Source organism: Paraburkholderia rhynchosiae (assembly GCF_002879865.1).
GTDB lineage: Bacteria > Pseudomonadota > Gammaproteobacteria > Burkholderiales > Burkholderiaceae > Paraburkholderia > Paraburkholderia rhynchosiae.
On the sequence record NZ_PNXY01000001.1, the window covers coordinates 344,988 to 459,127 of the forward strand.

Below are 114,140 nucleotides of genomic sequence, written 5' to 3' on the forward strand. Positions count from 1 at the left end.
ACACTTCGGCTACCACGCCGGCTCCTTGCAGCGAGCAATCGTTGAACATCAGTATCGCGATGCGCCGCATCCCCTTGTTCGGTGCGTGCACCCAGCGCAGCATTGCAGATTCGAGACTCGCGCAGGTCATAGCTATCCTCACCAGAAAACGATCTTTCATCTCTAGCGGTGGCAGGAGCCCGGCTCTGTGCAGTGCACTGCATCATAGCCACCACTCATCAAGTATTTAGCCGCCATGACCGATAGTGCTGACATGTTGTCGCATTGACCGGGGTGGCTCGTCAGTGATTTTCGGCAAAATTCCGCCAACGCCGAATTGCACCGAATTAATTGCCGATTCCACATATCAATGAATTGGCGTTGTGCGAATATTAGTTCAAACTAAAAGCGGATTTCGTTCGCCAGCGCACACTGGATCACTACTCAAAAAAGGGCGGTTACAATCCGTTCCACGCGGCGCTTTTGCAGATATGGAGTAATTTATGCCAGATAGAGAGTAATGTCGGGACGAATCCGCCTGAGCACCCGCATTTATAGCGCATCTCGCCGCCGCGACTTCGCGCGGACGGGACCGACGCCGCTCTTCAATAAGGGAAAGCAGTGTCTAATATAGGCACTTTAGAGAGCGCGGGATTATTTAATTCGTTCTTATTCGGTGCAGTGAATATAAAGGCGGCGATTAATGTTTCAGAGCTGAAACACCGGAATAACATCGGTTAAGGCAACAGCGCAATCGACGGACCAGTGGCTGATTGCGCCGGGCGGCAGGCCGTCCAAATCCGCCATAAGATTGCGGAAATACACTATGCCGTTTCCGCAACAAAGGGCAACGGACAGCGCGTTGAGGCGGCTTCGGCCTGGTGAACTAGCAATTTGACGACGTTCGTCAGCGGAAACGCACCGCGAACGGCACGGGGAATACATGTCGAATCCTAACAGACAACGCGCGGCGCGAAGCTTCCAGGGCGCATGGTCGTCATTCCCGCTCACGCGGCGCCGCAGCGCTTTTATCGCGGTCATGGTGGCGCTCGGCTTCGCCGCTGTTCAGTGCGGTGCGGTCTTCGCGGCGTCCGCCGCCGACGCGCCCGCGGTGGCTGTCGAAATGAAGGCGCCGCCTGGCCCAGGCCTGCGCTGCTCGGCGCCCGCCTCGCAAACACGCGCAACCTCGACAGGCGATGCCATCGAGGCCGACACGCCGAGCGACGGCACACGCCTCTTTGCTGCGTCCAAACCCTTCGCGCTCGTTTTCACCACACGGGCGCCGCAAAACGATGCGCTGAACTGGCAGATACGCGACACGTGGAATGTCGTGCGTGCAAGCGGAAGCTTCAACGTCACGGCGGGTGCCACTTTGTCGACGCTCAGTTGCGCATCTACGGTAGCGGGCTACTTTGCGGTATCCGCATCGCTCGAACATGCGAAGGGACAACTCGAATCGCGCGGTACGCGCCCCGCGGGCATCGCGACCTTCGGCGTATTGCCGGATACCGCATCCGCGTTGCCCGCCGCGCGCTTTCCGTACGAAGACCTGCATCGATTCGGCGGCCAGGGCACCGCTTACCTCGCGCCCGGCCAGCATTGCTGTGACGGCGACGGGTATCGCCCGGTCTACACCGCGCTCGGTCTCACATGGGTCAACGACAATCGGAACTGGTATATGGAGGAGCCGGACAAGTCCGGCACCTTCGATCCCGCGGCGAAGCAGCTCACGCCATACTTCCGGCCCGGCGACATCATGCGTCTGATTCAACTGGACGGCATTCCGCAATGGGCAAGTCCAACGGGCAAACAGACGCATAGCTACGCGCCTGTTTCGCTCGCGCAGATGAAGGAATACATGGCGCGGGTCGGCGCGGAATCGAACCGCGTTCGCACGACCTACTTTCCGAAGCAACGTGATAACTACTATCAGGTGACGTGGGAGCCGGATGCCGATGGCGGATTGCCGTGGCGCGATACCGACGCGAATTTCATCGCGATGTACAAGGCTGTGTGGGAAGGCATCCATCAGACGGATCCACATGCGGTGGTCATGGGGCTGACGTATTCATCCGTGCAAGGGAATGTGAAGTGGATGCGCCGTCTCGGTCCGCTCGGCATTGGCCGCTATATGGACGGCATGACCGTGCACGGCTATTACGACATCGGCACCACGCCATCGCATCCGCCGGAGCGCGTCGCCGATATCCGCAATCAAGGCACACTGCCCGGTGCGCTGGCCGCTTCGATGCGCGCGCTGCGCCACGAGCTCCATCAATACCTGAAGCCGGGGGCGCCGCTATTTGTCACCGAAACGGGCATCAGTTACGACATCGGCGAGTCGTACCGCAAGAACTATCCGGGCGCGGACGTGCTGTATGCGCAAGCAGCGATCGTCGCGCGCACGCATCTGATTCTGCTCGGCGAGGGCGCCGACATGACCTATGTGTTCTACCTCGCGGATATGCCGGACGCCGCGCCCGGCTACGGCATTTTCTTCGAACTCGAGCATCCGACCGGTGCTTACGGTCCTTCGCGCATCAGCCCAAAGCCCGCGGCACTCGCCGTGGCGGCGATGACGCGCATCATCGACGGAACCAATACGCTGGGACCGCTGAAGAATCTGCCTAAAGGCGTCTACGCGTACGCATTTCGCAGACTGGGCGGCGGCAAGATCGTCACCGCGCTGTGGACTCACGACAACGATAAATGGAGCGCGAAAAGCGGCTTTAATGCGGGCCAAAATGTCGATTACCGTTTGCGGGTCGATGCTCCCGGCACGACCGGCCAGGTCACGGCGCTCGATATGATGGGCAATGCAACCGCGGTTCCGTATCGCGACGGCGTGGCGAGTCTCAGGCTCTCGCCCGCACCTGTCTATATAGTGTCGAACAATGCCGACGTATTCAAAGACGCTGTCATCACACCGGAAGGCTATGTCGCCCGATAGCGGTTTGAACCGGCGGCGCTACCTGGCGACACTTCGGCGTGAAGTGACAGGCGCAATGGCTAGGCAGCGCACATAAAATCCGGGCGGGGGAAGTTAGCATGCATATCAACACGCTTGAGGCCGCCAAATGAACGGCCTTACATGGATCATGCTTGTGCTCGCCGCGATAATCGGCGCGTGCATGTTTGCGGCGATCGGCGCGGTGCTGTTTATCGTGATGCTGGCCTACGTATCGGACCAGCTGACTCGCGACGATGACAACCGTGGCGACTACTAGCGCTTTGCTAAAAAATTACCGCTGAAAAATGCGGCGCCCTCGCTTAGGAACTGACATGCTGACGCAGATCGACTTCCTCGACGTTGTTCGTCTGACGCCACTGGTCGCGATCGATCTGATCGTTAGCGATGCAGAAGGACGCGTTCTGATCGGCCATCGCCGCAACCGTCCCGCGCGCGGCACATGGTTTGTTCCCGGTGGCCGCATCCTGAAAGACGAGACGCTCGATGCCGCGTTCACGCGCATTGCCGACGCGGAGCTCGGCATTGCGAAACTGGCGCGCTCGGCCGCGCGCTTCGAAGGCGCATTCGAACATCACTACAGCGACAATTTCGCGGCGGAGCCGGGCGTATCGACTCACTACGTCGTGCTCGCTTACGCACTGTCGTCGGGCAGCACGCAGTCGATCGGTCGGCTGGACCAGCATAGCGACTATCTGTGGCTCACGCCCGCTGAATTGCTCGCTCACCCTGACGTCCACGAAAACACCAAGGCGTACTTCCGCTGACGCCCACTGTTATCCCGCCAACGTCGAACGTAAAGCCGTTGCAGTATGATCGAGCCCACCCTAACGGCTCGAGTCCACATGCGATCATTGGCGGCCAGGCTTGTTCGCGATTCATTCATTGCGCTGCTCGCACTGCTTTTTTTCGCCGTGTTTCCGGCGACAGCACGCGCGGCCAATTGCAGTGCGGGTACGCTCGTCACGGTCGTCGCGCACCTCGACGACGACCTGCTCTTCGTCGACCCTGCGATCAGCGAGCGCCTCGATGCGGGGTGGTGCATTACCACCGTGCATCTGATCGGCGGCGCGAATGGCGCTAACTTCGCCTATGTGCTGACACGCGAGCAGGCCTCGCGGCTCGCATACGCACGCATGGCGGGCGTGGCCGACGCATGGAGCGAGTCGAACGTCGAGATTGCCGGCAAGCTCGTGCATGAAATGGTGCTTAAGGCAAGGCCTCAAGTTCGTCTGCTTGAATTGCGGCTACCCGGCGGAGGCGTGCGCGGCGGTCGCGAGCCGCTCGGTCTGCTATGGGACCAGCACGCGACGCTTGCCACCTATCCGATGAACGCGGACGGCTCGGTGCGCGTGAAATACGATCGGGACACGCTGTCTGCGACGTTGAAGGCGATCCTCGTCCAGGCGTCGCAGATCTACACGCTTAATCCGGACACCGTACCATTTATCGAACATCCGGATCACATCTACGCTGCGCGCATTACGCGCCATGTCGCGCAGACGCTCGGCAAGAGCGTGCCGATCGTCTATCACGTGACGTATCCGACGGGCGGCTGGCCTGGCAATCTTCCCGCCGCGGAAGTCCAGCGTAAGCGAGACATTGTCGCGAGCTATTTTTCGATCGATGGAAGCGAGTCGTCGCATGTATTCGGCGAGTTTCAATGGGACGGCAACTGGATTGCGCGACGCTATGCCTTCGCGGACCGCACCGATAACCGCGTGCCGGATTTTCAGTCGCGACCCATACGGCTCTTCAACGTGGCGACGAATCGCTGCGTGAGCGCAGCCGCTGCGGGCCAGCCACCGACGCTTGCCGCCTGCAATGGTTCGTCCGCGCAACAATGGCGGTGGGAACCCGTAACGGTGTATCCAGGCAACCTGCGCAACGCCGCGCTTGTCAGCGTGGCAACGTCCCAATGCATCGCCGAGCGCGACGGTTATCTGCGCTCGGAAACGTGCGATCAATGGGATCTGGCGCAACGCTGGACGCCGTGGGATTTCGGCCTTGTTTATACGCCGATGCGCCATTGCCTTGGTGAGAACGACGGCAAGCTCACGATGCGCGGTTGCACCGCGCTCACTACACGCTACCGTTGGGCCACGACGCAACGCATCCAGGCGAACGATCTTCGGCTCGCCACTGCTATGTATGGCGACGTGACGGGCGCGGGCGAACAGTCCGCCGTCTATGTGCAGCGCCAACATGATGGACCTGGGTTCAATGTCTATGCCGCGTCGGTGGAAAAAGCCGCGCCGCCGGCGCTCTGGTATGCGGGCACTGTTCCCTTCGAGCCGCGCGCGACGACGCCGAGTTGCGTTGGCGACAACCTATGCTTCGACAGTGCGCGTTTCCTGCTCGGCGATTTCGACGGCGATGGCAAGGCCGACCTGATGATCGTCACCGCACGCGAGAACGGCACCGCGTTCTGGCTGCTGCGCAGTTCGGGCGATCGCTTCGACGCGCCGCGCCTCTGGTTGCAAACGGGCGCTGCATTCAGGCCCGAACTGACGCAGCAATATGTGGCCGCGGATTTCACCGGGACACACAGAGCCAGTGTACTCATTGCACAAAAGCGCTCGGATAGCGGACTCGATCTGTGGCTCGCGTCGGCCGCCGGCACCGCAAGTGCAAATGGAAACGCAGGCACCGCGCCTACGCTCGTCGCGCAAGCCAAAGACCTCGCGCAAAACGCCGCTTTGCTGCCGTTCGGCAATGCGGGCACGCGCTCATCGCTTGTTGCGGTAGAGACGGTGCAAGAACGTCTCTCACTGACGGTCATTGCCAACGACAACACGCGCATGACTATCGGCGAGCGCAGAATGTTGCCGACCAACTTCGTGCCCGGCTTCGTCAAGATGACGACCGCTTCAATGCATGGCGACGATCGCGACACGCTGATGCTGCTCACGCCGCGTCTCGATGGAACTAGCGGCGACGCGCTCATCGACATCGCCACGCTGAATATCGCCGAGCCAGCGGCCATCCCGGTTCACGCGTCTTCGTTGCGCGGCATGTCGTGGTCGGACGTATTTCCCGCTTACGTACGCGACAAGCATGGCGCGGCACTCATGCTGTATCGCCGAGTCGACGCGACACTCGGCGACTTCTACTTCACCGGCGGCGCACCCGCGCTGTCGCGCTACCCGCTGGAAAACGGCTTAGCCGTCGGCGCGCCGCAAGATCTCGGCGAACTGCCAGGGTTTTTCTCGGAGACCGTGAGAATCGACCGGCTCGCGCAATAGCGCGGACCGGTCGGTACGGTAGAACTCAGGCCGATATCTGCATCGGCTGAGCGAACTTGCGCGCAATCGACATGTAGCGGTCCGCGGTGTCGTGCAGCGTATAGCCCGCGAGTTGCCGGTGCGCGCGCGGCGTTTTGAGCGCGTTGACGAGCGCGTGGCCGTACGCTTCGGCGTCGGCCGTATCGACGAGGCTCACGCCGGCGAAATTGTTCGCGAAACCGAATGAAGGAATCCGGTTCGCCACAACAGGAATACCTGATGCGAGCGCTTCGAGAAAGCCGATGCTTTGCGCTTCGAAGCGCGAGGGCATTGCAAACACACGTGACGAGCGCAGGACCGCCGCAACGTCCGAGCGCGGCCCGCATACGCTGATCTTGCTCTCGAGTCCAAGCTGCTTGACGAGCGACACCACCGCGCGGTGATAGTCGAGATCCTCGACGACGCCGCAAAACATCAGACGCGCTTCAGGTTCGGCTTTCAGCACGCGCTCGAACGCCCGAACGGTGTGCAGTTGACTCTTGGCTTCGATATATCGCCCGACCTGAACGATCTGCTTCGGCGGCACAGCGCTATCCGGCGCGGGTGCGTGACTGTCTTCGGCGAATAGCGACGCATCCACTCCATTAGGAATCACAACCATAGAAGGATGCTTGCCGATCTCGCGCATATAGTCGTCGATATTCTGCTGCGAGACGCCGATGATCGCTCTCGCCCGGCGCGACAGCAAACGTTCTGCGCGCTTGAGTGCACCGTTCTCGAAGTCGTTGACGCCCGAGTGCATCACCCATGCGATAGGCGTATGCACCGGCAACAGACGCACATACAGCGCGGCGAGCGTCGCATGCGCAATGATGAAGTCCGGACGGAACTGGCGCACCACACGGTACAGGTGCAGCAGCTTGCCGACCCTGCCGTGACGGACTTCCGGAAAGCGGCATATGACGCCCGCCGCGTTGAGTTCGGCACGAATATCGACGAAATCCTCTTGCTGCGGCAGCAGCGAAGTCATACAGACTTCGTGTCCGGCGCGCTGATGGTACATCGCAAGACCTTTTACGAGTACTTCTGCCCCGGATAATCGTGGTGCGTGAACCAGTTGGAGAATCCTCACGATCTATCTCTCTAATGACCGCCCGTATTGCACAGCGGATGGATAAGCCGGCCTTGTGAGCAACGGCCCACTTGACCCCCTCATCTCGTAGTTAGTATCCGGCGCGCTTCCTTCGCGATGCGCCGTCGTCTCCGAAACCCGCGACAGCCCAGGTACCCGTTCTTGCCGCGAGAAAACAGTACACCCAAGATCCAGCAAATTCGCGCCAAGTCCAAGAGTTCTTCGGCTTTGGAATGAGCGCTATCACCCATTCCGATGGCGGTTTACGTTTGCCTATCAGTTAGCAATCCGCCCTACTTCACGATTTCGCGAAGTTCATGGCGAAGATTGACGAACGCTGCCGCACATAGCGCATACGTCAGATGAAGGTAATTCCTACATGTCGCGCGGCCATACGAACAATCCGTTTACTTCTTTCACGCCTTCTAATCGGATCGTTACGGTCGACCGTTCCAACTTTCGCGTCCGCACGAGATGCGCCAGGGACGAGCGGCACCGTCAAGTGGTCGACATGATGGGCAATGCCAGCGACGCAAGCTACAGCAACGGTACGTTGATGCTGAACCTGACGGAATCGCCGGTGTATGTGGTATCGGCCAACGCGCCCGTTGCGACGGCGAATGCGACCGCTCCGGCGGGCTACGTTGCGATGTAACGGCTTCGGAAAAGCAGAAGACCAAGAAAAAAACGTCAGCCGGTTCACGGAGCGGCTGACGTTATCTTCGTGTGGGGCGTCGTCCCACAGGCAACGACACTACTTCGAAATATCCTCCAACGCGACATCGCGCGTTCTCGGTCCCAGTGTGCCGATAGCCAGCATCACGATCGCCATTGCACCGGAGATGAACACGAACACACCGTTCACGCCGAAACGGCTCAGGCATCCCGCGATCACGAATGCGGAGAACATCGCCGACAGTCGGCTCCACGAATACACGAAGCCGACTGCGCGTGCGCGGATACTCGTCGGAAAGAGTTCTGCCTGATACGCATGATAGCTATACGAAATGATATTGCCGGCCAGCACGAGACATACACCAAGGCTCACCAGCAGCACGGTCTCGCGCGCCTGGCTGAAGAGCAACCCGCACACCACATTGACTGCAGCCATGCAGACAATCACCGTCTTGCGCTCGAAGCGGTCCGCGATCAGCAAGCCGAGCAACGGTCCAAGCGGCGCCGCCACCGCGATGATGCTTGCATACATCAGGCTAGTCGTCACCGTAATGCCCTGCTTGATCAGCAACGTGGGAATCCAGTTCGCGAAACCGTAATAGCCCATCGTCTGGAATACGTGAAAGATGATCAGCATCAGCGTGCGCTTGCGATACGGCGGCACCAGCAAATCGCGAAACGCTGCACGGGCACGGACCGGTTCGGGCAATGCGGGTTCCGGCAGCGGCCGCCCATACTCACGTTCGACTCGCGCTTCGAGCCGCGTCATGATCGCATCCGCTTCGTCGATGCGACCTTTTTGCGCGAGCCAGCGCGGGCTCTCCGGCAAACCGAGGCGGATCCACCACACCACGACCGCACCCACCACGCCGGTCAGCACCACGAGACGCCAGCCGTCGAGACCGAAATACCGATGCGGCACCAGCAGATACGATAGAAACGCGACAATCGGCACGGCGCAGAAGCCAACCGCCTGCGAACATGCCGACGCACGGCCGCGCACATGCTTCGGCACGAGTTCGGAGATATACGTGCCGATCGTCACGATCTCGACACCGATACCGATGCCCGCGATGAAGCGCCATAGATTGAGCCCGAGCGCCGTGTCCTGAAACGCCATGATGATGTTCGCCGCCGTGTACCACAGCAGCGACCACGTGAAGATCGCGCGTCGCCCGAAGCGGTCGGCGAGAAAACCGCACGCCGCCGTACCGATGAACAGTCCCGCGAACAATGCGGCAATGAAACTCGCGACGCCGCTGGTGCCGAACAGGCCGTGCGTCGTCGACGCGAGAATGCCGCTGCGCACGAGTCCCGGCGCGATATAGCCGGAGAACATCAAGTCATACAGTTCAAAGAAGAGCCCGAGGCTCAGCAGCATGACCAGCTTCCAGATGGAGCGCGTGGCCGGCAAGCGGTCGAGCCGCGCCGAAATGCGCGCACCGCCCAATGCAATTTCTTCAGCGCGCCTGCCTGCCGACGCACCAGCGCCCGGAGGCAAGTCGAGTGCGCCGGCATCGCCGACCGCTGTCGCATACACCGCTTGATTCGACGATTTCATCGTCTGTCTCCTTGAATGCCGGTCTGCGCCGGGTAAGCTAGATTGAGTACATGCCATGCATCGAAGCGCCGCGATTTTCTACGTCGCGACGCTTCGTCATGCTGACGATCCGGTGAATAGGATTGACGCGTCACGCAAAATAACGCGATGTCACGCGGCCTCGCGCGGCGCCTGTGTGGACCCGCTGTCCAGCGACGCAATCTGCGCGTCGTCATAACCGAGCTCGCGCAACACCTGGGCGGTATGCTCGCCGATCTTCGCAATGGGCTGACGCGGCTGCAAACGGGCGCCGTCGATCGAAATGGGCAGCAGGGGCATGGCGGTTTGGCTGCCGTCGTCGAGCGTGAGGCGCGCAAGCCCACCGCTTTGGTTCAGATGCGGATCGTCGAATAGCTCTTCGGGTTTCACGATCGACGCAAACGGAATGTGGTCGCGTTCGAACAGCGGCACGAGCGCCGCGCCTTCGAAACCGCTCAAGGTTTCGCCGAGCGTCTTCAACAGCCATTCGCGCGCGAGCACGCGGTCGTTGTTGGTCGCGAGGCGCGGGTCGGCGAGCAGATCGGAGCGGCCGAGAATCCCGCACAACGCGCGCCATTGACCATCGCCCGTTGCGGCGATGAACATCTGTTCGTCGTTGGCCAGCGTGAACACGTCATAGACGGCCCATGCGCTGATGCGCTCGGGCATCGGTGCGGGGGCCACGCCGGTCGCGGCGTACTGCTGCATGTGCTGCGCGGACAGCAGCACGCAGTTCTCGAATAGCGCGCTCTGCACTTCCTTGCCGCACCCGCTTGCGTGCCGTTCGTGCAACGCGGCGAGCACGCCGATCGCACCGAACATGCCGCCCATGATGTCGTTGACCGAACTGCCCGCGCGCAGCGGGCGGCCCACCGGTCCCGTCATATAGGCGAGACCAGCCATCATCTGCACGACTTCATCGAGTGCGAGGCGATGTTCGTAGGGGCCGCTCAGAAAGCCTTTATGCGAGACGTAGATGAGCTTCGGATTTCGCTCGCGCAGCGACGCGTAATCGAGACCAAGGCTCGCCATGCGGCCCGGCTTGAAGTTTTCGACAAACACGTCGGCGGTATCGACGAGCTTGTGCAGAGCGGCCAACCCCGCTTCGCTATCGAGGTCGAGCGCCACGCTCTTCTTGTTGCGATTGAAGGTGCGAAAAAAGCCTGCGCCCGTGCCGAGCAAACGACGCGTGCCGTCGCCGCGCGGCGGCTCGACCTTGATGACCTCTGCGCCGAGGTCGCCGAGAATCATCCCGCAGGTCGGCCCCATCACCATATGCGACAACTCGATCACGCGAATGCCCGCGAGCGGCAACGCACCCTGCTGCGGTACTGAACCAGCGGGATCCGAGGTAGAGGAATAAGCGTTCATTGCAGTACCTGCAAGGCGGAAGATTGAGAAGATTCGATTTGTTGAGAGGCAGCGGCGAACTGCTTCGGCAAACCGGCGCGCGCCAGATAGCCGTATAGCGGTTCGCCCGGCAAGGCCTCGGCGAGCACGGCGCGCGACTCGATCAGACGGGTTACGTCGATGCCTGTCTCGTAGCCCATGCTGTCGAGCATGAACACGAGGTCTTCGGTGTTGACGTTGCCGGTCGCGCCAGGTGCATGCGGGCAACCGCCGAGTCCTGCGAGCGACGCGTCGAATTCGCGGATGCCGTGTTGCAGGCCGACCAGCGTATTCGCGAGAGCGAGGCCGCGCGTGTCGTGCAGATGCAGCGAGCGCAGCTTGTCGCCCGCCACCTCGCGCACCAGCTCGATGATCTCGCCGACCTGACGTGGCGTCGCTTCGCCAGTCGTGTCGCCGAGCGCGATCACATCGGCGCCCGCATGCACAGCGTCACGCGCGATCGCAGCGATGTCCGCATAAGGCACCGCGCCCTGCAACGTGCAGCCGAATACGGTCGACAAACCGGCGATCAATTCGACGCGCCGCGTGCGGACGCCCGAGGCGCTGTCGATCGCCTCGCGCATCGCCGCAAACGCGTCGATCATTTCAGCCGGCGTCTTGCGCACGTTCGCGAGACTGTGCGCGGTGCTCACCGAGATCGGCGCGACGATCCGATGCACGCCCGCTTCGAGCGCACGTTGCGCGCCCTTCAGGTTCGGCACGAGCGCGGTCACGATCAGGTCGCCGTAGCCGAGCGCGTGAGCGATGACTTCGTCGGCGTCGGCCATTTGCGGCAGCAGCTTGGCCGGCACGAACGACGCCACTTCCATATGCCGGACGCCGGCCGCATACGCGGCATCGATCCAGCGGCGTTTGAATTCGGTGGGCATCGTTCGCGCGATGCTTTGCAGACCGTCGCGCATGCCGACTTCGGTCACGACGACGCGCTCCCTGGTTTCATTCATGGTTTCGAATTCCGGTTTTGAATCGTGGGGAAATGCGAGCAATCAAGCAATGAACCACAGCGTGCCTGCGGGAGAGCGCACCGCAAAGTCTGCGTTGGCGACGCAGTCCATCGCCGTTGACGATGGCGGGCAAATCAAGCGGGACGGGCACGCGCCGTCGTAAAGGGGAAACCCTTAAGGGCTTTTCAGAAGAGAGAAGTGACGACGGGCGCACGCATGCGGCTCGCCTGTCGCCTCAAACCGTGCGCAGCAAATGCTCCAACAGATGCGACGCAGCAAGCGTCAGCGCGTTGCGATCGCGCACGCAGATCACGAAACGCCGCTCGGCCCACGCTTCGCGCAACGGCACCGCGACGATGTCGTATTCGTCGGCGGCATGACGGGGCAGCGCCTCGCCTGGCAGAATTGCCACGGCGAGGCCCGCCTGAATGAAGCGATAGGCCGCGTCGAAGGTCGATACGTAAGTGCGATAGTTCAGCTCGCGCCCCTTCTCGGCCGCAATACGCTGCATCAGCGCATTGACCGACGCATTCGACGAGAGCCCGAGGTGGTCGAACGCGAGCGTCTGCTCGAAGCTGATACCGTCCTCGCCGGCAAGCGGATGGTCGCGCGGCACGATCAGCGCGAGATGATCGGCGCGATACGGCAACGCGTCGAGGCTGCCCATGGGCACCACATCGCGACAGATGCCGAGATCGGCGACACCTTCTTCGAGGCCGCGCACGATCTCCGCGCTCACGCGTTCTTCCACATCCACGCGAATCTGCGGATTCGCCTTCAGAAACTCGGACAACGCCTCGGGGAGAAACTCGACCATCGACGACACGTTCGCCAGCACCCGTACATGGCCGCGCGCGCCGGCCGCATATTGGCTGAGTTCGGCCTGCATGCGTTCATGGCCGCGCATGATGAGCCGTGCATGCCGCAACAGCGCCTCCCCTGCGGCAGTGGCGCGCACGCCACGCTGGCTGCGCGACAACAGCGCGACATCGACCAGCGCTTCGAGATCGGCGAGCCGCTTGCTCACTGCCGACGGCGCGATGAACTCGCGTTCAGCGGCGCGCGCGATCGTGCCTTCCTCGCAAACGGCAATGAACAAGCGCAACGTCACCTGATCGATCTGCCACATGCGGGACGGCTCCCAGAGTTTGAGTGAGGAAAATTATGCCCGAGGAAAGCGGCGGCCGAGTTCATCCCAGGGTATCCACGGTCGATTGGCCTACGGCATTGCGAGCTTGCTCGCTGCATGCGCTCTGGCTATGCTGGCCGATGTTGCTGCGAGCGCTTCGCAATACCGCATTTCAATGCACCGGCTCGTGCGGCTTAAAATTGCGGGCCATCAGAACAACAGCCATCGGGAATCGCCATGTCCATGACCAGCCTCTTTTTCACATCTGCCGGCGTCGGCCTTGCGATTGCCGCGCCGGTCGGCCCAATGGGCATGCTGTGCATTCGCCGCACGCTGACGGGCGGTCCGCGCGCGGGCCTCGCTATCGGCCTGGGCATTGCGAGCGGCGATGCGTTCTATGGTTTGATCGCGGCGCTCGGCCTCGTCGGCATTTCCCAGTTCATGCTTGCGTATGACCGGCCGTTGCATCTGCTCGCCGGGTTGTTTCTGCTTTATCTAGGGGTACGTACGCTGCTGCAAAAGCCCCCCGCCGATACGGCCAACGGCGAGCAGAACGGCAATGGCGGTGGCAACGGCAAGCTCGCGCAAGTGGGCCGCGCGGGCGCGCTGCGCGCCTATGCGAGCTCCTTGCTGCTTACGCTGACCAATCCGCAAACGGTCATCATGTTCGCGGCGCTGTTCACGACGCTTGCGCCGCGCGGCGCGTTCTCGTCGGCGATTGCGTTGACGACGGTGGGCGGCGTGTTTTGCGGCTCGATCGCATGGTGGTGCTTCCTCGTGACAGTGGTGTCGCTCGCGCGGCATGCGATCGGCAGCAAGCTGCGGCTTGCGATCGACCGGCTCGTCGGCATCATGCTGGCGGCGTTCGGCATCGTCGAGATTCGCCGCGCGCTTTGAGCGCGTAGCCGCGCGCGAACGGCCGCGGCGTTCACCTTTCCCTGCATTCCGTACGTTCGCGCGTCAGTTTTGCGACAATAGCGGCTTTCGCTGCGCCGGGCGCTGCCTTTGACCACTTTTTGCCGATCCGCATCGGCGGTCGAGGCACGCGCGCGCCGCCCGCGTCCTAACTGTCAATCCACCGACCGCCAGCGGTCTTCTCAATGGCTCTTCCCCATATCAATCTGCTGTACTCCGTCTCCGGTCTCTTTGTCGGCTTTCTGGTCGGACTGACGGGTGTCGGCGGCGGCTCTCTGATGACGCCGATTCTGGTCCTGCTATTCAATGTGCATCCGGCGACGGCGGTCGGCACCGACCTTCTGTACGCGGCCGCCACCAAGGCGACGGGCACGCTGGTCCACGGCCTGAAAGGCTCCGTCGACTGGCAGATCACGCTGCGGCTCGCCGCCGGCAGCGTGCCGGCCGCGACCGTCACGCTGCTGCTGTTGCACCGCTACGGCATGGACACGCCGGGCGCGAGCCGGCTGATCCAGATCGTGCTAGGCGCCGCGCTGCTGATAACCGCGGTGGCGCTCGTCTTCCGCCCGCAACTCGCGGCGTTCGCCGCGCACCGTCAGCGCACGCCGAGCCAGGGACGCACGCTCGCGCTCACCATGCTGACCGGCGCGGTGCTCGGCGTACTGGTGTCGCTGACTTCAGTGGGCGCGGGGGCCATCGGCGTGACCGTGTTGCTGCTGCTTTATCCGCTGCTGCCGACCATGCGCATCGTCGGCTCAGACATCGCGCATGCGGTGCCCCTCACGCTGCTGGCGGGCGCGGGCCATTGGCTGCTCGGCTCGGTCGACTGGTCGATGCTGCTGTCGCTGCTGGTGGGCTCCCTGCCGGGCATCGCGGTCGGCAGCATGCTGTCCGCGCGCGCGCCGGACGCGCTGTTGCGCAATCTGCTTGCTGCGACACTTACGCTAGTCGGCGTGCGCCTCGTGCTCGCCTGATGCCGCGGAGCGCGTCGGTCGCGGTCATCTGAAAAAGCGGCAGGTCAGATCGGCCTCGAACTCTTTGACCCACCGGCCGTGGTGGTCGTAATACGATTGCGCCCAGCCGCCGCGCCGCACCGTGATGACGCGCTCGTGCGCGGCATCGGCCGGGTCGGCGCAAATGCTCAGGTCGAAATGCGCGGGCGCGAAGCCGTGCCGCGCGCACACGAGTTCGAAGGCGGCCCGGTCGTTGATGGGCAGGTCGGTATAGCGCAGGAGCGTGGTTTGCATGGCGTTGACTCCGGTTCCTCATGCACACAGTACGCTCCGCGCGGCGCCAGTAATGTGTCATCGGACACATTGGCGAAGGCACCAGGGGTGCCGTGCGGCATCTGATAAACCATCATCACCGCTTCAATGAGCGCGGCAGGAAATAAAAAAGCTCCGGCGTTTTCCGCCGGAGCTTTTTGCTCGAATGCATCGAGTTGGCGCATTGCGTCGGGACATGCCCATGCGGCACCTCACGACGCCGCATGAGCTCAAGCCACACAGTGTGAGGCGCGCTGATTGCTACGCCTCTCGTGCACGCTTTCAGCGCGCCGCCATAGCGCGCATCTTGTGCCGCTTATCGATGCACTCCTCGATGCGCCCCTCGATGCGCCGATAGCCGCGCCTACTGCTGCATTACGTTCAGCTTGTTCGACACCGACGTCACGCCGGGGACGCCTTTCGCTGCCTCGCCGGCTGCGTCGATCTGGCCTTGATCGGGCACCGAACCCGTCAGCGTCACAGCGCCGCCGCGGGCACGCACGGAGATGTTCGACACGTCGACGCCCTGCGTCTTGGAGATCGCGCTGCGCACCTTGCGCCCGAGCTGGCTATTGGCCTTCTTGCTCGCCTTGGCGCTGGCGGCGGGCGCGGCTGTCGTGCCCGTCGTCGTTGCATCGCTTGCCTGCGCGTAGACATTGCATGCCACCACCATTGCCACCACCGAGCCCAGCGTCTTCAGAAAACCGACCGATTTCATGGTTCTTCTCTCCTTAGCTTCATATTGGACCGCTTGTATAAGCGGCTTCGTTACGACTACCGGCGGCCATGCTCCCGGCGCGACAAAGCGCGCGGCGAAGCAATGGCCGGCTAGGGCTGCGACACGAGATGCGAGAGGCGAAGAGAAGCCGGCTGCCATGTGCCGCATGCGATGACGCGCATGCAATGTGGTACGGAAACCGGCAAGCCGCGAAGTCCGCCGACGCGCCCGGTTCTTGTCTGTCGTGCCGGGTCGCGCCGCCAGAAACGTGTGTTCGCGGCAGCGATGCACAATTTAATCTAGCCGCGCGAGAAGCGCAAAGGGTTTACTCGTGCGGGATGCGAGCGCGCGGGTTGGCCGACGCGTTCTGCGTGCATTGATATGCTCTTCATGCGCGCTTCGGATGCCGGTCGTCCGCTCGCAGCTCGCCACTCGTTCCTCGTTCGCCCGTCACCCGCTCGTCACGTTTTGTTACGGGTTTCTCGGCGCGGGCCACGGCCGCGCATTCCGCCGCCGCGGCAATCTCAGGTACCATCGGCGCCACACGCAGCGCCGCCATCCAGTTCACTTTCGACCGTAGCCGTCCCGTCATCCGATGAAGCCAGCCACCGGCCGCAAACGCCCTCCCCGCCTAGTCGCCCGTTTTGTCGCGATCTCGTGGCGCGACCTGGCGGTCTCGTTCGGGCCGATCCTGCTGATGGCCGTCGCCGCGATCTGGGTCGCCGTGCGTCTGATTCAGCCCGCGCCGCCCAGCACACTCACCATCAGCGCCGGTCCCGAGGGCAGCACCTTCTGGAGCGCGGCGCAGAAGTACAAGGAGATTCTGGCGCGCAATCGAATCACGTTGAACGTGATGCCATCGGAAGGCTCCCTGCAAAACCTCAAGCGGCTGTCGGACGCGAACTCGAACGTCGATGTCGGCTTCGTGCAGGACGGCGTCGCGCCCGGCGCGGCAAGCGAAGGGCTGATGTCGCTCGGCAGCGTGTCCTACGTGCCGCTCGCGATCTTCTATCACGGGCCGACGGTCACGCGGCTCTCCGAATTCAAGGGTCAGCGGCTCGCGGTCGGCGCCGAAGGCAGCGGCACGCGCCAACTGGCGCTCGCGCTGCTCAGGGCCAACGGCATCGAGCCGGGCGGTGCGACGAAACTGCTGCCGCTTTCCGGCGACGACGCCGCGCAAGCGCTCATCTCCGGCAAGGTGGACGCGGCGTTTCTCGCCGGCGACTCCGCGCAGCCCGCCGTCATGGGCAAGCTTTACCGCACGCCGAACGTGCAGCTCTATGATTTCTCGCAGGCCGACGCATACACCCGCCGCTTTCCCTACCTGACGCAGCTCGAATTGCCGATGGGTGCGTTCGATCTCGGCAAGAACCTGCCGTCCGCGCCGATCCACATGGTCGCGCCAACCGCCGAACTGGTAGCGCGCGACTCGCTGCATCCCGCGTTGTCGGACCTGCTGATCGAAGCCGCGCGCGAAGTGCACGGCAAGGCGAACATCATGCAGCGCGCCGGCGAATTCCCCGCGCCGCTTGCGCACGACTTCCCGATCAGCGACGACGCCGCGCGCTACTACAAGTCGGGCAAGAGCTTCCTGTACCGCCTGTTGCCGTTCTGGCTCGCGAGCCTTGCGGACCGGTTGCTGGTGGTCGTCGTGCCGCTCGTCGTGCTGCTGATTCCAGCCTTGCGCCTCGTGCCGTCGCTCTATGCATGGCGCGTAAAGTCGCGCATCTACCGCTGGTATGGCGCGCTGATCGCGATCGAGCGCAGCGCGCTCAGCGATCACTCGGCGGCAGAGCGCGCTGTGTTGCTTCAACGGCTCGACGCGATCGAGGATTCGGTGAATGGTCTGAAGATGCCGCTCGCCTATGCCGATCAGTTCTACGTGCTGCGCGAGCACATCGGCTTCGTGCGGGCCCGGCTCACGCAAAGCCGCAATGCACAACGCGAGATGTCCGACGAAGACGTGGATGAAGACGTGAATAAAGACGCGGACGTCGACGCAGCTCAAGGCCCCGAAGCCGCCGACGTCGACGCCACGCCGTCCGCGCCGAACGAAGCGGCGGAGATCGGCGAAACGCGCGCCGACGAGCGTCGCAAACCAGATTGACGATGCAAGCCGCGGCGGCTCCGCGTAAGATCATTACAATTCCGTCGATATAGCAGACGCCTCAGTCGATCGGTCGGACAGGCAATTCGGGAGACATATATGACCGTTGGCATCAACGACGCGCAGCCGTTGTGGTTTTACGATTTCGTCTCGCCGTTTACCTATCTGCTGCTCGAGCAACACGACAAATGGCCGGGCTTCGACTTCGTCTTTACGCCGGTCGTGCTGAACGACCTGTACCGTCACTGGCGGCAACTGCCGGCCTATAACGTGCCTGCCAAGCGCACTTTCATGTACCGGCACGCGCTCTTTCGCGCGGAACAACTCGGCATACCGTACAAGATGCCGCCGGCTCATCCTTTCGATTCGATGAAGCCGCTACTGCTCGCCACCGCCGCTCAGGCAGATGTGGTCTGCGTGCGTGAGATCTTCCGCTTCATCTGGCGCGAAGGCCGCGATCCATCGGGTGACGATGCATTCGCCGAACTGTGCAAACGCGTGGGTATGCCTGACGGCCCGGAGCTCATCAAGAGCGAGGAAGTGAAGGCCCAATTGCAGCGCAATACCGCCGATGCAATCGCCCTCGGCGTCTACGGCGTGCCGACCTTCCGTCTGAACGACCAGTTGTTCTGGGGCGAAGACGCATTGCCGATGGTGCTGTACTGCGCACGCACGCCGAACTGGCTGGAATCGAGCGAAGTGAAGCGGATCAGTGCGCTGCCGTCGGGTCTGGGGATAGCTGACGGTTAATCGCGGCGTCGACAAAGCGCTGCTGATGCCGGCCATACCGCGCCCGCTATGGCCGCCGAAGTGCAAACGGGCCTAAGGTTGTAACCTTTGCGTCGTGCATAGTCCGCGTGCAGATCGCCTCTCGCGCGGGGCTGTCTTTCAGGCGGCTCCATACGACGCTCGCTCGACTTCGCCTGGCCTCTTTACCATGGACGACACCGCCGCCTCCCTCGATATCTGGCTCGTGCGCGTGCTGCGCACGCTGCTGGTCGAGCGCAGCGTCACGCAAGCCGCGCTGCGTCTGAATCAGACGCAGCCCGCGATCAGCACCGCACTGCGCAAACTGCGCGAGACGCTGAACGACCCGATCCTCGTACGCGGCAAAGCGGGCATGGTGCCAACCGAATATGGCGAATCGCTGCTGGCCCCCGCGCAACGCGTGCTGCGTGAGGTCGATTTCGTGGCCACACCGCACGGTGACTTCGATCCCGGCCGTTCGCGCCGCACCTTTCGCGTGGCCGCGCCGGATTATCTGAACGACTTCTTCATGCCGACCGTGATCGCGCAGTTTCGCGAGGCGGCGCCGCATGCGCGGCTCGAGATCGATTCGCTCAGCCCGATGCTCGATCATTCCGCCGCGCTCGACGCCGGCGAGCTCGACCTCGTGATCGGCAACTGGCCGAAGCCCGATCCGCGGTTTGAGCGCAGCGATCTGTTCTCGGATACGGTCGTGTGTCTGATGCGCGCCGATCATCCGTTGACGCGCGCGCCGCTCACTCGCGAGGCGTATCTCGCCGCACCGCATCTCGCGCCGACTCCCTATAGCGGCGCGCGTGGCGGCGCTATCGATATCGGCTTCGCGCGCGCACAGGCGGAACGGCGCATTGTCGCGACGCTGCCCTACTTTGGGCTCGTGCCGCAGACGCTGCTTCAATCGGATCTGATCTTCACGACGACGCGCCGTTTCGCGACACACTACGCGAGCATCCTGCCGCTCGCAGTCGTCGAGGCGCCGATTCCATTTCCGCGGATCAAGTGCTACCAGATGTGGCATCCGCAGCCGGATCGCCCGAGCGATCTTGGCTGGCTGCGTGCGTTGATGTCCCAGGTGTCGGACGGATTGGTCGCGCAGAAGGTGCGGCGCGCGAAGGGGGCGCTCAAAGCGGCGGGATGAGGGATGCAGATAGTTGCCGCCGCGACGCTCAAGGCGTCCAAAGCGCCCATAGCGCTGAGGAGGCGGTTAAGGCCTCTTAGACGTTTGTCGCTATGCGTTGAGAGGCCGCATGTGTTTCGGTCTGCATCGCGGCGCATGCCGCAGCTTGCCGCCCGCGAACCTGCAGCAACTCGGCACATACCGCAACCGCGATCATCGCCGGCGCTTTGTCGACAATGCCTGCCACGCCGATCGGACATGTCATCTGCTGCAACCGTTCAAGTTCGACGCCACGCTCGAGCAAACGACGCTCGAACTTCACGCGCTTCGTCTTCGAACCGATCATGCCGAAGTAAGTGAAATCGCGGCGCCGCATGATGCGTTCAGCGAGCGAAAAATCGAGTGCGTGGTTATGCGTCATCACGAGAAAATAAGCGCCGGGGGGCACCGCATCGACGATTGCGTCGGGCGTATCCGTGGCTTCGATCTGCACGTTCGCGGGCGTTTCGTCGGGGAAGAGTTCGTCGCGCTCGTCGACCCACTGAACTACGCATGGCAAATTGCCGAGCAGTTCGACGAGCGCATGGCCGACGTGCCCCGCGCCGAACAGCACGATATGCATCGGCGCGGGACGCGGCGTGTCGAGGCTACCGCGTCGGCCGATCTGGATGGAACAACAGTCGTTCATCGCGATCATCTCCGTGATTAGCGCGCGGCGGAAGTTGCGGCTCGCACCGCACCGATCGCGCGGAGGATTTCCTCGCTCGTGGCAGGCGCGTTCAGCGGCGGATGGACTTGATGATCGCCTACTGCCGACACCGCATCGCGAATCGCAAAGAACACGGAGAACGGCAACAGCAACGGCGGCTCGCCGGTTGCTTTGGAACGATGGATACTGTCCTCCACATTGCGGTTCTTAAACAGACGCACATTGAAAACCGGCGGCGTATCGTTGACGGTCGGAATCTTGTAGGTAGACGGTGCGTGTGTCATCAACTTACCGCCTTCGTTCCACCACAACTCCTCGGTCGTGAGCCAACCCATGCCCTGAATGAACGCGCCTTCCACCTGGCCGATGTCGAGCGCGGGGTTCAAGGACGCGCCCACGTCATGCAGCGCGTCCGCGCGCAGCACGCGCATTTCGCCGGTCAGCGTATCGATCACCACTTCCGACACGGCCGCGCCATACGAGTAGTAGTAGAACGGCCGTCCTTGCAGCGTCGCCTGATCCCAATAGAGCTTCGGCGTCGCGTAAAAACCGTCCGACCACAACTGGATTCGTGCGAGATACGCCTTCGCGATCACTTCCTCGAACGGCACAATGGCCTCGCCGACGATCACGCGATCATGCGCGAACCGCACCTCGGAAACACGCACCTGTCCCGCGCCGAAGCGCTCGGCGGCGAACGCAGCAAGACGTTCGCGCAACTGACGCGCGGCGTCCTGCGCGGCTTTGCCGTTCAGATCCGAACCCGTCGACGCCGCTGTTGCCGATGTATTCGCGACCTTGCTCGTATCGGTGGCGGTCACCCGAACGCGATTGAAACCCACGCCCAGTTCATGCGCGACGACCTGCGCGACCTTGGTGTTCAAGCCCTGGCCCATTTCAGTGCCGCCGTGATTCACGAGCACTGAGCCATCGGTATAGATATGCACGAGCGCACCGGCCTGATTGAAATGCGTGACGTTGAAGGCAATGCCGAACTTGACTGGTGTTAGCGCAAGCCCTTTCTTGAGAACTTCGTTGTTCTTATTGAATTCGTTGATCGCTGCGCGGCGCGCGCGATACTCGCTGGTCGCTTCGAGTTCGTCGATCAGTTCGTGAATCACGTTGTCTTCCACGACTTGACCGTACGGCGTCTGGTTACGCCCGGTCTTGCCGTACAGATTGCGGCGGCGCACGTCGAGCGAATCTTCACCGATCGAACGCGCCACGTTGTCCATGATGTATTCGATCGCAAACGCGCCTTGCGGACCGCCGAAGCCCCGAAACGCGGTGTTCGACTGCGTGTTGGTCTTGCCGCAGAAGCCGTCGATCGTGACATCGGAAAGCCAGTATGCGTTATCGAAATGGCACAGCGCGCGCGTCATCACCGGGCCCGACAGGTCGGCCGAGAAACCGCAGCGCGAGGTCATGCCGACGGCGACGCCTTCGATGACGCCCTTGGTGTCGTAGCCCACTTCGTACGTGTAGTGAAAATCGTGGCGCTTGCCCGTGATCAGCATGTCGTCGTCGCGATCCGGGCGCAGTTTGACCGGGCACAGCAGCTTCCATGCGGCGAGCGCCGCGCAGCACGCGAACAGGCCCGACTGCGATTCCTTGCCGCCGAAACCACCGCCCATCCGGCGGCATTCGATCAGCACGTTATGCGACGCAATGCCCAACGCGTGAGCGACGAGGTGCTGCATTTCGGTCGGATGCTGCGTCGAACAGTAGACGTGCATGCCGTCGTCGTCCTTCGGCACCGCATAGGAAATCTGGCCTTCGAGATAGAACTGCTCCTGGCCGCCGAGCAGCATCTCGCCGGCGTCGCGATGCACGGCGCGCGCGATCTTCGTGCCGGCCTCGCCGCGCGCGAGTTTCATCGGCGGCAACACGTGCTGATTGGCGGCGCGCGCCTGTTGCGCGGTCAGGATCGCGGGCAGTTCCTCATAGACGATCTCGGCGCGGCGTGCTGCCAGCCGCGCGATTTCATGCGACGTTGCCACTACGATGAAGACCGGCTGACCGACGTATTGCACGATGCCCTCGGCGAGAATCGGATCGTCGCCATGGACGATGGGCGCGACATCGTTGGCGCCTGGAATATCGTCCGCCGTGAAAATCGCGACCACACCGGGTGTGGCGCGGACTTTGTCGAGCGACATCGACAGGATCTTCGCATGCGCTTTCGTCGACAAACCCAGCGCGGCGTGCAGCGTGCCCGCGACTGTCGGAATGTCGTCGGTGTAAGTGGCGCGCCCGCTCACGTGCAGATGCGCGGATTCATGCGGACGCGAGACGTGGACTTGCGTGAAGTCGTCGAACTCCTGAACGTCTTTCAGGAATGGTTCGGCATGCTGATTCATTGTTGTGTTCTCCGTGTGCTTCGTTTGTCTCGCGCGTTCATGCGTTGGCGTTGGCGTTGAAGTCGGCGGGCGCGCAGGCCGCGGCAACCGCGCGCACGTCGAGCGAGCTTTTCGGCAGCGGATCATTCGGACGCGTTTCGAGCCAGAAGCGGTACAACGTGTTCTTCGCGGCTTCCAGGCGATAGTTGCTGGTCGCGCGCATATCGGAAAGCGGCGCGTAGTCGTTGCCGAGCGCGAGCATCGCCGCGTGCGCGGTGGCTTCGTGCCATTCGGCGTCGCGCAGCACGGCTTCGGCGTGCGACGCGCGCTTCGGTGTCGCGGCCATTCCGCCGAACGTGATGCGCGGTTCGCGGATCACCTTGCCGTCCGCGATAAACGAGAAGGCGGCGCAGACGGCGGAGATGTCCGAGTCGAAACGCTTCGACAGCTTGTACGTGCGGAATTGCAGCTTCTCGCGCGCGCCCGTGCGAGTCGGCACCTTCACGCCGACCACGAACTCGTGCTCCGCCATATCCTTCTTCTGATAGGCGAGGTACAGGTCTTCGAGCGGCATTTCGCGTTGGATGTCGCCGCCCCGCACAACCACGCGCGCGCCGAGCGCGATGAGCCCGGGCATCGAATCGCCGATCGGCGACCCGTTGGCGACGTTGCCGCCGAGCGTGCCCGCTTTGCGAATCGGCAGCGACGCAAAGCGTTGCCACATTTCGGTCAGCTCGGGGTACTGCTTCGCGATCTCCGCATAGGCGTTTTCGACGGTCACGCCGGCGCCGATCTCGATCCACTCGTCGTTGCTCTCGAGCTTCTGCAATTCGGCGATCTGCCCGACATAGACAACGTTGCCGAGTTCGCGCATCTGCTTGGTGACCCACAGGCCGATGTCCGTGCTGCCCGCGAGAATGCGCGCGGCCGGCTCGGCTTGCTTGATCTGTGCGAGCGCCTGGACGGTGCGCGGCGCGTCGAAGTGCTGACCGGCGTGCTCATAATGAAACGTGTCGTCGCGTTGGAGTGTGGCCAGCGTGCTGGCCACTGCCGCGATGTTCACCGGCGCTTTCGGCGCGGGCGCTTCGAACATGCGCACGGCTGCATCGACGATCGGACGGTAGCCCGTGCAGCGGCACAGGTTGCCCGTCAGCGCGTTACTGATCGCTTCGCGCGAGGGCACCGTTCGGTCGGCGCAGCCTTGTTCGTGGCCGTGCTTTTCGTAGAGCGACCACATCGACATGACGAAACCCGGCGTGCAGAAACCGCACTGCGAGCCGTGGCATTCGACCATCGCCTCCTGCACCGGATGCAGCGAACCGTCGGGCTGGCGCAGATCTTCGACGGTGAAAAGTGCGCGGCCGTCGAGCGTCGGCATGAACTGGATGCAGGCGTTGACCGCCTTGAAGTCGACGCCGCCAGCGTCATTGCGCTCGCCGATCACGACCGTGCAGGCGCCGCAATCGCCTTCGGCGCAGCCTTCCTTGGTGCCCGTGCAATGCGCGTCCTCGCGCAGATACTGCAGGACCGTGCGGGTGACGGGCGCGTCCTTGATCTCGCGGATCGCGTTGCGGTGGTAGAAGCGAATCGGCTCAGTCATGTCTCGTTGCTCTCGAATGTTCTCGAAGGTCCTGTGTGCGGCGGCACGTGGGGCGGGGATGGTTCGAAAACTATCATCGTCAATAAATAGAACCCATAGCCCGGACCGCATGCGGGACATATTGGTGACTCGATATCGAGACAGGTTTGAGAGGTTGGTGGCTTATGTTGGCGTGGCTGGTTTGCAGTGTTTTTGGTCCGCCTATCGCCATTGAGCCAACTTTGCGTGGCTTCCGGGTGATTTCGTCGTGGCAATCAAGCCGTTTTTGAAGCCTGAATTCGCGACTATATGAACCGAAGAACCGGCTTTAGTCCGATGAATTATTAAGCGAATCCTGCAAGAGAATCGGTTCCATGGGAAAATCACGGCTTCCCGCCGTTTTCAAGTCTCGTTTTCCCCATGTCCACCGACTCAGCGACACCCCGCAGCGAATTTGCGACGACCTTGCAGATCATTCCGGTCGTCTTTTTCACCTTTCTTTGCTATCTTACGATCGGCATTCCGCTGGCGGTGCTACCCGGCTACGTGCACGAGGACCTCGGCTACAGCGCCGTGCTCGCGGGCGCGGCGATCAGCGTTCAATACCTGGCGACGCTGGCCTCACGGCCGCTGGCTGGACGCTCGGCGGATACGTTGGGACCGAAGCGCACGGTGTCGATCGGTCTGCTCGGTTGCGGTGCGAGCGGAATTCTCTTGTTGCTGGCGGTCTTGTGCGGACGCTGGCCCGCGCTCAGCCTTACGCTGCTGGTATGCAGCCGCCTCGTGCTCGGATTCGGCGAAAGCCTGTGCGGCACGGGCGCGATTCTGTGGGGCATCGGCCGGGTGGGCACGAGCAACAACGCGCGGGTGATCTCGTGGAACGGCATTGCCACGTATGGCGCGCTGGCCGTCGGCGCACCGCTGGGCGTTGCGATCGAGCGCACGGTCGGCTTTGCGGCGTTGGGCATTCTGGTGATTCTGCTGGCGGCACTCGGCTTTTATCTCGCCCGGCCGATGGCCCCTGTGCCGATCGTGCACGGCGAGCGCATGTCGTACCGAAGCGTATTCACGCGCGTCCTGCCGCACGGTATTGGTCTTGCGCTCGGCTCGGCCGGTTTCGGATCGATCGCGACGTTCATCACGTTGTTCTATGCGGCGAAGCATTGGCCTAACGCGGCGTTATCGCTGACGGTGTTCGGCACGCTGTTCATCGGCGCGCGGCTGCTGTTTGCCAACACAATCAAGACGTATGGTGGGTTCCGAGTCGCGATTGCTTCGTTCTCGTTTGAATGTGTTGGCTTGCTGATGCTGTGGCTTGCGCCCGAGCCGCACATTGCGCTTGCGGGTGCGGCGCTGACCGGTTTTGGATTTGCGCTGGTGTTTCCGGCGCTTGGTGTCGAGGCGGTGGGACTAGTGCCGCCGGCTAGCCGCGGCGCGGCTTTGTCGGCTTATTCGGTGTTTCTGGATTTGTCGCTGGGGATTACCGGGCCGCTAGCTGGGTATATTGCTGGCGAGTTTGGGTATGGGTCGGTGTTTCTTTTTGCGGCGATTGCCGCCGCTGCGGCTGTGGGGCTTTCTGCTTTTCTATATCTTCGGGATGTGAAGGTGGGGAAGTTGCCTGCGGCGCTTTGAGGATCGGGGCCTGGTTGGCGGGTTTTGGTTGCTCGATTTTTTTTGGCGCTTTTTGGCCTTTTGTCGAGTCCGGTGGTCTATTGGGGCGACCCCTGTGCGGGGCGCCACTCACACACTCGGCCCTCGTGACAAGGCAGTCATACTTCCTTCCTCGCGCGGCGCGCTCGCCGGAACGGTCTGCTGGAGACCGCCGGCTTATCTCTGGCGCGGTGGAGCCATTGGCTTCACCTCGGCGAGACGCCCAAACGGCGAGACGTTTTTTTGAAGCCGCAGGCATTCAAATGAGGGAGCCTCAATGGCCATTGAGCGCGAAGCTCACCGATGGTTTGCAGAACTACCGTTCCGGCGCGCGCAACGCCGCTGGAAGAATCACTGCCTTGTCACCAGGTCCGAATGTGCCAGAGCACCGATTCCAGATGCACCACTAGCTCTCCAAGCCAGGGGACCCACTTATGAGCTGGCGGTGTGAGCCGCTTTCTTTGCTCACTTTCTTTGCGGCCGCAAAGAAAGTGAGTGCCCCCCCGCACAGGGGCAACGCCAATAGTCCACCGCCAATTCAATCAAAGGCCAAAGACCCCAAAACCCAAACCCTACTTCCCCCCCGACAAGCCTCTCTCCAACGCCGCCACCCCGGCGGGCAAATCCACTTTAACCCCCAGATCCACCATCGTCCGCCCCAACGCATGCACTGTCCGAAAAAGATTGTGCTCGCGGCATTGCTCGCCCATCTGCCCGATTCGAACAATCGGTAATCCGAACGACCCCGAAATCTCCACCTGATGCTGCCGCGAAATATGCGCACACACATCGCCAGGACTGAGTCCGGCGGGCACCTCGATTCCCACCACCGAGTTCAACCGGCATGCCACCGGCGCATACAATTGCAAACCGAGCGCCGTCACGCCTTCCTGCAATGCCACCGAACACTTCAGATGCCGCGCAAAACGCTTCTCCAGCGTCTCCGCGCACACGAGCCGCAACGCCTCATGCAAAGCCAGCACGCCTGACACCGGCGCCGTGTAGTGATACCCCGCGTTATGCCAGAAGTTCTCCGCGAGCGACGCATCCAGACACCAATGCGCATTCGGCGCGGTACGGCCCTTCACCCGCTGCCAGGCCGCATCGGAAAACGCTATCAGCGAGACACCCGGAATCGACGACAAACCCTTCTGCCCGCCCGTGATCACAGCGTCGATACCCCAGGCGTCCATCGCGAGTGGCATTGTGCTCAGCGTGCACACGGCATCGACGATCACCAGCGCGCCCGCCGCCTTTGCCAGCGCGGCAATGTCCTTCAGTTGATAATTCCAGACCGTATTCGACGTCTCGCCTTGCACGACCGTGACGATCTCCGGGCGCTCGCGGCGGATCGCCTCGGCGATCTCGTCGAGACTCGCCACGGAGCGGTCCGCCACTTCGAGCTCGCTCACCCGCGCGCCGACGCGGCGGCCCATCTCGGCCATCCGTCCGCTGAAAAAACCGTTCTTGATGCTCAGCACGCGCGTGCCTTCCCAAGCCAGATTGGAGATCGCCATCTCCATCGCGGCCGAGCCCGGTCCCGCGACGCCCAGCACCCATTTGGAATGGGTCTGGAACACGTAGCGCGCCATCGTCTTCACCTGACCGATCACCTTGACCATCGTGGCGCCCAGATGATTGATCACGATCGTGTTGGCCTTGGCGACGGCCGCCGGAATCGGCACGGGGCCGGCGCCCATCATCAGTAACGGCTCTTCGGGAAGAATGGCGTCGAGCGATTCGACAACCGGACAGGGCACAGCGGAGGACGCAACGTTGAACGATGAAGTCGGCATAATCGGTACTTGAAGGAAAGCGCAAAGATGGAATGCACAGGAGCCAACGGCCTCGCCAGCAGTGACACTGGCGAGGCCGTCGTCCGATCATTCTCCGATCCGCGCAATTGCGCAAGTTTTTTGACCATGCTTTACCGAGTGGCGCAGCAAAAGCGCATGAGCGACACGCTCAGTCGAACGGAGGCAAAGCGTCACTTCACCTAGGTCTTGTCAAGGTTCTTGCCGGTCTCCGCATTGAAACGCTCGACGTTTTCGGAGAACCCGGCCGTGTGATTGGGCGCCACGGTGCGGCTGTCGGTCACTAGACGGTCGATGACCCTGAGCTTCTTGGCCGGACGCTCCACGGCGCTGCTGCCGACGGCCTCTTCTTCAAGGACCATTTCAAGGACCATTCCCAATCAGCCGTTGCAGGACGACGTGCTTGCGCGTCTCCTGATATTCCCCAACGTCATCGTGACAGCGCATCAGGCGTTTTTTACACGCGAAGCGATGAACGAGATCGCTGAGACCACGCTCGATAAGGTCGCCGCCTGGCGAGCCGGCACTCCTCGCAACGCAGTGGGCGCAACCGGCTAAACCCCGCCAGCGGTGTTCAGCGAGACCGGGCGAATCGCCGTGCGGGCGTCGTCCGGCGCACCGCATATTTCGCGCAGCAAAGCCGCCTCGCGCTCGTGCACTTCGACGGGAAACCAGCGCGCGCCGGCATCGGCGAGATAGCGCGCGCGATGCTGGCCGTTACGAAACGCCACCACACCCTCGCGCTCGAGACCCAGCCAGCCCAGCACACCCGGCGCGCGGCGCGTCGAGATCGTCACGTAGGGCATCTGTGGAACGCGCGGATTCTCCGGATCGAGGAATTCGCGAATGCCACGCACCTTGCCCCCGTGCCATTCGGCGACGGGCTTCAGCACATAATCGGTGTTATCGCGATCGGCGCACATGAGCAGCTTGCGCACGTCGACCAGCACGACCTGATGCCGCGTGCCGTCGGCAACGAAGACGCGCTTCAGGCGCACATGGTCGTACCATGAGTGCTGAAGCAGCGGCACGATCCAGACCGTCTCCGCACAGGCCGGCGCAGCCGCGGGCGATGAATTGGTTAGAGGCAAAGGCAGGCTCGATAAGCTGGCAAAGATTCGCCAGCGCGTTAAGAGAGCGCTAACGCTACGAGTCGATTGTGAAAGATGCATGTCAAGCCACGGTATTAACTGCTGTGCATGAGCGCTGGATCAGCGCGGCATAAGCGCTCGAATGAACGGGCGAACGCTGACCTTCAAGGACACAACGATGATAAGCACCCAAAATTTGAATCAATATGTGCGCATCGAAGCTAACCACGATAACGGCGTAGCAACGATCGTGCTTGAGCGACCCGAGCGTCGTAATGCCGTTGATCGCGAGGTCGCCAGTGCGTTGAGCGCCGCGTTCAGCCGCTTCGAAGCGGAACCCGCATGGTGTGCCGGTGTACTGTTCGGCGCGGGCGGCACGTTCTGCGCGGGCGCGGACCTGAGCGCGCTCGCCGACGAAAACCGCCGCAACGAATTGCACGCGGACGGCAGCGGACCTGGACCGATGGGACCGACGCGCATGAACTTCACGAAGCCCGTAATCGCGGCGATTGCGGGCTACGCGGTCGCGGGCGGCCTGGAACTCGCGGCGATGTGCGATCTGCGTATCGTCGAGGAAGACGCGGTGCTCGGCGTGTTCTGCCGGCGCGTGGGCATTCCGTTGATCGACGGCGGGACCATCCGCTTGCCGCGGCTGATCGGCATGTCGCGCGCACTCGATCTCATCTTGACGGGCCGTGCGGTGAGTGCGCAGGAAGCATTCGCCTTTGGCCTCGCAAACCGCGTGGTCGCCAAAGGCGAAGCGCGGGTCGCGGCGGAGCAACTGGCCGCCGAACTCGCCGCTTTCCCACAGGCCGCGCTGCTGGCCGACCGCCGCTCCGTGCTGGAAAACAGCATGCTCGACGATCTCGCGGAGGCGCTCCGTCGCGAGGGCGCCGGAGGTTATCAGGCGGTATTCGATGAAGGCATCGCGGGCGCCGGGCGTTTTGCACAAGGCGCGGGACGCCACGGCAAGACACTCGGCCCGGGAGACGGCACGCGTTAACAGCGCGGCTTCGCATGCGGGGCTGGCAGGCGGTTCCAGCACCACTGCCCACTGCGGGTTTCAGCGAAAAACAACAGCTGCGTCGGCCGTCAGCACTATCGTTTTGACTTAGGTAGAATCCCTGACTGTTTTGCTCCCTGCCCGACGCATGCGCTCTCGCCCCGAAAGCGCGCGCCGGCCGCGCGACGCTTCGCCTCGCGCAGATCGACACTCCGCCGCCATGCCTTTGCCCCTGCTTGCCCTTGCCGTTGCCGCGTTTGGAATCGGCACCACCGAATTCGTGATCATGGGGCTGCTGCCCGATGTCGCACGCGATCTGTCCGTGTCGATCCCGGCTGCGGGCATGCTGGTGTCGGCTTATGCGCTCGGCGTGACCATCGGCGCACCGATCGTGGCAATCGCAGTTGCGAACATGCCGCGCAAGAAGGCGTTGATGAGCCTGATCGGCGTATTCATCGTCGGCAATCTGCTGTGCGCAATCGCGCCGGGCTACGCGGTGTTGATGGCCGCGCGGATCGTGACGGCGTTTTGCCATGGCGCGTTCTTCGGCATCGGTTCGGTGGTGGCCGCGGGCCTCGTCGCGCCGAACCGGCGCGCGCAGGCAATCGCGCTGATGTTCACCGGCCTCACGCTCGCCAATGTATTGGGCGTGCCGCTCGGCACGGCGCTCGGCCAGGCCGTGGGTTGGCGCGCCACCTTCTGGGCTGTGACAGGCATCGGCATTGTCGCGGCCGCCGCGCTCGCCGTCTGCCTGCCGGCGCGAATCGAGATGCAGAAGGCGAGCCTCGTGCGCGAATTCAGCGTGCTGAAAAATCCGCAAGTGGTGATGGTGCTCGGCATCAGCGTGCTGGCGTCGGCGAGCCTTTTCTCCACCTTTACCTACATCACGCCGATTCTCGAAGACGTCACCGGCTTCACGCCGCATGCGGTCACGCTCGTGCTGTTGCTGTTCGGTCTCGGCTTGACAGTCGGCAGCACGCTCGGCGGCAAGCTGGCCGACTGGCGCTTGATGCCGTCGCTGGTGGCGTTTCTGCTCGCCATCGTCGTGGTTCTGACGGTCTTCTCGGGCACCATGCATGCCGAAATCCCGGCGATGATCACGATCTTCGCATGGGGCGTTCTGGCCTTTGCGATCGTGCCGCCGTTGCAAATGCTGATCGTCGACCGTGCGAGTCATGCGCCGAATCTTGCGTCGACGTTGAACCAGGGCGCGTTCAATCTCGGCAACGCGACGGGCGCATGGCTCGGCGGCATGGCGATCGGCGCGGGCGCGCCGTTGACCACACTGCCGTGGGTCGGCGTCACGACGTCGATTGGCGCGCTGATGCTCACGCTGTGGTCCGTGTCCATCGACCGGCGCGCGCAGCGCATGGCCGTGGCCGGCTGAGTTGGCCATGCACGCGGGCTCACACCAGTTCGCGCCGGCGAGCCTCGCGCTGCGGCTGGCGTCTATACCTCACCCCCCGCCGCCACAATCTCCCCAACACATGTGCCAAAACCGACGCGATAGCCGTCGCCCTGACACCATCCCGCCAGCGTCAATTCATCGCCGTCTTCGATAAAACTGCGCGTGCCGCCCTCCTTCAACTCCAGCGGCTTTTTGCCGTTCCACGTCAGTTCGAGCAAGCTGCCGTACGAGTCTTCCGTCGGACCGCTGATCGTGCCCGAGCCCATCAGATCGCCCACTCGCGTATTGCAGCCCGACACCGTGTGATGCGCGAGTTGCTGTGCCATCGTCCAGTACATGTGCCTGAAATTGGTGCGCGCAATCGTGGTGGCCTGCTTCGCGCCCTGGGCACGTAACGTCACTTCCAGCGCGATGTCGAACGCGTGGTCGCCCTCGTGCCGCAGATACGCAAGCGGCTGCGGCTCCTGCACCGGTTGAGCGACGCGGAATGGCTCGAGCGCATCGAGCGTCACGATCCACGGCGAGATCGTGGTCGCGAATGTCTTTGCATTGAACGGGCCGAGCGGCACATACTCCCATTGCTGAATGTCGCGCGCGCTCCAGTCGTTCAACAGCACCATGCCGAAGATATGCGCTTCGGCATCGGCACATGCAATCGGCTCGCCCAATGCGTTGCCGCCGCCGATCACAAAGCCCGTCTCCAGTTCGATGTCGAGCTTCCGGCACGCGCCGAACACCGGACGCTCCTGATCCGGCAACTTCAATTGACCGTTCGGGCGACGCACCGGCGTACCGCTCACCACCACCGACGACGCGCGTCCGTTGTAACCGATCGGCATCTCGGACCAGTTCGGCAGCAGCGCATTCTTCGGATCGCGGAACATGGAACCGACATTCGTCGCGTGCTCTTTCGACGAATAGAAATCTGTGTAGCCCGGAATTTGCAACGGCAGATGCATGGTCGCATCAGCCTGGCGGATCAGCACGCGACCGCGCAGTTCGGCGTCGTCGCGCAGCGACGCATTATCGCGCGACAGTACCCGGCTCAATTGCACGCGTACGCCGCGCCATACATCGCGGCCAAGCGCTATAAAGTCGTTTAACGCGTCGCGCACAAACACTGTGTTCCTGCCATCTCCCGGCAAAGGCACCGTCAGCAGGCCTGCGCTTTCGAGCGCGGCCAGATCAACGATCCAGTCTCCAATCGCGACGCCGACGCGCCGGGTCGTGTTAAGCCCGTCGCTGAAAATGCCGAACGGCAAGTTCTGGATCGAGAAATTGTGGGTCGGTTCGTTGGCCGACTCGACCCAGCTCTTGCGCGACGGATCGAGTGTCGCCTGTAGATCAGTCAATGCGCTCATCGTTGCTCCGGATTGAAATGTTTTTTGAGACCTTGCCAGCACTCGTAGTAATGCGCCTGGAGTTGCGCGGTTTCGAGCGCAAAGCGGGTCGGCTTGATCAGCGTGCGGGTTTCGAACATGAAGGCCATCGTGTCGGCGACCTTGTTCGGCTTCGATGTATCGCTATGTGAAGCGTTCTCGAACGTGTCCGCATCCGGACCGTGGCCCGACATGCAGTTGTGCAGACTTGCCCCGCCCGGCACGAAGCCCTCGGCCTTCGCATCGTAGACGCCATGCACCAGCCCCATGAATTCGCTTGCGACATTGCGATGGAACCACGGCGGTCGGAACGTATCTTCAGCGGCGAGCCAGCGCGGCGGGAAGATCACGAAGTCGATCGAATCGACGCCCGGCGTGTCGCTTTGCGATTGCAGCACCAGAAAGATCGACGGGTCCGGATGGTCGAAGCTGATCGAGCCGATCGTGTTGAAGCGCCGCAAGTCGTACTTGTACGGCGCGTAATTGCCGTGCCATGCGACCACGTCGAGCGGCGAATGGCCAATGTCCGCGCGCCACAAGTTGCCGTTCATCTTCGCGACCAGTTCGAAGTCGCCTTCACGGTCTTCGTAGGCCGCGTGCGGCGTGAGGAAGTCGCGCGGATTGGCAAGGCCGTTCGAGCCGATCGGACCGAGATCCGGCAAGCGCAGCAACGCCCCAAAGTTTTCGCAGATGTAGCCGCGCGCCGCGCCGTCCGGCAGCTTCACCGCGAAGCGCACACCGCGCGGAATCACCGCGATCTCGAACGGTTCCACTTCGAGCCGGCCGAGTTCAGTTGCGATATCGAGGCGCCCTTCCTGCGGCACGATCAGCAATTCGCCGTCCGCACTGTAGAAGAAGCGGTCCGTCATCGAGCGATTCGCCGCGTACAAGTGAATCGCGCAGCCGCTCATCGACTCGGCCGCCCCGTTGCCCGCCATCGTCACGCAGCCGTCGATGAAATCGGTCGACCCGGCCGGCATCGGCAATGCGTCCCAACGCAACTGATTCGGCGGCGTCGGCGGCACTTGGGCGAAATTGGCGACAAGCCGGTCCGATGGCAGCGGCGTGAACGGCTTGTGCACGGCCGCCGGACGAATGCGGTACAGCCACGTGCGTCGATTGTGACCGCGCGGCGCAGTGAACGCGGTACCCGACAATTGTTCCGCATACAGACCGTAGGCCACGCGTTGCGGCGAATTGCGGCCTTCGGGCAGTGCGCCCGGCAGCGCCTCCGTCGCGAATTCGTTGCCGAAGCCCGACTGATAGCCGGGCTCGATCTCGAGCCGCGAACTAACGGTATTCGGGTTGCGTGTTGGGGTATCCATGCAAGGTTCTCCGTTGATGCTCGATTTTTTCGTCTCAGGTGGCTTGTGCTTCTTACGGACGGCTGCGTCGCCGCTGTCAACCCGGGGACACAACAATGCCGTCGCCTTTCGCACTGCAATTTACGCATAGTAAAACGAATTACGTTAAGTGAAATTAACGTATACCCTGGAAGCTGGGGCTCAGGTACGCGCCGGCCCCGCGCGACAGGTGTTCGGCGGATATGGTTATGAGCATTTTGTTCATGTGAGCGTGGTACGGACTGCTACCATCGGAGCATGCGGCGCACGCGCCTTCGTCCAGGCACCCAGCGCATCACTCATCCGATCCATCCGCCGAAATGATTCCGCCGACCATCCCCAATCTCGTTGCGCGCGCCGCCGATCATCCTTTTCTCGGGAAACATCTGGCGTTAGGGCACGGCGCGGCTGGCGACATCGCGCTCGCGCGGTTCGACGACCACGAACTGACGAGCGCCTACGAACCGATCTTCGACATCAGCGTGCATGCGCTGGCGCAATCGCTGTCGTCAGGCGCGGAGGGCGTGGACCGTTTCGGCGACGAACTCGGTTTCCAGGCGGTCACGCAGCGGCTCGACGCCGCGCCGTTCGATGTGTTCGACCCGTTCGACCGCATCGCCGACGATCAGGAGCTCGTCGCGTTCGACCGCATGTCGCGCGCGCTGCACGCGATCAACTTCTTCGGAGCGCAGCGGCACGGGCTGCTTTTTCTGCGCGTGCATGAGCGGCTCTTGAAGAGCGTGAAATACGATCACGGGCTGCACTTCTCGAATGTGCTGATGTCGTTCGGATTGAGCCCGTCGAGGATCGTGATCGAACTGCCCGCGGCGGCCGTCGCGCACAAGACTTTTCTCGGCTATCTGACCAAGAGCTATCAACACTACGGTTTCAAGGTGGCGGGCAACCTGTCCAACGCGGGGCAGATTTTGTCGGTGTCGGACACCGCGCGGCTCGACTTCATCAAGATGGATGCGGCGACCGCGTTGCGCGACGCCACGGTCAAACCCCTAGTTGGCTACGCGAGCCGGCTAGGGATTCCGCTGATCTTCAATCGCGTGATGGACGAACCACAGTTCGAAGCCTTGCAGCAGTACGACGTGCGCTTCGTGCAAGGGCCGCTGTTCAACGCGCATTATCACGACCGCACGGCGTGATTGGCGCGGGCTGATTCCAGTGGCCCGATTCGCTTGGCCTGATTTGGCGGCGCGACTCTGCCGCCTGGCTTCTGCGGCCCGATTCGCGTGACGCCCTAGCCTGCGTCGCCGAGGCGCCGCGCGAGCGCCTTCAGCCGCGGCGCGACCTTGTCGCGAAACAGCTCTTCCCCCATCGACGAAGCCGGCCCGCTGCAACTCAGCACGAGCCAGCGTCCTTCGCGCGGCTCGCGAAACGGCACTGCGACGGCGTTGACATCGTCGTGCCACGCGCGGAACGAGTAGCAGCAGCGCTCGGTCGCGAACGCGGCAATCTCCTTTCCCGCGTCGGCCACCAGGGCCGCCCCACTCTTGCCCGCCGCTTTCCTGAGTTCGGCCAGCAACGCCGCACGTACGTCTGCGGGCTGCACGGCCAGATAGGCGCGGCCCATCGAACTCGTCAGCATCGACAGTTTCGAGCCGGGCGCAAGGCCGAGCGTCAACGCGGTTTCGCTGCGGATTGTGTCGAGATAGATCATGTCCAGACCGTCGCGGCAGCCGAGCGAAACCGCCGCGCCGACCTCGCGCGCGAACGCCCGCATGTGCGGACGCGCGAGTTCTAGCGTGTCGGTGCCCGAGAGCAGCGCGAAACCGAGCGACAGCACGCCTGCATCGAGCGCATATTTGCCCAATGTCTCATCGAGCCGGAGATAGCCGAGCACAGTCAGCGTGTAGGCGAGGCGGTTGACGGTCGCCTTCGGCAAACCGGTTCGTTCGACGAAGTCGCGGTTGCCGAGCATCGTTTCACCCGGCTTGAAAGCACGCAGCAGATCGAACCCGCGTGCGAGAGCAACGACGAATTTGCGCTCGTCGAGCGGTTCGGACAAAGTGGATGCGGGCGTCATCGGGTGATACACTCGGGCGTGGTTTGCAAAACATTGTTTCGCATAGCGGAACCCAAGTCAAGCTAGGATCAAGCAGGAAATCAGGAGATACGTCATGGCCGAGGCCGCGCAGTTTCACTGGGAAGACCCGTTGCTGCTAGATCAGCAACTGACCGAAGACGAACGCATGGTGCGCGACGCCGCCGCGGCGTATGCGCAGGACAAGCTGCAGCCGCGCGTGCTCGAAGCATTCCGTCACGAGAAGACCGACGTCGAGATCTTCCGTGAGATGGGCGAGCTCGGCCTGCTCGGTCCCACGATTCCCGAGCAATACGGCGGACCGGGTTTGAACTACGTGGCGTATGGCTTGATCGCGCGTGAAGTGGAGCGCGTCGACTCCGGCTACCGGTCGATGATGTCCGTGCAATCGTCGCTCGTCATGGTGCCTATCTACGAGTTCGGCTCCGACGCACAAAAGCAGAAATACCTGCCAAAGCTCGCCACCGGCGAATGGATCGGCTGCTTCGGGCTGACCGAGCCGAACCACGGTTCCGATCCGGGCAGCATGGTGACGCGCGCAAAGAAGGTCGACGGCGGCTATTCGCTGTCGGGCTCGAAAATGTGGATCACCAATTCGCCGATCGCCGATGTCTTCGTCGTTTGGGCAAAGCTCGAGGAAAACGGCAAGGACGCGATTCGCGGCTTCATTCTCGAGAAGGGCTGGAAGGGACTGTCGGCGCCGACCATCCATAGCAAGGTGGGCTTGCGTGCGTCGATCACCGGCGAGATCGTGCTCGACGAAGTGTTCGTGCCGGAGGAAAACCGCTTTCCGGAAGTCAGCGGCCTGCGCGGTCCGTTCACGTGTCTGAACTCGGCGCGCTACGGTATTGCCTGGGGCGCGCTCGGCGCGGCAGAAGATTGCTGGCACACCGCGCGTCAGTACGTGCTCGACCGCAAGCAGTTCGGCCGGCCGCTCGCGGCGAACCAGTTGATCCAGAAGAAGCTCGCCGACATGCAGACGGAGATCACGCTGGGCCTGCAAGGTGTGCTACGCCTCGGCCGCATGAAGGACGAAGGCACGGCGGCCGTCGAGATTACGTCGATCATGAAGCGCAATTCGTGCGGCAAGGCGCTCGACATTGCGCGGCTCGCGCGCGACATGCTGGGCGGCAACGGCATCTCGGACGAGTTCGGCATCGCGCGGCATCTGGTGAATCTGGAAGTGGTGAACACCTATGAAGGCACGCACGACATCCACGCGCTGATTCTCGGACGCGCGCAAACGGGCATTCAGGCGTTTTTCTAAGGTGTTTCTGAAGCACGGATTCCGTCGATGCCGGCGGCGTTCGTGCGTTGTCAAAGAAGGCCGGTTCGCGATGAACCGGCCTTCTTTCGTTTATGGCGCGGGTTTTCGCTTTTAGCTTTCGGTTAAAGGCGCGTTCAACCGTGCATGAATCGCCGGCTTACTTATTCGGCTGCGGCGTCATGCGCAGGTACGGGCGCAGCGCCTTGTAGCCCTTGGGGAATTTCTGCTTGATCACTTCTTCGTCTTTGAGCGACGGCACGATCACGACGTCATCGCCCTGCTTCCAGTTGCCGGGCGTTGCAACCGAATGGCTGTCGGTGAGCTGAAGCGAATCGATCACGCGCAGCACTTCGTCGAAGTTGCGACCCGTGCTGGCCGGGTACGTGATGATCAAACGCACCTTCTTCTTCGGATCGATCACGAACAGCGAGCGCACCGTGAGTGTCTCATTCGCGTTCGGGTGAATCATGTCGTACAACTCGGACACTTTGCGGTCGCCGTCGGCCAGAATCGGAAAACCGACATTCGCCGCCTGCGTTTCATTAATGTCCTTGATCCATTCTTTGTGCGACTCGGCGCTGTCCACCGACAACGCAATGGTCTTCACGTTGCGCTTCGCGAACTCCTCGGCGAGCTTCGCGGTCAGGCCAAGTTCCGTGGTGCATACCGGCGTGAAGTCGGCGGGATGCGAAAACAGCACGCCCCAGCTATCGCCGAGCCATTCATGGAACTTGATGCGGCCGATACTCGACTCCTGCTCGAAATCCGGTGCGGTATCGCCAAGACGTAGACTCATGTGCATCTCCTTTAGGTATTCGGACAGAGTGCGAGCGTTGCCCGCAGCGCTTCGCAAAGATAAAGCATAGGGCAGCGACCGTATATGACGAACCAACTTCGCGTCACTACTTTATGCGCTTTTGTAATTTTCGCCGATTTAGTGGAAACTTTGCGGGACAGATCAACTCCATCATGAACTAATATGTCTGCACCATGTGCAGTTGTTGTGTCTGGAGCGTTTCGCCTCGCCGGGAACGGTTCGTGCGTTTGGCTCGGGCAACCGGGCAGTGCGCTCGCCAGCCGCCGTTTCTTTGGTTACGATTCACGCGTGGCGTGAGACGAAGGGGGAGCTGTCAATGTCGGAAGTCAACAAGGAGAGATTGATGTCGGATATCAAAACCGTCCTCGCGGACGCTGAAGACCTGCTGAAACAGGCCGCAAGCGCAACGGGCGAACGCGCTTCGGAACTGCGCGAAACAGCGCTTTCCCGTCTGAAGCAAGCCAGGGAAAAAGCAGCGGACGTGCAAGTCGTCGTGGTCGAGAAAGGCAAGAAGGCTGCTCGCGCAACCGACGACTACGTCCACGAGCATCCCTGGGCATCCATCGGCATTGCCGCGGGCGCCGGCGTGCTGCTGGGTCTGCTGATCAACCGCAAGTAACACCGCACGTTGCCGGACGAACCTGTCCGGCATGCCAGCGAATTGAGTTGACCGGCGCACGTCCGGCCGGTCCGCTTCTCTTGGCGCGCACGTTTGCACGCGCCGTTCAGGCCAACACGCGCAACGCCCACAGCCATGACGATCGACACACAATCGCAGCGCGAACAACATAGTCCATTACGCCGCATCATCGGTTCGGTGTCTGCCATTCTGCAAACGCGTCTTGAACTGATCGGCATTGAACTCGCCGAAGAAAAAGACCGCCTTCTGAGCGTGCTGTTTCTCGGCCTCGCCGCGATGATGCTTACCACGATGGCCCTGATCGCACTCACCGCGTTGATCGCCATTGCGTTCTGGGACACCTACCGATGGCAGGCGCTCGCCGGAATCACGATTGTCTATGCGATTGCCGGGCTGGTCTGTGCGCTCAAAGCGCGCAGCGGACTGCGCAACGCACCGCTGGTTTTCGAGGACACCATCGCCGAATTCGAAAAAGACCGCGACGTGTTCCGTAGACCGTAGAACGGAAAGCGCAGCGAGCGGCAGCGACGCTTCTGCGCTGATTGAGAATGAAGAAACTCAAACGATCGCCGCGACGCTTTCTCTACCGTTCCTTGCGCCGTTCCCTGTTCCCTAGACTGCCGACATGCCATGAGCCAGAGCCATTCAAGTACCGCATTCCGTAACAAGCGCCAACCGGCCAGGGCCCTGAGCGCGCCGCACCTTCGCGCACTGCGCAAGGAATTGCTGCTCGTGCGCGCGGATGTCGAGCGTATGGAACTGGCTCAGGCGACGATTGAATTGCGCCAGGCCGTTACGCACTTCAGTTGGCTCAAGTTCATCTTGCCGGGCTTCGGCGGGTTCCGAGTGGGCAGTGGGTCCAAAGCAAGCTTTCTCAACGCGGGGAGCATCAGCGCTCTCCTCAAACAGTACCCATTGATCAGCTCGATTGCCTCGCTGGTCCTCGCCAAACCACTGCGCGCGACCGTCGCGGCCGGTGCTAAACCCGCACTGAAGTGGGGCAGCCTCGCGTTTGCCGCGTGGGAAGCATATCGCGTGTGGCAGCAGATCAAAGGCGCGTCCAGTGCTTCGAAAGGTTCAGGCGACGAGGGCTGAAGCCCTGGAATGCGTCATTGCTTCCCGGTTTCATCGCTCGATGCGTGTTACTCAAATGCATTTGGGCATGCGTCGGTTTTTGCCGTTCGCTAGCTCGTATTCCAGCACTCGGCGCTCGGCGGCGCCGAACCATTCGCCCCGCTCTTATTGCTTCGCAGCCCTGTTGCGTCCAGCATGAAAATGCCGCACGGGTCATCGCGCATCGGGCCCGATTCGCTCGGTGCCGCTTCAATCGAATAACCGCCGTTTGCATCGCCCGCGGGCAGCACGTGCAGCCCATAGATTGCGGTGCCGAGTTGCGGAGCCTGATCCAGTCCCGGCGGCAAAGCAGACATGCCGTCGCTTGCCGCCGCCTCGACAAATTGCGCCGCCCGGAATAGCGCCGACGCCGCGTCGATCCGATGCGTTCGCGCCACATGACTGCGGTATGAAGGCACGGCAAATACCGCCAGCGCGGCGACTATCGCGAGAGTGATCATCAACTCGAGCAACGTGAATGCGGATGTATGCGGCCTCTTCATCTTTGTCTCATCAGAAGGGTCTTGCGGCGACGCGGCGCCAATGGCGCTCGATCTTGTCGCCGTCGATAACCAGTTCCATTTGCAGCCATACCTGCGAGTCCTTGGTCTTGCCGAATCCGCGCGACGTCAGCAGATACCCCCGCGCATCGGGGCGACCGGCGAGGCGCCACGTTTCCGCCATGCATTGCGGAGCGCGCAGTGAACCGGGCCATACCGCAACGGGTGCCACCGCGGCGGCTTCGAACGCGGCTTCGAGTTGCCATTGCGTCGGCTCGCGGGTGGCAGGCGGCGATGCCACCACGCCAATACCCGTTGATGCAATCGCACTGGTGGCGCATAAGGTCAATGCTGAGTCAGCGGCGTGAAACGCCTGCAAGTAGTCACGCACGTTCGTCGCACTACGCGCCGCCGCAAGCGATGTCTCGAACCACGCCGCCGATGTCGCCAACAGCATCGCCGAGATCAGTAGGACGATGGGTAGCACGGTGCCGCGGTGGTGAATGCGTGAGGCGCGAGGGCGACGGCCGTGGCTCTCACTGCGACTGCGGACGTCTAACTGTCGTGCTCGGCCGCGCCCATGCCGTGCTTCGCCGACGCGCCTGCCCTCTGTCCTGCTTCCTCGGTCTGTCACGAGACATCCTCCGCGTAATTGCGTAACGCGACGCGCCGCCAGAATGCTTGCCGCGGGCGCAAGTCGGTCGCCATTCCGGTTACGCCGTCACAATCGACATAGCGCAAGCGCTGACCTTGCGGCGCGCCGCGCACGAGCACGCAGAGATCCACTGCCACGATGCGGGCCCATTGATCGGTCATCACCGCCGACGCGTCTATTGCGTCCGCCGCGCCCGCAAGCCAGTACCTGATTCGCAAACGTTCGACACCTTCGACCAGCGGTTGCGCGGACCCGGTCTTGCCATTGCCTTCGCAATAAAGTTCCGGCTGACCTGTCGAGCTGCTCACTTTGGCAAAGTACCGATTGACGACCGGCACCCCGCGGTCGCCGAGCGCGGCGCTGTTGGCTGTCACGGCTTGTCCGAGACAGTCCGTTGTTTGCCCGTTCGACGACGGCCACGTCGAAGTCTTGTCGCCGACATATCGGACCGCAACGCCGTCCGATTTTCCAGGCAAGGTCTCGCAGGTGAGGCGGCTGTCGTCCGCCCCTGTTGGATGGCCGCGCGAACAGCCAAACAATGGCGCAGGTGCGCGATATTGCGCGACGTCCGCGGGCACGAAGCCCGCCATTTGCAGTTGCTGCCCCACGAGGGTGAGTGCAGTCAAGCCGGCCTCGCGGATGCGCATTGCGTTGCTCGCGTGTTCGAACGCTGTGCGCTGCGTCGTATAAAGCGATACGGCACCTGCGGTCACCACCAGCCCGAGCACCACGGCGATCACGAGCTCGATCAGCGTATGACCGCGCGCGCTGCGCGAAAAAGGCCGCGTCATTTGACGAACGCCAATGCGACGCACGACAAGCCCACCGGCGCGTCCACCCCACCGCAAGGCTCGGGCTTGTCGATCATGTCGTCGGCACGGGGCAAGTTGCGCGAAGCCGTCCATGTGACACGCGCCGCCGACACGCCGCCCGTTCCAACAACCGACGCGTCGCCACGTGGCAACAGCGTCGCCGCTCGTGTGCTCCATTGCCTGAGCGCAGCGTCGCTTGCTGATGGGGCAGACATCGCTTCGGCGACGGAATCGGCTATCCATGCAGCGTGTTCGCGCATCGACATGGCGCGTGCCTCACGCGCCGTCCACAATTGCCCGGCGATCAACCCGAGCGCCGTTACGGCCATCACCGCAACAGCCAGCATCACTTCGATCAGCGAGCTGCCGCTGCACCGGGTTTCGCGGTGACTCAACGGGGCTTTGCTCAAATACAGCTTGATCGACGCCCTCATGACGCCGCCCCGCACGCGCCTTCGACGATCCGCACGCGGCCGCCCGCCGCGATGCGAATGCAGCGCCGCCACTTGTCGCCCTGAGTCGCTTTTGATGGCACACGCGGCGCGATGTCGAAGCTGCGGAAGGTACCGATAAGCTGACCTGCGGGCGGCGTAAACGTCAGGTTCGTCTGCGTGCCAACGATGCTCACGGCAGCAAGCGATGAATGCGCGCGCAGCATCGTAGGCGTGCCGCCTCTGTCCGCCGACACCGCCCAGCCGCAAGACCAGTCGGTCACGCCATTGCCGCATGGTTGCCCCGCGGCGAGACAATGCCGCGCCGCATCGGTCCTGCATACGGTCACGCGCGCGCCGCGGCGCAACGCCTCGTTGCGCGCATAGGCGAGCGTGGACACAAGCGCCTTTGCGCGCGCATCGACCTGATCGCGCACGTGCCACGCCACGAACGACGGCGTCGCCATCACCGCGATCACCGCCAGCAACGCGAGCACCACAAGCGTCTCGACAAGCGTGAATCCGCCACTGGGCGGCGAACCGATTGCATGCTGTTTCATCTGCATCCCTGAACGTTTCAAAGAATGCAGCCAATCTAGCGATTCGTGCACGGCTCAACAATCGGCCGAATGGCCAGGTGGTGTTCAGACGCTATCTCGCGCAAGAATTCACGCGACGAACCATAACGGGAGCGGTAGATGCAAACACGTCACGCCATGCGGCACATCACGAACAAGCGAACGCGCCGGAAGGCGGGCTTCCGTTCAGCGCTTGCGGGGCGGCTTGGGAGGAGAGGAGGCGCGGCGAAACTCTTCGATCACGTCTTCGAATTCCGAGACGTCTTCGAAGCGCCGGTAAACGGAGGCAAAACGAACGTAGGCAATCGTGTCGAGCGCGCGCAACTCGTTCATCACGAGTTCGCCGAGGCGCTCGCTGCGCACTTCGCGCTCGCCGCTGCCGAGCAGTTGATACTCGATGCGGGCGACGGCGGCGTCAATCGCGTCCGCTGCAACCGGGCGCTTACGCAGCGCCAGTTGCATGCTTGCGACGATCTTGCGGCGGTCGAACTCCGTGCGGCTGCCGTCTTTCTTGACAACCGACGGCAACGCCAGCTCGACCCGCTCATACGTCGTGAAACGTTTGTCGCAGGCCGGGCAGCGGCGGCGCCGCCGAATCGTCGCGCCGTCTTCGGAGACACGCGAGTCCACAACCTGCGTATCGGCGTGACGGCAGAAAGGGCAATGCATGGCGGCTTAGCGGTAGACCGGGAAGCGCTGCGTCAACTCGGAGACTTGCCCGCGCACACGTTCGATCGTGGCTGTGTCTTCTGGGTTGTCGAGCACGTCGGCGATCAGATTACCGACCTGCTCTGCTTCTTTGACGCCGAAGCCACGCGTGGTCATAGCCGGCGAGCCGAGACGGATACCGCTCGTCACGAACGGCTTTTCCGGGTCATTCGGAATCGCGTTTTTGTTGACCGTGATGTGAGCGGCGCCCAGCGCGGCTTCCGCAGCCTTGCCAGTGATTTTCTTCGCGCGGAGGTCGACGAGCATCACGTGGCTTTCGGTGCGACCGGAGACAATGCGCAGACCTCGCTTGACCAGCGTTTCGGCCAGCACGCGAGCATTTTCGACGACTTGCTGCTGGTAAGCCTTGAACTCCGGCGACAGCGCTTCCTTGAACGCGACGGCCTTGCCGGCGATCACGTGCATCAGCGGGCCGCCTTGAATGCCCGGGAAGATTGCCGAGTTGATCTGCTTTTCGAACTCGGCCTTCATCAGGATCACGCCGCCGCGCGGGCCGCGCAGGCTCTTGTGCGTGGTGGTGGTGACGAAGTCCGCATGCGGCACCGGGTTCGGATACACGCCCGCGGCGATCAGGCCGGCGTAGTGCGCCATATCGACCATGAAGTACGCGCCGACCGACTTGGCGATCTTCGACAGACGCTCGAAATCGATGCGCAGCGCGAACGCGGACGCTCCCGCGACGATCAACTTCGGCTTGTGTTCCTGAGCGAGCTTCTCGGCGGCGTCGTAGTCGATGTCTTCCGCTTCGTTCAGGCCGTAGCTGACGACGTTGAACCACTTGCCCGACATGTTGACCGGCGAGCCGTGGGTCAGGTGGCCGCCGTGTGCGAGGCTCATGCCCATGATCGTGTCGCCCGGCTTGAGCATCGCGAAGAACACACCCTGATTCGCCTGCGAGCCCGAATTCGGCTGCACGTTGGCCGCGTCCGCGCCGAACAGCTGCTTCACGCGGTCGATCGCGAGTTGCTCCGCCACGTCGACGTATTCGCAGCCGCCATAGTAGCGCTTGCCCGGATACCCCTCGGCGTACTTGTTGGTGAGTTGCGAGCCTTGTGCAGCCATCACGGCCGGGCTCGTGTAGTTTTCCGACGCAATCAGTTCGATGTGCTCTTCCTGACGGCGGTTTTCCTGCTCGATCACCTTCCAGAGTTCAGGGTCGACGTTGGCGATGGTGCTTTGGGCTCTGTCAAACATACGGATTCCGTTGAGTGTTTTCAGGTTGACCGGATCGTGCGCCGAATCTTGCGTAGAGGGTACGCGGCGCTGCTGGCGGCTGGGCCAGCCCTGACATGGCGGAAAGAGAGTCGCCGCACACGCGAGGCAGGACAGCCACCGTCAGCGCAGATGAATGCGCGCGGATCACGGCTGCCCAGGCGAACGGCGAAACGGCACCCTGTGCTTCACGGTGGGTTGTTCCACCTTGAACCCGATTGGTTGAATCGGTTCTATCGCCAGTCACACAGGGATGAGCGCGTTAGTTTATTGGAAGAGGATCGAATAGGCAACCGGCTTCCTGCCGCCATCTGGAACGGTAGGGAAGCGGCGGCCAGAAGCTCGCCCGGCAATCTCCGACGATCCCGCAAAAGCCCGCCGGAAGGCGACTGTGCGCGCCTCGCGCCACAACTGATCCGGCTGGTTCATCCTTGCCGCAGCGCCGCATTGGAAGTAGGCTTGGGGCCTTTCTCTTCTACCGACCAGGGAACTGCAATGATTGTGTTCGTCACCGGGGCGTCCGCAGGATTCGGCGCCGCTATCGCTCGTGCCTTCGTCAAGGGCGGCCATCGCGTCGTCGCGACCGCCCGTCGCAAAGACCGTCTTCAGGCGCTCGCCGACGAACTCGGCGACGCGCTCCTGCCGTACGAGCTCGACGTGCGAGACCGCGCGGCCGTGGAAGCGGTCCCGGCAGCATTGCCCGCGGAATTCGCCGCCATCGACGTGCTCGTCAACAATGCGGGCCTCGCGCTCGGCGTCGAGCCGGCTCATAAGGCGAGCCTCGACGAATGGAACACGATGATCGAAACCAACTGCACAGGTCTCGTTCAGGTCACGCACGCACTGTTGCCCGGCATGGTCGAGCGCGACCGCGGCCATATTTTCAACCTGGGCTCGGTCGCCGGCCGCTGGCCTTACGCGGGCGGCAACGTCTATGGCGCCACCAAGGCGTTCGTGCGCCAGTTCAGCCTGAATCTGCGCTCCGATCTGGCGGGCACGGCGCTTCGTGTGACCGACATCGAACCGGGCCTGTGCGGCGGCACTGAGTTTTCTAACGTGCGTTTTCGGGGCGACGACCAGAAAGCCGGCAAGGTTTACGAAAACGTCGAGCCGCTGACGGCCGAAGACATCGCCGATTCGATTTACTGGATCGCCACCCGCCCGGCCCACGTCAACATCAATACGATCGAACTGATGCCAGTGGCGCAATCGTTCGCCGGTCTGGCTATTCATCGCGGCTGAGGCCCGCCCGGCGGGACGCACATCTTGAAACAGACCTCGCGGTGTGCGTTCCGGTAAAATGCGCCGCATGAATATGACGACCAGCCAGCCCGGCACGGAAATCGGCCACACGTGGGGCATCCGCGTGTACTACGAAGATACCGACGCAGGCGGCATCGTGTTTTACGCGAACTACCTGAAGTTCTTTGAACGGGCGCGCACCGAATGGCTGCGCGTGTGTGGGATCGACCAGAACCGGCTCGCCGATGAAACGGGCGCAATCTTTATCGTCCGCAGCACCGCGGTCGACTATCGGGCGCCTGCGCGGCTCGACGACGTCGTCAAGGTGGTGAGCCGCATAGAGCGCCTCGGCAAAGCGTCCGTCGACTTCGCTCAGGAGGCGTGGCGAGACGGCATATTGCTTGCTGCCGCGTCCATCCGGGTCGGCTGCGTCGAGCGCACAGCGCTGCGCCCCGCCGCGATCCCTCCACCGGTTCTTGCCGCGTTGCGGCGCGGGCCCGGCGTGAAGGATGGCGGCGTGTCAACGAACGTATGCTGACCCTCGTTGTTACGGGGCCAGTGAATTCGCATCGATCAAGCAGCACAAAGCATGGTTCGGCTTGCAGCACCGCCGATGCTTCCGTTTTGCCCACGGCAAGCTTCGTATCGCCTTGCAAAGCCGAACGCCCCCCTTCGGGACGATAAAAGAACCTTTATGAACACTACACAAGATCTGTCGATCATTTCTCTGGTGCTCAATGCGAGCCTGCTGGCGCAGGCGGTCATGGCGCTACTGCTGTTGTTGTCGCTGTTGTCGTGGACTTTCATCTTCCGCAAGTGGTTTGCGATCCGCCGCGCCCGCGCGCAAACTGAGCGTTTCGAACGCGATTTCTGGTCGGGCGGCGACCTGCAGGCGCTCTATCAGAGCGCTGCAAATAACCGTCACACTATCGGTGCGCTGGAGCGAATTTTCGAATCCGGTATGCGTGAATTCCTCAAAGGCAAGGAAAAACGCCTGAACGATCCGGGCGCCATCCTCGACGGCGCTCGCCGTGCGATGCGTGCGGCGTTTCAGCGCGAAATGGACGTGCTCGAAGCGAATCTGGCGTTTCTCGCGTCGGTGGGTTCGGTCAGCCCGTATATCGGTCTGTTCGGCACCGTTTGGGGGATCATGAATGCGTTCCGCGGGCTCGCCAACGTGCAGCAGGCCACGCTTGCGAACGTTGCGCCGGGCATCGCCGAAGCGCTGACCGCGACCGCGATCGGCCTGTTCGCCGCGATCCCCGCCGTGGTCGCGTATAACCGCTACGCGCACGACATCGACCGTCTGGCAATCCGCTTCGAGACCTTCATCGAAGAGTTCTCGAATATCTTGCAGCGCCAGGCGCACTAAGGAGTCCACGATGGCAGGCTCTCGCTCCTCCAGCATGCGCGGCGGCCGCTCGCGCCGCGCGATGTCCGACATCAACGTCGTGCCGTATATTGACGTGATGCTCGTGTTGCTCGTCATCTTCATGGTGACGGCGCCGCTCGTCGCGCCGTCCATCGTCAATCTGCCGACCGTCGGCGGCGCAGCGCCGCAGCAACAAACCCCGCCCGTGATCGTCAACATTCGCGCGGACGGCAAGATGAGCGTCAAATACAAGGACGATTCCGGCGCGCAGCAGCAGGAGGACATGACTAAAGCCGGGCTGAACGGCTTTATCGCCGACCGTGCGCAGTCGCATCCTGACCAGCCTGTCGTGATCGCCGCCGAGAAGACCGTGAAGTACGAAGCCGTGATGAACGTGATGTCCGAGCTGAAAGCACAGGGCGTCAAGCGCGTTGGATTGCTAGTCAAATCGCAATGATCCGCAAGAACACCGAATACCCGCTCCAGCCACCGCGTGAACGCGGCACCGGGCGAGCCTTTGCGTTCGCGCTGGTGATGCATGCGCTGCTCGGGTTCTTCCTGTATCACGGCATTCAGTGGCAAAACAGCACGCCAGAAGGGGCGGAAGCCGAGCTGTGGACCGAAGTGCCGGACACCGCAATCCCCCGCCCGGTTCCTCCTCCGCCCGCACCCGTTGCCCCTGCTCCGCCGCTGCCGGACGAACAGGCCGACATCGCGCTGCAGGAAAAGAAGCGCAAGCAGCAGGAAGCGGCTCGACAGGCGCAACTCGCCGAACAGCAACGTCAGCAAAAGCTGCAGGCTCAACAGGAAGCCGAGGCGAAGCGTCAGCAGCAACTCGCGGCCGAACAGGCGGCGCAACTGGCTGCCCAGAAGGCCGCAGCCGCGAAACAGAAGCAACAGCAACAGCAGCAGGCGGAAAAGCTCAGGCAACAGCAGCTTGCCGAGCAACAGAAGCAGCAGTTGAAGGAACAGCAAGACGAGCAGCAAAAGCAGGCCGCAGCTGAAGCGCAGAAAAAGGCCGAAGCGCAAAAGGCCGCGAAGGCCAAGGCTCAAGCCGAAGCCGCGGCGCAAGCCAAAAAACTGGACGCCGAACGCCGGGAGCGTCTTGCGCAGATGCAAGGCATGGCCGGCGCCCCGGGCTCGACTGGCAATGGACTTGGCAAGAGTGGCACGGGCAGCGGTTCGGGTGGCACGGCGGCATCGCCGGGTTACGCGGACAAAGTGCGTCGCGTGGTGCGGCCGAATATCTCGTGGGGCGGCGAGACGGAGGGTCTCGAGACCGTGATCGCTGTTCGTTGCTCGCCGACGGGAACCCTGTTGAGCGCAACGATCGCCCACAGCAGTGGCAACTCGGCGTGGGACGACGCGGCGCTGAGAGCCGTTCAGCGCTCCGATCCAATGCCTCAGGACATCGATGGCAAGACGCCGCCCAGCTTCAGGATTACGTTGCGGCCGGCAGGTTGATAGCAGCTTGACTGTAAGTCGGCAGCAGACGCCCCGCCCAGCGCGGCGGGCTCGGGAACGAATCAGTTGTTTTCCGGTCTGTCTGCTGTTGCGAAGCTTTAGTAAAACCGTTTTTGGGGAATCCATACAGCATGAGTTTGATGACCAAGCTAGGCCTGCGGACACTTGTAGCGTCGTGCCTGATCGCCGTCGGCGGCGCCGCCAACGCACAACTCAACGTCCTCGTAACGGGCGTCGGGTCCACCCAGTTTCCGATCGCAACGGCGAACTTCGCCAATGAGGCAAACTCGCCGCAGCAAGTCAGCACCATCGTGCGTCAGGATCTGCAACGCAGCGGCAAATTCACGAACATCGACGCGGGCTCCGCGCCGGTTCCCGAAACGGCCGCCGTCGACCTCGGTACCTGGAAGGCGAAAGGCGCGAATGCGTTCGTCGCCGGCAGCGTGAACCGCCTGCCGAACGGCCAGTACGAAGTGCGCTTCAAGCTGTACGACACGGTCAAGGGCGAAAGCCTCGGCGGCCTCGTGCTAGTGAGCCCGGAAAGCGGCCTGCGCATGAGCGCGCACAAGGTTGCCGACTACATCTACGCCAAGCTGATGGGCGGCCGCGGCGTGTTCGCCACGCGCCTGTCATACGTCATCAAGACGGGCAACCGTTATCAGTTGCAGATTTCGGATTCGGATGGCCAGGACGCGCACATCGCGCTGTCGAGCCCCGAGCCGATCATCTCGCCCGCATGGTCGCCTGACGGCACCAAGGTCGCCTACGTTTCGTTCGAAAAGAAAAAGCCGATCGTCTATATCCACGATCTGCCCACGGGTCGTCGCATCGTCGTTTCGGATCAGAAAGGCAATAACAGCGCGCCGGCATGGTCGCCCGACGGACGCACGCTCGCCGTGGCGCTCTCGCGCACTGGCAACACGCAGATCTTCGCGGTCAATGCGGACGGCAGCGGCCTGCGCCGTCTCACGCAAGGCAGCTCCATCGACACGGAACCGACCTTCTCGCCTGACGGCCAGTCGATCTATTTCACCAGCGACCGCGGCGGCCAACCGCAGATCTACAAGATGCCGGCGCAGGGCGAAAACGCCGGCGCGGCACAGCGCGTCACGTTTACCGGCAGTTACAACACCAGCCCGCGCGTGAGCCCGGACGGCAAGCAGCTGGTTTATATTTCGCGCGTTGGTGGCGGATTCAAGCTGTATATCCAGGACCTGCAAGGCAATACGGCCACGGGCCTGACGGACACGACACATGACGAATCGCCGAGTTTCGCGGCGAACGGTCAGTACATTCTTTACGCCACTCAGGTGAACGGCCGTGGCGTATTGGCTGCGGTTTCGACCGACGGTCGCACCCGGCAGGTCCTGTCAGTGCAGGGCGGCAGCGTACGCGAGCCGTCCTGGGGCCCTTTCATGCAATAACGTTGATGCAATAACACAAGGAGAGTAAAAAATGATGTCCAAACTTCGCTTCGCATTTGCAGTCCTCATGGTCGGTGCACTGGCCGCATGTCACTCGGGCGTCAAGCTCGACGAAAACGCCAACAAGGGCGGTGCCGTCTCGACGCAACCCAACCCGAACGACGTCGCGCAAGTCAACGTAGACCCGCTGAACGACCCGAATAGCCCGCTCGCGAAGCGCAGCATTTACTTCGACTTCGACAGCTACTCGGTGAAGGACGACTATCAGTCGCTGCTGCAACAACACGCGCAGTACCTGAAGAGCCACCCGCAACGCCACGTCCTGATCCAGGGCAACACCGACGAGCGCGGCACGAGCGAGTACAACCTGGCGCTCGGCCAGAAGCGTGCTGAAGCGGTGCGCCGTTCGCTGGCGCTGATGGGCGTGACGGACACGCAAATGGAAGCCGTGAGCCTCGGCAAGGAAAAGCCGCAAGCTACGGGTCATGACGAATCGTCGTGGGCACAAAACCGCCGCGCCGACCTCGCGTACCAACAGTAAGTAACGGGTGATGAGCCGAATGACGCATCGTTTCTCCTGGCTGCGGTTTGCCGCAGCGGCCTGCGTCGCGGGCACGGTCTTCACGGCTGTGCCCGCGCACGCCGGCATCTTCGACGACGATCAGGCCCGCCAGGCCATTCTCGATCTGCGTACGAAGACCGACAGCCTGTCGAGCCAGTTGTCGGCCGCGCAGCGCACGATCCTCGATCAGTCCAACCGTCTCGACCAGATGAACCAACAGGTCGCGACGCTGCGTGGGCAGAACGAGGATATGGCCAACCAGCTGGCCACGCTGCAAAAGCAGCAAAAGGACTACTACACCGATCTGGACACGCGTCTGAAGAAATTCGAGCCGCAGCAACAGACGGTGGATGGGGTTCAGGGCGAGGTGCAGCCGGGCGAAACCGAATCGTTCAACGCGGCTTCACAGCAGTTTCGTAGCGGCGACTTCAAGAATGCGGCAGCATCGTTCCGCAACTTCATCTCCAAGTTTCCGAATAGCCCTTATCAGCCGACCGCGCAATACTGGCTCGGCAACGCGCTGTATGCGCTGCGCGATTACAAGGGCTCGACGGCAATCTGGCAAGGTGTGGTGAAGAACTATCCGCAGCATCCGCGCGCGCCGGAAGCATTGCTGGCAATTGCAAACAATCAGCTCGAGCAAGGCCAGAAGGCCGCGGCCAAAAAGACGCTGGAGCAGATCGTCGCGCAATACGGCGGTTCGGACGTCGCACAGTCGGCGCAAAGCAAGCTGTCGCAGATCAAGTAGTCGTGTCAGTGAGCAGTTCGCTCTAACGCGCAGTGTCCACGAAGTGCCAGACAAGATGGTCACGCGCGCCTCTCGCTGAAAAGCCCGGGTCTCGACGCCCGGGCTTTTCACTATCTGAAGTGGCAGAACTTCCGATAGCCGGATTGCCCGCAATGGGTTGACAGCCCTTTGGCGCTATCGCTATAATTTCGCTTCTCTTTTGGGTCGTTAGCTCAGCTGGTAGAGCAGCGGACTTTTAATCCGTTGGTCACAGGTTCGAATCCCGTACGGCCTACCAAAAGATTCGAGGGCTTACACGCGTCAGCGTTGTAAGCCCTTTTCTTTTTGCGTCGCGTTTTCTGTGCGATACATCTCTCCCACAAAAAAACGGAAAATGCCTACACGATAAGCGGCCGCTTCCCGCAATCCGGTCCGCCTTTTCCCTCGCCGAACTTCAGGCATTCTGACAACACTACGGTCTCCCAACCTGGACATTTATTGAGATATAAAGACGTGCAATGATCGCCGCCGTCTGCCACTACCCGCTGTAATGGGCGGGCGCAGACGCTCTCGCAACACCGCAACCTGCGGCGCTTTCATTCCATCGATATGACCAATTTTCTGTTCGATCTCGTCTCGAATCTTGCATTGCTGGCAAGCGTGCTTATCGCGTGTCATCTGGGTAATCGACTGATACCCGGCGCCGCCCTAAACGGCTCGCATGTTTTTGCAGCGCTCGCGCTCGCGGCCGTCTTTCTTGATGCCGCCCTGACCTTTCTCGTCTTCGCGGATGCTCGCACGCGCTACGGCCAGTTCAGCACGCCGTCGGCGTTTTACGTGCGCAGCGCCGCCTACGCGCTCGCGATCATTGCCGCGTTTGCATGGCGCAGCTTCGGCCGCCGGAACCGGCCCGCGAATATGCCGCGAGGCAAGGCGCTCGTCATCCCGACATCGCCGTATTCGGAATCTCACTTGCCGATGTGAACGGTGCCGCATGCTCGTCCTGCCGGGCGGGAACGGTCCTTGCGCGCGGGCCTTCTTGCGAATCGTCGGCCGCTCGATGATCGGACAGCTCACCGGTTTGCAGCGCAAGGTGCTGTTGCGCTACGGCCGCGTCGATCCCACACTCGCGCATTCCCTCGGCTCGATTCTCGGCGTGTTGCTAAACCTGCTGCATGATCCTCGCGATTCTGCAGGTCTTCGGGGTCCAGACGACTTCGTTCGCGGCACTGCTGGCCGGCCTAGGCCTCGCGATCGGCACCGCCTGAAGCGGCCTGCTCGCTCACTTCGCGGCGGGCATCTTCATGCAGGTGTTGCGGCCGTTCAAAGTCGGCGATTTTGTCACTGCGGGTGGCGTGACCGGCACCGTTTCTGAACTCGGTTTGTTCGGCGCGACAATCGTGACGCCGGACCATGTGACGACCATCGTCGGCAACAATAAAACTTGCTGGGACACGATTTCGAATTACGGCCTGCTACCGGTGCGGCAGGTCGAGCTGACAGCGAAGATCGCGACGGCGCCGACGCAACGGATGCGATGAGCCGTTTGAAGGCAGCCGTCACAAAGATACCGAATGTGGCCGCGAGCCCCGCGCCGGAAACGCCGCTCGCACCGCTTCAGTGAACTGAACGCAAGCGCTAATCTCAGCATCGGCAAAAAAACGGCGTCGCCAATTGCGCGATGCCGTTTCTTCATGCGGCCACGCTGCGCGAAACAGCCTTAGCCGGGTTTCGACGCGTTCTTACGGAACATCTTCCACAGCCCGCCGAGCACGACCGGCACCACCGCGGCGCCGATGCCGACGAGCACGATCACATTCAGATATTGGCGGATAAACGAAATGTTGCCGAAGAAGTAGCCGAGCAGAATGAGCAGCAACACCCAGAACAGCGCGCCAGCAATATTGAAAAGCTGGAACCGGTTAACCGTCATCTGCGACGCGCCCGCGACAAACGGCGCGAAAGTGCGCACAACCGGAATGAAGCGCGCCAGCACGATGGTCTTGCCGCCATGCTTTTCATAGAAGTCGTGCGTTTTCTGCAGTGCGCGCCGATCGAGAAAGCGCTCGAGCAACGGAATGTGCGAATTGAACACCTTCGGCCCGATAGCCCGCCCGATCATATAGTTGACGGTATTGCCGCTGGTTGCCGCAACGAACAGCAGCAGAATCAGCAGACCAAGGTTCATCTCTCCGGTCGCGCAAAATGCACCGCCGATAAACAGCAATGAATCGCCCGGCAGAAACGGCAGAACCACGAGCCCGGTCTCGCAGAACACAATCAGGAACAGCACCGCATAAACCCAGGCGCCGTACACATGGATGAATTCTCCCAGGAACTTGTCGATGTGCAGCACAAGGTTGGCTAGATGTAGCAGGGTGTCCAAAAAGCGTCCTTTATCAAGCAAGAGTGAGCGTGGCGGGAAGGTCGGCAGCAGACCTGCGGGCGATGCGGTAAGCGCTCGCTCGCCGCCGCAAATTGACCGCGTTATGATACAGAAAGTGCCCGGGCGAGCTTCAAAAATCTCCGGCATGTTTCCGCCATTTCAGGACTGCGGCGCCAAATCGCTATAATTTCGCCATGTCCGAATTCTCCGAAACACCTGCCCGCGCCGACGCGGCAGCCGCTGCTTCCACCACGCCGGCTCCACGTCCGCTGCGCGCGATCCAGCCGCTGCCGGACCAGCTCATCAGCCAGATCGCCGCCGGCGAAGTGGTCGAGCGACCTGCATCGGTCGTCAAGGAGTTGCTGGAAAACGCGCTCGACGCAGGCGCGCAGACGCTGCGCATCATGCTGGATGAAGGCGGCGTGAAACGCATTTCGATCGCCGACGACGGTTACGGTATTCCCGAAAACGAGCTGGCGCTCGCGCTGATGCGCCACGCGACCAGCAAGATCCGCTCGCTCGCCGAGCTCGAGGCGGTCGCCACGCTCGGCTTTCGCGGCGAGGCGCTCGCCTCGATCGCGTCGGTCGCGCAGATGACGATCACGAGCCGTACCGCCGATGCGCCGCATGCCGTGCGCGTCGACGCGCAAACCGGCGTGCTGAGCCCCGCCGCGGGCACGCAAGGCACGACCATCGAAGTGCGCGAGCTGTACTTCAACACGCCCGCGCGCCGCAAGTTCCTGAAGAGCGAACAGACTGAACTCGGTCATTGTCTCGAACAGATTCGCCGTGCCGCTCTGGCCCGGCCGGACGTCGCGATCTCGGTCCTGCATAACGGCAAGGCGGTCGAGCACTGGAACGCCAGCGAACCGCCGGCGCGGGTCGCAAAGATACTCGGCGAGACATTCGCGACGGCGCATCTGCCGCTCGACGAATCCGCCGGCCCGCTCGCCGTCTACGGTTGCGCGGGTCTGCCGACGGCGAGCCGCGGACGCTCCGATCAGCAGTATTTCTTCGTCAATGGCCGCTTCGTGCGCGACAAGCTGCTCACGCACGCGGTGCGCGCCGCTTATGAAGACGTGCTGCATGGCGACCGTTATCCGTCGTATGTGCTGTTTCTCGATCTGCCGCCCGAAGCGGTGGATGTGAACGTGCATCCGTCGAAGATCGAAGTGCGGTTCCGCGATTCACGTTCGATCCACCAGTTCGTTTTCCACGCGGTGCAGCGCGCGCTGGCGCGGCATGCGGGCGCGTCGCCGGAGACGACGGCTGGCGGGCACGCGGCGCATCTGCAAGCGTCTGCGGACGGAGCGGTTTCGTTCGGGGCGTCGCCGCTGGGCGCATCGCCGCTCGGCGTCGGCGGTGCGGGATTCGGCGCTTCCGGTGCAGCGAGCGCTCCGGGCGGCCTCGGTTCGAACGCAACGCCAGGCTCGGCGGGCAGCGGCTTCAACCTGCCCCAACCCGGCAACACGTGGATGCGCCAATCGCGCATGACGCAAGGCACGCTGCCGGTCGCACAACCGCTCGCGTTTTACGACGCGCTGTTCGGTCGCAAGGACCCGAGCGCCGGCACGGCGCAAGGCGCCACGCTTTTTGAAGCACGCGATTCCGCCGCCGAAGGCCCGTCGCCGTATAACGCGTCAGCGCCCTTCGCGCCGCCCGCTTTCCACGCCGCCGACGACCAGCCGCTCGGCTTCGCGCTCGGCCAGATTCACGGCATCTATGTGCTCGCTCAGAACGCGCATGGGCTCGTGATCGTCGACATGCACGCCGCGCACGAACGCATCCTCTACGAGCAGTTCAAGAACGCGCTGGCCGACCGCACGATTGCCGTGCAGCCGTTGCTGATTCCGCAGACCATGCCTGCCGACCCGATCGAAATCGGCACGGTGGAAGAAGAACGCGATACGCTCGACGCGCTCGGCTTCGATCTCGCCGTGCTGTCGCCGACCACACTCGCCATCCGTGCGGTGCCGGCGTTGCTGAAAGACGCCGATCTGCAGGCGCTGGCGCGCGCGGTGCTGTCCGATCTGCATGCGTACGGTGGCTCGCGTGTCTTAACCGAGCGTCAGCACGAACTGCTCGGGACGCTCGCCTGCCATCACGCGGTGCGCGCGAACCGGCGTCTCACGCTCGATGAAATGAACGCGCTGCTTCGCCAGATGGAAGCCACAGAGCGCGCCGATCAATGCAACCACGGGCGTCCGACGTGGTATCAGTTGACGCTCTCCGATCTCGACCGCCTGTTCATGCGCGGACAGTGACGGTGCGCTTTTTGAGGCTCGAGTCCCGAGCGCCGGCACGCTCATGACCGCACGCACCTCCATGCCGATTCCTTGCCTGCTCGGCCCGACTGCGTCCGGCAAGACCGCGGCCGCGTTGGCTTTGGCCGCGCGGCGGCCCGTCGAGATCATCAGCATCGATTCCGCGCTGGTCTATCGCGAGATGGACATCGGCACCGCCAAGCCGACCGCTGACGAGCGGGCGGTGGCGCCGCATCATCTGATCGATATTGTCGATCCCGCGGATGCCTACTCTGCCGCTGAATTTCGCGCCGATGCACTCAGGCTGACAGCAGAGATCAGCGCACGCGGCCGGGTGCCGCTGCTGGTCGGCGGAACGATGCTGTACTACAAGGCCCTCACGCAAGGGCTCAACGACTTGCCCGCGGCCGACGCGAACGTGCGCGCACAACTCGACGCCGATGCCGCACGCGATGGCTGGCCCGCGCTGCATGCGCGGCTTGCAGGCGTCGATCCGGTGACAGCCGCGCGCCTCGCGCCCAACGATTCGCAGAGAATCCAGCGTGCGCTTGAAGTGTTCATGCTGACCGGCGAAGCGATGTCAGCGCTGCTGTCAGCGCCCGCCCCAATCGACGACGCCGCCGCCCAGTGGCGCTTCGTGCCGATCGCGCTCGAGCCTTCCGACCGTAGCGTGCTGCACGCGCGCATCGAGCGGCGTTTTGACGCGATGCTGGCGAGCGGTCTCGTCGACGAAGTGGTGAAACTGCGCGAACGCGGAGACTTATCGCCCGACATGCCGTCGATGCGTTGCGTGGGCTACCGGCAGGTTTGGGAATATCTCGACGGCGCGGTCGACTACTCGACTATGCGCGACAAAGGCGTCTTTGCGACCCGGCAGTTGTGCAAACGGCAGCTCACATGGCTGCGCAGTATGAACGAGCGGGTGGTGGTGGACTGCTGCGAACCGCACGCGACGGCACGGGTGCTTGAAACGATTGAAGCGCTGCTTGACGCTTGACGCTGTGAAACTTTGAAGCCCGCGCGGCGTTTGCTCAATGCACGCCGCGCAGGCCGCCGGCCTTTAAACCACTACCGTCTGCGCTTCACCAGCTGCGCTTTCGCGAATCACGCCAATCTTCCAGACCTGTTCGCCGGACGCGGACAACAGACCGATCGCAGCATCCGCATCGGCAGCGGAGACGACGACTGCCATCCCGATACCGCAGTTGAATACACGATGCATTTCCGCGTCCGCCACGCCGCCGTGCTTTTGCAGCCACGAGAACAACGGCGGCAGTGGCCAGCCGCGATGATCCAGCTCGGCCGTCAAACCTTCACGCAGGACACGCGGAATATTTTCGACGAGCCCGCCACCCGTGATGTGCGCCATGCCCTTCACGGCGATTTGCTGCATCAGCGCGAGCAGCGGCTTCACATAGATATGCGTGGGCGCCATCAATGCGTCGGCGAGCGAGCGGCCGTCGAAATCGGCATTCAGATCGGGCTGTGCGCGCTCGATGATCTTGCGCACGAGCGAAAAACCGTTCGAATGAATGCCGCTCGAAGCGAGGCCAAGTACGACGTCGCCGGGGGCGATCGTGCTGCCGTCGATAATCTTGCTCTTTTCCACCGCGCCGACCGCGAAGCCGGCGAGGTCGTATTCACCGTCCGGATACATGCCCGGCATTTCAGCCGTCTCACCACCGATCAATGCGCAACCGGCCAGTTCGCAGCCGTACGCGATACCCTTGACGACCGTTGCCGCCGTGCCGACGTCCAGCTTGCCGCACGCGAAGTAGTCGAGGAAAAACAGTGGCTCGGCGCCTTGCACGAGAATGTCGTTCACGCTCATGGCCACCAGATCCTGGCCCACGGTGTCGTGCTTGTTCAGTTCAAACGCGAGGCGCAGCTTAGTGCCGACGCCGTCCGTACCCGAAACCAGCACCGGTTCCTTGTACTTCTTCGGCACTTCGAACAGCGCGCCGAATCCGCCGATGCCACCCAGCACGCCGTCGCGCATCGTCTTTTTGGCAAAGGGCTTGATTGCGTCGACAAGGGCGTCGCCCGCGTCGATGTCCACGCCGGCGTCGCGATACGACAGACCTTGGGCCGAATCAGTTGAATTCGGGGCGGATTTCGGTTGATTCATGGGGGAGAGCTCGAAGGTCGGTAAAATGCGATTTTACCCGATGCCGGCCGGCTGGCTGGAATTGAATCATCCGTTCCGGCCACACCTGGGAAACAACTTTGCAACAGAACTCTCCGATTCTGACACCCGTTCAACGCCGCGCCTTCATCTGGCTGGCCATCGCGCTGGGCGTCGGCATTCTGCTGTGGCTATTGAGTCCGGTCCTCACACCTTTTCTGCTCGGCGCGATTCTCGCGTACATTCTGCAACCGGGCGTCGCGTGGATGGTGCGCCGTCGTGTGCCGCGCGCGCTCGCGGCCTTGCTGATGATGCTGGTTTTCACGCTGCTGATGACGATGCTCGTGCTGCTGGTGCTCGCCGTCATCCAGAAGGAAGGGCCGCAGTTGCGGCAGCAGGTGCCGCTATTATTCGCGCATGTCAACGCGTGGCTGCAACCCAAGCTCGCGCTGCTGGGCCTCGCCGATTCGCTCGACTTTGCCAGCATCCGCGATCTCGTGATGGGGCAGCTCGAAGGCAGTGCGCAGACGGTTGCGCGCTATGCGTGGACCTCGATCGTAACAAGCGGCAACGTGATGATGACCGTGATCGGCAATCTCGTCATGGTGCCGCTCGTGCTGTTCTATCTGCTGTACGACTGGAACCGCATGCTGCTGCGCGTGCAGAGCGTGGTGCCGCGCCGCTGGCTCGACAAGACGCTGCAACTCGCGCGCGACATGGATCAGATGCTGTCGCAGTATCTGCGCGGCCAGTTGCTGGTGATGGCGGTGCTCGCCGTGTTCTACGCGGCCGCGCTAACCATCGCCGGCTTCGAGATTGCTCTGCCGGTGGGGATTTTCACGGGGCTCGCGGTGTTCATCCCGTACATCGGTTTCGCGACCGGTCTCGCGCTGGCATTGCTCGCGGCGCTGCTGCAATTCGGCAACCTGTACGGCTTCGGTGCGGTCGCGCTGATTTACGGCGTCGGTCAGATCGTCGAAAGCTTTTTTTTGACACCGCGCCTCGTGGGCGAGCGGATCGGCCTGCACCCGCTCGCGGTGATCTTCGCGTTGCTTGCGTTCGGGCAGTTGTTTGGCTTTTTCGGGGTGCTGCTTGCGTTGCCGGTCAGCGCGATTCTGTCGGTGGCGATGCGCGAACTGCGGCAAAGCTACCTGGCAAGCACGCTCTACAACAATTGATTTTCAGCTCAGATGTTCGGGCTCGTCACGTTCATCTGCGGCCTCAGCTCTATTTTCGGCATTAACCTACTGTGCTTCGTCAACTGACGCTCGATCTCGGTACTCCGCCGCCATCGACATTCGACAATTTTTTTGCCGGCGCCAACGCCGAGCTGGTCACGCGCCTGCGCGAGCTCGACAACGCGCTCACCGCCGGGCCGGTCGCGGATCGCACCTTCTACGTCTGGGGCGAAGCGGGCAGCGGCCGTACGCATCTGTTGCAAGCGCTCGTGCACGAAGCGCCGCCGGGTCACGCGCGTTTCGCGGGTCCGCAAAGCAGTCTGGCCGCGTTCAGTTTCGATCCGCGCGTCGCGCTGTATGCAATCGACGATTGCGACGGCCTCTCGGCCGCGCAGCAGATCGCCGTGTTCAATCTCTTCAACGAGGTGCGCGCGCATCCGACGAGCGCGCTCGTCGCCACGGGCAACGCGGCGCCGATCGGCATGACGGTTCGCGAAGACCTGCGCACACGGCTCGGCTGGGGCCTCGTGTTCCATCTCGCGCCGCTCCCCGACGAAGGCAAGGCCGCCGTGCTGAAGCATGCGGCTCGCGAGCGCGGCATCATGCTCGCCGACGACGTGCCCGCCTATCTGCTCACGCATTTTCGCCGCGACATGCCGAGCCTGATGGCGTTGCTCGATGCACTCGACCGCTTTTCGCTCGAACAGAAGCGCGCGGTCACGCTGCCGCTTTTGCGTACGATGCTCGCGTCGCCCGGCGCAGAGGCCTCAGCCGCGTCGTCCGCCGCTTCAAGTAAAATAGACCCCCATGGCTAATCTCGCACTCTTCGACCTCGATCACACGCTCATTCCCACCGACAGCGACCACGAATGGGGCCGCTTCATGGTGAAACATGGCATGGTCGACGCCGAAAATTTCGCCCGTGACAACGACCGCTTTTATGCCGACTACAAAGCCGGCAAGCTCGACATTCACGCCTATCTGATCGCCATGCTCACGCCGCTCGCGAAGTACACGCGCGCGCAACTCGCGGACTTTCACGCGCAGTACATGCATGAAGTGATCACGCCGGCCATCCTTCCGGCCGCGGTCGAACTGGTCAAACGGCACCGCGAAGCCGGCGACCTGTGCTGCGTGGTCACGGCCACCAACGAATTCATCACCCGTCCCATCGCGAGCGCGTTCGGCGTCGACACGCTGATCGCCTGCGAAGCGGAAACCGTCGACGGCCAGCCGCATTCGGCTTACACCGGCCGCCCCACCGGCACGCCGAGCTACAAGGAAGGCAAGATCGTGCGCACCGAGGCATGGCTCGCATCGCTCGGCAAAAGCTGGAGCGACTTCGAGCACAGCTATTTCTACAGCGATTCGCACAACGACATTCCGCTGCTCGAAAAGGTCACCGACCCAATCGCGACCAATCCGGACGACACATTGCGTGCTCATGCACAAGCCAAGGGCTGGCGCATCCTCGAACTCTTTCAACCCCAGTGATCAAAAAACTCATTCGCAAGCTATTCGGCCAGGACACAGCATCCGCCGACGACACGCTGCCGGCTGAAGCCGACGCAGACGAAACCGGCAGCGCACCGGCACGCCATGCACAAGGCGCCGCGGGAGCGGGCCGCGCGCGCCGCAAGCCGGCTCGCGGCGGCGCGTCCACCAAACCACAGGTGCCGGACCCCGACGTGCCGGTCATCATTCCGCACGACGTGCACGGTATCGATCCCACGTTGATCTCGCGCAACGCAATCCGCGTGACCGAAGGCCTGCAACAGGCCGGGCACCGGGCGTTTATCGTCGGCGGGGCGGTGCGCGATCTGCTGCTCGGCATCAAGCCGAAAGACTTCGACGTCGCGACCGACGCCACGCCCGAGCAGGTGCAGAAGCTGTTTCGCCGCGCGCGCATCATCGGCCGCAGGTTTCAGATCGTGCATGTGCAGTTCGGCCAGGAAATCATCGAAACCTCGACGTTCCGCGCGCTGGTCGATCCGCCCGCCGCTGATGCCGCGCCGCCGCGGCGCCTCAAGCGCGACGAGCTCGACCGCCGCACCCACGCGGTGGACGCTAGCGGCCGCGTGCTGCGCGACAACGTGTGGGGCGAGCAGCATGAAGACGCCACGCGCCGCGACTTCACGATCAATGCGATGTATTACGATCCGGCTACGGAAACGGTGCTCGATTATCACAACGGCATGGCCGATGTGCGCGCGCGCCTCTTGCGCATGATCGGCGATCCGGCCACGCGTTATCGCGAGGATCCGGTGCGAATGCTACGCGTGGTGCGTTTTGCTGCGAAGCTCGACTTCGAGATCGAAGACGCGACCCGCGCGCCGATCGTCGAAATGGCCGACCTCATCAACAACGTACCGGCTGCGCGGCTCTTTGACGAGATGCTCAAGCTGATGCTGTCGGGCCACGCGCTCGCCTGTTTGAAGCGCCTGCGCCAGGAAGGCCTGCATCATGGCTTGCTGCCGCTGCTCGACGTCGTGCTCGAGCAGCCCACCGGCGAGAAGTTCATCACGCTCGCGCTCAACAACACGGACGCACGCGTTCGCGCCGGCAAGCCGGTGTCGCCCGGCTTTCTGTTCGCCACGCTGCTATGGCATGACGTGCAGCAGCGCTGGCAGAAATTTGAAGCCAACGGCGAGTATCCGGTGCCTGCGCTGCATCGCGCGATGGACGACGTTCTCGACATGCAAACCGAGAAACTCGCTATCCACAAGCGTTTTTCGTCCGACATGCGTGAGATCTGGGGCTTGCAACTGCGCCTCGAAAAGCGCTCGGGAAGGAGCGCGCTCAAGCTGCTGGAACACCAAAGATTTAGAGCGGGGTATGATTTCCTCCTGTTACGCTGCGAATCCGGCGAACTCGATGAGTCGGTCGGAGCGTGGTGGACGGAGTTCATCGAAGGAGACATTGCGGCGCGTGAAGTATTGCTCACGCAAGGCGGGAAGGACCGAAGCCCCAGAAAACGACGGCGGCGCAGCAGTGGCGCGAGAAACCGCACATCGGGCGACGGAATGGAGGGCGGCACGCCAGCCGAACGCACAGACGCCGAAGCGGGCCACGACGGCCCGCGCGAAGACTGACGCAGCGTTCACTGAAGCCGTCGAACGATAGTTGCAGGAAGTTATGCCATGACGGTTGCTTATCTCGGCCTCGGCGCGAATCTCGGGGACGCGCGCCAGACCCTGAAAGACGCGGTGGTGTGCCTCGCACAACAGCACGCCATCACCGTGCTCGCCAAGTCGAGCCTGTATCGCACTGCCCCCATCGACGCGGGCGGTGACGACTATTTCAACTGCGTCGTGAAGGTCGACACGGCGCTCCCCGTACGGCATCTGCTTGCGCTGTGCCACAAGATCGAGCATCAGTTCGGCCGCGAGCGGCCCTTTCGCAATGCACCGCGAACACTCGATCTGGACATCCTGCTCTACGGCGATCAATCGATCGACGAAGCCGATCTGATCGTTCCGCATCCCCGCCTCGTCGAACGCGCGTTCGCGCTCGTTCCGCTGGTCGAGATCGACGCCACACTTGTCATTCCGCAACATGGCCGCGCCGATGCGTTGCTCGACGGCGTGCGGGATCAGCGCATCGAGAAAGTCAAAGGGCCGTGCCAGTGCCCGATGCTCAATGCACTCACCTCCTCCGGCGACAGTACGGCCGGCAAGGGCCGCTGCGAATGAATTCACCGCCACTCACCGTCACGGCGCCGCAATTGCGGCCTCCATTCGGCTATCTCGCGATTGAAGGACCTATCGGCGTCGGCAAGACATCGCTTGCGCGGCGTCTCGCCCAACGCTGGTCGATGCAGGAATTGTTCGAGCGGCCGCAGGACAATCCTTTCCTCGAACGCTTTTATCGCGACACAGCGCGTTATGCGTTGCCCGCGCAACTGCACTTTTCGTTGCAACGCGCGCAGCAGGCGCAGGAAGTGAGCGCGGCCCAAGTGGCCGGCACGCCGCTTATCGCCGATTTCATGACGCAGAAGAACGACATCTTCGCGCGCCTCACGCTCCAGGAAGACGAGTGGCAGTTGTACCGCGCGCTCGCTGCGCGGCTGGAAGTGAGCGCGCCGGCGCCGGATTTCGTCGTGTATCTGCAGGCCAGTCCCGAAGTGCTCTTCTCGCGCATTCAGAAGCGTGCGGTGCCCATGGAGTTGCAGATTTCCGATGCCTATTTGCATGCACTGTGCGACGCGTATAACGAGTTCTTCTATCACTACGACCGCACGCCGGTGCTGACGGTCAACGCCGAACATCTGAATCCGCTCGACTCCGACGCGGACCTTGCGCTGCTCGCCGAACGCATTGAAACCATGCGCGGCCGCAAGGAATTCTTTGTCAAAGGCACGTCGCTTTAAGCGGCACACGCCTCTCTCTTTTTCAACGGATTGACCCATGACCTATTTGCAGGAAACGAGCCGGAACGCCGTCACCGTGCCGAAACTGCAGGCAATGCGCGAAGCCGGCGAGAAAATCGCCATGCTCACCTGTTACGACGCGAGCTTCGCCGCGCTGCTGGATCGCGCGGGTGTCGACGTCATGTTGATCGGCGACTCGCTGGGCAATGTGTTGCAAGGCCAGACCACCACGCTGCCGGTTACGCTCGCCGACATTGCGTATCACACGGCAAGTGTGGCACGCGCGCGGCCATCGGCGCTGATCGTCGCCGACTTGCCGTTCGGCACTTATGGCACGCTCGAAGATGCGTACAGAAGCTCAGTAGAATTAATGCGCGCCGGCGCGCAGATGGTCAAACTCGAAGGCGGCGAATGGCTGGCCGACACCGTGCGTTTCCTGGTCGAACGCTCGATCCCCGTTTGCGCGCATGTCGGGCTGACGCCACAATCGGTGCATGCTTTTGGCGGCTTCAAGGTGCAAGGCAAGACCGAGGAAGGCGCGAACCAGTTGCTGCGAGACTCGCTCGCCATGCAAACGGCCGGCGCGCAACTCATCGTGATGGAAGCGATTCCGACGCTGCTCGCAAGCGAGGTCACAAAGCAGTTGCGTATTCCGACGATCGGCATCGGCGCAGGCCTCGACTGCTCGGGTCAGGTGCTGGTGCTGCACGACATGCTGGGGATTTTTCCCGGTAAGCGCCCGCGCTTCGTGAAGGATTTCATGCACGGGCAGCCGAGCATTCTGGCTGCGGTCGAAGCGTATGTGCGTGCGGTGAAGGACGGTGCGTTTCCCGGGCCTGAGCACACGTTTTGAGGGTGCTTTTGCGCCGGTGGCGTTGACGTGACGGCGCTTGCCTTTTGCGCTCAGCTATTAGCAATAGCGCCGATCTTATGCAAGCGCCTGCAGCCACACCCAGTCTATCGAATAATCCGCGCCGCCAGTGCGCCGCGCAGCGCGTTGCAGATCATCAGCGCTTCGGCATTCAACACGTCGGCCTGTGTCAGCACTTTTTCGGCCGCTTGCAGGCTCGCGTCGTCTTCGAGCAGAACGCTTCGCATCACACCCGGCAGCACGCCAGATCCAAGCGGAGGCGTCCACCAACGCCCGGCCAGCTTCACGAATACATTCGATCGCCCGCCTTCGGTCAATTCGCCTCGTTCGTTGAAGAACAGCGTATCGAATGCGCCTTTCGCCTCGGCTTCGCGCCAGCCGCGATCGTACGCGGCGCGGTGCGTGGTCTTGTGATGCAACAGCAGGTCGTTGGCCTGCGTGGTCGCAAAATCGTGATCTGTTGCGAGCAGCACGCCCACCATCGCGTCGGCTAGCGGCGTCAACACGGCGGCCGTGATTTGCGTCGCGCCGCTCTTGCTTAGCGCGAGGCGCATGCGGTGCGGAATTTGTGCGGGCAACGACGCGCACTCGGTTGCGATCCGCTCGCGGATGTCCTGGTTATCGAATTTGAAGCCTAGCGTCGCCGCACTTGCGGAAAGTCTTGCAAGATGGCGCGACAGATGACGCACGCCCTCGTCCCGCGTCGCGTACATGGTTTCGAACAACTCGAAGCCCGGCTCGGCGCCGGTCAGAAAGCGGGCTTTCAGTCGGCACTCGGCATACTCGTCTTCGGCGACGCTATCGAGCACGATGCCCGCGCCGACGCCCATCGTGCCGCGCAACTGGCCCGTTTGCGCGCGCGGTTTTAACGTCAACGTGCGAATCGCGACGGACATGCAGAAATCGCCGAAAGTATGTTCATTTGCGGCCGGCTCGCGCACGGGCGCATCGAGCCAGCCGATCGCGCCGGTATAAAGCCCACGCGGCGTGCTCTCCAGTTCGTCGATCAACTGCATCGTGCGATGCTTTGGCGCCCCGGTGATCGAGCCGCAAGGAAAGAGCGCGCGCAGTATCGCAGCGAATGACGTGCCGGGCCGCAAAGCCGCTTGCACCGTCGACGTCATTTGCCAAACCGATGCATACGGCTCGACCGAAAACAGCGCGGGCACTTTGACGGAGCCCGTCTTCGCGACGCGCGACAGATCGTTGCGCAGCAGATCGACGATCATCACGTTCTCGGCGCGGTTCTTCGGATCGCTACCGAGGAACTCAGCGGCGCGACGATCTGCCGTCGGATCCGCCGAGCGCGGCGCGGTGCCTTTCATCGGACGGGCCCGCAATGTGGCGTGCTGCTTTTCTACAAATAGCTCCGGCGAACACGACAGCACCCAGTCGCCGCCCGGCATTGCGATCAACGCACCATATCGAACCGGCTGACGCGCCCTGAGCCGCCGATAAAGCGCGGTAGGCGAGCCGAACACGTCGAAGCCAAGCCGGTACGTGTAGTTGACCTGATACGAATCGCCCGCGCGCAAGGCGGCATGAACCGCGTCGATGGCCGCGTTGAACTGCTCCGGCTCGACGCTCTCGCGCACATTGGCCGTGCCTGCCACCGACGGCGCGGCCAAGCCACCGTCCTGCTTCACCAGCCACGCGTCGACCTCGTCGCGCGAGAGTTTCTCGCAACGCTCGAACAGTAAAAAGCGCAGCGTGGCATCGCCATGCTGCGCTTTGAACGACGGATGCGATTCGCCGTCGAGAAGATGCCGGCCGAACTCATAGTCGGCGAGCACGACGGCATGCAAGCCGAGCCGCGCGTCCGCTGCCGCGGTCTCGCATACGGCTTCGAGTTGCGCGGGATCCGCACATACACGTTCATGCACGAAGCCCGTGTACAGACGACTTGAGCGGCGCGCCGCCGACGCGTCGCAATCGTCGAGCAATGCAAAAACAGCGCCGAGCTCGTCTGCCGTCATGCTGACCGCCAACTTCAAATCGCCGTTAATCGAAGAAGCTCTTCACGCGGTCGAACCAGCTCTTGCTTTGCGGGCTATGCCGCGCGCCGCCTTCCATCAAAGCCTTCTCGAATTGCTTGAGCAGATCGCGCTGCGACTCAGTGAGCTTGACCGGCGTTTCGACTTGCACATGCACGTACAGATCGCCGGCAATGCTCGAACGCAGCCCCTTGATGCCCTTGCCGCGCAGCCGGAACGTCTTGCCCGACTGCGTGCCTTCGGGCACCGTGAAGCTCGCGCGGCCGGCGAGCGTGGGCACTTCGATTTCGCCGCCGAGCGCTGCCGTGGTAAACGGAATCGGCATCTGGCAATGCAGATCGTCGCCGTCGCGCTCGAACACCGAATGCTGCTTGATATGAATCTCGACGTACAGATCGCCCGACGGCCCACCGTTGATGCCCGGTTCGCCGTTGCCGGCGGAACGGATACGCATGCCGTCGTCGATACCTGCCGGGATCTTCACTTCGAGCGTCTTGGTTTCCTTAACCTTGCCCGCGCCGTGGCAGTGAGCGCACGGCTCAGGAATATAGGTGCCGGTGCCATGGCACTTCGGACAGGTTTGCTGGATGCTGAAAAAGCCTTGCGACATCCGCACCGCGCCCGAACCGCTACAAGTGGGACAGGTTTCCGGCTTGGTGCCGGGCTTCGCGCCCGAACCGTGACAGACTTCGCACGAGACCCAGCTCGGCACGCGAATCTGCGTGTCGTAACCATGCGCCGCCTGCTCCAGCGTGATTTCCATGCTGTAGCGCAGATCGGCGCCGCGATATACCTGCGGGCCCGCACGTCCGCCACCGCCGCGCGCCGCGCCGCCGGCTGCCTGGCCGAAGATGTCGCCGAAAATATCGCCGAATGCATCGGCAAAACCGCCGAAGCCTTGTGCCCCGGCTCCGCCCATATTCGGATCGACGCCCGCGTGGCCATACTGATCGTATGCGGCACGCTTTTGCGAGTCCGAGAGCATTTCGTAGGCTTCCTTCACCTCCTTGAAATGCTCTTCCGCATCCTTGTTGCCCGGATTGCGGTCGGGGTGGTGCTTCATCGCCAGCTTGCGATAAGCCTTCTTGATTTCGTCGTCGCTCGCGTTCTTTGCGACGCCCAGAACCTCGTAGTAATCCCGTTTCGCCATATCGGTTCAACGCCCCTCGCGCACTGCCGCGCGGTGGCTCCTCTTGAATGCTGGAGTCTCACGACTCGTCCGGCCGCTGTTTCATGCCGCCTGAATGCGGCTCAAAACAACGCCCTCCATAAAACAAATGTGCCCGGAGAGCCTAAAAGGCTCGCCAGGCGTGATAACCGCTCTTGCACGTTCGCGCGTCCGGATGGCCGCGGTCCCTTGTGCAGCCGGGCCGCACACAGAACCCGTGTGCGGCTTTACGGTCGGAATGCGACCTGGCTTTAGTCTTTCTTGACTTCCTTGAAGTCGGCGTCGACCACGTCGTCCTGCTGCTGGCTCGCGCCACCAGCCGATGCACCCGCGCTCGCACCCGCCGCGCCTGCCGCCGCAGCTTCCGCACCTTGCGCAGCCTGCATGTCGGCGTACATCTTCTCGCCCATCTTCTGCGAGGCCGTTGCCACTGCTTCGATTTTGGCTTCGATCGCGGCCTTGTCGCTCGAACCGCTCTTCAGCGCTTCTTCGAGATCCTTCAGCGCGGTTTCGATCTTTTCCTTCTCGGCGGCTTCCAGCTTGTCGCCGTACTCGGTGAGCGCCTTCTTCGTGCTGTGGACCAAGGCGTCGCCCTGGTTGCGGGCATCAGCCAGTTCACGCAGCTTGTGATCTTCTTCCGCGTTCGCTTCGGCGTCCTTCACCATCTTCTCGATTTCAGCTTCGGACAGACCCGAGTTCGCCTTGATCGTAATGCGGTTTTCCTTGCCGGTCGCCTTGTCTTTCGCGCCCACGTGCAAGATGCCGTTCGCGTCGATGTCGAAGCTCACCTCGATCTGCGGCGTGCCGCGCGGTGCGGGCGGAATGCCTTCCAGGTTGAACTCGCCCAGCAGCTTGTTGCCCGCCGCCATTTCGCGTTCGCCCTGGAACACCTTGATCGTCACGGCGCTCTGGTTGTCGTCAGCCGTCGAGTAGACCTGCGAATGCTTGGTCGGGATCGTGGTGTTCTTGTTGATCATCTTCGTCATCACGCCGCCGAGCGTTTCGATGCCGAGCGACAGCGGGGTCACGTCGAGCAGCAGCACGTCCTTGCGGTCACCGGACAACACCTGGCCCTGGATCGCGGCGCCAACGGCGACGGCTTCGTCCGGATTCACGTCACGGCGCGGGTCCTTGCCGAAGAACTCCTTGACCTTCTCCTGCACCTTCGGCATGCGGGTCATACCGCCGACCAGAATCACGTCGTCGATTTCGCCGACCTTCACGCCTGCGTCCTTGATGGCCACACGGCACGGTTCGATCGTGCGTTCGATTAGTTCTTCAACCAGCGCTTCCAGCTTCGCACGCGTGATCTTCAGGTTCAAATGCTTCGGACCCGATGCGTCGGCGGTGATGTACGGCAGGTTGATTTCGGTTTGCTGGCTCGACGACAGCTCGATCTTGGCCTTCTCAGCCGATTCCTTCAGGCGCTGCAGCGCGAGCACGTCTTTCGACAGATCGACGCCCTGCTCTTTCTTGAACTCGCCGATGATGTAGTCGATGATGCGCTGGTCGAAGTCCTCACCGCCGAGGAACGTATCGCCGTTCGTGGACAGCACTTCAAACTGCTTTTCACCGTCAACGTCTGCGATTTCGATGATCGAGATATCGAACGTACCGCCGCCCAGGTCATACACCGCGATCTTGCGGTCGCCCTTCTCGTTCTTGTCAAGACCGAATGCCAAAGCGGCTGCGGTCGGCTCGTTGATGATGCGCTTGACTTCCAGACCAGCAATGCGGCCGGCGTCCTTGGTTGCCTGACGCTGGCTGTCGTTGAAGTACGCGGGAACCGTGATCACGGCTTCTGTGACCGGCTCGCCGAGGTAGTCTTCAGCGGTCTTCTTCATCTTGCGCAGCACTTCCGCGGAGATTTGCGGCGGAGCGAGCTTCTGGTCGCGCACTTCGATCCATGCGTCGCCGTTGCCGGCCTTCATGATCTTGTACGGCATCAGCGCGATGTCTTTCTGGACTTCTTTCTCTTCGAAGCGGCGGCCGATCAGGCGCTTCACCGCATACAGCGTGTTCCTCGGGTTCGTGACCGACTGACGCTTGGCCGGCGCGCCGACGAGAATCTCGCCGTCTTCCATGTACGCGATGATCGACGGCGTGGTGCGCGCACCTTCCGAGTTCTCGATTACCTTGACCGAATTGCCTTCCATGATCGCCACGCACGAGTTGGTCGTGCCGAGGTCGATACCGATGATTTTGCCCATTTTTACTAATCTCCTGACTTTGATCGCTGCGCGGATCGCCTTGCTTGCCCGTTTGGCGGCAAGGCGATCCGCCCTGAATTCATACCTGCACTCAACATAAGTGCGTCCGCATCGTTTTCAAGACCTCTTTTGCGATGCGGTCTTTAATTTTTTTCAATTGACCGGTGTTTCGCCGGACCCGCGCCGCCGGTTTGCGCGCCGGCTGCCGGCACGCTGGCCGCCCGCATCTTTTCCCGCGCCGCGGCGACAGCGGCCTCGAACTGCCTGAGACCGTGCCATCCGGTTGCCCGGCCGAGCCGTTTGCCGCGGTGAAAGAAGAACCACGTGGGCACGCCGTGAAGCATGAAGCGCCGGCCCAATTCGCGATGCTCGTACACATTGCTGTGAAACCACCGCAGGCCGAGGGCCCGGATTGCGTCCGGTTGCGCGAGCATGGCCTTCTTGGCGATCTCGCAATTGAAGCAGTCGCGTCCCCAGAAGAACACCACGGCGAGTTCGTCCCCGGCTTCTGCGAGGCCGGCGTCGAACGACCCGGCGCTCAACTCCTTCATGTCGAACACCGAGAACGCGGTAGCGTCGACGGGAATATTGGCCATGACGTTGTCTACCGGGTGTTTACCGAGCGAAATACAGCACAAAACACGGACGGAATACGGACGCAACGCCTTACACAGGCTTGCCGGCTTATTTCGGCGCGGCCACCGTCACGAGCGCCGGACGCAGCACGCGGTCCGCGATGACGAAGCCCTTTTGCAGCACGGCAACCACGGTGTTCGGCTCCTGATCCGCCGGCACCATCGAAATAGCCTGATGGCGGTGCGGATCAAATTTCTCGCCGACCGGATTCAGGGCGACGACGCGACCCTTCTCCAGCGCACCAGTGAGCTGGCGCAGCGTGAGTTCGACGCCTTCGCGCACCTTCTGCAGGTCGTCGGACGAATGCGCGACGGCTGCTTCGAGGCTGTCGATCACCGGCAGCAAGTGCTCAGCGAAATTCTCGATCGCAAACTTATGCGCCTTGGCCACGTCTTCCTGCGCGCGGCGGCGCACGTTTTCTGTCTCGGCCTTGGCGCGCAGAAAGCTCTCCTGCAATTCGGCGATCTTCGCCTGCGCTTCGGCCAACGCAGCTTCGGCACCCGTTGCCGGCGTGTCCGTGGCGACGCTTGCAGCGGCCTCCTGCTCTGGAGTGACCGCCTCGGCGGCCTCGCGCGCGGTTTCGTCGGCGGGCGTGGGATTCTGGCTCGTCGGGTTCTCTTGCGTGTTTTCCATGTCGCTGAAAGTCGTTAAAAAATTAAAAGCCAACAATGATGGCGACGCGTAGCCGGCCGGGATTTGTGCGTTGCAAAATCGCGACAGAAATTCAGGCGCGCTACCACGTATCGGAACGGCAGATGGGGCCGGAAGCGCCCGTTTCAAGCGCCTCCGCCGAAATTCTCAAAGCCGGTGCGGCTGGCGGAAATGCGCGGTTACAACCATTTTGAACGCGCAATCAGATTCAGATTGAGCGCGACGTGCAAGTGACCTATGCTCCAGTTACGCAGCGGAAAAACCGCGTTAACCCTAACCTGACGTAATCCTTTCCGCCTTTTTGCAATTTCCACCGTCTGGCTCGTTTCCTTTCTGCACCATCCCAAAAGGGGGTACCGTGAAACTGACCTTTGCAGTCTCGGTGGTCGCACTGGTACTCGTTGCGGGGACCACGACCATCTGTATGTCCGGGGCGGTCAACGAACACACCACCGAATACGGCGGCGTGAACGCGACCATGGAGCAACTCTTCAATCCCCACCTGAAAATCTGTCGATAGTGCGGCGGTCGCGCTTGGTCGGACGGCCGTGCAATGCCTCGGCCGGCTCGCGATACGTCTTGCGACGCTCCTGCTCGGCCTGGCGCTTTTGCCGGCTTTCGTCGGTTTCCGCATAAAGCGTCTGCGCGACGCTGGCAGGGCCGCGCACCTCGCACACGCCCAGAACGTGCACCTGCCAGACGATCCGCTCGATCTCAATCTCCACCAGGTCGCCGACCCGCACATCCTTGGCCGGCTTCACGTTGGCCCCGCCGATGCGCACGCGCCCTTTCTCGACCGCGTCTGCGGCGAGCGAGCGCGTCTTGAAGAAGCGCGCCGCCCAAAGCCATTTGTCGATGCGCAGCTTCGCGCCCGGTTCGGTTGAAATCGTGTAATTCATGAGTCTCGTCAAGCGACTGTGTTGTGCGGTACGGGGACCGCCTGCACCGGCCAGCCCTGCAGATTCTGCGCGACGATTTCGCCGAGCGCCGCGATCCACGCCTGTGACGCGTTCAGGCAAGGTATCCGATGAAACTCCTTGCCGCCGGCATGGAGGAACTCGTCGCGCACTTCCATGCCGATTTCTTCAATCGTCTCAAGGCAGTCGGCGGTAAAGCCTGGACAAAATACATCAGCACGCCGCACGCCTGCCGCGCCCAGTTCCTTCAACGTGGGCGCCGTGTACGGTTGCAGCCATTCGGCCTTGCCGAAGCGCGACTGGAATGTGATGCGGCATTCCACTTGCGTGAGCCCCAGCGCCTGCATCAACAATGCGCCAGTCGACTGGCACTGGGCATGATACGGATCGCCGAGATCCAGCGTGCGCTTGGGCACGCCATGAAAACTCAACACCAGCTTGTCGCCCGCCGCGAAATCCGGCCGGCCGTGATGATGCCAATACTGATGTACCTGCGCGGCAAGCGCGGCAATGTACGCCGGGTGGTCGGCGTACTGGCGCACCGTGCGGATCTCCGGCTGATTGCGCATGCGCTTGAGTGCGGAGAAGGCGTCGTCGAAAGCGGTCGCGGTGGTCGACGACGAATATTGCGGATACATCGGCATCAGCAATACCCGCTCGGCACCGGCGAGCTTGAGTTGATTCAGCATGGCCGGAATGCCGGGCGTGCCGTAGCGCATCGCGTGTTCGACGAGCACCGTGTAGTCGTTCAATTGCAGCAGATGGCGCAAGCCCTCCGCCTGCTTCTCCGTATATACGCGCAGCGGCGAGCCTTCCGGCATCCACACGGCCGCATACTTCTTCGCGGACGCACGGCCTCTGAACGGCAAGATTACTAGCCGCAGAACGATCTGCCACAGCAGCGCCGGAATTTCGACCACACGAGGATCGGAGAGAAATTGCGCGAGATAGCGGCGAACGGCGCGAGGCGTCGGCGCGTCGGGCGTGCCGAGATTGATCAGCAGCACGGCAACACGGTGCGACGTGGCGTTCTGCGAGGGCCGCTCGAGATCGAAGCGCATAGGCAGCAGGAGTAACCGCTCAAAGCGGGGAGTGGATCCAGGTGGAATTCATTATAGCGGCGCGGTTCGTGGCCGCGCTCCTCAGTCGCCCCTGGCCATTCGGCCAATTGGCAAGCCGCGCGCCGTCGCGCATGATGTGCCGCATCGACCGCCGCAATGGTGAGACGCTACTGTTGACTGAGGGTCAGCGAAAGCAGCCGCGCGGTGATGTCGACAATCGGAATCACGCGGTTGTAGGCCATTCGCGTGGGGCCGATTACGCCCAGTGTGCCGACGATCTTGCCGTTCACTTCGTACGGCGCCGTGACAACGCTCATTTCCTCGATAGGCACCAGATTCGACTCGCCGCCTATGAAGATCTGCACGCCCGCAGCATGGCTCGACACGTCGAGCAATTGAAGGAGACTCGTCTTTTGATCGAACACATCGAACAGCTTGCGCAAGCGCGCCATGTCCGACGAAAGGTCGGCGACTTCGAGCAGATTGCGCTCGCCCGAAATCAGCACCGTCTCGCCGGTGTCCGACTCGTCCGTGCTCGCCGTGACCGCCGCGTGCATGAGCGTGGTCATGTCGCCACGCAACTGGTCGATTTCTTCGCGCAGGCGGCGGCGCACTTCGTCGAAAGAAAGACCCGCGAAGTGCGCGTTGATGTAGTTCGACGCCTCCACCAGTTCCGACGGCGAGAAGTCACGCTGGGTCGCCATCATGCGGTTCTGCACGTCGCCTTCCGGCGTCACGATGATGAGCAGAATGCGCTTGTCGGACAGGCGCATGAATTCGATCTGCTTGAACACGTGGCTGCGCCGCGGCGTGAGCACCACACCGGCAAACTGCGACAGATTCGAGAGCACGCTCGCCGCGGCAGCGACGATTTTCTGCGGGTCGCCTGCCTGCAGCGTAGTCTTGACGGTACGCGTGACCGCCTCTTCGTCCGCGGCGGATTCGACGGTCAGCATGGTGTCGACGAAGAGCCGGTAGCCGCGCGGCGTGGGAATGCGCCCCGCGGAAGGATGCGGACTGATCACGAGCCCAAGATCCTCGAGATCCGACATGACGTTGCGAATGGTTGCCGGGCTCAGCTCGAGGCCGGAATAGCGCGACAACGTGCGCGAGCCTACCGGCTGACCTTCGGCAATGTAGCGCTCGATCAGCGTTTTCAGGAGGGTTTGTGCGCGAGGATCTAGCATGACGAAAAAGTTTAGCTCAATGATGCAACTACCGCGAGCGCTAACGGCGCCCATCACCGGCGGATTGTCCGCCGCCCGCCGGGAGCGCGCCTTGCGCCTGATCCATGGCCTGCTGCCGCATCCGCTCCGGCGCGCCGCCCACCCGCTTGTCGACGACCCGACCGGCGGCGCTCCGTTGCAGTTTGTCGGGCGCGCATGTCATCAAGGCTTCACCATTCTAACGATAATCCTGGACTGCGCTCGCGGCCTGGCCTTGCCGGCCAGCCGCCGCGTCCGGGCGCGGTTCTTTTCAGGCCCTACCTATGGTGTAATGCCGGCATGCAAGTGACCAGCCAGTTCAAGACCGTCGCGCTCGTCGGGCGCAACAACACGCCGGGCATCGGTGAGCCCCTGACCGCGCTCGCCTCGTGCATCGCGAGGCGCGGCTTCGACGTCGTTTTCGAAACCGAAACCGCTGCGGAAATTGGCGTCACCGACTATCCGGCGCTACGCCCGGCCGAGATCGGCGCACGCGCCGACGTGGCGATCGTGCTCGGCGGCGACGGCACGATGCTGGGCATCGGCCGGCAGTTGGCGCCGTACCGCACGCCGCTCATCGGCATCAATCACGGGCGGCTCGGCTTCATTACCGACATCCCGATCTCCCATATGAGCGAGATCGTGCCGCAAATGCTGGCAGGCAACTTCGAACGCGAGGAGCGCGTGCTGCTCGAAGCGCGCATCATGCGCCAGGGCAATCCGATCTACCACGCGCTGGCCTTCAACGACGTGGTGGTCAATCGCAGTGGCTTCTCCGGCATGGCGGAACTGCATGTCTCGGTGGATGGCCGCTTCATGTATAACCAGCGCTCCGACGGCCTGATCGTCGCCACACCTACCGGCTCGACGGCCTACGCGCTGTCGTCGCAAGGGCCGATTCTGCATCCGCAATTGCAGGGCATCGTGCTCGTGCCCATCGCGCCGCACGCGCTGTCGAACCGGCCTATCGTGCTGCCAGACGACTCGAAGGTCAGCATTCAGATCGTCTCCGGGCGCGAGGTGAACGTCAATTTCGACATGCAGTCGTTTACCTCGCTGGAATTGGGCGACGCAATCGAAGTGCGCCGCTCGCGTCATACGGTGCCGATGCTGCATCCCGTGGGCTACAGCTACTACGCCACGCTGCGCAAGAAGCTGCACTGGAACGAATACCCGTCGCACGAAGAAGACCCCAAGCCCTGACCGGCACGGAACACCGGAACGCACGCGCCGCTGCTGAAACCGAACACCAAGCCCACAGACGACCCACATGCTTCGCCACCTCTCGATACGCGACTTCGTCATCGTCGCCGCGCTCGACCTCGAATTCGACAGCGGCTTTACTGTTTTCTCCGGCGAAACCGGCGCGGGCAAGTCGATTCTGATCGACGCGCTCGCACTCGCGCTCGGCGCGCGTGCCGATGCAAGCGTCGTGCGCACCGGCGAGAGCCGGGCCGATATCACCGCGGAATTCGAAACGCATACGCAAGTCGACCAATGGCTCGACGAGCAGGCGTTCGGCGCACCCGCGGCTGAAGGCCAGCACGGCGGCACGGTGATGCTGCGCCGCGTGGTGGATGCCAGCGGCCGCTCGCGTGCTTTCATCAACGGCACCGCGGCGACACTGACGCAACTGCGCGAGGTCGGCGAAATGCTGGTGGACATTCATGGCCAGCATGCGCACCAGTTGCTGATGCGCCCGGACGCACAGCGCGAACTGTTCGACACGCATGCGGGCCTTACCGAACTCGCGACTAACGTCACCCGCGCATGGCGTACCTGGCGCGAGAAGGTTCAGGCGGTCGAGCACGCACAAACACGCGACCGCGAATTGCAACTCGAACGCGAGCGCCTCGCCTGGCAGCTCGCGGAACTGGACAAGCTCGCGCCGCAGCCGGGCGAATGGGAAGAGGTCAACAACGAGCATCGGCGGCTGTCGCATTCGGCCAATCTGATCGACGGCGTGCAAGGCGCACTCACTGCACTTTCCGAATCGGACGAGGCGATGATTACCCATCTTTCGTCGATCGTGTCGAAGGTGCGCGACCTCGCGGAAATCGACCCCGCGTTGAACGACGTGCTGGCCGCGCTCGAGCCCGCCGAGATTCAATTGCAGGAAGCGGCGTATTCGCTGAGCCATTACGCACAGAAGCTCGAACTCGATCCACAACGGCTAGCGCAAGTGGAAAAGCGCCTCGAAGCCTTGCATTCGGCCGCGCGCAAATTCCGCTTGCGGCCCGAAACGCTGCCCGAGGAACACGAGACGCGCCGCGCGCAGCTCGCCGCGCTCGACGCCGCGGCCGATCTGGACAGCCTCCACGCAGCCGAAGCCAAGGCGCGTGAAGATTTCCTTGCCGAAGCGAAAAAACTGTCGAAGGCTCGCGCCAAGGCCGGCAAGGCGCTGGGCGCCGCGGTCACGACGGGCATGCAGGAACTGTCGATGAAAGGCGGCAGTTTCGAAGTGGCGCTGGTGCCGCTGCCGGAAGGCGGCGCTCATGGGCTCGAGCAGGTGGAGTTCCGCGTCGCGGGTCATGCAGGGGTGCCGTTGCGGCCGCTCGCGAAGGTCGCGTCGGGAGGCGAACTCGCGCGCATCAGCCTCGCGCTGGCCGTGATCGCCAGCGCCGCGAGCCCGACGCCCACGCTGATCTTCGACGAAGTGGATACAGGCATTGGCGGCGGCGTCGCCGAAGTGGTAGGGCGGCTTTTGCATCAGCTCGGCGAAGCGCGTCAGGTGCTCTGCGTGACGCACTTGCCGCAGGTCGCCGCACGTGGCGACCACCACTTTCAGGTGGCGAAAACGGGCAATGGAAAGGGCGGCACGGTGAGCAGCGTCATTTCGCTCGACAAGGCGAGCCGTGTCGAAGAAGTCGCGCGGATGCTCGGCGGCCTGGAAATCACGCCGACCACTCGCAAGCATGCGAAGGAAATGCTGGCGGCTTAGTCATCTGGCAGCTGCGGCGTACGGCGCGGCCATTAACGTGCGCGCACGTTGATGACGCTGGCGCGGCAGAAGATGCTTAGCGACGCGCGCACCACACTACGAAGGCGCCCGCAAGAGACGCGCAACAAACGCTCAAGCCACGTCCCGCACAACCGCGCCCCGCCCGCATCAACCCTCGCCGAACACCCGCGTCCAAAGCCCGAGCACAGCATCGCGCTCAGTCGCGACCAGGGCCGGCTCCACGCGCGCCTTCTCCATGCCATCCAGCCGCAACGTGTGCTGCAACTTCCGGTACGTCCGATAAGCCGCGCCGACGGTCTCCGCTTCGTGCTCGCTCATCAGCCCCAGACGCGACACTTCGCGCAACAGCGCAATGTTGCCGGTATTGCGAATCAGCTCCGGATCGCGCGCGGCGTGCAGCAGCACCCAGTACTGCACGGCGAATTCGATATCAACCATGCCGCCGCGGTCATGCTTCAGATCAAACAGCGTCGTATGGTTTGGATGCCCCGCGCCGACGCGCTCGCGCATCTCGACGATCTCGCCCGCAAGTTGCGCCGCATCGCGCGGCGTGGTCAGCACCTGTTCGCGGATCGCCTCGAACTCAGCGCCGATCTGCGCGTCGCCCGCACAGTAGCGCGCGCGAGTCAGCGCCTGATGTTCCCAGACCCACGCCGTGTTGGCCGCATCGCCCTCGCGCAGCTGATAGCGGCGAAACGCGTCGAGATCGGTGACGAGCAAACCTGACTCGCCGTTCGGCCGCAAGCGCAAATCGACGTCGAACAAGGTACCCGCGCCGGTTGCGGTCGTGAGCCACGTGATCAGCCGGCGCGTGTAGGTGGAATAGACCTCGGCGGCGGCGTCGGCGGGATCGTCGTAGAGGAAGATCACGTCGAGATCCGACGCGTAGCCCAATTCCTTGCCACCCAGCTTGCCGTACGCAATCACTGCAAAACGCGGCACCTCGCGATGGCGCTTCGGCAACTGGTTCCAGACGGCTTCGAGCGTGACGTCGAGCACGGCATCGGCGAGTTCGGACAAACGGTCGCTCACATGTTCGACGCTCAGTTTGCCGGCAAGGTCGATCAGCAGAATGCGGAACACTTCGGCCTGGTGCGCGTGGCGCAGCAAGTCCATCTGCTGTTCGACGCCGTCTGCGGCGGCAAGGCGCAAGCGCAGCGTGCGCTTGAACTCGGGCCAGTCGAAAGGACTGTTGATCGCTTCGTCGTCGAGCAGTTCGTCGAGCAGTTGCGGATGGCGGATCAGATAGCCGGCCGCCCAGCGCGAGGCGCCGAGCACCGAGAGCACCCGATGCAGCGCCTGCGGATATTCGGTCAGCAACGCGAGATACGCGCCGCGCCGGCCCACCGCTTCGAGGAGATCGAAGAGCCGCGCGAGCGTATCGCCGCGCCGCTCGGGCGGCTCCAACGTGCGCGCGGCTTCGAGAGCGCGCTGCGCGACGATGTCGAAGCGCTGCCGGCTGCGCTCGGCGAGCCCCGCATAACGCGACGAATGCCACACGCCGCGCAGCCGCGCGAGCAGATCGCCCGGCTCAGCCACGCCCAGTTCGATGAGACGCGCCCGCAACGCTTCTTCCGCGCTGTCGTCGGCGAGTGCGCTGCTCCAGACCCAGACGGCCGCGCCGTCCTCGGGCGCGCCGCAACCGTCGCGCCCGCTCACCTTGTCGGCGAAAATCTGGTCGAATTGCTGCTCGACGAATTCACGATGCGCGTCGAGCCGTTCCATCAACATCGCATAGTGGTCGCAGCCCATCGCATGCGCGAGCGCGGCGCGCTCGTCGGCATCAACCGGCATTGCATGCGTTTGCGCGTCGTTGCGATATTGCAGCCGATGCTCCAGCTCGCGCAAAAACCGATAAGCCTGCGAAAGCTTCACGCAGACCGACGTATCGATCAGCCCATGCGTCGCGGCGTGTCGCAATACGGCGAGCGTCGGACGCACGCGAAAACCGGCGTCCTGACCGCCGCGAATCAACTGAAACACTTGCGCGCTGAATTCAATTTCGCGGATGCCGCCGCGCCCGAGCTTGATGTCGTCGGCCTTGTCGGGCCGCATCGACGCGCGGCGCTGCGCCTCCTGGCGAATCTGCAGATGCAGCGCGCGAATCGCGCTGATCACGCCAAAGTCGAGATAGCGGCGATAGACGAACGGCGTCACGATCGCGTCGAGCTGCGTCGAGAGACGCCGCGCCGCGTCGCTCGTGCCTTCGGACACGAGCCGGCCCTTGATCCACGCATAGCGCTCCCACTCGCGGCCCTGCACGTAGAAATATTCTTCGAGCATGCCGAGACTGCACACGAGCGGCCCCGAATCGCCGTTCGGCCGCAGACGCATGTCGACCCGAAACACGTAGCCGTCGGCGGTCACTTCGGCCAACGCGCCGATCAGGCGCTTGCCGAGGCGCGTGAAGAAGTCCTGGGTGGCAATCGGCGAGCGTTGCCCGCCCGCGGTCTCGCCGTCCTCTTCATAAATAAAGATCAGGTCGATGTCCGAGGACACGTTCAGTTCGCGCCCACCGAGCTTGCCCATGCCCACCACGCCGAGCGTGAGCCGCTCGCCCTGCGGGCCGCGTGGCTCGCCAAAGAGCGCTTCGAGTTCGGCGGAGAGCACGGCGAGCGAGCGCTGGATCGTCGTCTCGGCCAGATCGGTCATGGCTCCGGTGACTTCCGCGACGTCCGCCTCGCCGGCAAGGTCGCGTTCCATCACGGCGCAAAACACCTCCGTGCGCAACTGGCGCAGGGCCCGTTTCAGCGCGTCCTCGGTCAACGGAGCGCCGGCCGCGCCGGCCGCTTCCGCGCACAGCGTGTCGAAGCGCGCGTCGATGCGCTGGCGGGTCAGAGGCGCCGACGCAAGCTCCTCCACATGCACGACGAGTTGCGGACGGGCCGCCGCGGCACGTGCCGCGTAATGTGAATAGTTGGAACTCAGAAGAGTGGCGTGAGTCATCAAAGGTCTGGCTCGCTCGTTGCTTGATTGGTGTTCGACTGGCATTAACCGGCGGTTCAGCAGCGCGTCAGCCAGCGCGTCAGCCAGCGCTAACCAGCGCTAACCGGCTCGTCGCGGCAGAGGTTCCGGCACGCCGATGGAGGTCGCGACGCGGTACGCGGACTGGCCTTGCAGGAAGTCCTGCCGACGCTTTCCCGTGTGTTACATTTCGTCGTTAATTCGCAAAACTACCATACGCCCACCCGCCGCAGCATGTCCGAGCGAAACGAATCCGCCGACCCGCAAGAAAACGGGCAGGTCCGGCCTGTGAGCGGAAGCGACCACATCGTGCTGCGTCGGACTCTTCACGTCGTTCTGGCGCTCGCACTCGTCCTGTATTTCATCGCGGCGGGGCTCTTCCTCGGCTTGCGTTATGTGGTGCTGCCGCGCGTCGACGCGTTCCGGCCTCGCATCGAAGCCACCGTCTCCGAAAAGCTGCACACGCAATTCACGATCGGCAAACTGGCGCCGCATTGGAGCGATTTTCAGCCGGGGCTCGACATCACGAATCTGGTGATACGCGACCACGAAGGCAAAGCCGCGCTGACGATACCGCATGCCACCGCCACGCTGTCGTGGCGCTCGCTCTGGCAGTTTCGTCCGGCGCTCTCCAGCCTGATCGTCGACCAGCCCGACGTCCACATTGCGCGCGGCAGCGACGGCGCGCTGTCGGTCGCGGGCGTGCCGGTGCCGACCCGTCACAGCGGCAACGACATCTTGTCGACGTGGCTCGTGCGCCAGGAGGCGATCGTCGTGCGCGGCGGCGTGCTGCGCTGGCGCGACGCCCAGCACAACGCGCCCGAGCTTGCGCTGCGCGACATCCGCATTGCGCTTCTCAACGACGGCTACGATCACCGCCTCGCGCTTCAGGCGCAGCCGGACGGTCAACTGCTGCACGGCCCGATCGATTTCCGTACGCATTTCAGGCACGCGCCGCTCGCCGAGATCGGCAAGCCGATCAACTGGAAAGGGCAGGCCTATGTGTCGACCGGGCCGGTCGATCTGCCCACGCTCGCGCGCTACGTCAAATTCCCGATCGAGACGTTCGCGGGCCGCATCGACAATGCAATCTGGGTCGACTTCGCCGATGGTCGCATGACGTCGGCAAGCGGGCAACTGGCGGGCAGGGACGTCGCTTTGCGCGTGCGGCCCACGCAGCCGAAGCTGCTTTTGCCTGTCACGGATTTCGCCTGGCGCGTCGAAGCCGCGCAAGGCGATTACAAGCTCCAACTGAGCAATCTGCACGCCGAACTCGGCCAGCCGCCGCTAGCGGACGGCACGCCGCTCACCCGCACGCTCGCGTTCACCGAGCTGAACGGACGTTACCGGATGGCCTCGCAGCAACATGGGCAACTCGTCAGCGTCTCCGGCGACCGCGTCGACCTCGGGATCCTCGCAGAATTCAGCCGTGCGCTGCCGCTGCCGCGGCGTCTGTTGAACAATCTCGTGCGCTTCAACCCGCGCGGTCTGGTCGCCAACTACGTGATCGAAGTGGAGCGCGGCAAGCCGGAGTCCGGCGAGCCTGGCAGCGACCGGGGTTCAGTGGGAGCGGAGCCGATCCAACGTTATCGCTTCAAGGGCGATCTGCAAGGCATCAGCGTCGCCGCGCAGGAACCGCCACCAGGGCTCACCGCGCGCAATCACCCCCGCGCCGGCATTCCGGGTATCGAGAATCTGTGGGGCCGCGTCGATGCCGATGAACGCCGCGGCACGGCCACGCTCGACACGTCCAATGTCGCAATCACGCTGCCGGGTGTGTTCGACGATCCGCGCCTCACGCTCGACCGTCTGCATGGCCGCGCCGACTGGACCATCACGCCGAAAGCGCCGGGCGAGAACCACCCGGCGTTCACGGTGAAGCTGGCCGATCTCGGCGTCTCCAATGCGGACGTTGCGGCCACCGCCAGCGCGGACTACAGCAACCCTGGCCACGGCCGCGGCTCACTCCACCTGAGAGCCGATTTCGAGCGCGCCCAGGTGTCGCGCATCGTCCGCTATCTGCCGACCAGCATCAGCGAGAAATTGCGCATCTATCTGGGCCACGGCTTGCAGGCCGGCATCTCGCGCGGCGCGACGATCGAGGTGCACGGCGATCTGACCAAATTCCCGTACTCGCGCGATCCGGAGGCGGGCGTCTTCCATATCGTCGCGCCGTTCAAAGGCGGCAAGTTCGACCCGTCGCCGTATCCGCCGCGCAACATGCGAAACGGCACGCCGAACGTGTGGCCTCCGCTCGACGGCATCGACGGCGTGTTCGAGCTGAAGCAGAACCTGCTGCGCTTCGATATCGACCGCGCGCGCTACAAGCGGGTTGCGCTGCGCGGCGTCAACGGCAGGATCGACGATCTCGGCACGCGCGAGTCGAACCTCGTCATCAAGGGCGACGGTCTGGGGCCGCTTGCCGACATGCTCGACTATGTGAACGAAAGCTCGCTCGGCATCATGGCTCGGCATCAGACCGAAAAGATTCGCGCCGAAGGGCCCGCGTCGCTCGCGCTCAAACTGACGGTGCCGCGCACGCCGATGCCGCACATCGGCGTGGAAGGCGCGGTGGGCTTCCAGAACAATCGTCTGGCGGTCGAAAACGTGCCGCCGCTGTCGCAACTGAAAGGCAAGGTGCGCTTTACCGAACGCTCCGCGCAGACCGACCGGCTCACCGCGCAGTTTCTCGGCGGCGACGTGCGTGCCAACGGCGGGCTGAAGCAGGACGGCACATACGCGCTCGACGTGGACGGCCATATCGCCGTCGATGCCGCGCGCGGTCTCGATCTGCATGGCCCTGCCGCGCAGGTGCTCACGCGCATGAGCGGCAGCGCGCCGTATGCGCTGACCGTGCGCGGCGCCAGAGGCAAGCTGCCGCAAGTCACGGCGAACTCCGATCTCACCGGCCTCGCGCTCGATTTCCCGGCGCCGTTCAACAAGCCGGTCGGCGCGCCGATGCCGCTGCACCTGGCCGCGGGCCCATCGACGGTTGCCGGCGAAAGCGGACTGGAGCGCGCCGAACTCAACTTCGGCCCCATCGCCGCCCGCTATCTGCTGGACTACGAGCCGAAAAGGCCGCCGACGGTAATGCGCGGCGCGATCGGCGTGAACCGGCCGGCTGACTTGCCGTCCGAAGGCGTGATCGCCGCCGTCGACGTTGAAGCATTCGACGCCGACGCGTGGCGTGCGCTCATCGTGCAGATGCGCAGCAAGGAAGCGCCCGCCGCACCGCCGACGCCGGTCACTCCCAACCCGACGGTCGCCCAGTTCCTGCCGAACCGGTTCGCGCTGCATATCGGCACCTTGACGCTGCTCAAGCGTCACTGGGAGAGCGTGATCGTCGGCGCTTCGCACGCGGACGGCAAATGGCAGGCGAACATTGCGTCCAATCAGGTTTCGGGCCACGTTTCCTGGTTGCCGGGCGCCGACAAAGCGTCGCCCGGCACGCTGCAGGCGCGATTTGCGCGCGTCGTGATTCCGTCGGTCGCGGACAACGATCTGCTCGGTCAGGTCATGTCGGCTCCGGCGCAGAACATGCCGTCGATCGACCTGGTGGTGAACGATCTGATCGTGCGCGACCGCAGTATCGGCCGGCTCGAAGTGGAAGCGCACAACTTCGACGAAGACGGGGTGCCAGTCTGGCAACTCGACAAGCTGAACATCGCGAACTCCTCGGCCGCGCTGACGGCGACGGCGAACTGGCGCACTTCGACCGAACTGGGCAACGCTGCCGACGAAACCACGCCGCGGCGCACCGTGTTCGATTTCAAGCTCGACATCAAGGACGCCGGCGGCCTGCTCGAGCGCTTCGGCCAGCCGCGCACGCTGAAGGCCGGCAGCGGGACGCTGTCGGGCAAGGTCGTATGGCGCGGCGGCCCGACCACGATCGACTATCCGACGCTCAACGGCAATGTGGCTGTGGACCTGCGACACGGCCAGATTCTCAAGGTCGATCCGGGCGTCGCCAAGCTGCTCGGCGTGCTCAGTCTGCAGAGCCTCGCGCGCTTCGCCACGCTGAATTTCCGCGACGTGATCGGCGAGGGTCTGCCGTTCGAGCACGTCACCGGCACCGCGCAGATTCGCAACGGCATTGGCCGCACGGAGAACTTCGAGATGGTGACGGCACCGGCCCGCGCCGCGATGAAAGGCTCCGTCGATCTGGCCCAGGAAACCCAGGATCTGCACGTCCAGATCGTGCCGACCGTGAGCGCGGGCGCGGCCGTCGTCGCGGCGGCGGTGATCAATCCGTTCCTGGGCCTGGGCGCGCTCGTCGCCGATCTCGCGTTCAGCAAATCGATCTCGCACGCGTTCGCGCGGGAGTACGCGATCACCGGCTCGTGGTCGAAACCTCACATTGAGCGGGTGAAGAGCGATCGGGGTAAGATGGACGCTCCGGCTTCGGCCGTGGGCGCGAACTGAGCGCTGCTGATCGACGCTTAGCTCCACGCCTCGGTTCGACGCTTTCGATCGACGCTTCGGACCAATTCCGGGTCGAAAGCGCGCGGCGCCGCACCGGCGGCCCGAGCCAGTCCTGAACGACGTATGCGGCGCCGGATGTTCGGCCGACCGCCTTTGCCGGGAGTTTTTCGAAACGCTCATGAGCGAAACACACGTCTCTTCATCTTCGTCCTCCGGCTTGTCCGCCACAGCGCCCCGCGGTTCGCAGCAAGACCAGCCACGCGCCTTCCGCGTCGCTGCGCTGCAAATGGTGAGCACGCCCGATCGCGAGCGAAATCTGGCCGATGCGGAGCGCCTGATCGGCGAAGCCGCGGCCGATGGCGCGCAACTCGTCCTCTTGCCCGAATACTTCTGCTTCATGGGTTTCAAGGACACGGACAAGCTCACCGTGCGCGAGGCCTATCGCGACGGCCCGATCCAGCGCTTTCTCGCGGACGCCGCGCGCCGCCACAAGCTGTGGGTGATCGGCGGCACGCTGCCGATCACGGCGCCCGAAGCGTCGCGCGTGTTGAACACCACGCTGGTGTTCGACCCGCAGGGCAACGAGGCGGCGCGCTACGACAAGATCCATTTGTTCAACTTCGAAAAAGGCGAGGAATCGTTCGACGAGGCGCGCACCATCTGCCCCGGCGGCGAGGTCCGCACCTTCGAGGCGCCGTTCGGCCGCGTGGGTCTGTCGGTCTGCTACGATCTGCGCTTTCCCGAACTCTACCGGCGCATGGGCGATTGCGCGCTGATCGTGGTGCCGTCGGCGTTCACTTACACGACTGGCCGCGCGCATTGGGAAATGCTGCTGCGCGCCCGCGCAGTCGAGAACCAGTGCTACGTGCTGGCCGCGGCGCAAGGCGGCAAACATGAGAATGGCCGCCGCACCTGGGGCCACAGTATGCTGATCGACCCGTGGGGCGAGGTCGTCGCGGTGCGCGACGAAGGCGCCGGCGTGGTCGCGGGCACGCTCGAGCGCGCGCGCATCGACGAAGTGCGGCAGAGCCTGCCCGCCTGGCGTCATCGGGTGCTGACTTAAAAGTGACATTGAAACTGCGGCGTCTCTCACTCATATAGTGACGGTGGCGCTAACCGAATCCTTCGTATCGAGCAGAACATACTTCGCATGAACATCATCGAACCCGGTATCCGTAATCTCGCCACCGCCAAGGACATCCTCCTGACGCCCTATGGTCTCGACGAATCCCTGCTCACCCGCACGCTCGCCGAAATCTTCACGCATCGCGTGGACTATGCGGACCTATATTTCCAGGCCACGCGCAGCGAAGCATGGAGTCTCGAAGAAGGCATCGTGAAGTCGGGCAGTTTCAGTATCGACCAGGGCGTCGGCGTGCGCGCCGTGTCGGGCGACCGCACGGCTTTTGCATACTCGGACGACCTGTCGCCCGAAGCGATTCGCCAGGCGGCCATCGCCACGCGCTCGATCGCCAAGGCAGGCGGCGGCAAGCAGAAGATCAAGGTGGCTTCATCGCTGACCGGCATTGCCGGGCGCGATTTGTATCTGCCCGCCGATCCGCTGCATTCGCTCGACGCGACCGCCAAGGTCAAGCTGCTCGAGCGTGTCGAACAGATGGCGCGCGGCCGCGATCCGCGCATCCAGCAAGTGATGGCCGGCCTCGCCGGCGAATACGACGTCGTGCTGGTGGCGCGCAGCGACGGCGGCTTTGCGGCGGATATCCGTCCGCTCGTGCGCGTGTCGGTCACGGTGATCGCCGAGCAGAACGGCCGCCGCGAGATCGGCAGCGGCGGCGGTGGTGGCCGCTTCGACTACAGCTATTTCACCGACGAAGTGCTGTCGCGCTACGTCGACGACGCGGTGCATGCGGCACTCGTTAACCTCGAAGCGCGCCCCGCTCCGGCCGGCGCGATGACCGTTGTGCTCGGACCGGGCTGGCCCGGCGTGTTGCTGCACGAAGCAATCGGCCACGGGCTCGAAGGCGACTTCAACCGCAAGGGCTCGTCGGCGTTCGCGGGGCGCATCGGCGAGCGGGTCGCGGCCAAGGGCGTGACTGTCGTCGACGACGGCACGCTGCCGAATCGCCGCGGCTCGCTCAACATCGACGACGAAGGCAATCCGACGCAATGCACGACGCTGATCGAAGACGGCATTCTGAAGGGCTACATCCAGGACACGCTCAATGCGCGTCTGATGAAGATGCCGGTCACGGGCAACGCGCGCCGTGAGTCGTACGCGGCGCTGCCCATGCCGCGCATGACCAACACCTACATGCTCAACGGCGACAAGGACCCGCAGGAAATCATCGAGTCCGTGAAGAACGGCTTGTATGCGGTGAATTTCGGCGGCGGCCAGGTTGACATCACGAATGGCAAGTTCGTGTTCTCGGCCTCCGAGGCGTACATGATCGAAGACGGCAAGATCACTTACCCGGTCAAGGGCGCGACGCTGATCGGCAGCGGGCCGGAATCGCTCAAGTTTGTCAGCATGATCGGCAACGACATGAAGCTCGATTCGGGCGTCGGCGTGTGCGGCAAGGAAGGCCAGAGCGTGCCGGTGGGCGTCGGTCAGCCGACGCTACGGATCGACCGGATGACGGTCGGCGGTACGGCCTGAAAGTAAGCAATCGCATATTTCGTGCATGCAACGCGGGAAATATGCGGTTTTCCCGCATTTTCCAGCGGTACAGCTTGCCAACCGAGCTTGCCCGGGTTATAAAGTCAGTCACCCTCTTTGACCAGCGACCCCATTTCGCCATGTCCGCCAAGTTTTACTTTTACTTTTTCTGGTATCTCAGACCGCTGGCGGATCGAGAGGGGTGTTAGTGCACGCAGGACACCGAGAATTCCCGAAAAACCGCCAGCGAGTCTGGCGGTTTTTTTTCGCCTTACGTCTTTGAACATTTTGTTTTGCACGCGCCGCCGCGCAAACACGCTACGAACCGATTCAGGAGAACAACATGCCCCCGCACAACACCGACGATGTCCGCATTCGCGAATTGAAAGAACTCACGCCGCCCGCTCATCTGATCCGCGAATTCGCCTGCGACGAAACGGTGTCCGACGTGATCTACAACTCGCGCACAGCCATGCATCGCATTCTGCACGGCATGGATGACCGGTTGATCGTGATCATCGGGCCCTGCTCGATTCACGATACGAAAGCGGCAATAGAGTATGCCGGCCGTCTCGTCGAACTGCGCAAGCGCTTCGCGGGCGAACTTGAAGTCGTGATGCGTGTGTACTTCGAAAAGCCGCGCACGACGGTGGGCTGGAAGGGTCTCATCAACGACCCGCATATGGACAACAGCTTCAAGATCAACGAAGGCCTGCGTACCGCGCGTGAGCTGCTGCTGCGCATCAACGAACTCGGCCTGCCGGCCGGCACCGAATACCTCGACATGATCAGCCCGCAGTACATCGCCGATCTGATCTCGTGGGGTGCAATCGGCGCGCGGACCACCGAATCGCAAGTGCACCGTGAACTCGCTTCGGGTCTATCGTGCCCGGTCGGCTTCAAGAACGGCACGGACGGCAACGTGAAGATCGCCGTCGACGCCATCAAGGCCGCTTCGCAGCCGCACCATTTCCTGTCGGTCACGAAGGGTGGGCATTCGGCGATCGTATCGACGGCCGGCAACGAGGATTGCCACATCATCCTGCGCGGCGGCAAGACGCCGAATTACGACGCGGACAGCGTGAATGTCGCGTGCTCGGACATCGGCAAGGCCGGTCTTGCGGCGCGTCTGATGATCGACGCGAGCCACGCGAACAGCTCGAAAAAGCACGAGAACCAGATTCCGGTGTGCGCAGACATCGGGCATCAAATTGGTTCGGGCGACGAACGAATTGTCGGCGTGATGGTGGAATCGCACCTGGTGGCGGGCCGTCAGGACTTGCAGGAAGGCTGCTCTCTGACGTACGGCCAGAGCATCACCGACGCGTGCATCGGCTGGGAGGAAAGCGTTGCCGTGCTGGAAGGTCTCGCGGAGGCGGTCAAGCAGCGGCGCGTGGCGCGCGGAAGCGGCAACTGATCGTCGTTCGCCTGCATCGTTGCGCGATGCAGTTTGCGCAAGAAAAACCCGGCTCGAGAGGCCGGGTTTTTCGTTTATTGGCCGAATGGATGAATGGTGCTCAACGGGCAGAAGTTGGCACCGCACGACAGGCTGATTGCCGAGACGCGGTATCGCGCCATCGTTAATGATAGGAAACCTTAACAAATGACGATCGACACCAAAATTCGTCACGTGACAAAGCCCGGCGCGAACGTGTTCCTCGAACTGGGCTTTTTCGCCGATGAGGCTAAGCGCCTGCACGCCGCGTCGCAAAAGCAGATCAACGACACGCGGTTGCTCAAAGAGCAGCTCATGACCGAACTATCCAGCTGGATCGAGCAGCATCACCTGAAACAGACGGAAGCCGCCGAAATTCTCATGGTCTCGCGCCCGCGCGTGTCGGACGTGGTCAACAAGAAAACCACCAGGTTCACCATCGACACGCTGGTCGAAATGCTGAGCCGGATCGGCAAGCCGGTCACGTTGGCGGTCGGATAGCACGTATATGGCTCGCGCGGGATGCGCCTCATTGCGCCTCATTGCGCGGCTTGCCATGCATCGGCTGCTTTTCGACGGCTGCCGGACGACTGTTACTCAACCGCGCCCGAACCGAACACTTCAGTATGAATCCGCGCTGCGTCCACGCCGAGCGCTGCGAGCGCATCACTCTGCGCGCGCATGAAAGGCACCGGTCCGCAAATGTAGTAGTCGGCGTCCGGCACGATGATCCGATCGGCGATTTTCGTCACGTCGAGGCGGCCCTCGAAATCGTAGTCGACACCTTGCCGGTCGCCCGTCTCGACCGCCTCGTAGGACACGGCGCGCGTTAAGTTGGAATGCGCCGCTACGGTCTCGTTGAGCCACTGCCGGAACGCATGCACGCGGCTGTTTCGGCATGCGTGCACGAAGGTGACGCTCCGCTCACTTCCGTCGGCGACTAAGGTTGAGAGCATGGAGGTCATCGGCGTTACGCCCACGCCACCGCTCATCAGCACGACCGGCGTGGTCTTCTTCCGATCGAGCGTGAAGTCGCCCATCGGTGCACTCACATGCACGACCGCACCCTCTTCCACACCAGCGTGCAGCAGGTTCGACACATGGCCAGGCGCGGCATCTTCGCGACCGTCTTCGCGCTTCACAGAAATGCGCAGCCACTTGCCATGCGGCGCGTCCGACATGCTGTACTGACGCGGCTGATCGACGCCGAGTTTGTCGACAAAGCGCTTCACGCTCACGTACTGACCGGGTTCGAAGTCGCACGCCGCCGAGCCGTCGGCGGGGGTCAGGTAGAAGGAAGTGATCTCGTCGCTCTCCACTTGCTTGCGCGCCACCTTGAACGGGCGGAAGCCGCTCCATGCCGCGCCCTCGTACAGTTTCGCCTCCGTGCCGACGAAGATATTGGCGAGCTGCCCATACGCGACTTCCCACGCGTCCAGCGTGGGCTGATCGACCGCGTCACCAAGCACGTCGACAATCGCACCCAGCAGATGGCGGCCGACAATCGGATAGTGCTCGGGCCGAATATTCAGGCTCGCGTGCTTATTGGCGATCCGTGAGACGGTCGGGCCGAGCGCGCCCAGATTGTCGATGTTGGCCGCGTATGCATACACGGCACGGGCGAGCGTTTCCGGCTGGTTGCCGCTCTGCTGATGCGTCTGGTTGAACAGATTCTTCAGCTCGGGATGGTGCGCGAACATGCGCTTGTAGAAATGCCGGGTGATCGTGGTGCCATGTTCGGCGAGCACGGGAACCGTGGCTTTGACGCGGGCAATCTGGTCGGCGGTAAGAGCGGTCATTCGTACTTCTCCTAAAAGATGTATTTACGATACCTCTTAAAGGCCGCAATTTCCCTCAGGCAGATTGTCGCACTCGCATTGCCGCTGGCCGGACAGCCGCCTCGCTCTCAGTTGTGGCCGCGGTCGTGCTGCCAGAGCACGTCGGTGCCGCCGTCGGCGCGATTGAGCACGCGTGCAAGTACGAACAGCAGGTCTGACAGCCGGTTCACATACTGACGCGGCGCGGCGTTAATGGTCTCCTGCTCGCCAAGCGCAACAATCGCGCGTTCAGCGCGACGGCAAACCGTGCGGCACACGTGCGCGAGCGACGCTCCGCGCGAGCCGCCCGGCAAGATGAACTCCTTCAGCGGCGGCAGCGCCGCGTTGTAGTCGGCGAGCCAGCCGTCGAGTTGGGCGAGATGACGGTCGGTGATCATCGTGTGGCCCGGAATGCAAAGCTCGCCGCCCAAGTCGAACAGGTCATGCTGGATTGCCACGAGCGCCGCTCGCACGTTCTCGGGCAGCGTTTCGCACAGGAGCACGCCGAGATTCGAGTTGAGTTCGTCGACGTCGCCGATTGCGGCAATGCGCGCACTGTCCTTGCGGACGCGGCCGCCGTCGCCGAGGCCGGTGGTGCCGTCGTCGCCCGTACGGGTGGCAATCTTGCTCAAGCGGTTACCCATGATGTCTCCCATGCATTCAATGTCGATGCTCGCGCCAATCGCGGGAATCACCGCGCCGGCAGCGCATCGAGCGTCGGTAGAGCGAAGGTTTATGGCACTGCGCAGGCCGGTAGGCAAGCGCCGCACCCCACCGCACCACCACCGCGTTAACCATATTGCGCGGATTGCTCAGCCGCCGCCATTATAGGAGCGATGGTCGGCAGAAGCCTCCCTGAACAAGGGAAGCGGCGCCAGGCCGGCAAGAAAACGATCGGAGTAAAATGAAACATCTGCTGAAAAATCGCTCGACCCATAATTATTAGCAGGCCCTTTTCATGGGACCGGAGTCAGTGCTGAAGCACTAACTCCGGTCGACACAGGAGACATGCGTGAACCACCCCGTTCCGCCGGCCCCGCTGCGCCGGCCGTTCCCCGCCGAGTTGTTGAGCACGCTCAAGGACAGCTTCGGCGAGCGCGTATCGGTCGCCGAAGCTGTGCGCGCCCATCATGGCCGCGACGAGTCGCCGTTCGATCCGCAACTGCCTGACGCCGTCGTCTTCGCGCGCAACACGGAAGACGTGCAAACCGCCGTCAAGCTTTGCGGCCAGTACAACGTGCCGATCATTCCGTATGGCAACGGCTCGTCGCTGGAAGGACATTTACTGGCCGTGCAGGGCGGCGTGTCGATCGATCTGTCGGAAATGAACCGAGTTCTGTCGATCAACGCGGAAGACCTGACCGTCACCGTCGAGCCCGGCATTTCGCGCAAGCAGTTGAACGAAGCGCTGCGCGACACGGGCCTTTTCTTCCCGATCGACCCGGGCGCGGACGCGAGCATCGGCGGCATGTCGGCCACGCGCGCGTCGGGTACGAACGCGGTGCGCTACGGCACGATGCGCGAGAACGTGCTCGGCCTGAGCGTGGTGCTGGCCGACGGCCGCGTCATCAAGACCGGCACGCGGGCGCGCAAGTCGTCCGCGGGTTACGACCTGACGCGTCTGTTCGTCGGGTCCGAAGGCACGCTCGGCGTGATCACGGAAATCACCGTGCGGCTTTATCCGCAGCCGGAAGCGGTGTCCGCCGCCGTGTGCGCATTCCCGTCGATGGGCGATGCGGTGCGCGCCGTCATCGAAACGATTCAGATCGGCGTGCCGATTGCGCGCGTGGAGTTCGTCGACGCGCTCGCGATCCGCTCGATCAACCGGCATTCGAATCTGACGCTGCGCGAAGCGCCGACGCTGTTCTTCGAATTCCATGGCACCGAGGCCGGCGTGAAGGAACAGGCCGAGCTCGTACAGGAACTCGCCGCGCAGAACGCGGGAGAAGGTTTCGAATGGGCGACGCGGCCGGAAGACCGTAGCCGTCTGTGGAACGCCCGCCACAACGCCTATTTCGCGATGCTGCAACTGAAGCCCGGCTGCCGCGCCGTCACGACGGACGTCTGCGTGCCGATCTCGCGGCTCGCGGAATGCGTCGTGGAAACGGAGCAGGACCTGAAGGCGTCGCCGCTGCCCTGCCCGATCGTCGGCCATGTCGGCGACGGCAATTTCCACGTCGCGATCCTCATCGATCCGGATAAGCCGGAGGAACTGGCCGAGGCGGAACGGTTGAACCATCGCATCGTGCAACGCGCGCTGCGCATGGACGGCACGTGCACGGGCGAGCATGGCGTCGGTCTGCACAAAATGGGCTTTCTGCTGGAAGAACACGGCGACGTCGCTGTCGCTACCATGCGCTCGATCAAGCACGCGCTCGATCCGCACAATCTGATGAACCCCGGCAAGATTTTTAGCTGGGCGGCTTGAGCGTCCGGAGCTCGCGCCCGGCCGCGACCGGGCGTGATCGAACCCCGCCCCGGCGACTGCGCGACCCAGGCGCCAGATCGCAGGATGGGTGAAAGGCACGAGGAGACAATTCACATGAACGCACCCGCCGAACTGACGGCCGAAGTTCTCGCCCAGCGCCAGCGCGAAGTCGTGCAGGCGCTAATGGCGGTACTGCCGACCCACTGTTTGCTGTACCGCGAGGAAGATACCGTCGCGTACGACTGCGACGGGCTCGCCGCTTATCGTCGGCTACCGCTCGCCGTCGCGTTGCCGGAAACGGAATCGCAGGTGCAACGCATCGTGCAGATCTGCCATCGGCTGGATGTGCCGATTGTGCCGCGCGGCGCGGGCACCGGCCTGTCCGGCGGAGCGATGCCGATTCGTCACGGCGTAGTGGTGTCGCTCGCGCGCTTCAGAAGGATCATCGAAGTCGACTCGTATGCGCGAACCGCCACCGTGCAGCCGGGCGTGCGGAATCTGTCGATCTCGGAAGCCGCCGCGCCATACGGTTTGTACTACGCGCCGGACCCCTCGTCGCAGATTGCCTGCACGATCGGCGGCAACGTGTCGGAAAATTCCGGCGGTGTGCATTGCCTCAAATACGGCCTCACTGTGCATAACGTGCTACGCGTTCGCGCGGTGACGATGGAAGGCGAGATCGTCGAGTTCGGCTCGCTCGGGCCCGACGCGCCCGGCCTCGACCTGCTCGCGGTGCTGATCGGCAGCGAAGGCATGTTCGCGATCGTCACCGAGGTCACCGTCAAGCTGATCCCGAAACCGCAAACGGCACAGGTCATCATGGCCAGTTTCGACGACGTCGTGAAAGGTGGCGACGCGGTCGCCGGCATTGTGGCTGCCGGCATCATTCCCGCCGGTCTCGAGATGATGGACAAACCGGCCACGCGTGCCGTCGAGGAATTCGTCCACGCGGGCTACGATCTCGACGCGGCGGCGATCCTGCTGTGCGAATCCGACGGCACGCCCGAGGAAGTCGCCGACGAAATCGTCCGCATGACCGCGGTGCTGCGCGAGCACGGCGCGACCCGCATCCAGATTTCGCGCACGGAAAACGAACGCCTGCGCTTCTGGTCCGGCCGCAAGAATGCGTTTCCCGCGGCGGGCCGCATTTCGCCGGATTATTACTGCATGGACGGCACCGTGCCGCGCCGCAGTATCGGGCCGCTCCTCTCGCGCATCGAAGGAATGGAGAAGAAATACGGCCTGCGTTGCATCAACGTTTTTCATGCCGGCGACGGCAACATGCATCCGCTGATTCTCTTCAACGGCAATGACAAGGACGAATGGCACCGGGCAGAAGCGTTCGGCTCCGACATCCTCGAAGCGTGCGTCGAACTCGGCGGCACGGTGACGGGCGAGCATGGCGTCGGCATCGAAAAGATCAACTCGATGTGCGTGCAGTTCTCGCCCGAAGAGCGCGATACATTTCACGCCGTCAAACGCGCTTTCGATCCCCCCGGCCTGCTCAATCCTGACAAGGGCATTCCCACCCGAGCGCGCTGTGCCGAGTACGGCAAGATGCACGTTCGCGGCGGTTTGCTGCCGCATCCGGAGTTGCCGCGCTTCTGAACGAGGCATTACGCATAGCCCGTCACGGCGGCGTTTCTCTTCATCCCACCCTGATTACCCGATGCGGGTCCGCTCCTGGTTGCCAGCGAGCCCCCGCCCGGTACAATCGATTGAAACACAACGAAGCAGGACACCATGGAAGAGGACGACATCGTCGCCGTGTGGTCGGAACGCGTGCGTTCCGCCAGCGCCGGGGCACGCGCGTTGCGCATCCGTGGCGGCGGGACGAAAGACTGGTACGGTCAAACGCTGGAAGGCGAGATCCTCGACACGCGCGCTTATCGCGGCATCATCGCGTATGACCCGGCCGAGCTGGTAATCACCGCGCGCGCCGGCACGCCGCTGCTGGAAATCGAAGCCGCGCTCGCCGAACACAATCAGATGCTCGCCTTCGAGCCGCCGCACTTCGGGCCGCAAGCCACCTTCGGCGGCTGCGTCGCCGCGGGCATCGCCGGTCCGCGCCGCCCGTCGGCCGGCGCCGCGCGCGACTTCGTGCTGGGCGCGGTCATCATGAACGGCCACGGACAAACGCTACATTTCGGCGGCCAGGTGGTGAAAAACGTCGCCGGATACGACGTCTCGCGTTTGATGGCTGGCTCGCTCGGCACGCTAGGTCTGATCCTCGAACTGTCGGTCAAGGTGCTGCCGCAGCCGCAGGCCGAAGCCACGCTCAAGTTCGACATGAACGGCACCGACGCGGTCCGCAAGCTCAACGAATGGGGCGGCCGGCCGCTGCCGATTACAGCGAGCGCATGGCGTCACGGCACGCTTGCCGTGCGTCTCGCGGGCGCGGAAACCGCGGTCAAATCGGCGCGTTCGTCGCTCGGCGGCGAAGTCGTCGACGCCGTCGAGGCCGAACGCTTCTGGGCGGGCCTGCGCGAGCAGACCGACTCCTTCTTTGCCGCGATTCCGCCCAAATCCGCGCTGTGGCGGCTTGCGCTGCCGTCCATCACCGAGCCGTTGCAACTGCCCGGCGCGCAACTGATGGAATGGGGCGGCGCGCAGCGGTGGTGGATCACGGACACCGACGCGCAAACTGTGCGCATCAGCGCGAAGCAAGCCGGCGGTCACGCGACGATCTTCCGCTCCGGCCTCGGCTACGACCGCGGCGCCGGCGTGTTCACACCGCTTCCCGCGCCGCTGATGAAAATCCATCGCGGTTTGAAAACCGCTTTCGACCCGGCCCGCATCTTCAATCGCGGCCGTCTCTACCCCGACTTCTGAGCGCGCGATGCAAACCAATCTCGCGGACTTCATTCGCAATACGCCCGATGGCGACGAGGCCGACGCCATTCTGCGCAATTGCGTGCACTGCGGTTTCTGCACGGCCACGTGCCCGACCTATCAATTGCTCGGCGACGAACTCGACGGCCCGCGCGGGCGCATCTATCTGATCAAGCAGATGGTGGAAGGCGCGGAAGTCACGCGCAGCACGCAGGTTCACCTCGACCGGTGCCTCACTTGCCGCAATTGCGAAACGACCTGCCCGTCCGGCGTGCAGTACGGCAAGCTGGTGGAAATCGGCCGCAAGATCACCGAGCAAAAGGTCACGCGTCCGCTCGGCCAGCGTCTCACGCGCCGGCTGTTGGCGAGCTTCGTGCCGAACAGCGCGCTCTTCACGCCGACCATGCGTCTCGGCCAGCATTTCCGTGCGCTGCTGCCGCGAAAACTGCGCGACAAGGTGCCCGCGCGGCAGCGTCCGCTCGAATGGCCAACCGCCAACCACACGCGCAAGATGCTGATGCTCGCGGGCTGCGTGCAACCGTCGATGATGCCCAACGTCAATATCGCCACCGCGCGCGTATTCGATGCGCTCGGCATCGAAACGCTGGTCGCACCGGACGCCGGCTGCTGCGGCGCAATCCGCCTGCATCTCGGCTACAACGACGAAGCGCTCGACGACATGCGCGCCAACATCGACGCCTGGTGGCCGTATGTCGAACAAGGGGTCGAGGCGATCGTGATGAACGCATCGGGTTGCGGCGCGACCGTGAAGGAATACGCGCACCTGTTGCGCCACGATCCGGCGTATGCCGAAAAAGCGCGTCGCATCGTCGAATTGACACGCGACATCGCCGAGATCCTGCCGGACTTCGAGGATGAACTCGTGTCTGTCACGCGTCGCCGCGCGATTCATACGGTCGCTTTTCATCCACCCTGCACGTTGCAGCATGGACAGCAGGTGCGCGGCAAGGTCGAACATCTGTTGTCGAGGCTGGGCCTCGAAGTGCGTCTGCCCGCCGACAATCATTTGTGCTGCGGCTCCGCGGGTACCTACTCGCTCACGCAGCCGAGGCTCTCCTATGCGCTGCGCGATCAGAAGCTCGAGCGGCTTCATGCGCAGGAGCCGCAAGTGATCGTCTCGGCCAACGTCGGCTGCATTTCGCATTTGCAGAGCGGCACGTCCACACCGGTCGCGCACTGGATCGAACTGGTCGAGCACATGCTGTCCGTATAATCGAGGCATCGACTTTCGACCGTTTCCGTTCGCTCCATGCCCGATCTGATTCATAACCTCGAAGCGGTGCAGCAGCGCATCGCGACGGCCGCACACGTGGCGCGACGCGACGCGCGTTCAATCGCCCTGCTGGCGGTTTCGAAGACCTTTCCTGCCGAAGACGTGCGCGCCGCCAACGCCGCCGGTCAGCGCATGTTCGGCGAAAATTACGTGCAGGAAGCCATTACGAAGATCGAAGCGCTCGCCGATTTGCGCGCGGCGCTCGAATGGCATTTCATCGGCCCGTTGCAGTCGAACAAGACGCGGCCGGTTGCCGAACATTTCGACTGGGTGCATTCGGTCGATCGGTTGAAGATCGCGCAGCGTCTCTCAGAGCAGCGGTCGGACAATGTGCCGCCGCTGAACGTGTGCTTGCAGGTGAATATCAGCGGCGAGGCATCGAAAAGCGGCGTTAGCGCCGCAGAAGCCGTTGAAGTCGCCAAGGAAATCGCCGCGCTGCCGAGGCTCAAGTTGCGCGGCCTGATGGCGATTCCCGAGCCGGCCGGCAGTATCGACGAACAACGCGTGCCGCATCGCCGGTTGCGTGAGCTATTCGAGCGTCTTCGTGACGACGGGCTACAACTCGATACGCTTTCGATGGGCATGTCGAGCGACCTCGAAGCCGCCGTGCTCGAAGGCGCGACGATCGTGCGCGTGGGCACGGCGATTTTCGGCGCGCGCGATTACTCGAACTAACGGTTTCACACGCTCAATCAACCCTTCCGGAACATCATGAAAATTGCTTTTATCGGCGGCGGCAACATGGCTGCGGCGTTGATCGGCGGACTCATCAAGCGTGGCGTTGCGCCCGCCGACCTCTATGCGATCGACCCCAACGAAGAGGCGCGCAAACGCAATGAGCAGCAGTTCGGCATCAAAACCGGCGCAGCCGCCGATGCCACACTGGGCGCGTACGACGCCGTCGTGCTCGCGGTGAAACCGCAGATTCTTAAGAGCGTTGCAGAGTCGCTGGCGCCGCATCTGAAGGTGTCGCAACTGGCCATTAGCATCGTCGCCGGGATTCGCATGGACGACATGTCGCGCTGGCTCAACGGCCACGCGCGCATCGTGCGCGTCATGCCGAATACGCCGGCGCTAATCGGCATGGGCGTCGCGGGATTGACCGCGACGGCGAGCGTCGACGAAGCCGGCCGGGCGCTCGCGTCACAGGTTCTGGGTGCGGTCGGCGAAACCGTATGGTTCGACGACGAAGCGAAAATCGACGCCGTCACCGCGATTTCGGGCAGCGGCCCGGCCTACGTGTTCTATTTCATCGAAGCGTTGCAGGAAGCCGCGCGCCAACTCGGCATGGACGAAGCGCAAGGCCGCGCGCTGGCAGTGGCGACCTTCACCGGCGCCGCGCAATTGGCCGCGAATTCCGAGGAACCGCCGAGCGTGTTGCGCGAACGCGTGACGTCGAAAGGCGGCACGACCGCTGCGGCGCTGGCCTCGTTCGACGCGAGCGGCATCAAGGACGCTATCGTGCGCGGCGCGCTGGCCGCGGATGCACGGGCGAAAGAAATGGGCGACGAGTTCGGTCAGCAGTAAGCGCGCCGGGAGTGCGGTGAAAACCGCGCTTGCAGAGACCCAAGAAACCGTAGGACGCAGCGCCTTGATTCGACTCAGGCCGCGCCTACGGCACAAAACCATAAACAAGCGCATGCACACCGCGCTAAAAACTCAAAACGAAGCCACCGCATAATGCGCGGCAATGCCGACGAACAACGCGCCGCCCAGCCAGTTGTTATGCCGGAACGCCGCGAAGCACGCCATCCGGTCACGATTGCGAATCAGCGTGTAGTGATAGATCGCGCAACCCGCCGCGGCCGCCCATCCCAGCCAGTACAGCACGCCAAAACCAAGCATCACGCCGATGCCGACGTAGATGGCGAGCGTCACCGCGTAGCAGAGCATGATCGCAGCCACGTCGAAGCGGCCAAAAGTCAGTGCCGACGTGCGGATGCCGATCTTGATGTCGTCGTCGCGATCGACCATCGCATATTCGGTGTCGTACGCGACCGACCAGAATACGTTGGCGAGCAGCATCACCCACGCGAGCATCGGCACCTGGTTTTGCACGGCCGCGAACGCCATCGGGATGCCGAAGCCGAAAGCGATACCGAGATACGCCTGCGGAATCGCGAAGAAACGCTTGGTGAACGGATACGAGCCCGCGACGAACAGCGCGGCCACCGAAAGCTCCTTCGTCAGCGTATTCAGCGGCAGGATCAGCAGAAAGGCCAGTAAGGATAAACCGGCCGCGAGCGCCACCGCTTCCCACGCCTTGACCTTACCCGACGTGATTGGACGATTCTCCGTGCGCTTCACGTAGCGGTCGAAATCGCGGTCCGCGTAGTCGTTGATCGCGCAGCCCGCCGAGCGCATCAGCACCGTACCCACCGTGAAGATCACCAGAAGCGGCCACGACGGATGACCGTCGGACGCGATCCACAGCGCGTTGAGCGTCGGCCACAGCAGCAACAGGCTGCCGATAGGCTTATCCATGCGCACGAGGCGCAGATACAGAGGAAGTCGGGCAAACATGGCGGACTCGGTAGATGCGGGCGAAATGCGAAGACAGTGCCGCTATTTTACGGGATGCCGCCAGGGTCCAGCGTCTGTGCGACCCGGTGTCAAAGGTCCCTGCCGCAACAGCGCTTTCAAAGCCGAGGCCGCAAAAACAAAGCCTCCCGCGAAGGGAGGCTTTGCTATGTCCGGTGGCGGCCGCTTATGTCGGCTTATTCGTGGCGCCAGCCAACTCAAACCGGCATTGACGCGGCATCAAGCCAGCATCGAGCGCAACATCCACGCGGTCTTTTCGTGCGTTTGCATGCGCTGTGTCAGCAGGTCGGCGGTCGGCTCGTCGTTGGCGGCTTCCGTCGACGGGAAAATTGCGCGCGCCGTACGCACCACAGCTTCCTGGCCTTCCACCAACTGACGGATCATTTCTTCGGCAGCCGGCACGCCGTCCGCCTCGGGAATCGACGACAGCTTCGCGAAGTCCTTATAGCTGCCCGGCGCATGCACGCCCAGCGCGCGAATCCGTTCAGCAATCGAATCGACGGCGAGCGCCAGTTCGTTGTATTGCGTTTCGAACATCAGGTGCAGCGTGTTGAACATCGGACCCGTCACGTTCCAATGAAAGTTGTGGGTCTTCAGGTACAACGTGTAGGTGTCGGCGAGCAGACGCGACAGACCTTCCGCGATCTTCTTGCGATCCTTGTCGCTGATCCCGATATTGACGTGCTGTACAGCTTCTTTTTTGGCCATGATGACTCCTTTGAAGAGTGATACGAACCGGGGCAAAGTAACGGCTTGCTAATGGCAAACCCGGCACAACAAGCGCTCGACAGTTTATCTTAGAAAGGCACGGGGTTTGTGTGGCGCGCGTCGTCACTACGGCGCTCATTGCTGTGCTCTTGTGGTGCTCATTGCTGTGCTCATTGCTGTGACCACTCGGTTGCTCACAGAAGCGGGCACCGAGCCGGACAACGCACGCGCCGTTCAACCGCCTATCGCATGTTGCAGTGCTTGCGCCGCGACGACCACGAGCCCGCTCGTGACGATCGCGAAACCCACGGCTTGGCGCAGCATCAGCGCATGCTGCTGTTGCGCGCGACGCGCGGCCCGTGAGCCGCCGGCAGTGGCTTTCATCATCTCAATCATAAACGTGCTCCTTACTTCGTATCTGCACTCGCGGGACGCCGACGCGCCCCGCTTGTGTCTGCCGCTTTACTTCTTGCCGCCTTCAGCAAGTTCCGCCATCGCAGCGATCACACCTTCGGCGTAAGCCGGATCGATGCGGCCAAAGTGCTCGACCGCTCGCGCAACGATTTCCTGCGGCACACCGTTGATGTGGCGTGCGATGTTGCCGAACAACCGCTGACGCTGCGCGGCGTCGAAGAGGGCGAACAGCATGCCCGGCTGCGTGTAATAGTCGTCGTCCGCGCGATGATCGTAACGATCGACGGCGCCCGCTGCGAGCGACGGCTCCGCCGCGTTGGCATCCTGCGCAAAGTCGCCGAAACGGTTCGGCTCATAGTTCACGTTGCCGCCGAGGTTGCCGTCCGTGCGCATTGCACCGTCGCGATGGAACGAATGCGGGCTCGGCACACGCGCGGCGTTCACCGGAATCTGGTGGTGATTGATGCCGAGGCGATAGCGCTGCGTGTCGCCGTACGAGAACAAACGCCCCTGCAACAGACGGTCCGGCGAGAAGCCGATGCCCGGCACCACATTGGCCGGCGTGAACGCTGCCTGCTCGACGTCCGCGAAATAGTTGGCCGCGTTGCGGTTCAACTCGATCGTGCCAACGTCGATCAACGGGTAGTCCTTCTGCGACCATACTTTCGTGATGTCGAACGGGTTGAAGCGATACGTCGCGGCTTCCGCTTCCGGCATCACCTGAATGGCGAAGCGCCACTTCGGGAAATTGCCCTCGTCGATGCTACCCACCAGATCGCGCTGCGCGCTTTCGCGGTCTTGCGCAACCACTTGCGACGCTTCGGCATCGGTGAAATTCTCAATGCCTTGCTGCGACTTGAAATGGAACTTCACCCAGAACCGCTCGTTGTTCGCGTTGATGAACGAGTACGTGTGCGAGCCGAAGCCGTGCATCTGACGGTAGTTCTTCGGAATGCCGCGATCGCTCATCAGAATCGTCACCTGATGCATCGACTCCGGGTGACGCGTCCAGAAATCCCACGCGGCGATGTTGTTGCGCAGGTTCGTGTACGGGTCGCGCTTTTGCGTGTGGATGAAGTCGGGAAACTTCAATGGATCGCGGATAAAGAACACTGGCGTGTTGTTGCCCACCACGTCCCAGTTGCCTTCGTCCGTGTAGAACTTGATCGAGAAGCCGCGCACGTCGCGTTCCGCGTCGGCCGCGCCGCGTTCGCCCGCCACCGTGGAAAAGCGCATGAAGAGCGGCGTTTGCTTGCCGACTTCGGCGAACACTTTCGCCTTGGTGTAGCGCGAGATGTCGTGCGTGACCTTCAGCGTGCCGAAGGCGCCCGAGCCTTTCGCGTGAACGCGGCGCTCGGGAATCACTTCGCGGTCGAAGTGAGCCAGCTTTTCGAGCAGCCACACGTCTTGCAGGACAACCGGGCCGCGCACGCCGGCGGTCATGGAATTCTGGTTATCGGCGACGGGTGCGCCGGCGGCATTGGTGAGCTTACGTTCGGACATGCGGAACTCCTGGATGGTTTTCGATGCAGCGGATTGTGCGGAGAAGCGCGGCAAGGCAATGCCGAATGCTTATGCGGACAGTTATGCGAAGACTTATGCGAATACTTATGCGAATACTTATGCGGACAAGGCGCGATCGACCAGCAAGGAGAACGCGACCGTGCGCATGCCGAGCATCGCCGCCGCAAAACCGGCGGTGCCGCGGGCCGGTTCAGCGGCGAACGTCTGAGTTTGCTGCAACTTCGATTGCGTCATGATGTCCTCCGGGTCTGAGGGATCGGGCGATCCATGGAGAACACTATATCAAGGCTATTAATCTTTCGTGTTTAATAAACTTAATCTATCCAATAGGCGAGCGCCCAATGGCAAAACGCTGCGCCAAAGACGCGGACGCAACGGCCTAGGCCGCCACCGCCGACATGGCCCGTCGTTCAGTTGACGGCGACCGGCAAATCCAGCTTCTTGACGCCCGGCAGGTCGCAGGCGCTGATCGCATCGCAGATTGCGTCGATGGCGGGCATCCGCGTAAAACTCTTGCGCCATGCCAGCACGACGCGGCGGTCGGGCACAGGTTCGCCGAACGCGACATACGACAGCAGCCCCGAGTCGATGCCGCCCGCGTGCGGCTTCACTTCGTGCACCGACATGCGCGGCAGCACCGTAATGCCGACGCCGCTCGCGACCATATGACGGATCGTTTCCAGCGACGAACCTTCGAACGTCTTCTGGATGCCGTCCGCATTCTGCGAAAAACGCATCAGTTCAGGACAAACACCGAGCACATGATCGCGGAAGCAATGGCCGCTGCCGAGCAGCAGCATGGTTTCCTGCTTGAGGTCGTCGGCGTCGATTTTCTGGCGGTTTTCCCACGCGTGACCCGACGGCAGCGCGACGACGAAAGGCTCGTCGTACAGCGGGCGCAGCATCAGGCCGGTTTCCGGAAAGGGCAGCGCCATGATGGCCACGTCGATCTCACCTTGCTTCAGCAGTTCGATCAGCTTGAGCGTGTAATTTTCCTGCAGCATCAACGGCATCTGCGGGACGCGCTTGATCATCTGCTTGACGAGCGTGGGCAGCAGGTACGGCCCGATCGTATAGATCACGCCGAGGCGCAGCGGCCCGACGAGCGGGTCTTTGCCCTGCTTGGCAATCTCCTTGATGGCGAGCGTTTGTTCCAGCACGCGCTGCGCTTGCGTGACGATCTGTTCGCCGATCGGCGTGACGCTCACTTCGCTCGTGCCGCGCTCGAAGATCTGCACATTCAGCTCGTCCTCCAGCTTTTTGATGGCCACCGACAACGTCGGCTGGCTGACGAAACACGCTTCGGCGGCCCGGCCGAAGTGCCGCTCGCGGGCAACGGCGACGATGTATTTCAATTCGGTGAGCGTCATTGGGGGACCAATCAGTGCGATGGATTCGATAGGTTCTAGTTATACACCCATAGGGTCGGTTCGCCAACCTGGTTCGCCACCTTTCGATATCCGCGAAACGCGCCAGGCTGCGCGAGCTAAGGCCAAGGCGCGCGTCGAGCTGCCGAACTCAAGGCTTCATCAAGCTTTCAGGTAGTGTTCCCGCGCGCCCAGCCAGCGCGCGAGATGCTGCGTGACGACCTCGGGATACTTCTCCAGCAAAGCCGCGGCCGCTTCCCGCGCGGGCTCGATCAGCCATTGGTCGTTTTGCAGGTCGGCAAACCGGAGCATCGCCGCGCCAGATTGCCGCGCGCCGAGAAATTCGCCCGGACCGCGGATTTCCAGATCCCTTCGCGCGATTTCAAAGCCGTCGGTCGTCTCGCGCATGGTCTGCAAGCGCGAGCGCGCGGTCATCGATAAGGGACCGGTGTAAAGCAGCACGCACACGGACGCGGCGCTGCCACGCCCGACGCGTCCGCGCAACTGGTGCAACTGCGCGAGCCCGAAGCGCTCGGCGTGCTCGATCACCATCAGCGACGCATTGGGCACGTCGACGCCCACTTCGATCACCGTTGTCGCGACCAGCAACTGCACTTCGTTGCGGGTAAAGGCGTCCATCACGGCCGCCTTTTCGGCCGGCGCGAGACGCCCGTGCACCAGTCCCACGTTCAGCTCGGGCAAGGCCGCGACCAGCGTCTCATACGTCTCGACCGCGGTCTGCAATTGCAGCGTCTCGCTTTCTTCGATCAGCGGACAGACCCAATAAACCTGACGCCCTGTCAACGCCGCCTCGCGCACGCGGCCGATCACTTCTTCACGGCGCGCGTCCGACACGAGCTTGGTCAGGATCGGCGTGCGTCCAGGCGGCAATTCGTCGATGGTCGATACGTCGAGGTCCGCGTAGTAGGTCATGGCGAGCGTGCGCGGAATCGGTGTTGCTGACATCATCAGTTGATGCGGCTGGAAATCGCGCGCGCCGTCGGCAGCGTTTTTCGCTTTTGCGCGCAACGCGAGCCGCTGGGCGACGCCGAAGCGGTGCTGTTCGTCGACGATCACGAGCCCGAGGCGCGCGAATTCCACCGCGTCCTGGATGATCGCGTGCGTGCCGATCACGAGTTGCGCGGTGCCGAGCGCCGCGGCTTCGATCGCGGCGCGCTTTTCCTTGGCCTTCAGACTGCCCGCGAGCCACGCGACGCTCACGCCAAGCGGCTCCAGCCAGCCGCGCAATTTGCGCGCGTGCTGCTCGGCGAGGATTTCGGTCGGCGCCATCAATGCGGCCTGGTAACCGGCGTCGATGGCCTGTGCGGCGGCCAGCGCGGCGACAATCGTCTTGCCGCTGCCGACGTCGCCTTGCAAGAGCCGCTGCATCGGATGCGGTTGCGTCAGATCGAGAGCGATTTCTCCGCCGACGCGCTCCTGGGCCTTCGTCAGCGAAAACGGCAGCGCTTTGAGCAGGCGCGCGACCAATGCGGATTCGTCGCCGAGCTTGCGACGCGGCATGGCCGGCGCGGCGCGCGTGCGGCGCTCGTCGTGCGCCCGCTTGAGCGACATTTGCTGCGCGAGCAGTTCCTCGAACTTGATGCGCACCCATGCCGGATGTGTCCCGTCGATCAACGCCGTTTCGTCGGACTGCGCGCCCGGATGATGCAGCGTGCGCACCGCGTCCATCAGCGAGGGCACGCCGAGCGGCTGCAACCATTCGCGGGCGACGGCCTCCGGCAGCAGTTCGGGTAACGACGTGCGTGTCAGGGCGTTGTCGATCGACTTGCGCAAATACGCTTGCGTGACGCCCGCAGTGCTCGGATAGACCGGCGTGAGAGCTTGGGGCAGCGGTGTGTCTTCGTCGACCGCGCGCACCGCCGGATGCACCATCTCCAGGCCGAAGAAACCGCCGCGCACGTCGCCGCGTACACGCAGCCGCGCGCCAATCGCCATCTGCTTGACCTGCGAGCCGTAGAAGTTCAAAAAGCGCAGTACGAGTTCGTCGCCGGCGTCGTCGCGCAGTTTCACGAGCAACTGACGACGCGGGCGATAGGCGATCTCGTTGTCGAACACGACGCCCTCGGTTTGCGCGATGCCACCGGGCAGCAGGTGGCCGATCGGCGTCAGCGAGGTTTCGTCCTCGTAGCGCATCGGCAGATGCAGCACGAGGTCGATGTCGCGTGTGAGGCCCAGTTTGGCAAGCTTGTCGACGGGCTTGGCTGCGGGTTTGGCTGCGGGTTTGGCTGCAGGCTTGGCTGCTGATTTCGCGGCTGATTTGGCCGCTGACTTCGCCGAAGCCTGCGCACCCGCTTTTATAGCGGCGGCTTGCGCCTCGTCCTGAGTTTCACTCGGAGCCGCTTGATCCGGCGCTTGATCCGGTGTCTGCCCCGCTCCCGCAGCGGCCTGCACGGGCCGCTTGCGTTGCACCGCGGCGCCGTCTCGTGCGACGCGGGGCGCCGGTTCGGCGCTCACTTCATCGGTAGCGGAAGGCGATCGGCGGTCGGACAAAGGCATGGGCTGCTTCGCAAGTACAATATCGGCTGTCAAAAGTATCGAAGGGTGCGCCGCTATATGGCGCGCGGGCCGCTGCGGCGTCCCGCAATCATAGCCGTCCGGCTCAGGCTTCGGCTCAATTCAGTCTCAATTCGCTTCCAGTCGTTCGCATGTTTACGCTTTCCGATTTCGATTTCGATCTGCCGCCCGAGTTGATCGCGCAAGTCGCGCTGCCCGAGCGCAGTGCCAGCCGTCTGCTCGAAGTGGCCAACACCGTCGACGCCGGTGACACCGCGCGTCTGATCGACCGCCGTTTCGCCGAACTGCCAGAATGTATTGCGGCCGGCGACCTGCTGGTCTTCAACGATACCAAAGTCCTGAAGGCGCGCTTCCTCGGCCAGAAGGCCAGTGGCGGAAAGGTTGAAGTTCTGGTTGAGCGCCTTACCGGCGAGCGCACGGCGCTTGCGCAGATCCGCGCGAGCAAGAGCCCGCAGCCGGGCACCATGATTCGCCTTGCCGATGCGTTCGACGTCACCGTCGGCGAACGCGTCGAGCCGTTCTACACGCTGCATTTCCCCGACGACTGCCTGACGCTGATCGAGCAGTTCGGGCGTTTGCCGCTGCCGCCGTACATCGAGCACGACCCCGACTCGACCGACGAAACGCGCTATCAGACCGTGTTCGCGCAAAATCCCGGCGCGGTTGCGGCGCCCACCGCCGGCCTTCATTTCGACGATGCGCTGCTCGCGCGGCTCGACGCCAAAGGCGTGGAACGCGGGACGCTGACGCTGCATGTGGGCGCGGGCACGTTCCAGCCGGTGCGCGTCGAGAACCTGTCCGAGCACAAGATGCACAGCGAGTGGTATCACCTGCCGCAATCGCTCGCCGATAAGATCGCGGCGACGAAGGCGCGCGGCAACCGCGTGATCGCGGTCGGCACGACGTCGATGCGCGCATTGGAAGCCGCTGCGCGCGACGCTGAAGCGGCCGGACGCCCGCTCGCCGCGGCGAGCACGGAAACCGATATTTTCATCACGCCGGGCTATCGGTTTCGCGTGGTCGACCGGCTGGTGACCAACTTCCATTTGCCGAAGTCGACGCTGCTCATGCTGGTGTCGGCATTCGCCGGCGTGGAGACGATTCGCGCGGCGTATCGTCACGCGATCGAACAGCGTTACCGCTTTTTCAGTTACGGCGACGCGATGCTGCTGACGCGGCGCGACGGTTAAGCTGCCTCTAACGCTGCCTCCGAGCTTGCAGTTCCCTCAGCCGCCAAAGAATCTTCGGCGGCGTTTCATTGTTTGCGCCGGACTGTCTTCCGGTTGCCCACGGAGCTATTCAATGACCCCCGGTCATCAATCGCCACAAGCAACATTCGAGCGCCCCGCCAACGGCCTCAATTTCGAACTGCTCGGCACGGACGGCCAGGCGCGCCGCAGCCGCGTCACGCTGAATCACGGCGTCGTCGAAACGCCGATCTTCATGCCGGTTGGCACCTACGGCACAGTGAAAGCCGTCCAGCCACGCGAGCTCGAGGAAATGCACGCGCAGATCATCCTCGGCAACACGTTTCACCTCTGGCTGCGGCCGGGGCTCGAAACGATCGAGGCTCACGGCGGCCTTCACAGCTTCATGGGCTGGGACAAGCCGATCCTGACGGACTCCGGCGGCTTCCAGGTGTTTTCGCTCGGCGACCTGCGCAAGATCACCGAAGACGGCGTGACGTTCGCGTCGCCGATCAATGGCGACAAGCTGTTCCTGTCGCCTGAAGTGTCGATGCAGATCCAGAAAGTGCTGAACTCGGACATTGTCATGCAGTTCGACGAATGCACGCCTTACGCGACCAACAACGTGCCGACCTCGCACAAGGAAGCCGCCGACTCCATGCGCATGTCGATGCGCTGGGCGCAGCGCTCGATCGACGAATTCCAGCGGCTCGGTAATCCGAACGCGCTGTTCGGCATCGTTCAGGGCGGCATGTTCGAGGATCTGCGGGACGAGTCGCTGGCGGGTCTCGCGGAGAAGGACTTCCACGGTCTGGCAATCGGCGGGCTGTCGGTCGGCGAGCCGAAAGAAGACATGATGCGTGTGCTGAACCATATCGGCCCCAAGCTGCCGGCCAACAAGCCGCACTATCTGATGGGTGTCGGCACGCCGGAAGACCTGGTGGCGGGCGTGGCTGCCGGCATCGACATGTTCGATTGCGTGATGCCCACCCGCAATGCGCGCAACGGCTGGCTCTTCACGCGTTTCGGCGACATCAAGATCCGCAACGCCGCGCACAAGAATTCGCTGCGCCCGCTCGATGAGCAATGCGGCTGCTACACGTGCCGAAATTTCACTCGCGGCTACCTGCATCATCTGCATCGCGTGGGGGAAATTCTCGGCGCGCAACTGAATACGATTCACAACCTGCACTACTACCTGGAACTGATGCAGGAAATGCGCGATGCCATCGACGTGAAAATGTTCGAGCCGTTCCGCAAGCGCTTTCATGAGAACCGCGCGCGCGGCATCGCGGACGCGCCATGACGCCATCCGCCGTCGGATTCCGCCGAAGAATCCGTCAGACGCTCACGGAAAACCTTACAATCTACTTTCGCGGACGGCGAAAATCCGCTTTAAACGATTGATCGCAAAGCCGAATCGCCGCGCCGACGCGCGCAACGCCGGTGGTAGAATAACCGGCTGATTTTTTTGATTGATTTGACCTATAACGGAGAGACCAACGTGTCGTTCATTTCCAATGCCTTCGCTCAAGGCACAGCAACCGGTGGCATTGAATCGAATCTGATGAGCTTCCTGCCGCTGATCCTGATGTTCGGCGTGCTCTACTTCATCATGATTCGCCCGCAAATGAAGCGCCAGAAGGAACATCGCAACATGCTCGCCGCCATGGCCAAGGGCGACGAAGTGGTGACGAATGGCGGCATCGTCGGCAAGGTGACCAAGGTGGGCGAGGCTTACGTCGGCGTCGAAATCTCGGAAGGCACGGAAATCACTGTGCAGAAAGCGTCGGTCACGACGATTCTCCCGAAGGGCACGATCAAGTCGCTGTAAGGCCTGCTCTCTCGCGTCCGGCGCGGCCTCGCCGGCGGTCCAGCAACAACGCCGGATCGCCCGCGCTCATCGCCGGGCGCATCGCTTTCAAGCCAACCTTCCGTTGGACTACTCATGAATCGTTACCCCCTCTGGAAATATGCCGTGATGCTGGTGGCTCTCGTCATCGGCCTCGTGTACACGCTGCCCAACCTGTTCGGCGAAGCGCCGGCGGTGCAGGTGTCGAGCGGCAAGGCAACGGTCAAGCTCGACTCGACCACGCTGTCGGCAGTCGAAGCAGCACTCGCAGCCAATCGGATCAAAGCGGACGACGTCACGTTCGACAACACGTCGGCCAACGCGAACATTCGCGTGCGTCTGCCGGACACCGACACGCAATTGCGCGTGAAGGACCTGTTGCAGAAGTCGCTGAACAGCGACCCCACCGACCCGCAGTTCATCGTTGCGCTGAACCTGCAAAGTGCGTCGCCGCGCTGGCTGACCGCATTGCACGCGCTGCCCATGTACCTCGGTCTCGACTTGCGCGGCGGTGTGCACTTCCTGCTGCAGGTCGACATGGCCGGCGCACTGAACAAGAAGCTCGACTCCGACGCGTCGGACGCCCGCACGCTCTTGCGCGACAACAATATCCGCGACGGCGGCGTGAACCGTGTCAACCAGACGGTGGTGATCAATTTCGCCGACCAGGCCACGGCGGACAACGCAGCCAAACAACTGAGCCGCAGTATCAGTGAGCTTCAGTGGGCATCGCAGAATGGCCCGGACGGCTCAGTACAGCTCGTCGGCACGTTCACGCCGGCTGTGCAAAAGGCCGTACAGGACGCCGCCCTCAAGCAGAACATCACCACGCTGCATAACCGCGTGAACGAACTCGGCGTGGCCGAGCCGGTGATCCAGCAACAGGGCGCCGACCGCATCGTGGTCGAACTGCCGGGCGTGCAGGACACGGCGAAGGCGAAAGACATCATCGGCCGCACGGCAACGCTTGAAGCGCGCCTCGCCGATCCGGTCAACACCCATCCGAATCCGTCCGACCCGGTGCCGGCAGGCGACGAGCTGTTCACGCACGGCAATCAGACGCCTGTGCTGCTGAAGAAGCAGATCATCTTTACGGGCGATCGGATTATCGACGCGTCGGCGGGCTTCGACGAACATCAGCGTCCGTCCGTGAACATTCGCCTCGACTCGGCCGGCGGCCGGGCCGTGCGCAGCGTGTCGCGCGACAACATCGGCAAGCCGATGGCGATGGTGCTGTTCGAAAAGGGCAAGGGCGAAGTGCTGACGGTAGCGACCATCCAGTCGGAACTCGGCGACCGCTTCCAGATCACTGGCCAGGCCACGCCGCAAGGCGCCGCGGACCTCGCGCTGCTGCTGCGCGCCGGTTCGCTCGCCGCGCCGATGGACATCATCGAGGAACGCACGATCGGCCCGAGCCTCGGCGCCGACAACATCAAGAAGGGCTTTCACTCGGTGGTTTGGGGCTTCGCGGCCATCGCCGTTTTCATGATCGCGTACTACATGCTGTTCGGCGTGATCTCGATGATCGGCCTGTCCGTGAACCTGCTGCTGCTGATCGCGGTGCTGTCCATGCTGCAGGCCACGCTCACATTGCCGGGCATCGCCGCTATCGCGCTCGCGCTCGGTATGGCGATCGACGCCAACGTGCTGATCAACGAACGCGTGCGTGAAGAGCTGCGCAACGGCGCGCCGCCGCAACTGGCCATCCAGAACGGCTACGCGCATGCATGGGCGACCATTCTCGACTCGAACGTGACCACGCTGATCGCCGGTATCGCGCTGCTCGCCTTCGGCTCCGGCCCGGTGCGCGGTTTCGCGATCGTCCACTGTATCGGCATTCTCACGTCGATGTTCTCGGCGGTGTTCTTCTCGCGCGGTATCGTCAACCTCTGGTACGGCGGAAAGAAGAAGCTGAAGTCGCTGGCAATCGGCCAGGTGTGGCGTCCGGACACGGCGCCTGCGGGCTCGGCTGCCTACCTTGGTAACGACGACGCCGCAACCGACACGGCGCAAGCCATGCGTGCAGCAAGCGCAGCAGCAGCCAAGCCGAAAGCACCGGCCGCTGCCGCGCAGTCGCGCGGTGGCAAGCCGACCGTGCGCCGCCGCAATGCGGCCGGCACGCCGAACACGCCGCAGAAACCGGGTTCATCCCGCTGAGTCCCGGAGAACAAGACCATGGAATTTTTCCGTTTTCGCAAAGACATTCCGTTCATGCAGCGTGCGTTGATCTTCAACGCTATTTCGCTGCTGACGTTCCTCGCCGCGGTGTTTTTTCTCGCGCATCGCGGGCTGCATCTGTCGGTGGAGTTCACCGGCGGCACTGTGATCGAAGTGCAGTATCCGGGCTCGGTGCCGCTCGATCCGGTACGCGGCACGCTGTCCAGACTCGGTTACGCCGACGCGCAGGTGCAGAACTTCGGCACCTCGCGCGACGTGCTGATCCGTCTGCCGCTCAAGCAAGGCTTGACATCCGCGCAGCAGAGCGACCAGGTCATGAGCGCGCTGAAGACCGACACGCCGCAGGTGCAGTTGCAGCGCGTCGAGTTCGTCGGCCCGCAGGTCGGCAAGGAACTCGCCACCGACGGCCTGCTCGCGCTCGCCTGCGTGGTGGCCGGCATCGTGATCTATCTGTCGTTCCGCTTCGAATGGAAGTACGCGGTGGCAGGCGTGATCGCGAACTTACACGACGTCGTGATCATTCTCGGCTTCTTTGCGTTTTTCCAGTGGGAGTTCTCGCTGTCGGTGCTGGCTGCGGTGCTCGCGGTGCTCGGCTATTCGGTGAACGAATCGGTGGTTATCTTCGACCGGATTCGCGAAACGTTCCGCCGTGAACGCAAGATGACGGTGATCGAAGTCATCAACCATGCAATCACGAGCACCATGTCGCGAACCGTCATCACGCACGGCTGTACGCAGATGATGGTGCTGTCGATGTTCCTGTTCGGCGGCCCGACGCTCCACTACTTCGCTCTCGCGCTGACGGTCGGTATTCTGTTCGGTATCTACTCGTCGGTGTTCGTCGCCGCCGCGCTCGCCATGTGGTTCGGCGTGAAACGTGAGGACCTGATCAAGGACAAGAAAGACCGCGTCGATCCGAATGACCCGAACGCGGGCGCTCAGGTTTGATCGGGTCGAAGTAGGTCGCAGGCAAGTCGCGGTTTTGCGTGCGGTCAGCCTGCCGAATGCAAAAGGCCGGTTCATTATGAACCGGCCTTTTGCGTTAATGCCGATGTCTTCATGCCCCTGTTACGTGCCTTTACCGCCAATCTCTTTCCTTTCCTCCAGCCAAACCCGTCGACATTTACCGAAAGCCAAGCTTACGCCGTGCCGCCATCAGCGCTGCAAGACTCACGAGCGCGGCGAAAATCAGGTAGTAACTCGGCGCGGCCTTCGAGCCCGTAAAGCCGATCAGCCACGCGATGATGAACGGCCCAAAGCCGCCGAACACTGTCACCGCGATGTTATAGGCAAGCGACATGCCGGTCGTGCGCGTCTGTACCGGGAACATCTCCGAGAGCAAACCCGGAAGCGCCGCGAAATACCCCGTCATCAGGAAGCCGAGCATGACTTGCAGCGCGATCAGCGTACCGAAGGTCGGATGTGCGACCAGATACACGAACGCCGGGTAGATCAGCACGAGCAGCAGCAGCGCCGAAATCAGCATGACGGTGGTGCGTCCATGCCGGTCCGACAGATGGCCGACCAGCGGTGAAAACAGCATCTGGATCAGGCCCGTCAGCGCGATCGCCGAGAACGCGACGGAAGGCTCGAGCCCCAGTTGCTTCACGCCGAAAGTCGGCATGAACAGCACGAGATAGGTCGACACCGTACCGAGCACCACCGCGCCGATTGCGATCAGAAGCCGCAGTTTGTGGCTCGTGAACGTATCGCGCAGCGGCGTGGTCGTGGTTTCCGCGGCAAGAAACTCGGGCGTTTCCTCGAGCTTCGTGCGAATGTACCAGGCGACCGGCCCGATCAGGAGCCCAAAGAAAAACGGCACGCGCCATCCCCATGACGTCATCTGATCCGGCGTCAGGTTGCCCGTGAGCACCACGCCGAAGCCTGCGGCAAGCAGCGTAGTGAGCCCCTGACTCGCGACCTGCCAGCTCGCGAAAAACCCGCGCCGCGCCGGCACATGTTCCGCGAGAAAAGCGGTGGCACTGCCGAACTCGCCGCCCGCCGAAAAACCCTGCATCAAACGCGCGATAACAAGGATCACCGGCGCCGCAATTCCGATGCTCTTGTAAGTCGGCAAAATCGCGATGATCAGCGTGCCGCCCATCATCAGCAGGATGGACAGCGTGAGCGCGGCCTTGCGTCCGGCCCGGTCCGCATACGCGCCGATCACGATCGCGCCGAGCGGCCG

General features: G+C 62.9%; 102 protein-coding genes, 1 tRNA gene, 2 pseudogenes and 1 riboswitch (2 of these 106 cut by a window edge). Of the genes and pseudogenes, 58 read left to right on the forward strand and 47 right to left on the reverse strand.

The annotated features are described in order from the left end of the window. On the reverse strand, positions 1 to 130 hold the 5' end (the start) of the coding sequence (locus tag C0Z16_RS01530; protein ID WP_102630466.1) for a GlxA family transcriptional regulator. It extends 854 nt beyond the left edge of the window; only the first 130 of its 984 coding nucleotides appear in the window; it begins with the start codon at positions 128 to 130; its stop codon lies beyond the left edge, outside the window. An 888-nt stretch (positions 131 to 1,018) separates the two neighbouring features. Between C0Z16_RS01530 and C0Z16_RS01535 the strand changes: the two genes are divergently transcribed. From C0Z16_RS01535 to C0Z16_RS01545, 4 genes are all read left to right on the forward strand, one after another. Further along, positions 1,019 to 2,929 carry a hypothetical protein gene (locus C0Z16_RS01535; protein WP_407070648.1) on the forward strand — a complete coding sequence of 637 codons (1,911 nt, stop codon included), beginning with the start codon at positions 1,019 to 1,021 and terminating at the stop codon, positions 2,927 to 2,929. 127 nt (positions 2,930 to 3,056) lie between these two features. Then, the gene (locus C0Z16_RS38020) at positions 3,057 to 3,206 is read left to right on the forward strand and encodes a hypothetical protein (protein WP_167403474.1); all 150 of its coding nucleotides are present in this window, start codon (positions 3,057 to 3,059) and stop codon (positions 3,204 to 3,206) included. A gap of 55 nt (positions 3,207 to 3,261) precedes the next feature. Continuing rightward, positions 3,262 to 3,714, forward strand: a complete 453-nt coding sequence (locus C0Z16_RS01540; RefSeq protein WP_102630468.1) for a GDP-mannose mannosyl hydrolase — start codon at positions 3,262 to 3,264, stop codon at positions 3,712 to 3,714. Positions 3,715 to 3,792: 78 nt separating this feature from the next. Further along, positions 3,793 to 6,192: an RICIN domain-containing protein gene (locus C0Z16_RS01545; RefSeq protein ID WP_102630469.1), complete on the forward strand. Its 2,400-nt coding sequence runs from the start codon at positions 3,793 to 3,795 to the stop codon at positions 6,190 to 6,192. Between the two features lie 25 nt (positions 6,193 to 6,217). On the opposite strand, the gene C0Z16_RS01550 is transcribed toward C0Z16_RS01545, so the two are convergent. Beyond that, positions 6,218 to 7,303, reverse strand: a complete 1,086-nt coding sequence (locus C0Z16_RS01550) for a glycosyltransferase family 4 protein (RefSeq protein WP_102630470.1) — start codon at positions 7,301 to 7,303, stop codon at positions 6,218 to 6,220. Between the two features lie 473 nt (positions 7,304 to 7,776). Between C0Z16_RS01550 and C0Z16_RS01555 the strand changes: the two are divergent. Then, positions 7,777 to 7,958 (forward strand): annotated as a pseudogene (locus C0Z16_RS01555) (hypothetical protein); the annotation flags it as partial. A 99-nt stretch (positions 7,959 to 8,057) separates the two neighbouring features. Here the strand turns inward: C0Z16_RS01555 and C0Z16_RS01560 are convergent. The 4 genes from C0Z16_RS01560 to C0Z16_RS01575 form a co-directional block, all read right to left on the reverse strand. Next, a complete protein-coding gene (locus C0Z16_RS01560; RefSeq protein WP_102630471.1) occupies positions 8,058 to 9,539 on the reverse strand; it encodes an MFS transporter in 1,482 nt (493 codons plus the stop codon). A gap of 150 nt (positions 9,540 to 9,689) precedes the next feature. Further along, positions 9,690 to 10,928: a CaiB/BaiF CoA transferase family protein gene (locus tag C0Z16_RS01565; RefSeq protein ID WP_102630472.1), complete on the reverse strand. Its 1,239-nt coding sequence runs from the start codon at positions 10,926 to 10,928 to the stop codon at positions 9,690 to 9,692. Next, entirely contained in the window at positions 10,925 to 11,911 is a 987-nt protein-coding gene (locus C0Z16_RS01570; protein ID WP_102630473.1) for a hydroxymethylglutaryl-CoA lyase, read from the reverse strand. The genes C0Z16_RS01565 and C0Z16_RS01570 overlap by 4 nt, the downstream gene beginning before the upstream one ends. 235 nt (positions 11,912 to 12,146) lie before the next feature. Further along, positions 12,147 to 13,040 (reverse strand): LysR substrate-binding domain-containing protein, encoded by an 894-nt coding sequence (locus C0Z16_RS01575; protein WP_102630474.1) that lies wholly within the window; start codon positions 13,038 to 13,040, stop codon positions 12,147 to 12,149. Positions 13,041 to 13,277: 237 nt separating this feature from the next. On the opposite strand from C0Z16_RS01575, the gene C0Z16_RS01580 reads away from it, so the two are divergent. Both C0Z16_RS01580 and C0Z16_RS01585 read left to right on the forward strand, forming a co-directional pair. Beyond that, positions 13,278 to 13,937: a LysE family translocator gene (locus C0Z16_RS01580; protein ID WP_102630475.1), complete on the forward strand. Its 660-nt coding sequence runs from the start codon at positions 13,278 to 13,280 to the stop codon at positions 13,935 to 13,937. A gap of 203 nt (positions 13,938 to 14,140) precedes the next feature. After that, complete coding sequence (locus C0Z16_RS01585) at positions 14,141 to 14,929, forward strand: sulfite exporter TauE/SafE family protein (RefSeq protein ID WP_102630476.1); 789 nt, start codon at positions 14,141 to 14,143, stop codon at positions 14,927 to 14,929. A gap of 24 nt (positions 14,930 to 14,953) precedes the next feature. Here C0Z16_RS01585 and C0Z16_RS01590 read toward each other — a convergent pair whose 3' ends face one another. Continuing rightward, on the reverse strand, positions 14,954 to 15,202 hold the full coding sequence (locus tag C0Z16_RS01590; protein WP_102630477.1) for a hypothetical protein: 249 nt from the start codon (positions 15,200 to 15,202) through the stop codon (positions 14,954 to 14,956). A gap of 382 nt (positions 15,203 to 15,584) precedes the next feature. Then, positions 15,585 to 15,938, reverse strand: a complete 354-nt coding sequence (locus C0Z16_RS01595) for a BON domain-containing protein (protein ID WP_102630478.1) — start codon at positions 15,936 to 15,938, stop codon at positions 15,585 to 15,587. Positions 15,939 to 16,533: 595 nt separating this feature from the next. Here C0Z16_RS01595 and C0Z16_RS01600 point away from each other — a divergent pair. From C0Z16_RS01600 to C0Z16_RS01610, 3 genes are all read left to right on the forward strand, one after another. Then, positions 16,534 to 18,045 (forward strand): TAXI family TRAP transporter solute-binding subunit, encoded by a 1,512-nt coding sequence (locus tag C0Z16_RS01600; protein WP_102630479.1) that lies wholly within the window; start codon positions 16,534 to 16,536, stop codon positions 18,043 to 18,045. A 99-nt stretch (positions 18,046 to 18,144) separates the two neighbouring features. Next, the gene (locus C0Z16_RS01605) at positions 18,145 to 18,795 is read left to right on the forward strand and encodes a 2-hydroxychromene-2-carboxylate isomerase (protein WP_102630480.1); all 651 of its coding nucleotides are present in this window, start codon (positions 18,145 to 18,147) and stop codon (positions 18,793 to 18,795) included. Positions 18,796 to 18,982: 187 nt separating this feature from the next. Next, entirely contained in the window at positions 18,983 to 19,948 is a 966-nt protein-coding gene (locus C0Z16_RS01610; protein ID WP_102630481.1) for a LysR substrate-binding domain-containing protein, read from the forward strand. A 76-nt stretch (positions 19,949 to 20,024) separates the two neighbouring features. Here the strand turns inward: C0Z16_RS01610 and xdhC are convergent, their stop codons facing one another. The 3 genes from xdhC to xdhA are packed head-to-tail and all read right to left on the reverse strand — an operon-like array spanning position 20,025 to position 24,575. Beyond that, a complete protein-coding gene (gene xdhC, locus C0Z16_RS01615; protein ID WP_102630631.1) occupies positions 20,025 to 20,615 on the reverse strand; it encodes a xanthine dehydrogenase accessory protein XdhC in 591 nt (196 codons plus the stop codon). Positions 20,616 to 20,632: 17 nt separating this feature from the next. Then, complete coding sequence (xdhB, locus tag C0Z16_RS01620; RefSeq protein ID WP_102630482.1) at positions 20,633 to 22,996, reverse strand: xanthine dehydrogenase molybdopterin binding subunit; 2,364 nt, start codon at positions 22,994 to 22,996, stop codon at positions 20,633 to 20,635. 37 nt (positions 22,997 to 23,033) lie between these two features. After that, complete coding sequence (gene xdhA, locus C0Z16_RS01625) at positions 23,034 to 24,575, reverse strand: xanthine dehydrogenase small subunit (RefSeq protein ID WP_102630483.1); 1,542 nt, start codon at positions 24,573 to 24,575, stop codon at positions 23,034 to 23,036. 399 nt (positions 24,576 to 24,974) lie between these two features. Between xdhA and C0Z16_RS01630 the strand changes: the two genes are divergently transcribed. Next, positions 24,975 to 26,186, forward strand: a complete 1,212-nt coding sequence (locus C0Z16_RS01630) for an MFS transporter (RefSeq protein ID WP_102630484.1) — start codon at positions 24,975 to 24,977, stop codon at positions 26,184 to 26,186. 590 nt (positions 26,187 to 26,776) lie between these two features. Here C0Z16_RS01630 and C0Z16_RS01635 read toward each other — a convergent pair. Both C0Z16_RS01635 and C0Z16_RS38025 read right to left on the reverse strand, forming a co-directional pair. Continuing rightward, positions 26,777 to 28,000 carry a pyridoxal-phosphate-dependent aminotransferase family protein gene (locus C0Z16_RS01635; RefSeq protein WP_102630485.1) on the reverse strand — a complete coding sequence of 408 codons (1,224 nt, stop codon included), beginning with the start codon at positions 27,998 to 28,000 and terminating at the stop codon, positions 26,777 to 26,779. 200 nt (positions 28,001 to 28,200) lie between these two features. Beyond that, complete coding sequence (locus C0Z16_RS38025; protein ID WP_167403471.1) at positions 28,201 to 28,392, reverse strand: hypothetical protein; 192 nt, start codon at positions 28,390 to 28,392, stop codon at positions 28,201 to 28,203. A gap of 25 nt (positions 28,393 to 28,417) precedes the next feature. Between C0Z16_RS38025 and C0Z16_RS01645 the strand changes: the two genes are divergently transcribed. Beyond that, entirely contained in the window at positions 28,418 to 28,576 is a 159-nt protein-coding gene (locus tag C0Z16_RS01645) for a hypothetical protein (RefSeq protein ID WP_407070645.1), read from the forward strand. Here the strand turns inward: C0Z16_RS01645 and C0Z16_RS01650 are convergent. Next, the gene (locus C0Z16_RS01650) at positions 28,573 to 29,190 is read right to left on the reverse strand and encodes a plasmid fertility inhibition factor family protein (RefSeq protein WP_102630487.1); all 618 of its coding nucleotides are present in this window, start codon (positions 29,188 to 29,190) and stop codon (positions 28,573 to 28,575) included. The genes C0Z16_RS01645 and C0Z16_RS01650 overlap by 4 nt on opposite strands. Before the next feature lie 97 nt (positions 29,191 to 29,287). On the opposite strand from C0Z16_RS01650, the gene C0Z16_RS01655 reads away from it, so the two are divergent. Then, on the forward strand, positions 29,288 to 30,112 hold the full coding sequence (locus C0Z16_RS01655) for a crotonase/enoyl-CoA hydratase family protein (RefSeq protein ID WP_102630632.1): 825 nt from the start codon (positions 29,288 to 29,290) through the stop codon (positions 30,110 to 30,112). A gap of 220 nt (positions 30,113 to 30,332) precedes the next feature. Beyond that, a complete protein-coding gene (locus C0Z16_RS01660) occupies positions 30,333 to 31,499 on the forward strand; it encodes an MFS transporter (protein ID WP_102630488.1) in 1,167 nt (388 codons plus the stop codon). Positions 31,500 to 31,561: 62 nt separating this feature from the next. Here C0Z16_RS01660 and fahA read toward each other — a convergent pair whose 3' ends face one another. Next, the gene (fahA, locus tag C0Z16_RS01665; protein WP_102630489.1) at positions 31,562 to 32,881 is read right to left on the reverse strand and encodes a fumarylacetoacetase; all 1,320 of its coding nucleotides are present in this window, start codon (positions 32,879 to 32,881) and stop codon (positions 31,562 to 31,564) included. Beyond that, positions 32,878 to 34,224, reverse strand: coding sequence for a homogentisate 1,2-dioxygenase (hmgA, locus tag C0Z16_RS01670; protein ID WP_102630490.1), 1,347 nt, complete (start codon positions 34,222 to 34,224; stop codon positions 32,878 to 32,880). The genes fahA and hmgA overlap by 4 nt, the downstream gene beginning before the upstream one ends. 338 nt (positions 34,225 to 34,562) lie before the next feature. Between hmgA and C0Z16_RS01675 the strand changes: the two genes are divergently transcribed. Beyond that, positions 34,563 to 35,396 carry an EAL domain-containing protein gene (locus C0Z16_RS01675; RefSeq protein WP_102630491.1) on the forward strand — a complete coding sequence of 278 codons (834 nt, stop codon included), beginning with the start codon at positions 34,563 to 34,565 and terminating at the stop codon, positions 35,394 to 35,396. A 95-nt stretch (positions 35,397 to 35,491) separates the two neighbouring features. Here the strand turns inward: C0Z16_RS01675 and C0Z16_RS01680 are convergent, their stop codons facing one another. Further along, a complete protein-coding gene (locus C0Z16_RS01680) occupies positions 35,492 to 36,277 on the reverse strand; it encodes an IclR family transcriptional regulator (protein WP_102630492.1) in 786 nt (261 codons plus the stop codon). Between the two features lie 94 nt (positions 36,278 to 36,371). On the opposite strand from C0Z16_RS01680, the gene C0Z16_RS01685 reads away from it, so the two are divergent. Next, complete coding sequence (locus tag C0Z16_RS01685) at positions 36,372 to 37,562, forward strand: acyl-CoA dehydrogenase (RefSeq protein ID WP_102630493.1); 1,191 nt, start codon at positions 36,372 to 36,374, stop codon at positions 37,560 to 37,562. Positions 37,563 to 37,719: 157 nt separating this feature from the next. Here C0Z16_RS01685 and C0Z16_RS01690 read toward each other — a convergent pair whose 3' ends face one another. Continuing rightward, the gene (locus tag C0Z16_RS01690) at positions 37,720 to 38,358 is read right to left on the reverse strand and encodes a peroxiredoxin (RefSeq protein WP_102630494.1); all 639 of its coding nucleotides are present in this window, start codon (positions 38,356 to 38,358) and stop codon (positions 37,720 to 37,722) included. Between the two features lie 337 nt (positions 38,359 to 38,695). Between C0Z16_RS01690 and C0Z16_RS01695 the strand changes: the two genes are divergently transcribed. The 3 genes from C0Z16_RS01695 to C0Z16_RS01705 all read left to right on the forward strand — a co-directional run bounded on the left by C0Z16_RS01695 (position 38,696) and on the right by C0Z16_RS01705 (position 40,114). Then, on the forward strand, positions 38,696 to 38,998 hold the full coding sequence (locus C0Z16_RS01695; RefSeq protein ID WP_006047848.1) for a DUF883 family protein: 303 nt from the start codon (positions 38,696 to 38,698) through the stop codon (positions 38,996 to 38,998). Positions 38,999 to 39,133: 135 nt separating this feature from the next. Then, the gene (locus C0Z16_RS01700; RefSeq protein WP_102630495.1) at positions 39,134 to 39,520 is read left to right on the forward strand and encodes a phage holin family protein; all 387 of its coding nucleotides are present in this window, start codon (positions 39,134 to 39,136) and stop codon (positions 39,518 to 39,520) included. A 129-nt stretch (positions 39,521 to 39,649) separates the two neighbouring features. Then, positions 39,650 to 40,114, forward strand: coding sequence for a DUF3318 domain-containing protein (locus C0Z16_RS01705; protein WP_102630496.1), 465 nt, complete (start codon positions 39,650 to 39,652; stop codon positions 40,112 to 40,114). Positions 40,115 to 40,203: 89 nt separating this feature from the next. Here the strand turns inward: C0Z16_RS01705 and C0Z16_RS01710 are convergent, their stop codons facing one another. The 7 genes from C0Z16_RS01710 to glyA form a co-directional block, all read right to left on the reverse strand. Next, positions 40,204 to 40,635: a type IV pilin protein gene (locus tag C0Z16_RS01710; RefSeq protein ID WP_102630497.1), complete on the reverse strand. Its 432-nt coding sequence runs from the start codon at positions 40,633 to 40,635 to the stop codon at positions 40,204 to 40,206. Positions 40,636 to 40,645: 10 nt separating this feature from the next. Continuing rightward, positions 40,646 to 41,119 carry a pilus assembly PilX family protein gene (locus C0Z16_RS01715; protein ID WP_407070646.1) on the reverse strand — a complete coding sequence of 158 codons (474 nt, stop codon included), beginning with the start codon at positions 41,117 to 41,119 and terminating at the stop codon, positions 40,646 to 40,648. Positions 41,120 to 41,262: 143 nt separating this feature from the next. Next, complete coding sequence (locus C0Z16_RS01720; protein ID WP_102630499.1) at positions 41,263 to 42,078, reverse strand: PilW family protein; 816 nt, start codon at positions 42,076 to 42,078, stop codon at positions 41,263 to 41,265. Then, the gene (locus C0Z16_RS01725) at positions 42,075 to 42,446 is read right to left on the reverse strand and encodes a hypothetical protein (protein WP_244201130.1); all 372 of its coding nucleotides are present in this window, start codon (positions 42,444 to 42,446) and stop codon (positions 42,075 to 42,077) included. The genes C0Z16_RS01720 and C0Z16_RS01725 overlap by 4 nt, the downstream gene beginning before the upstream one ends. Before the next feature lie 83 nt (positions 42,447 to 42,529). Next, positions 42,530 to 43,090, reverse strand: coding sequence for a GspH/FimT family pseudopilin (locus tag C0Z16_RS01730; protein WP_175130609.1), 561 nt, complete (start codon positions 43,088 to 43,090; stop codon positions 42,530 to 42,532). 204 nt (positions 43,091 to 43,294) lie between these two features. Continuing rightward, positions 43,295 to 43,777 carry a transcriptional regulator NrdR gene (nrdR, locus tag C0Z16_RS01735; RefSeq protein ID WP_091796645.1) on the reverse strand — a complete coding sequence of 161 codons (483 nt, stop codon included), beginning with the start codon at positions 43,775 to 43,777 and terminating at the stop codon, positions 43,295 to 43,297. A gap of 6 nt (positions 43,778 to 43,783) precedes the next feature. Beyond that, complete coding sequence (glyA, locus tag C0Z16_RS01740) at positions 43,784 to 45,031, reverse strand: serine hydroxymethyltransferase (RefSeq protein ID WP_102630501.1); 1,248 nt, start codon at positions 45,029 to 45,031, stop codon at positions 43,784 to 43,786. A 166-nt stretch (positions 45,032 to 45,197) separates the two neighbouring features. After that, positions 45,198 to 45,306, reverse strand: a riboswitch (ZMP/ZTP riboswitch). Positions 45,307 to 45,544: 238 nt separating this feature from the next. On the opposite strand from glyA, the gene ydfG reads away from it, so the two are divergent. From ydfG to C0Z16_RS01795, 11 genes and pseudogenes are all read left to right on the forward strand, one after another. Beyond that, positions 45,545 to 46,291: a bifunctional NADP-dependent 3-hydroxy acid dehydrogenase/3-hydroxypropionate dehydrogenase YdfG gene (gene ydfG, locus C0Z16_RS01745; RefSeq protein ID WP_102630502.1), complete on the forward strand. Its 747-nt coding sequence runs from the start codon at positions 45,545 to 45,547 to the stop codon at positions 46,289 to 46,291. Between the two features lie 58 nt (positions 46,292 to 46,349). Then, positions 46,350 to 46,829 carry a tol-pal system-associated acyl-CoA thioesterase gene (gene ybgC / locus C0Z16_RS01750; RefSeq protein WP_102630503.1) on the forward strand — a complete coding sequence of 160 codons (480 nt, stop codon included), beginning with the start codon at positions 46,350 to 46,352 and terminating at the stop codon, positions 46,827 to 46,829. Between the two features lie 156 nt (positions 46,830 to 46,985). After that, positions 46,986 to 47,663, forward strand: coding sequence for a protein TolQ (gene tolQ, locus C0Z16_RS01755; RefSeq protein ID WP_102630504.1), 678 nt, complete (start codon positions 46,986 to 46,988; stop codon positions 47,661 to 47,663). 10 nt (positions 47,664 to 47,673) lie between these two features. Then, positions 47,674 to 48,120 carry a protein TolR gene (tolR, locus tag C0Z16_RS01760; RefSeq protein ID WP_102630505.1) on the forward strand — a complete coding sequence of 149 codons (447 nt, stop codon included), beginning with the start codon at positions 47,674 to 47,676 and terminating at the stop codon, positions 48,118 to 48,120. Continuing rightward, a complete protein-coding gene (tolA, locus tag C0Z16_RS01765; protein WP_102630506.1) occupies positions 48,117 to 49,127 on the forward strand; it encodes a cell envelope integrity protein TolA in 1,011 nt (336 codons plus the stop codon). Before tolR ends, tolA begins: the two co-directional genes overlap by 4 nt. A gap of 131 nt (positions 49,128 to 49,258) precedes the next feature. Continuing rightward, positions 49,259 to 50,551, forward strand: coding sequence for a Tol-Pal system beta propeller repeat protein TolB (gene tolB / locus C0Z16_RS01770; RefSeq protein WP_102630507.1), 1,293 nt, complete (start codon positions 49,259 to 49,261; stop codon positions 50,549 to 50,551). Between the two features lie 31 nt (positions 50,552 to 50,582). Beyond that, positions 50,583 to 51,092, forward strand: coding sequence for a peptidoglycan-associated lipoprotein Pal (gene pal / locus C0Z16_RS01775; protein ID WP_102630508.1), 510 nt, complete (start codon positions 50,583 to 50,585; stop codon positions 51,090 to 51,092). Between the two features lie 19 nt (positions 51,093 to 51,111). Next, positions 51,112 to 51,861 carry a tol-pal system protein YbgF gene (gene ybgF, locus C0Z16_RS01780; RefSeq protein ID WP_102630509.1) on the forward strand — a complete coding sequence of 250 codons (750 nt, stop codon included), beginning with the start codon at positions 51,112 to 51,114 and terminating at the stop codon, positions 51,859 to 51,861. 201 nt (positions 51,862 to 52,062) lie between these two features. Continuing rightward, positions 52,063 to 52,138, forward strand: a tRNA-Lys gene (locus C0Z16_RS01785). Between the two features lie 311 nt (positions 52,139 to 52,449). Beyond that, on the forward strand, positions 52,450 to 52,824 hold the full coding sequence (locus C0Z16_RS01790; RefSeq protein WP_102630510.1) for a hypothetical protein: 375 nt from the start codon (positions 52,450 to 52,452) through the stop codon (positions 52,822 to 52,824). A 10-nt stretch (positions 52,825 to 52,834) separates the two neighbouring features. Further along, a pseudogene (locus C0Z16_RS01795) lies at positions 52,835 to 53,458 on the forward strand (mechanosensitive ion channel family protein); the annotation flags it as partial. Positions 53,459 to 53,560: 102 nt separating this feature from the next. Here C0Z16_RS01795 and C0Z16_RS01800 read toward each other — a convergent pair. Further along, on the reverse strand, positions 53,561 to 54,226 hold the full coding sequence (locus C0Z16_RS01800; RefSeq protein WP_102630511.1) for a VTT domain-containing protein: 666 nt from the start codon (positions 54,224 to 54,226) through the stop codon (positions 53,561 to 53,563). A gap of 194 nt (positions 54,227 to 54,420) precedes the next feature. Between C0Z16_RS01800 and mutL the strand changes: the two genes are divergently transcribed. After that, the gene (mutL, locus tag C0Z16_RS01805; RefSeq protein ID WP_102630512.1) at positions 54,421 to 56,490 is read left to right on the forward strand and encodes a DNA mismatch repair endonuclease MutL; all 2,070 of its coding nucleotides are present in this window, start codon (positions 54,421 to 54,423) and stop codon (positions 56,488 to 56,490) included. A 43-nt stretch (positions 56,491 to 56,533) separates the two neighbouring features. After that, positions 56,534 to 57,487 carry a tRNA (adenosine(37)-N6)-dimethylallyltransferase MiaA gene (gene miaA, locus C0Z16_RS01810; protein ID WP_102630513.1) on the forward strand — a complete coding sequence of 318 codons (954 nt, stop codon included), beginning with the start codon at positions 56,534 to 56,536 and terminating at the stop codon, positions 57,485 to 57,487. Between the two features lie 63 nt (positions 57,488 to 57,550). On the opposite strand, the gene purM is transcribed toward miaA, so the two are convergent. Continuing rightward, positions 57,551 to 58,618 carry a phosphoribosylformylglycinamidine cyclo-ligase gene (gene purM / locus C0Z16_RS01815; RefSeq protein ID WP_102630514.1) on the reverse strand — a complete coding sequence of 356 codons (1,068 nt, stop codon included), beginning with the start codon at positions 58,616 to 58,618 and terminating at the stop codon, positions 57,551 to 57,553. A gap of 98 nt (positions 58,619 to 58,716) precedes the next feature. On the opposite strand from purM, the gene C0Z16_RS01820 reads away from it, so the two are divergent. From C0Z16_RS01820 to panB, 7 genes are all read left to right on the forward strand, one after another. Continuing rightward, a complete protein-coding gene (locus C0Z16_RS01820; RefSeq protein ID WP_102630515.1) occupies positions 58,717 to 59,793 on the forward strand; it encodes an AI-2E family transporter in 1,077 nt (358 codons plus the stop codon). A 71-nt stretch (positions 59,794 to 59,864) separates the two neighbouring features. Continuing rightward, positions 59,865 to 60,608 (forward strand): DnaA regulatory inactivator Hda, encoded by a 744-nt coding sequence (gene hda, locus C0Z16_RS01825; protein WP_102630516.1) that lies wholly within the window; start codon positions 59,865 to 59,867, stop codon positions 60,606 to 60,608. Beyond that, entirely contained in the window at positions 60,601 to 61,287 is a 687-nt protein-coding gene (locus C0Z16_RS01830; protein WP_006047874.1) for a histidinol-phosphatase, read from the forward strand. The genes hda and C0Z16_RS01830 overlap by 8 nt, the downstream gene beginning before the upstream one ends. After that, on the forward strand, positions 61,284 to 62,885 hold the full coding sequence (gene pcnB / locus C0Z16_RS01835) for a polynucleotide adenylyltransferase PcnB (protein WP_102630517.1): 1,602 nt from the start codon (positions 61,284 to 61,286) through the stop codon (positions 62,883 to 62,885). Before C0Z16_RS01830 ends, pcnB begins: the two co-directional genes overlap by 4 nt. A gap of 48 nt (positions 62,886 to 62,933) precedes the next feature. Beyond that, a complete protein-coding gene (folK, locus tag C0Z16_RS01840; protein ID WP_102630518.1) occupies positions 62,934 to 63,485 on the forward strand; it encodes a 2-amino-4-hydroxy-6-hydroxymethyldihydropteridine diphosphokinase in 552 nt (183 codons plus the stop codon). Continuing rightward, positions 63,482 to 64,162: a deoxynucleoside kinase gene (locus C0Z16_RS01845; RefSeq protein ID WP_102630519.1), complete on the forward strand. Its 681-nt coding sequence runs from the start codon at positions 63,482 to 63,484 to the stop codon at positions 64,160 to 64,162. Before folK ends, C0Z16_RS01845 begins: the two co-directional genes overlap by 4 nt. 37 nt (positions 64,163 to 64,199) lie before the next feature. Then, positions 64,200 to 65,015 carry a 3-methyl-2-oxobutanoate hydroxymethyltransferase gene (gene panB, locus C0Z16_RS01850; RefSeq protein ID WP_102630520.1) on the forward strand — a complete coding sequence of 272 codons (816 nt, stop codon included), beginning with the start codon at positions 64,200 to 64,202 and terminating at the stop codon, positions 65,013 to 65,015. A 104-nt stretch (positions 65,016 to 65,119) separates the two neighbouring features. On the opposite strand, the gene pabB is transcribed toward panB, so the two are convergent. The 5 genes from pabB to grpE form a co-directional block, all read right to left on the reverse strand. Further along, positions 65,120 to 67,009, reverse strand: a complete 1,890-nt coding sequence (pabB, locus tag C0Z16_RS01855; protein WP_102630521.1) for an aminodeoxychorismate synthase component I — start codon at positions 67,007 to 67,009, stop codon at positions 65,120 to 65,122. A gap of 25 nt (positions 67,010 to 67,034) precedes the next feature. After that, complete coding sequence (gene dnaJ, locus C0Z16_RS01860) at positions 67,035 to 68,177, reverse strand: molecular chaperone DnaJ (RefSeq protein WP_102630522.1); 1,143 nt, start codon at positions 68,175 to 68,177, stop codon at positions 67,035 to 67,037. A 269-nt stretch (positions 68,178 to 68,446) separates the two neighbouring features. Further along, entirely contained in the window at positions 68,447 to 70,405 is a 1,959-nt protein-coding gene (gene dnaK / locus C0Z16_RS01865) for a molecular chaperone DnaK (protein ID WP_102630523.1), read from the reverse strand. A 143-nt stretch (positions 70,406 to 70,548) separates the two neighbouring features. Next, positions 70,549 to 71,001 carry a thioredoxin family protein gene (locus C0Z16_RS01870; protein ID WP_102630524.1) on the reverse strand — a complete coding sequence of 151 codons (453 nt, stop codon included), beginning with the start codon at positions 70,999 to 71,001 and terminating at the stop codon, positions 70,549 to 70,551. An 88-nt stretch (positions 71,002 to 71,089) separates the two neighbouring features. After that, entirely contained in the window at positions 71,090 to 71,674 is a 585-nt protein-coding gene (gene grpE, locus C0Z16_RS01875) for a nucleotide exchange factor GrpE (RefSeq protein ID WP_102630525.1), read from the reverse strand. A gap of 376 nt (positions 71,675 to 72,050) precedes the next feature. On the opposite strand from grpE, the gene C0Z16_RS38030 reads away from it, so the two are divergent. Continuing rightward, the gene (locus tag C0Z16_RS38030; protein WP_167403475.1) at positions 72,051 to 72,212 is read left to right on the forward strand and encodes a hypothetical protein; all 162 of its coding nucleotides are present in this window, start codon (positions 72,051 to 72,053) and stop codon (positions 72,210 to 72,212) included. Here C0Z16_RS38030 and C0Z16_RS01880 read toward each other — a convergent pair. From C0Z16_RS01880 to hrcA, 3 genes are all read right to left on the reverse strand, one after another. Further along, the gene (locus C0Z16_RS01880; RefSeq protein WP_102630526.1) at positions 72,184 to 72,591 is read right to left on the reverse strand and encodes an RNA-binding S4 domain-containing protein; all 408 of its coding nucleotides are present in this window, start codon (positions 72,589 to 72,591) and stop codon (positions 72,184 to 72,186) included. The genes C0Z16_RS38030 and C0Z16_RS01880 overlap by 29 nt on opposite strands. An 8-nt stretch (positions 72,592 to 72,599) precedes the next feature. Next, entirely contained in the window at positions 72,600 to 73,670 is a 1,071-nt protein-coding gene (gene hemH, locus C0Z16_RS01885; RefSeq protein ID WP_102630527.1) for a ferrochelatase, read from the reverse strand. A gap of 167 nt (positions 73,671 to 73,837) precedes the next feature. Beyond that, positions 73,838 to 74,857 (reverse strand): heat-inducible transcriptional repressor HrcA, encoded by a 1,020-nt coding sequence (gene hrcA / locus C0Z16_RS01890; protein ID WP_102630528.1) that lies wholly within the window; start codon positions 74,855 to 74,857, stop codon positions 73,838 to 73,840. 318 nt (positions 74,858 to 75,175) lie between these two features. Between hrcA and C0Z16_RS01895 the strand changes: the two genes are divergently transcribed. After that, positions 75,176 to 76,078, forward strand: a complete 903-nt coding sequence (locus C0Z16_RS01895) for an NAD kinase (protein ID WP_102630529.1) — start codon at positions 75,176 to 75,178, stop codon at positions 76,076 to 76,078. A 67-nt stretch (positions 76,079 to 76,145) separates the two neighbouring features. Next, positions 76,146 to 77,816, forward strand: coding sequence for a DNA repair protein RecN (gene recN, locus C0Z16_RS01900; RefSeq protein ID WP_102630530.1), 1,671 nt, complete (start codon positions 76,146 to 76,148; stop codon positions 77,814 to 77,816). 168 nt (positions 77,817 to 77,984) lie between these two features. Here recN and glnE read toward each other — a convergent pair whose 3' ends face one another. Beyond that, a complete protein-coding gene (gene glnE / locus C0Z16_RS01905) occupies positions 77,985 to 80,828 on the reverse strand; it encodes a bifunctional [glutamate--ammonia ligase]-adenylyl-L-tyrosine phosphorylase/[glutamate--ammonia-ligase] adenylyltransferase (protein WP_102630531.1) in 2,844 nt (947 codons plus the stop codon). Between the two features lie 207 nt (positions 80,829 to 81,035). Between glnE and C0Z16_RS01910 the strand changes: the two genes are divergently transcribed. From C0Z16_RS01910 to tldD, 3 genes are all read left to right on the forward strand, one after another. Next, the gene (locus tag C0Z16_RS01910) at positions 81,036 to 85,223 is read left to right on the forward strand and encodes a YhdP family protein (RefSeq protein WP_102630634.1); all 4,188 of its coding nucleotides are present in this window, start codon (positions 81,036 to 81,038) and stop codon (positions 85,221 to 85,223) included. Positions 85,224 to 85,401: 178 nt separating this feature from the next. Beyond that, positions 85,402 to 86,286, forward strand: a complete 885-nt coding sequence (locus C0Z16_RS01915) for a carbon-nitrogen hydrolase family protein (protein ID WP_102630532.1) — start codon at positions 85,402 to 85,404, stop codon at positions 86,284 to 86,286. A gap of 87 nt (positions 86,287 to 86,373) precedes the next feature. Then, complete coding sequence (gene tldD, locus C0Z16_RS01920) at positions 86,374 to 87,840, forward strand: metalloprotease TldD (protein WP_102630533.1); 1,467 nt, start codon at positions 86,374 to 86,376, stop codon at positions 87,838 to 87,840. Positions 87,841 to 87,944: 104 nt separating this feature from the next. Here tldD and C0Z16_RS38035 read toward each other — a convergent pair whose 3' ends face one another. Then, complete coding sequence (locus C0Z16_RS38035; protein ID WP_167403472.1) at positions 87,945 to 88,127, reverse strand: hypothetical protein; 183 nt, start codon at positions 88,125 to 88,127, stop codon at positions 87,945 to 87,947. Between the two features lie 56 nt (positions 88,128 to 88,183). Between C0Z16_RS38035 and aroG the strand changes: the two genes are divergently transcribed. Continuing rightward, a complete protein-coding gene (aroG, locus tag C0Z16_RS01925; RefSeq protein ID WP_102630534.1) occupies positions 88,184 to 89,257 on the forward strand; it encodes a 3-deoxy-7-phosphoheptulonate synthase AroG in 1,074 nt (357 codons plus the stop codon). Positions 89,258 to 89,443: 186 nt separating this feature from the next. Further along, the gene (locus C0Z16_RS01935; protein ID WP_102630535.1) at positions 89,444 to 89,776 is read left to right on the forward strand and encodes a helix-turn-helix domain-containing protein; all 333 of its coding nucleotides are present in this window, start codon (positions 89,444 to 89,446) and stop codon (positions 89,774 to 89,776) included. A 92-nt stretch (positions 89,777 to 89,868) separates the two neighbouring features. On the opposite strand, the gene hmpA is transcribed toward C0Z16_RS01935, so the two are convergent. Next, on the reverse strand, positions 89,869 to 91,074 hold the full coding sequence (gene hmpA, locus C0Z16_RS01940; RefSeq protein ID WP_102630536.1) for an NO-inducible flavohemoprotein: 1,206 nt from the start codon (positions 91,072 to 91,074) through the stop codon (positions 89,869 to 89,871). 107 nt (positions 91,075 to 91,181) lie between these two features. Next, positions 91,182 to 91,736, reverse strand: coding sequence for a cob(I)yrinic acid a,c-diamide adenosyltransferase (locus C0Z16_RS01945; RefSeq protein WP_102630635.1), 555 nt, complete (start codon positions 91,734 to 91,736; stop codon positions 91,182 to 91,184). 368 nt (positions 91,737 to 92,104) lie between these two features. On the opposite strand from C0Z16_RS01945, the gene C0Z16_RS01950 reads away from it, so the two are divergent. The 6 genes from C0Z16_RS01950 to proC all read left to right on the forward strand — a co-directional run bounded on the left by C0Z16_RS01950 (position 92,105) and on the right by proC (position 99,173). Further along, positions 92,105 to 93,520 carry an FAD-linked oxidase C-terminal domain-containing protein gene (locus C0Z16_RS01950; RefSeq protein ID WP_102630537.1) on the forward strand — a complete coding sequence of 472 codons (1,416 nt, stop codon included), beginning with the start codon at positions 92,105 to 92,107 and terminating at the stop codon, positions 93,518 to 93,520. Between the two features lie 114 nt (positions 93,521 to 93,634). Further along, on the forward strand, positions 93,635 to 95,128 hold the full coding sequence (locus C0Z16_RS01955; protein ID WP_102630538.1) for an FAD-linked oxidase C-terminal domain-containing protein: 1,494 nt from the start codon (positions 93,635 to 93,637) through the stop codon (positions 95,126 to 95,128). 135 nt (positions 95,129 to 95,263) lie between these two features. Further along, positions 95,264 to 96,352 carry a glycolate oxidase subunit GlcE gene (glcE, locus tag C0Z16_RS01960; RefSeq protein WP_102630539.1) on the forward strand — a complete coding sequence of 363 codons (1,089 nt, stop codon included), beginning with the start codon at positions 95,264 to 95,266 and terminating at the stop codon, positions 96,350 to 96,352. Between the two features lie 7 nt (positions 96,353 to 96,359). Then, positions 96,360 to 97,586, forward strand: a complete 1,227-nt coding sequence (gene glcF / locus C0Z16_RS01965; RefSeq protein ID WP_102630540.1) for a glycolate oxidase subunit GlcF — start codon at positions 96,360 to 96,362, stop codon at positions 97,584 to 97,586. A 36-nt stretch (positions 97,587 to 97,622) separates the two neighbouring features. Continuing rightward, positions 97,623 to 98,321: a YggS family pyridoxal phosphate-dependent enzyme gene (locus tag C0Z16_RS01970; RefSeq protein ID WP_102630541.1), complete on the forward strand. Its 699-nt coding sequence runs from the start codon at positions 97,623 to 97,625 to the stop codon at positions 98,319 to 98,321. Positions 98,322 to 98,357: 36 nt separating this feature from the next. Beyond that, positions 98,358 to 99,173 (forward strand): pyrroline-5-carboxylate reductase, encoded by an 816-nt coding sequence (proC, locus tag C0Z16_RS01975; protein ID WP_102630542.1) that lies wholly within the window; start codon positions 98,358 to 98,360, stop codon positions 99,171 to 99,173. Between the two features lie 132 nt (positions 99,174 to 99,305). Here proC and ubiA read toward each other — a convergent pair whose 3' ends face one another. From ubiA to recG, 7 genes are all read right to left on the reverse strand, one after another. After that, complete coding sequence (gene ubiA / locus C0Z16_RS01980) at positions 99,306 to 100,169, reverse strand: 4-hydroxybenzoate octaprenyltransferase (RefSeq protein WP_102630543.1); 864 nt, start codon at positions 100,167 to 100,169, stop codon at positions 99,306 to 99,308. A 237-nt stretch (positions 100,170 to 100,406) separates the two neighbouring features. After that, on the reverse strand, positions 100,407 to 100,895 hold the full coding sequence (locus C0Z16_RS01985; RefSeq protein ID WP_006047907.1) for a Dps family protein: 489 nt from the start codon (positions 100,893 to 100,895) through the stop codon (positions 100,407 to 100,409). A gap of 234 nt (positions 100,896 to 101,129) precedes the next feature. Beyond that, positions 101,130 to 101,291 (reverse strand): hypothetical protein, encoded by a 162-nt coding sequence (locus C0Z16_RS38040; protein WP_167403476.1) that lies wholly within the window; start codon positions 101,289 to 101,291, stop codon positions 101,130 to 101,132. Positions 101,292 to 101,357: 66 nt separating this feature from the next. Further along, complete coding sequence (locus C0Z16_RS01990) at positions 101,358 to 102,812, reverse strand: catalase (protein ID WP_102630544.1); 1,455 nt, start codon at positions 102,810 to 102,812, stop codon at positions 101,358 to 101,360. Between the two features lie 117 nt (positions 102,813 to 102,929). Continuing rightward, positions 102,930 to 103,067: a hypothetical protein gene (locus tag C0Z16_RS38045; RefSeq protein ID WP_167403477.1), complete on the reverse strand. Its 138-nt coding sequence runs from the start codon at positions 103,065 to 103,067 to the stop codon at positions 102,930 to 102,932. A gap of 176 nt (positions 103,068 to 103,243) precedes the next feature. Further along, positions 103,244 to 104,203 (reverse strand): LysR substrate-binding domain-containing protein, encoded by a 960-nt coding sequence (locus C0Z16_RS01995; RefSeq protein ID WP_102630545.1) that lies wholly within the window; start codon positions 104,201 to 104,203, stop codon positions 103,244 to 103,246. A gap of 159 nt (positions 104,204 to 104,362) precedes the next feature. Continuing rightward, positions 104,363 to 106,717 carry an ATP-dependent DNA helicase RecG gene (recG, locus tag C0Z16_RS02000; RefSeq protein WP_102630546.1) on the reverse strand — a complete coding sequence of 785 codons (2,355 nt, stop codon included), beginning with the start codon at positions 106,715 to 106,717 and terminating at the stop codon, positions 104,363 to 104,365. Positions 106,718 to 106,866: 149 nt separating this feature from the next. Here recG and queA point away from each other — a divergent pair, with 149 nt between their 5' ends. From queA to secF, 5 genes are all read left to right on the forward strand, one after another. Then, on the forward strand, positions 106,867 to 107,925 hold the full coding sequence (gene queA / locus C0Z16_RS02005) for a tRNA preQ1(34) S-adenosylmethionine ribosyltransferase-isomerase QueA (protein WP_102630547.1): 1,059 nt from the start codon (positions 106,867 to 106,869) through the stop codon (positions 107,923 to 107,925). 112 nt (positions 107,926 to 108,037) lie between these two features. Beyond that, positions 108,038 to 109,228, forward strand: coding sequence for a tRNA guanosine(34) transglycosylase Tgt (tgt, locus tag C0Z16_RS02010; protein WP_102630548.1), 1,191 nt, complete (start codon positions 108,038 to 108,040; stop codon positions 109,226 to 109,228). A 198-nt stretch (positions 109,229 to 109,426) separates the two neighbouring features. Further along, on the forward strand, positions 109,427 to 109,756 hold the full coding sequence (gene yajC / locus C0Z16_RS02015) for a preprotein translocase subunit YajC (protein ID WP_007179286.1): 330 nt from the start codon (positions 109,427 to 109,429) through the stop codon (positions 109,754 to 109,756). Positions 109,757 to 109,870: 114 nt separating this feature from the next. Next, positions 109,871 to 111,931, forward strand: coding sequence for a protein translocase subunit SecD (secD, locus tag C0Z16_RS02020; protein ID WP_102630549.1), 2,061 nt, complete (start codon positions 109,871 to 109,873; stop codon positions 111,929 to 111,931). Between the two features lie 18 nt (positions 111,932 to 111,949). Next, positions 111,950 to 112,900, forward strand: a complete 951-nt coding sequence (gene secF, locus C0Z16_RS02025) for a protein translocase subunit SecF (RefSeq protein WP_102630550.1) — start codon at positions 111,950 to 111,952, stop codon at positions 112,898 to 112,900. Between the two features lie 175 nt (positions 112,901 to 113,075). On the opposite strand, the gene C0Z16_RS02030 is transcribed toward secF, so the two are convergent. Further along, positions 113,076 to 114,140, reverse strand: the 3' portion of a protein-coding gene (locus tag C0Z16_RS02030) for an MFS transporter (protein WP_102630551.1). 213 nt of this gene lie beyond the right edge of the window; 1,065 of the gene's 1,278 nt are visible here — the last part of the coding sequence; its start codon lies beyond the right edge, outside the window — the gene reads right to left on this strand; it ends in the stop codon at positions 113,076 to 113,078.

Bases quoted from the DNA above. Each gene is read 5' to 3' on its own strand.
- C0Z16_RS01535 (WP_407070648.1), top strand. From the start codon at position 1,019: ATGGTGGCGCTCGGCTTCGCCGCTGTTCAGTGCGGTGCGGTCTTCGCG.
- C0Z16_RS38020 (WP_167403474.1), top strand. From the start codon at position 3,057: ATGAACGGCCTTACATGGATCATGCTTGTGCTCGCCGCGATAATCGGC.
- C0Z16_RS01540 (WP_102630468.1), top strand. From the start codon at position 3,262: ATGCTGACGCAGATCGACTTCCTCGACGTTGTTCGTCTGACGCCACTG.
- C0Z16_RS01545 (WP_102630469.1), top strand. From the start codon at position 3,793: ATGCGATCATTGGCGGCCAGGCTTGTTCGCGATTCATTCATTGCGCTG.
- C0Z16_RS01560 (WP_102630471.1), bottom strand. From the start codon at position 9,539: ATGAAATCGTCGAATCAAGCGGTGTATGCGACAGCGGTCGGCGATGCC.
- C0Z16_RS01565 (WP_102630472.1), bottom strand. From the start codon at position 10,928: ATGAACGCTTATTCCTCTACCTCGGATCCCGCTGGTTCAGTACCGCAG.
- C0Z16_RS01570 (WP_102630473.1), bottom strand. From the start codon at position 11,911: ATGAATGAAACCAGGGAGCGCGTCGTCGTGACCGAAGTCGGCATGCGC.
- C0Z16_RS01575 (WP_102630474.1), bottom strand. From the start codon at position 13,040: ATGTGGCAGATCGATCAGGTGACGTTGCGCTTGTTCATTGCCGTTTGC.
- C0Z16_RS01580 (WP_102630475.1), top strand. From the start codon at position 13,278: ATGTCCATGACCAGCCTCTTTTTCACATCTGCCGGCGTCGGCCTTGCG.
- C0Z16_RS01585 (WP_102630476.1), top strand. From the start codon at position 14,141: ATGGCTCTTCCCCATATCAATCTGCTGTACTCCGTCTCCGGTCTCTTT.
- C0Z16_RS01590 (WP_102630477.1), bottom strand. From the start codon at position 15,202: ATGCAAACCACGCTCCTGCGCTATACCGACCTGCCCATCAACGACCGG.
- C0Z16_RS01595 (WP_102630478.1), bottom strand. From the start codon at position 15,938: ATGAAATCGGTCGGTTTTCTGAAGACGCTGGGCTCGGTGGTGGCAATG.
- C0Z16_RS01600 (WP_102630479.1), top strand. From the start codon at position 16,534: ATGAAGCCAGCCACCGGCCGCAAACGCCCTCCCCGCCTAGTCGCCCGT.
- C0Z16_RS01605 (WP_102630480.1), top strand. From the start codon at position 18,145: ATGACCGTTGGCATCAACGACGCGCAGCCGTTGTGGTTTTACGATTTC.
- C0Z16_RS01610 (WP_102630481.1), top strand. From the start codon at position 18,983: ATGGACGACACCGCCGCCTCCCTCGATATCTGGCTCGTGCGCGTGCTG.
- xdhC (WP_102630631.1), bottom strand. From the start codon at position 20,615: ATGAACGACTGTTGTTCCATCCAGATCGGCCGACGCGGTAGCCTCGAC.
- xdhB (WP_102630482.1), bottom strand. From the start codon at position 22,996: ATGAATCAGCATGCCGAACCATTCCTGAAAGACGTTCAGGAGTTCGAC.
- xdhA (WP_102630483.1), bottom strand. From the start codon at position 24,575: ATGACTGAGCCGATTCGCTTCTACCACCGCAACGCGATCCGCGAGATC.
- C0Z16_RS01630 (WP_102630484.1), top strand. From the start codon at position 24,975: ATGTCCACCGACTCAGCGACACCCCGCAGCGAATTTGCGACGACCTTG.
- C0Z16_RS01635 (WP_102630485.1), bottom strand. From the start codon at position 28,000: ATGCCGACTTCATCGTTCAACGTTGCGTCCTCCGCTGTGCCCTGTCCG.
- C0Z16_RS38025 (WP_167403471.1), bottom strand. From the start codon at position 28,392: ATGGTCCTTGAAATGGTCCTTGAAGAAGAGGCCGTCGGCAGCAGCGCC.
- C0Z16_RS01650 (WP_102630487.1), bottom strand. From the start codon at position 29,190: ATGCATCTTTCACAATCGACTCGTAGCGTTAGCGCTCTCTTAACGCGC.
- C0Z16_RS01655 (WP_102630632.1), top strand. From the start codon at position 29,288: ATGATAAGCACCCAAAATTTGAATCAATATGTGCGCATCGAAGCTAAC.
- C0Z16_RS01660 (WP_102630488.1), top strand. From the start codon at position 30,333: ATGCCTTTGCCCCTGCTTGCCCTTGCCGTTGCCGCGTTTGGAATCGGC.
- fahA (WP_102630489.1), bottom strand. From the start codon at position 32,881: ATGAGCGCATTGACTGATCTACAGGCGACACTCGATCCGTCGCGCAAG.
- hmgA (WP_102630490.1), bottom strand. From the start codon at position 34,224: ATGGATACCCCAACACGCAACCCGAATACCGTTAGTTCGCGGCTCGAG.
- C0Z16_RS01675 (WP_102630491.1), top strand. From the start codon at position 34,563: ATGATTCCGCCGACCATCCCCAATCTCGTTGCGCGCGCCGCCGATCAT.
- C0Z16_RS01680 (WP_102630492.1), bottom strand. From the start codon at position 36,277: ATGACGCCCGCATCCACTTTGTCCGAACCGCTCGACGAGCGCAAATTC.
- C0Z16_RS01685 (WP_102630493.1), top strand. From the start codon at position 36,372: ATGGCCGAGGCCGCGCAGTTTCACTGGGAAGACCCGTTGCTGCTAGAT.
- C0Z16_RS01690 (WP_102630494.1), bottom strand. From the start codon at position 38,358: ATGAGTCTACGTCTTGGCGATACCGCACCGGATTTCGAGCAGGAGTCG.
- C0Z16_RS01695 (WP_006047848.1), top strand. From the start codon at position 38,696: ATGTCGGAAGTCAACAAGGAGAGATTGATGTCGGATATCAAAACCGTC.
- C0Z16_RS01700 (WP_102630495.1), top strand. From the start codon at position 39,134: ATGACGATCGACACACAATCGCAGCGCGAACAACATAGTCCATTACGC.
- C0Z16_RS01705 (WP_102630496.1), top strand. From the start codon at position 39,650: ATGAGCCAGAGCCATTCAAGTACCGCATTCCGTAACAAGCGCCAACCG.
- C0Z16_RS01710 (WP_102630497.1), bottom strand. From the start codon at position 40,635: ATGAAGAGGCCGCATACATCCGCATTCACGTTGCTCGAGTTGATGATC.
- C0Z16_RS01720 (WP_102630499.1), bottom strand. From the start codon at position 42,078: ATGACGCGGCCTTTTTCGCGCAGCGCGCGCGGTCATACGCTGATCGAG.
- C0Z16_RS01725 (WP_244201130.1), bottom strand. From the start codon at position 42,446: ATGCTGGCTGTTGCGGTGATGGCCGTAACGGCGCTCGGGTTGATCGCC.
- C0Z16_RS01730 (WP_175130609.1), bottom strand. From the start codon at position 43,090: ATGAAACAGCATGCAATCGGTTCGCCGCCCAGTGGCGGATTCACGCTT.
- nrdR (WP_091796645.1), bottom strand. From the start codon at position 43,777: ATGCATTGCCCTTTCTGCCGTCACGCCGATACGCAGGTTGTGGACTCG.
- glyA (WP_102630501.1), bottom strand. From the start codon at position 45,031: ATGTTTGACAGAGCCCAAAGCACCATCGCCAACGTCGACCCTGAACTC.
- ydfG (WP_102630502.1), top strand. From the start codon at position 45,545: ATGATTGTGTTCGTCACCGGGGCGTCCGCAGGATTCGGCGCCGCTATC.
- ybgC (WP_102630503.1), top strand. From the start codon at position 46,350: ATGCGCCGCATGAATATGACGACCAGCCAGCCCGGCACGGAAATCGGC.
- tolQ (WP_102630504.1), top strand. From the start codon at position 46,986: ATGAACACTACACAAGATCTGTCGATCATTTCTCTGGTGCTCAATGCG.
- tolR (WP_102630505.1), top strand. From the start codon at position 47,674: ATGGCAGGCTCTCGCTCCTCCAGCATGCGCGGCGGCCGCTCGCGCCGC.
- tolA (WP_102630506.1), top strand. From the start codon at position 48,117: ATGATCCGCAAGAACACCGAATACCCGCTCCAGCCACCGCGTGAACGC.
- tolB (WP_102630507.1), top strand. From the start codon at position 49,259: ATGAGTTTGATGACCAAGCTAGGCCTGCGGACACTTGTAGCGTCGTGC.
- pal (WP_102630508.1), top strand. From the start codon at position 50,583: ATGATGTCCAAACTTCGCTTCGCATTTGCAGTCCTCATGGTCGGTGCA.
- ybgF (WP_102630509.1), top strand. From the start codon at position 51,112: ATGACGCATCGTTTCTCCTGGCTGCGGTTTGCCGCAGCGGCCTGCGTC.
- C0Z16_RS01790 (WP_102630510.1), top strand. From the start codon at position 52,450: ATGACCAATTTTCTGTTCGATCTCGTCTCGAATCTTGCATTGCTGGCA.
- mutL (WP_102630512.1), top strand. From the start codon at position 54,421: ATGTCCGAATTCTCCGAAACACCTGCCCGCGCCGACGCGGCAGCCGCT.
- miaA (WP_102630513.1), top strand. From the start codon at position 56,534: ATGACCGCACGCACCTCCATGCCGATTCCTTGCCTGCTCGGCCCGACT.
- purM (WP_102630514.1), bottom strand. From the start codon at position 58,618: ATGAATCAACCGAAATCCGCCCCGAATTCAACTGATTCGGCCCAAGGT.
- C0Z16_RS01830 (WP_006047874.1), top strand. From the start codon at position 60,601: ATGGCTAATCTCGCACTCTTCGACCTCGATCACACGCTCATTCCCACC.
- folK (WP_102630518.1), top strand. From the start codon at position 62,934: ATGACGGTTGCTTATCTCGGCCTCGGCGCGAATCTCGGGGACGCGCGC.
- C0Z16_RS01845 (WP_102630519.1), top strand. From the start codon at position 63,482: ATGAATTCACCGCCACTCACCGTCACGGCGCCGCAATTGCGGCCTCCA.
- panB (WP_102630520.1), top strand. From the start codon at position 64,200: ATGACCTATTTGCAGGAAACGAGCCGGAACGCCGTCACCGTGCCGAAA.
- pabB (WP_102630521.1), bottom strand. From the start codon at position 67,009: ATGACGGCAGACGAGCTCGGCGCTGTTTTTGCATTGCTCGACGATTGC.
- dnaJ (WP_102630522.1), bottom strand. From the start codon at position 68,177: ATGGCGAAACGGGATTACTACGAGGTTCTGGGCGTCGCAAAGAACGCG.
- dnaK (WP_102630523.1), bottom strand. From the start codon at position 70,405: ATGGGCAAAATCATCGGTATCGACCTCGGCACGACCAACTCGTGCGTG.
- C0Z16_RS01870 (WP_102630524.1), bottom strand. From the start codon at position 71,001: ATGGCCAATATTCCCGTCGACGCTACCGCGTTCTCGGTGTTCGACATG.
- grpE (WP_102630525.1), bottom strand. From the start codon at position 71,674: ATGGAAAACACGCAAGAGAACCCGACGAGCCAGAATCCCACGCCCGCC.
- C0Z16_RS01880 (WP_102630526.1), bottom strand. From the start codon at position 72,591: ATGAATTACACGATTTCAACCGAACCGGGCGCGAAGCTGCGCATCGAC.
- hemH (WP_102630527.1), bottom strand. From the start codon at position 73,670: ATGCGCTTCGATCTCGAGCGGCCCTCGCAGAACGCCACGTCGCACCGT.
- hrcA (WP_102630528.1), bottom strand. From the start codon at position 74,857: ATGCTAGATCCTCGCGCACAAACCCTCCTGAAAACGCTGATCGAGCGC.
- C0Z16_RS01895 (WP_102630529.1), top strand. From the start codon at position 75,176: ATGCAAGTGACCAGCCAGTTCAAGACCGTCGCGCTCGTCGGGCGCAAC.
- recN (WP_102630530.1), top strand. From the start codon at position 76,146: ATGCTTCGCCACCTCTCGATACGCGACTTCGTCATCGTCGCCGCGCTC.
- glnE (WP_102630531.1), bottom strand. From the start codon at position 80,828: ATGCCAGTCGAACACCAATCAAGCAACGAGCGAGCCAGACCTTTGATG.
- C0Z16_RS01910 (WP_102630634.1), top strand. From the start codon at position 81,036: ATGTCCGAGCGAAACGAATCCGCCGACCCGCAAGAAAACGGGCAGGTC.
- C0Z16_RS01915 (WP_102630532.1), top strand. From the start codon at position 85,402: ATGAGCGAAACACACGTCTCTTCATCTTCGTCCTCCGGCTTGTCCGCC.
- tldD (WP_102630533.1), top strand. From the start codon at position 86,374: ATGAACATCATCGAACCCGGTATCCGTAATCTCGCCACCGCCAAGGAC.
- C0Z16_RS38035 (WP_167403472.1), bottom strand. From the start codon at position 88,127: ATGTTCAAAGACGTAAGGCGAAAAAAAACCGCCAGACTCGCTGGCGGT.
- aroG (WP_102630534.1), top strand. From the start codon at position 88,184: ATGCCCCCGCACAACACCGACGATGTCCGCATTCGCGAATTGAAAGAA.
- C0Z16_RS01935 (WP_102630535.1), top strand. From the start codon at position 89,444: ATGACGATCGACACCAAAATTCGTCACGTGACAAAGCCCGGCGCGAAC.
- hmpA (WP_102630536.1), bottom strand. From the start codon at position 91,074: ATGACCGCTCTTACCGCCGACCAGATTGCCCGCGTCAAAGCCACGGTT.
- C0Z16_RS01945 (WP_102630635.1), bottom strand. From the start codon at position 91,736: ATGGGTAACCGCTTGAGCAAGATTGCCACCCGTACGGGCGACGACGGC.
- C0Z16_RS01955 (WP_102630538.1), top strand. From the start codon at position 93,635: ATGAACGCACCCGCCGAACTGACGGCCGAAGTTCTCGCCCAGCGCCAG.
- glcE (WP_102630539.1), top strand. From the start codon at position 95,264: ATGGAAGAGGACGACATCGTCGCCGTGTGGTCGGAACGCGTGCGTTCC.
- glcF (WP_102630540.1), top strand. From the start codon at position 96,360: ATGCAAACCAATCTCGCGGACTTCATTCGCAATACGCCCGATGGCGAC.
- C0Z16_RS01970 (WP_102630541.1), top strand. From the start codon at position 97,623: ATGCCCGATCTGATTCATAACCTCGAAGCGGTGCAGCAGCGCATCGCG.
- proC (WP_102630542.1), top strand. From the start codon at position 98,358: ATGAAAATTGCTTTTATCGGCGGCGGCAACATGGCTGCGGCGTTGATC.
- ubiA (WP_102630543.1), bottom strand. From the start codon at position 100,169: ATGTTTGCCCGACTTCCTCTGTATCTGCGCCTCGTGCGCATGGATAAG.
- C0Z16_RS01985 (WP_006047907.1), bottom strand. From the start codon at position 100,895: ATGGCCAAAAAAGAAGCTGTACAGCACGTCAATATCGGGATCAGCGAC.
- C0Z16_RS38040 (WP_167403476.1), bottom strand. From the start codon at position 101,291: ATGATTGAGATGATGAAAGCCACTGCCGGCGGCTCACGGGCCGCGCGT.
- C0Z16_RS01990 (WP_102630544.1), bottom strand. From the start codon at position 102,812: ATGTCCGAACGTAAGCTCACCAATGCCGCCGGCGCACCCGTCGCCGAT.
- C0Z16_RS38045 (WP_167403477.1), bottom strand. From the start codon at position 103,067: ATGACGCAATCGAAGTTGCAGCAAACTCAGACGTTCGCCGCTGAACCG.
- C0Z16_RS01995 (WP_102630545.1), bottom strand. From the start codon at position 104,203: ATGACGCTCACCGAATTGAAATACATCGTCGCCGTTGCCCGCGAGCGG.
- recG (WP_102630546.1), bottom strand. From the start codon at position 106,717: ATGCCTTTGTCCGACCGCCGATCGCCTTCCGCTACCGATGAAGTGAGC.
- queA (WP_102630547.1), top strand. From the start codon at position 106,867: ATGTTTACGCTTTCCGATTTCGATTTCGATCTGCCGCCCGAGTTGATC.
- tgt (WP_102630548.1), top strand. From the start codon at position 108,038: ATGACCCCCGGTCATCAATCGCCACAAGCAACATTCGAGCGCCCCGCC.
- secD (WP_102630549.1), top strand. From the start codon at position 109,871: ATGAATCGTTACCCCCTCTGGAAATATGCCGTGATGCTGGTGGCTCTC.
- secF (WP_102630550.1), top strand. From the start codon at position 111,950: ATGGAATTTTTCCGTTTTCGCAAAGACATTCCGTTCATGCAGCGTGCG.